Genomic DNA, 115,343 nt, shown 5'->3' with positions numbered 1-115,343 from the left:
AGCATCTCAAAAGGCTCGGGTTACCGCGCGGTCACCAGTTTGGGGAATCGACGGAGCGTGAAATCGCGGTGTCGATGGAATGCTCCGCGTTGCTGCGGAATTCAGATAACCGGTGCCGATTGTCTGCAATGGGGTGGATTGCAGACGGTCTGGTCTAAAGTAGTCAGCCGTCAAAGCAGACATTACGGTGATCGATATATTCTCGCCTGTTAGCGCGTAAACGCATAGATTGCGTTTCTGACTACTGTAACCTCTCATATTGGAGGGGCAGGTTGCGACGCGTATCCGACAGCAATCTTAGAATATCTTGCGCTCGGGCGAAAATGGGCCATAGGCGATCTCGAAGAGCGGTCGTCCGAGCTCGGCCTCCCTGCCGACAATAGCTAAGTTCTCAGCCTGAGCCGAACTCTCAAACTCGACAGTTGAAAGCGTAATAGTGTCTTCGGCACCTACGACAAGAGGCCCAAGATCCCGAGCTTCGTTTTGTTCGGTGCTAAGCCGGGAGAAGTGGATGATCAGTCCGTCAAGATAGAAGCGAAATGTCGGCTCCTCCATGGACGGCCGTCCTGCTTCCAATGAGGGAATTGTCTTCGTGAAAGCGATGGGTGCGTGATTGTGCCTTATCCCAATGGTCGAGATCTGTGTCAGGCTAACGGCATAAAAGGCTACTGGTTCCGGGACGCAGTTGAGCACCATCTGCCTCAATCGTTCGAGATGATCAGGCGGGATATCGACTTCATTGAATTCTGGCCGATCGGTAGCTGCGGCTCTCCAAAGCAAACTAAGAAAGAAAAGCCGCAACTTCTTCCAATCATCGCCGGAAACTGATCTAATTCCCCAAGGCGTACCTGGAAACTTCTGAAAATCGTTGAGGGAAATGCGTGGTCCCCAACCGCTCCATACCATTGCGTGTTTGCGAAGAATCCTGATCGCCCAATCGTCATACTCTGCCAGAATTTTTTCACCCTCAGCGATTACAAGATGCCGATCATACCAACTGCTTGATCGCTTCTCCTTGCGACCGTTTCCGATCTGAACAAGACCGGGAGCAAGGCCATCAGCTTTGGTGAGCGCTTTCGGCAGAAGGTGCGAATCTACAAACCTGCCGCTTTCTCCCGTCAGCTTGCAGACACCATCGCGAGAAACCTTTGCCTTGTTGCGCATATTGCCAACCCCACAGTCTAGCAGTCCCGCGTCTTATCAGACTAAGTGTCGTCGAATAATACCCGGCTCCATCCAAGACGAAAGCAGGATGCTTGACGAAGGGCAAACTTGGACCAAGGTCAAGCGATAGAATGACTGGGGGTGGCTTGCGGTCCGGCAGGTTTGGGCAGTTACGCCGGAGAACTCCCCTTCCTACAGAAATGAACGTCGCGAACCGCAGTCAGATAACTGAATTTTAGGGAATCGAGGGGCGATGGCAAGAACACGAATGCCGACTGAAAATGAGACATCCGCGCTCGTTGAAAGCCGCAGGAGGTGCTGCATCTGTTTTGCGCTGAACCGAGACACCGTAATAAAGTCAGGCCAGATCGCGCATTTAGATCGGAACAATTCCAATCATTCCCCTGCAAATCTAGCGTTTCTCTGCCTTGATCATCACGACGAGTACGACACAACGACATCGCAGAGAAAGGGTTTCAAAATTCAGGAAGTCAAACAATACAAGGAGGAACTGCTTGTCTGGCTAGGTTCTGCATTGGTACAAAAGGTCCATTTCGGAATTCTAGCTCTTCCCGATGCCGACCCGTACGCCGGTCAATGGGTGCGGTTAGGTAGCAACGAAGGCCCCGCCGAGCTTCAAATAATTCCTCTACCTGATCGTGCTGATGGGCAACCAAGATACTTCGTGACGGGTACGGCCTACCAAGGTATGTTGCGAGAGCACGGTCCAAACATGGGTTTCTTAGACTTTTTCTCAGAAATCATTGACGAAGCATCGCTGTTTTACAGCCGTCCCTCTTTAGTCGTACAAGGACCCGCGACCACAGAGTTGAGATTCACTGATGACGGCCATTTGAAGGTCTGGGAAGAGGATACAGGCGGACAATATGGAATGGGGGTCACGTTCGACGGCCTTTATCGTCGGGTAACCTAACACATTCTGAACCACAGTTTTACAAGCGCCTGAACGGCAGGTTTTAAGGCCGGAACCCGACGTTCGTTTAGCGTTCGGCTGAAGTTGGCTCTAGGCGCTCAGCGTTGGTCAGCTTCAATGCTTCGAATTATGGCGTGTGGATCTGCGCCTATCGCCCTGCAAACCTCAATGAATTCCGCGATATCGAGGCGGCGCTCTCCAAGTTCGAATTTTGAGACGAATGTTTGTCGCTGACCTATGCGCTTCCCCAATTCGACCTGCGTTATCCCCGCGTCCTTTCGAGCCTGCACGAGCAGTTCGATGATGTGGCGATAAAGGTCGGACCGAATTGAGGACAAGGTAGGCGCCAGTGCAAAGACCAGCGCTTCAATAGAACCCGAATTCGGAGTACCCCAAAACAGGGTATTATGACATGCTAACCCGAATAAAGATTCGGGGGGCGGGTGAAGCATCAATAAGTCGGAGACATCAACCACTAGCCGAGTAGCATAGGCGCGGTTCCGCATATTTCGGATTGTCCCTGTCTGATTATCCGGCGATTAACGGCGGCCTTGCTATCCACGAGCATGGACACAACTTCCGTCGCCGCAAAGCTACTGCCGCAGCCAATCGATTGGGATACGATCTTCGCAGAGGTCAATTCTTGGCGCGGCGCAAGTATGCACCACTTCTCGGCGGTCGAAATGGCTGTGACGGAAACCCTGCTTGCGCTGAGCACGACCATACCGGCAGGCCCCAAGGCACGCCTCCGGCATTTGATCGGGCAACGATTTGAAGATTTGGCGCTAGCGTTAGGTCCGGGTGGTTCGTTTGAGGAAGCGGGGAAACCCGTATTTGCTGAGCTTACGAATTTCCGCGAGAAACACGAATCCTTCCGTAACCTGCTGTGTCACGGGGTGGCTAAGGTGACCATCGAGCGCAGCGGTCAGTGGGTGATAGTTATTCGAACGCTGTCAATTCGCTCTCGCCAGCCGGATCGAACTACGATGGTGTTGGAACAGCGCGAGGCCGAGGCCAAACTGGCAATGCTGAAGCGTGATGGTCAAAACCTCTCATCAAAATTGGGCACGTTCCGAAAGACTGTGATCACGTATTAGGCTGGGTGCACGCCGATGCGATGGACCCGAGTTTCAGGGACTCATGGTAGAGCGCGGCGGCCACGCCGGAGCCTGTTCGACCATAGGTTTTTCCACGTGTCTTTCAACGAGCCGCCTAAGATCAGAAGGGGTTGTCTGACCAGCGAGAACCTCGTGGTAGCCAATGCCTGCGCGGCATAGTGCTTCCTTCTTAACTGCGTCGCGCGCCGCCGCCGATGCATACGGCATTGGTCAGAACCAATGAACAGCGGGGTATTACCAAGATCTTGGCCCTCTCCCTAAGCAGCCTTTGCTCATAGCCGGTTCTTATGGATGCGGCCGCTCTTCATTATCAAGCTGAGCGTTTCCCCGTGCTGTGCGAGCACCGTTGCATCCGACAACGGGTCCCCATCGACGACAAGCAAGTCCGCAAAAGCACCGGGCTTAATTGCTCCAATGCGGCCGCTCATCATCATCATCTCCGCATTGACACCGGTCGCGGAGAGGAGAGTGTCAATTGGGCTTTCCACCTTCGCACGAAGGACAAACTCTGCAGCTTGGTGTTGATGCAGCGCGATGTCGAGAAGATCAGTGCCGAATCCGATCTTGACGCCGGCCTCCCGGGCAATCTTGAGGCTTTCCAGCCCTTTGTCTCGGACCTGAGAGATTTTCCGCATGCTGACTTCAGTAAATCCGTAACGCGACGCCTCCCTCGACAATACGTCGGAAGCTACGAGCGTAGGCACAAGAAATGCGCCTCGCTCCTGCATGAGCGTGGCTGTCGCCATGTCGATCAGATTGCCGTGTTCGATCGTCCGAACACCTGCATTGACGGCGGCGCTGATTGCGCGTGGATCGTAAGCGTGTGCCGCAACATAAGTGTTCCACGCCACCGCTTCCTCGACAATTGCCGCGATTTCCTCGCTGGAAAACTGTGTATTTTCTATCGGATCCGAAACGGATGCGGCTCCGCCCGAAGCCATGATCTTGAGGTAGTGCGCACCTTTTCTAAGCTCGTCGCGCGATGCGTGACGAACTTCAGGAACGCCGTCGGCAATTCTCGAAATCATGCTACCCACGCGATCGCTCGGTAGGGTTGATGGTCCTGATATCCGGGAACGGATATCGCCATGTCCGCCCGTCTGGCTCAGTGCTGCTCCGCAGATCACCAGCCTCGGCCCATCGATGTATCCTTGTTCCACTGCTTGAACGAAACCGCCATCTGCGCCGCCAGCGTCGCGCACAGTCGTGAACCCTCTCTGAAGCATCCCTTCCATTATGTATCGTGCCTTGGTGTGCGTAAGGGAGGGCCATTCCCACCCGGCAGCCAGGTTCACGCTCGTCGCCACAATGTGAACATGCGCGTCGATAAGGCCAGGCATCAACAGCCGACCGCCGCAATCAATAGTCTCGCCGGCAACGTTCAGCTCAATTTCTGGAACAATGGAATCGATTAGGTCATCGACCACGACGACGGTCATGCCGTCTTTGGCCTCTCTTCGAAGACCATCGAAGAGCCGAATGTTCCTGAAGATAGTTGTCACGTCCGCGCCGCCTTTCCATGTGCCTAAACCAATGCAATTTTGCTCGATGAGGTCGCACTTCTGGTATGAGGGTCGTTGTGGCTACCGAGGAAATATCTATCACAACCGAACAGACGCCTCGCCAGAAGGCAAGCCCAATCACACAAAAAGTTATAATGGATACAATCTACATTCGTCAATGTGGAAGGTTGCGTTGGTCTTGCCTGCTTGCATGCTTCGCTGATGAGGTTGATACCGGCACCTTTCATCCCTTGAGGATGAAGTCTCAATCGGTCCATATTTGATGAAGTCGGCGGCAGCTATTGCTTGAGGTGGGAGACGATTTCCTTGCGCGCATCTGCGAGATGGCGTCGCATAAGTCGCTCGGTTTCGAGCGCGTTTCCTTTTCGATAGAATTCAAAGACCTCTCGATGCTCCCGACCAGCCTTTGTCTGTGCAGCCAGCGGTTCGATCTGCAGCAGAAGGTAGCGATCCGCCGAAGTGTATAGAGACTGGAGCAATGCGAGAGAACGCACCCGACCGGAAGGTGCCAATAAGGCCAGGTGGAACTTCCAGTTAAGCTGGCTTAATTCTCGCGCATCGCCGCGGGCAACGGCGGCCTCATATTCGACTAGAGCGTTTTCGACAGTCTGGAGCTCATCCGCGGTTACCCGCGCCATCGCTTTCTTGACGAGGTAGGGTTCGAGAAGCATCCGCGTATCGAAGATGTCAATTGCGTCATCTGCGGTTAGCTCCGAGACAACGGCACCGCGGTGCGCTCTAATAACGACCAGTCCCTCAGCTTCGAGCTGTACCAAAGCCTCGCGTACTGGAATTCTGCTGACTCCGAGCTCGGCGGCAATTGCTTCCTGGCGGAGTTGTTCACCGCCGGCGTACTCACCGTTTACAATCTTTCGCGCGATGTACTGCGCTACGAGATCTGTTGTAGTTTGGCGAGGCAGAGGGGTGGACATCAATATTTGCTCCTTCCGGGCCGGACAACTTTCGATTGGTTGTCAAGCAAAAACCCCATCAACGATTGCCGGCCCTAGTGCCTCTCAGCCCAGGTTCGGCAACGTCTGCAAAGCCTTATGCCACGACGCAGGCACGGGCAATATCCCTAGTTAGATACGGAGCATAAAATGTTTGACACGATTCAATATGAAGTAGATTGAATAAAATATACATAGGAGCAGTCGAATGCAACTCGACAAAATGATAACCGTTGTAGGTGCACACGCTGAAGGGGAAGTCGGCAGGGTCATTACCGGGGGAGTTTTGCCGCCGGCGGGCGATACGATGTTTGAGCGGATGCAGTCGCTCGAGCGCGATTCTGGCTGGCTGCGCGATATGCTGCTGTTCGATCCGCGTGGAAGCGTTAACGCTGCGGTTAACCTTATCACACCGCCTTTGACCCCCGAGGCGGATATCGGGATGATTGTGATGGAGTCGGACTATTTCGTACCGATGTCCGGCTCCAATTTGATCTGCACGATCACCGTCGCGCTCGAGACTGGTATCATCCCCATGAAAGACGACATCATGGTGATCCAGGTCGACACTCCCGCAGGTCTTGTGCGGGTGCTGGCAGATTGTCGTGGCGGAAAATGCAATCGGATCACCTTTTCGAATGTGCCGTCTTTCGTCATGCACCGCGACGCGGCGATTGATGTTTCGGGGCTCGGGCGCTTCCGTGTCGATGTCGCCTACGGCGGTATGATCTATTGTCTCGTCCACGCGGAGGACGTCGGACTGTCGCTCGCCAGAAGCGAAGCGCGCCACATTGTGGAGCTTGGCGAAAGAATCAAAGCTGCCGCCGCCGAACAGCTTCCGTCTGTACATCCAGAGAATGCCGGGATTCACACCATCAACCAAACTGAATTTACCGGGCCGATCGAGGTCGTCGATGGAATAAAGTCTTCTAAGAACGCTGTCGTTGTTTCTCCGGGACGTCTGGATCGATGCCCTTGCGGCACCGGAACATCAGCACGTATGGCTCTTCTGCATGCCCGGGGCGTGCTGTCCGAGGGCGAGGAGTTCCGGCACGTTTCAATTCTAGATACGGAATTCGCATGCAGGATCGTCGGTACGGCGAGCGTTGGCCCTATTGCTGGCATCATACCCGAAATCTCAGGGAGAGCGTGGCTCACCGGCATAAGTCAATACGGCGTCGATCCGTCGGATCCCTTTCCGATGGGCTACAGGCTTTCAGACACCTGGTTCTCCTGACTATCTCGAATACACCCCCGAATGGAATCGGTATCAAATGAAGCCCGGCTAGCTCGGGCGTCTGCCCTGATCGACCGGGCGAAAAGTTTCAATCACTGACTTGAAGAATACTGTAGATTGTATATTATGTTCGAAATAGCATTGGCGATTTTGGGGTTCCATATGAGCATGTGGCAAGGCGTCTTTCCTGCGGTTACGACGAAAATGAACGAGGACGGCGACATCGATCTGAAGGCGACGCAGATGAGCGTGCAAAGGTTGATCGACAACGGAGTGTCGGGCGTCATTGTCTTGCCAATGCTGGGAGAGAACGCCGTGCTCTCTCCTCGGGAGCGCGAAAGCGTTGTCCGCGCCGCGAAGGAGGTGACGACAGGGCGAGTGCCGCTCCTTAGCGGTTTGGCGGAAATCTCGACTGAGGCAGCGACACGGGCCGCGCGCAGCTACGCTTCATTTGGCGCAGAGGGACTTATGGTGTTTCCTTCGCTCGGCTACCGGACCGATCCCAGAGAAACGGCAAGCTGGTACAGATCAATAGCCGAATCAAGCGAACTGCCGATAATGATCTACAATAATCCCATTGCCTACGGCGTCGATGTAACCCCGCAGGTTCTTCAGGAGCTGGCATCCTGCCCTACGATAGTAGCGGTAAAGGAAGAAACGGGCGACGTGCGCCGCGTCACGGATATGTATGTGGCGCTGGGTGATCGCTTCCAGATATTCTGCGGGGTTGACGATCAGATCGTCGAAAGCGTCGCGCTCGGATCTGTAGGCTGGGTCTCGGGAATGACGAACGCGTGGCCTGACTATTGTGTGCGGATCTTCAATCTTTGCATCGCGGGAAAATATGAGCAGGCGAGGGAACTCTATCGAATCCTCACGCCCGCGTTCCATCTCGATACCCATGTAAAGCTCGTGCAATATATCAAGCTGGCAGAGCATGTCGTCTATGACGCGCCGGAATGGACAAGGTCACCGCGCCTTCCGCTGGTAGGCACCGAACGGGAACAGGTGCTGGACACGATCCGTAGAGCTGTCGAGGCACTACAAACATACTCCCAGAAAATGGCAGCGTGAGCGGAGCAAGACGCGCGAGGTAAGGCATGGGGTACAGCCTCCAATTCAGCGATATATTTCGTGCCGGCGACGCCATTGCACTCGGTTTGCTTCAGACGCTGCAGCTAACCGCGACGACTTTCGTATTCGGCCTCTTGCTCGCTCTTGGATTTGCTGTTCTTGCCGTATACGGCTCGCCCACGGGCAAGGCGATCGCGCGGACATATGTGGAGGTGCTGCGAAACACACCTCTCATCGTGCAACTCTTTGTCTTGTTCTTTGGTCTGCCAACGGTGGGCATTCGCCTAACTCCGATGTGGGTCGCCACTATCGGCATGATAGTCAATATGGGCGCTTATGGTGCGGAAATAATGCGGGCAGGGCTCGAAAGCATACCCAAATCACAAAAGGAGGCAGGCGTTGCATTGGGGATGAGCACAGCGCAGATATTTAGATATGTAATACTAATTCCAGCGTTTCGAAATATATATCCAGCCCTTTCAAGTCAGTTAATACTGATAATGCTCGGAACGAGCGTAGCATCTCAAATTGCCGCTCCCGAACTATTCTATGTTGGATCAATACTACAGTCCCGAACATTCCGTGATTTCGAAGTATATATCGTAATATCGTCTATATATCTTGGCCTCGCCGTGCTCCTGCGAATGTTTTTCTTTGCTCTTCGTAGAATCCTGTTCCGGTACCCATGATACGCGATCTGTCATTCATCGACGTAATGTATCTGGGCTGGGCTGCGCGCTGGACGGTTGGCCTGACACTCCTGGCTCTCGTCGGCGGCTCTCCCATCGCGTTGCTGATAGCGATCTGCGCGAACGGCAGGAGCAGACTTCTCAGTCTCCCGGCGCGGGCATACATATCCATCGTGCAAGGCGTGCCCCTGCTGGGCTGGTTGTTTCTGACCTTCTTCGGATTTTCAATTTTAGGGCTGAACGTTCCTGCCCTCATTGCTGCTGCCATCGCGTTTTCTCTCTATGCTTCGGCCTTTCTGGGCGAAATCTGGTTCGGAGCACTTGCATCAGTTCCGCGAGGGCAATGGGAAGCGGCAACTGCCATCGGCCTCTCTGGAACACAGCAAATGCGGTATGTAATCGTTCCGCAGGCTGTTCGTATCGCGCTTCCGCCGACGATCGGTTTTGTGGTTCAGCTTGTAAAGAATACGTCGCTTGCTTCGGTCATCGGCTTTGTTGAGCTTACGCGAGAGGGCCAGCTGACCGCTGCATCCACGCTCTCCCAACTGCCGGTCTATCTGCTCGTTGGGCTGCTGTATTTCCTGATCTGCTATCCGATGACCAAGCTTAGCCGGATTCTGGAAAGGTCACTTCATGCCAATAGTTGAAATGCGCGGCGCCAGGAAGAAATTCGGCGATATCGTTGTGCTCGACGGCGTGGATCTGGAGGTCGCTCAAGGAGAAACCATCGCGATAATCGGCCGCTCCGGATCCGGCAAGAGCACGCTGCTACGTTGCCTTAATGGTCTTGAGACGATTGATGGTGGGACGCTTGTAGTTGACGGCGTGACGGTCGATGCGCAGAGCAATCTCAAGATCCTGAGAAGCCGTATTGGGTTCGTTTTTCAAAGCTACAATCTGTTTCCGCACCTCACAGTTATGCGCAACATAATGCTGGGGCCGACGGTGGTGAAAAAACAAAGCCAGGCAGAGGCGGAGGCCGCCGCAGCCAATTCGCTGGCCTGGGTCGGACTCTCCGAAAAGCGCGATGCCTATCCGGCGCAGCTATCGGGCGGGCAGCAACAGCGAGTGGCGCTCGCTCGTTGCCTCGCCATGGCCCCGGTAATGATGCTCTGCGATGAGGTCACATCCGCGCTTGATCCTGAACTCGTTGGTGAGGTGCTCGCTGTTCTTGAGCGCCTCACCGAAGACGGCATGACCATGCTGCTTGTGACCCATGAAATGAAGTTTGCTCGCCGTTGCGCGACACGCGTTCTTTTTATGCACAACGGTAAGATTTGGGAGCAGGGGCCAGCCGCCACTTTGTTCGACAACCCGCAAACCGAAGAACTGAAAAGGTTCCTTGGCGCGGTCCTTCATTAGTTCTTCCTGTACGAAAGCATACCAACCAACCTCCAGAAAAAGGGAACAGAAATGTTTGGTAGATTAAAAATTATGGTCCTTGGAATTGGGCTTCTACTTTCCGGGAACAACTTGGCGTCAGCCGATATCCTGGCTGACGTCCTGGATCGCGGAACAATCCGGATTGGTGTGCCGGCGGATCTTCCACCGTTTGGCTTTCAAGGCGCTGATCGTACCCCGCAGGGGTTCGATATCGACCTTGCGACGCAACTGGCTGAGGCGCTCGGCGTCAAGGCCGAGTTGATTCCCGTAACTGGCGCAAACCGTATTCCCTATCTGCTCACGGACAAAGTGGATATCACGGTATCGCTCATGGGCTTGACGCCGGCACGTGCAAAGCAGGTATGGATGAGCAATCCATACGCTTCCACCGCGCTCGCAGTCTTCGGTCCCAAGGATCTGGACGTGTCCTCCGCCGATAAACTCGGAAGCTATACTGTTGCTGCGGCAAGAGGGAACACCGAGGAAGTTGCGCTGTCCGAAATGGCTCCGGACGCACAAATCATGCGCATGGAAAACGATGCTGCTGCAGCCGCGGCCTATCTTGCCGGTCAATCGCAACTGTATGCGTGCAGCAGCTTCGTAGCAGTCGAACTTGCCAAGAAAAATCCTGGAAAGGATTTCGACTTAAAGTTCGTCATTCGTCCCAGCCCCGGCCACATGGCGGTGAAAGTGGGCGAAGCCAACATGCTTCAGTGGCTTAACTCGTTCATCTTCTTCAAGACGATCACTGGCGATCTGGACAAGCTCCATCAGAAGTGGCTTGGACGGAGTATGGATCCTCTTCCGAGCCTCTAGATCTTCGCTGGCGCTGTTTTGTTGACAGCGCCAACCGACCACATTCATTTCAGCTTGGAGCAAGCATAGCGGAGATGACCACACTCGGTTTTATTGGAACCGGCACAATAGCGGCCGCAGTAGTAGAGGGGCTTGCTTCTTCCGGCGCCGGTTGCGATTTTGTGCTTTCTCCGCGCTCCGCAAATATATCTCGGCAGTTGGCGGCCCGATTTGACAGGGTCGTGCGCGCTTCATGCAACGAGCAAGTGGTTGCGACCTCGGATATTGTTTTTCTGTCTACTTTACCGGCTCAAGTAGAATCTGTCGTACGAGATTTGCGTTTCAGGCCGGGACAATTGCTTTGCAGCCTAGTGGCAGGTCTCGACATAGCCGAGCTTTCGAGATTGGCTGACCACAGTCAAGTGTGCCGGCTGGTTCCACTGCCGCAAGTCAGTAGACGAAAAGGCCCTATACTCCTTTACCCCGACAATCCGCAGTTGCGCGACCTGCTTTCCGGATTTGAAGATATTATACGCTGCCAGACGGAAAGGGAACTGTCGGTGCTTACCGCTGCCAGCAGCGTCATGTCTACGTTCTTTAGCCTTCAGGCGTCCATGGTCGATGGCTTGATTGAACAAGGCGCTGGTGAAGAATCAGCAGACCGGTACGTTCGGGCACTTTTCCTCGAGCTTTCGGAAACTGCTCGAGCTTCAACCAAGGACTTGGCAAGTCTAAGCGAGAGACATGAAACGCCCGGAGGCTTGAATTTCCAAACGCGCTCAAAGCTGTTGTCTATGGGCTGGTTTGAGAGCCTTCAGACTTGCGTCAAGTCAGCGATCATTTCCCGCTCCTCGGGAGTCTAAGCAAAGCTCGCTACATTCTTCATTTCTGGCTAGGGGGCTTTGTTCCGGGATTGGCTTCGTACGCCTGCGACCTAGTTCCGTGAACTAAGGGAATGACCATTTCGCTTTTCTGGTCACCGCGTGGGCACCATTTCGCGGTTTCGCTTTGCTTCACGGCAGTTCACTAAAGTATCGTGGCATTCATCGCGGTCCTCCAGGAGGGCGAGATTAGGCAGCAAAGCGGACCGGAGCAGATACCGCTGAACCCGGTGGATCACTGTGTCGCGCGCTTTGTCGAGGGAGGAACATTTTTGGCGTAGTCCCTAGTGGGCGCGTCGCGACCTAACCTCCCGCTGTGCAGATTGGTGCGGCCATCACTGAAGCAGGCGTTTTGATTGGTACTTCGGCACGGCGTTTCATTCATGTCCTCGACAAAGAGCGCGGGCCGCTCGGTGTGTTGCCAGCAACGTCGCTTGCGAAAGGTTTAAATGTGATATTAGCGGGGCTGATTCCGGCACCCGCCGCCCCTGCGACCATGGCGATTGGAAGGGCGCAACCTGTGATCGCCACCGCTGCGACCGCCCCGCCAGTCGTTGATGACGACGAGCGCTATATTGGCGAGATATCAGCCTGATCCGTGTTTTTGGGCGATGGTCGACCCTCGCGAAAGCAAAATGCTATTTGCTTTCGTGGGAAGCGTTATCTGGCACCGAAATGGAAGGTCTGGGGCTTATCTCGCTGGCAGTTGCAGACGAAGAACTGGAGCCGAAGGTACTTGAAATTGCCAAGCGCGTGGCCGATGGCGCCCTAAGCCGCAATTCACTGGACCAGCGTTCTCTACACAATTGGCTGAGAAAAGTGGCTCCGATATCTGATGCATGCCTGACTTGGGATTAATGGGGTTCACTGATCATCCGGATGTGCAGGAAGGAATAACAGCTCTGTAAAAAAACGATCTCCGCGATTTCGCTCTGACTGAGCCAATTTTCGGTGGTTTCCGCAGAAAGCTAGTCTGCGCCTCGTCGTGCTGGCATATAGAAAGCTGCTCTGCTCAGGTCGGCGCATGCTTGACCGCTATTGTCTTCAGAGTGGCAAAACCATAAAGCGCCTCCAGCCCCTTTTCCCTGCCATGTCCTGACCGTTTGACGCCACCAAACGGCAATTCCACGCCGCCGCCCGCGCCGTAGTTGTTAACGAAGACCTGGCCCGACTTTACGCCATGCGCGAGGCGCAAACCGCAGCCGAGATCAGTGGTCCATATTCCTGCTGCAAGCCCGTATGGCGTGTTGTTGGCCACATGCAGCGCTTCGTCTTCGCCTTCGAACCGGATGACCACCAATACAGGACCGAAGATTTCTTCCTGCGCGAGCCTATGATTTGCGGGAACGTCACCGAAGAGGGTCGGTCGGACATAGAAGCCGCCGGAAGGCGCATTCGACTCTATCTCGCCATGAGCCAGCACAGGCAGACCATCCTGCCGGCCAAGAGCCAGATAGTTTTCGATGCGGCGCTGCTGCGACGCATTCACGACCGGCCCCATATCAAGATCGAGATCACTCGGGCCGGCGCGCAACAGCTTGAAGCGCTCTGCCAGCATGCTAGTGAAACTGTCGTAAATCGAAGACTCTATCAGGACACGCGTGCCCGCTGCACATGTCTGGCCTGAATTTTGCGCAATGCCCCGCACGATCGTGTCGGCTGCGCTTTCCAGCGGTGCGTCGGCGAACACCACCTGAGGCGATTTTGCACCTAGTTCCAACCTCACAGGAACGGCGTTCACCGCGGCTGCCTGTTGCACCAGCGTCCCAACCTCTGGCGATCCGGTAAAGCTAACATGGCCTATGCCTGGGTGCCTGCTAAGCGCCGCGCCCACTTCGGAACCAATTCCAGTCACCACATTGAAAGAACCCGCCGGAAAACCAGCCTCTTCAACAAGTCGTGCAAGGGCGAGCGCCGTCAAAGAGGTATCCTCTGCTGGCTTGAGGACGACAGCATTTCCCATCGCCAATGACGGAGCAAGCGATCGGCCCATCATTTGCAAAGGATAATTCCATGGCACGATATGGCCGGTCACTCCGTAGGGTTCCCAGAATGTCATAACCGTATAGCTGCTCTGAGAGGGGATGGTCTCGCCCTGCACCTTGTCGGCAGCGCTTCCATAGTACTCGAAATACCGCGCAATGACCGCGACGTCGCTGCGCGCCTGACTGAGCGGTTTTCCAACGTCCAGGCTTTCCAGGCGTGCCAAACGGTCGGCATCGCGGTGAATAAGCTCGCAAAGACGGAGCATCAGTCGGCCCCGTGACACTGCGTCGAAGCGGCCCCATTCTCCCCTGCTAGCTGCCTGGCCGGCGCTTACTGCCTCGTCGACGTGATCGACCGTGCCGCGCGCGATAACGCCGATCTCATTGCCATCCGATGGATTGATGACCGGAATGGTTTCGTTTGTATCGATCCATCTTCCGCCGACAAATAGTTGGGGGGCCTGCATGGTTGGTATCTCCATGGGTTGGTGCAAAATAGATCGCTTTAGAAGCCACGGATGTCAGTCGTTTCCAAAAAAGAAGGAATGCGGTCTCTAGCTTCGACCTCATTTGACAATCGGCACAGACAACAGATCAAAAACCGGGTCGATATCCTCGACCCTTTCCAGTTGCATGATGGCATTTACCGCACGTTCAGAGTCGCCACGATTGAGCACCCCTTCAGCGTTGTGCATGAATTTCGCGACAAGTTCACACTCTTGCATGGGATTTTGAGGGGTGCCCCGAAGATGTTCAACGACGCGGCCGAAACGTTCGCCGGAGCGATAGACGATCGTAACTCCACCTCCCCACTTCGTCCGGTCAACCGCCTGCCGATCGACCTGGTAAGTAACTTTCGCGGCAAGTTTGCGGTGAGAATCATCTGCTAAATCGGCATCGCTCAAGCTGTATTTATTGAAGGTCCCATTCTGCAGGCACGCGGCGATGCAAAATGGCAGACTGTACCGCGCATGCCAGGAAGTCGCCGGATTCAGCTTTTCTTTGGCGGGTTCGCAAATGAGTGGCACCATGTATTCTGCTACTGCGCAATCGATCCGCTCGATCTGATCGATCTCGATGCTGTTGCTTTGGACAATTCCCAGGACCGCTTCTATAAAGGGCTGGATATAGTGCCCACACGGGTAGGCGCGTGGCGCGATGTTCAGCGCTTCCCAGCGTTGGCCGAGCTTGTCGCGCGCTGCGCCGAGATCAAATTCGTATTCCGGCACCTGGACATGCGAGCGGAACAAGCCAAAGCGCCCTTCGAAGACATTCGAGGGTCCGGTGACTCCCTGCCTTGCAAGGTTCGCCGCCTGTACGGCGGAGGATGCGGCCCAGCCCGTGTGAAGCGATTTGGCGGCAGTGCCATCTTCCCAGGAGGCCATAATGCCAGACGCAAAGCTCCCGCAAATACCGGCCGTATTGATGATCTGCCGCGCGTCGAATCCGAGAATCTTGGCGATCGCGTATCCAGACCCGAAGGTCGCAAAGATTGCAGTTGGATGGATGCCGACGCGATGCATCATTCCCGGCGCAACCAAAGCAAGCCGAGCTGCTAGCTCGTTGCCTATCAGGACCGCTTCCAAAAGTCTGCTTCCCGAAATGTGAAACTGGCGCCCGACGCCGAGCGCGGCCGCAATCACAGCAGAACTGGAGTGAATGCCGCTGGCGACATGCGTATCGTCATATTCGAGTACGCAAGCCATGGTTCCCTGAAGCAACGCAGCACGCGATAATTCCACGCGCTTGTCGAACCCTACAACGGGGACGGCGCCGCCGGAATCGGTAACCGATCCAAGGACCTGATTGACAAGCAAGGTTCCACGGCCGCCCAGCATGGCCCCTACGATATCGAGGACACGCAGCTTTGCGCTCTGCAAAGCGTGGTCAGGAATTTCGTCCGGGCGAAGGCCTGCCAGCCATTCAGCGATTGCGATGCTGGTCGAACGCTTTGATGTCATTTTTCGGCGGAAACAAGCGTTGGTACTGAGTAGGACCAATGACCATTCACGGGGCGGAGACCAGGCGCGAGTTTCACGGCGCCCTCATCGTTTGCGCCCGGGTCGCTGCGTGGCTGCCAGCAATCTTGCCGAAAACCGCCCCGCGAAGCACGGATGTTGCTCCCGTATAGACCTGATAGTAGAGCCCTGCCGCTTCTCCCGCTGCGTAGAGGCCGGGTATAGGGCGTCCATCGGTATCGACGACCTGTGCATGGCGGTTTGTCTTCACCCCCCCATAAGTAAAACAGATTCCTGGAATGATCGGATACGCTTTGAAGGGCGCCCGGTCGATCGGACGGGCCCAATTGGATTTCTTGATCTTCAAGCCTTGCGTCGCCAAGAAATCTTCCCGCAAAGGATGGAATTCTCCTTCGACACAGGCCTCATTGTATTCATCTATTGTTTTCACTACGGCGTCGGTCGGCAATCCACATTGTGCGGCCAACGCCTCGAGTGTATTGGCCTGGATTGCCGGCTGGTCAGTTCGAATGCTTTTTGTCCAGTTTGGCACGTCTTCGATTCGGCTATCGAAGATCACATAGGCGATACCGTCGGGCTGCTCGCCGATCGCACGCGAGATATGATCATAGTTGACGTCCACCGGGCCTGGCGCCTCGTCGACGAAGCGGCCGCCCCATTTATTGACCAGAATTCCGTAGGGAAAATTCATAACCAGCGCTTCTGTAGCACCCGACCTTGGGTCGAGAGGCTCGGCGTGATAGGAGCTGAAGTCTCCGGCGGGCGCAGCGCCGCAGGAGAGCGCCATGCGGATACCTTCGCCTCTATTGTAATACCCGCCGCGCGCGACCGGCCGTACGTAGCGGGCTTGTGTTCCCAAATATTGGGTCAGCATTTCGGGATTTCCTTCGAAACCACCGGATGCCACCACGACATTTCGGGTTGCAATGATTTTAGTATCGCCGCTCGGCACGGCAACGCTGACTCGCAGATAGCCCCGGCCATCGTCACGCAGCAGATCGAGTGCAGTGGTTTCATAAGCACAGGTCACTTGGTTCTGGTTGGCATGGGTCTTCAACGCATTGATTAGCGCCAATCCACCACCTACCGGCATAAGGCGAGGCGCTGCCGCGGTGACAAAATAGGTTGGAAGTGCATCGAACCGGACCCCGAACGTCTTCAGCCAGTTGACAGTCGGTCCGGCATTCTCCGACAACGCGCTCACCAGTTCGGGATCGGGCATTCCGTGCGACTTCACAAAACCCGGCCAGTCGCTATAGGGGCCGCCCATCGGGCCAACAATGTTCGGATCTAGATTGCAGCCAGCGTTCTGGACGAGCCGTTCCTCGAAATCGTCGCTAACTTCGTCTTCGCTCTTCATCCGAAAATAGGCTTCGGTCCAACGTGTATTTCCGCCAAAGTCTGCCTCGGGTGAGCGTTCTAGCACCATCACCTGTGCTCCGGCCATCTGCGCAGAAACGGCCGCGGACAACCCAGCTATGCCGCTGCCGATCACCAGGACATCAAGGACTTCCTTTGTATTCTCATTTCTCATGACGATGGACCAACTCTTTCGCTTTGCCAAATGTCAGGTATTACGGCTCGAAATGCGTTCGATATTCAAAGCGATGCAACCTGTCCTGCATCACACATCGTTTGGTTCAAGAGCTGCCCTTCCACGAACGAGATCCGCCGCTTTTTCCGCAATCATCATCACTGTGGCATTGGTGTTTGCGGACGGCATGGTTGGCATGATTGAGGCATCGGCAACGCGCAATCCCTCTATGCCATGAACCCGCAATTGCGCATCGACAACAGTGTCAGAATCCGATTCAGGTCCCATGCGCGCAGTACCTATCATATGATAGATCGTCGTTCCGTTTTGGTGCGCAAAATCGAGCAGTTCAGCATCGCTCTTCGCTTCGGGGTCCGGTGCTATGATCTTAGGATCGTATTGCCGCAGTGCCGGTGTCGTCAGCAACTGCAAACCCAGGCGCATACCTCGAAGCAGCGTTTGACGATCCCCCTCCGCAGAGAGGTAATTCGGCTGGATTTGCGGCTTGCTCAACGGATCAGAGCTGCTGATGCGCACATAGCCAAGACTTTCCGGTCGTTCCGGCCACACGCCGAGCGTCATCCCTGGAAATCGGTCCAGAAGCCCAACGATTCCCTTCTGAAAGCTTGCAGGCGTGAATACATACTCCAGATCGGGCATCGCCAAAAAGGGTTCGGACTTCCAGAAAACATAGACCGGTGACGGTCCCATCGACAGTATGCTGGGGCGGCGCAGCACCCAGCGCGCAACCTGGCCAGCTAAAGGCAGCCCCCGCGCGATATTGTTGATTGTTGCAACGTCCTTGCCTTCCAGTTTTGCGACCAGACGCACTCCGTAGTGATCGCGCAGATGGTTACCGACACCGGGAATATGGCAAACTACCGGAATACCGTGCTGTGCGAGCAAGTCTGCGGGCCCTAGCCCCGAAAGCTGCATCAGCTTCGGTGTATTGATGGCTCCGGCACACAGAATAACCTCGCGCCGCGCCGCTATCTGCCTTGCAGGATGCCTGCCGTCTCCGGGAACATAGGTGATGCCAGCCGCCCGCTTGCCTTCAAACCTGATCGCAGTAACAAGCGCCCGGGTTCGAATATGAAAGTTCCTGCGCCGGCGCGCAGCCTTGAGGAAGGCGCGGGCTGAGCTGTATCGAAATCCATTCAGCGTCGTCTGCTGAAAGTAGCCCGCACCCGCCTGGACAGGTCCATTATAGTCTACGTTCCTGGGGATGCCGATCGAATGCGCGCCCTCGATAAAGGAATCGCAGATGGGATGGCGCCATTGCAGGTCCGTTACCGGCAACTCGCCGGTACGTCCTCTGAAGCAGTTGTCGCCCACGCCGATCTTTCTTTCCGATCGTTTGAAATATGGCAACAGCTCCTGGTAAGACCATCCCGGATTTCCGCGCTGTGCCCAGCCGTCATAATCGAGCGGCTGTCCGCGGACGTGGTTCATCCCGTTGATGGAACTCGATCCGCCGACCACACGGCCTTGCGGCAGGATCAAACTCCGTCCCCCGCTACCATTGCTCGGGACTGATTGAAAGTTCCATGTCAAATTCTTGCTATAGGCATTCTTGATGAAGCCAGCCGGTATGTGGATCAGCGCATTTGTGTCGGAATGGCCGGCTTCAATAAGGCATACCGACGCTCCGTCTTCGCTTAGCCGGCTCGCAACGATGCAGCCCGCCGTTCCGGCTCCTACAACAATATAGTCAAAAGTATCCGCGCCTTCGCCCTTGTCAGCCACTTCTACATTCCTCAAGAGACTCGTGGTATGGCGCCGGCACGATCTCTGCCGATCGCAAATGGGGCTGGCTTCCCCGCCCTATCGCAGCGATATCTCAAAGCTTGTTTAATTCTGCCCATCAATATTTGCGAATGAACGGGTCGGGCATCTGAAGATCGGTGGATATCCAGACGCTCTTCGTCTCGAGATATTCCTTCACGGCTTCGATCCCGCCTTCGCGGCCAATGCCGCTATCCTTGAAGCCACCAAAAGGTGTCGCGAAGCTGGTGGACCGGTAGTTGTTGATCCAAACCGTTCCTGCCTTCAATTTATCTGACATGTGCATCGCCCGCTTGAGGCTTTTCGTCCAAACGCCAGCGGCCAGACCGAAGCGTGTATCATTGCCAATTCGGATGGCATCCTCTTCATCCTTGAACTTTATGACTGCTAGGACCGGTCCGAAGACTTCCTCCTGGGCAATGCGCATATTGTTCTCGACGTCGACAAAGATTGTTGGTTCAACAATGCGGCCGGCGCCATATTCAGGACCGCTCAGGGCTCGCCCACCGGCGATGCATCGGGCGCCTTCTCCCTTTGCAATGGCGATGTAGCTCATGACCTTCTCGAACTGCGGCTTGGTAGCAACCGGGCCGATCTGAATGCCAGGCGTGCGGGGATTGCCGGCTTTGGCGCGAGAGGTAATTTCCACCAGTTTCTGCACGAAGGTATCGTGGATCGATTCTTGAAGGAGGAGGCGCGAGCCTGCCATGCATGTCTGGCCACCTGCCGAAAAGATTCCCGTGATCACACCGTTGACCGCCTGATCGAGATCCGCATCGTCAAATACAATATTCGGCGATTTGCCGCCCAACTCGAGGGAGATACGCTTCAGATTTTCGCCGGCCAGGCGCGCAACAGCGCGCCCACCCTGATCGCCGCCTGTGAAGGCAATGCGCCCCACTCCTTCATGTCGGACGAGGGGCTCGCCCACTTCGGAGCCGAACCCCGTCAAGACGTTGAACACGCCGGGCGGGAGGTCCGCCTTCGCCACGATGCGTGCGAGCTCGAACATCGAGGCCGAGGTAAATTCTGAGGGTTTGGCGATGAACGTATTGCCGCCGCAAAGCGCCGGCGCCATCTTCCAAGCGGTGAGCAATAAGGACGAATTCCAAGGTGTAATAGATGCGACCACGCCGATCGGCTCATATTTCGCGTAGTTGAAAACCCCCGGCTTTTCGATCGGAATGACCGCACCTTGAATCTTGTCGGCTAATCCTGCGTAATAGTAGAAATATTTCGCTACATAGCGCACTTGCCCGGACACTTCGCTCAAAAGCTTTCCGTTATCGCGCGATTCGACCTCAGCAAGCGTGCCGGCGTTTTCGTCAATGAGAACGGCCAGTCGATGCAGCAACGAGCCGCGATCGGTGGCAGACATCTTTCCCCAAGATCCTTCAAGGGCGGCCTGAGCCGAATGTACGGCGCGGTCGACATCGGCCGCGTTTGCCCGTGGTATCTGCGCCCACGGTTCGCCCGTAAATGGATCTTCGGTATTGAACCATTCCCCCGACAGTGGATCGTGCCACTCATTGTCTACATACAACTGATACTTAGTCGTCATTCACTGGCTCCTGCATGGCAACAATGCCAAGTAAGCTAAGGTGCGTCCTCCGTCAGGAGATACCGCGACGTATTGGCAAGATGTACTTGGCTTGAGAGCATCGGCGCATCCGACCAGATATTAGATTGCCGACTCACCACGTGTCGGTGCGGATTTGCAGTTGCGGCCCTATCCGCGGTTCCTTCCAAGGCCGAAATGGTGCGCAAACTTTACAAATTCGGCAGTCCGCCTCAATGGTGGTGAGCGCATACCGCAATGATATTATGTAATAAGCCTCTGTTTGTTGACCGTGCTCTGCCGACTGGAGACACAAACGCGTCGACACCGCAAAATGCTCAGACACAAAGCAATGACATTATGTAATAGCATTGATCATGAAACCCTATTAGTAGGTTTCCACCGAGGCGTTCCATTGGCCAAAGGGATCGCATTTTTCCCTATGGACGCGACAACGATGACCCTGCCGGCGTTCGTCTAGGAGAGGTTCCTATCATAGATCATGCCGAGTTTTCCGCGCCTCCATGATCCGCACGAAATACAACCTATGCTTTGGAATTCTTCTCAATATGGAGGCTGGCATGAGTGGCGCAGAAAATAAGGCGGTGTTTCGCTTCTGGCATCAGTCCGCGACTGAACTTGACGCGCTGGGGGGGTATAAGGCCTTCATCTCGACACATGGGGCGAAGGTGTTGGAAGGACGCGCCAGCATTGAGTTGCATGGAGTGCGATCGGGATCTTATTTCGGTCGTGCCGTGACCCCTGCCTTGCGTAGTGCGTTTGCGTTTCATCGGATTCTCGATCAAATCATCGACCGTGCGATTGAAGCGGAGCGGCAGGGGTTTGACGCCTTTATTATCGCGTCGTTTAGCGAACCTTTTCTCCGCGAGATCCGATCAGTGGTTCGCATTCCAGTCATTTCCATGCTTGAAAGCGCCTTGCTCGTCGGCTGCTCCCTCGGTCGGAAAGTAGTTCCGATAGCGAACGGATCGGAAATCGCCGCCGTTGTTCGCGATGCAGTTGACATGCACGGCCTCGATAAGAGGGTCATGCCTGCCGTTTCTCTGTCGCCCGCTTGGCACGAGCCTGCGCTCGCTGCCTCGCTCAGCAATCCTTCCCCCGTTATCGATGCATTCAAGAAGGCGGCGCAGGAGGCAATTTCACAGGGCGCAGAAGTCATAGTCCCGGCAGAAGGAGTGATGGCGACTGTGCTCAGCTCACAGGGTATCACGCAAATCGACGATGCGCCGGTGCTTGATGTGTTTGCCATAGCCTGGCTGTATGCTCTGATGCTTGTCAGCCTGAGGCGGACTATCGGCACGCAAACCAGCAATGTCGGCTACTACGCACAGGGCGACCGCGGGCTGTTGAACCTGTTGATCGAGCAAGGGTGACGAGAACGCAGTCCTGACTAGGAGCGTCGCCAGCATTTTGCTAAGCTGGACAGGCTTTCAGGTAAGCGGCTGCTGCCCAGTATGGCGCAACCGGAATGTGACGTCTTCGGCGCGCCGCAGCCATTCAAGATGCTCGTTCATCAAGTGTGAACGGCGCGTTTTGCTAGGGGGAAAAGAGATTGCGTCGTAAGATTCCGAGTACCAACGCGCTTTTGGCTTTCGAAGCCGCAGGACGCCATGAGAGTTTCTCGCGCGCTGCCGAAGAATTGGCAATGACAGAAGGGGCCGTGAGCCGTCAGATCGCGCGTCTGGAAGACTTTCTTGGCTTGATGTTGTTTAACCGGGTCAAAGGTCGGCTGCATCTGACCGATCGAGGGCGCGACTACCTTGTCCAGATCACTGAAGACCTGGATCGCGTCGAGTTGCACACGCAGAGACTTCAGGCACTGCCGGAACGGGGTGTGCTCGAATTGGCAGTCATTCCAACGTTCACAAACAAATGGATCATACCACGTTTGCCTCACTTCCATGCGAAGAACCCCGGCATCCTGATTAATATGAGCGAAAGGCCGGAGCCATTCCTTTTCTCTGAAACTTCCTTTGATGCTGCGATTCACTACGACCATCCCGCATGGACAGGTATGATTAAGAAGAACATCTTCTCGGAAGAACTGATTGCTGTCTGCAGTCCGCGACTTGCCGGCGGTCGCCGCGCGCTAAACCTTGATGAAATGAAGTCTTTGCCGAGACTGCACAAGCGCAGTCGGCCATATGCCTGGAAGAAATGGTGGGACCATTTCGGTACAAGTGGGATCAATCCCACTGAAGGCGCCCAGTATGATCTGTTCTCGATGGCCATCGAAGCTGCTTGCGCAGGTCTCGGTGTGGCGCTGGTACCGCGCCTTTACGTGAACAATGAAATTGAAAGGGGCGACCTCATCACACCGCACACCCATCGGCTGTCAGGCGAGAAAAGCTATTGCGTGGTCTTTCCTGAACACAAGCACGGCTCCTGGCCGCTTACGCCGTTCCTGGATTGGTTGATCCACGAATCGCAGGAATATATCCGCCAACGCGCAGTGCATGACGAATGTCTCTCAGAGCCGGTCAGCGTACGCAAAGCTCCGCGACGGCCAGCTATCGTGGGAGGTCGGTAGGCGCATTCGTCTTGGACAATCAAGCAAGCCGCTTGCGCAAAGCCCGGTAGCTCGACCCGATTGCGCCAACAAGGCCTTCCGGCATCCAGATTGCAACAGCCAGCATCAATGCTCCGAATACGATCAACTCTGTTTCGGGAGAAATCTTGATTATCTCGGGCATTGCGAACAGAAAGAACGTACCCACTATGGGCCCGAAAATGCTCCGCTTGCCACCGACAATTACATAGATGAACAGCAGCAGCGAGTACTGAAAGCCGAGATCCGACGGCTCATATATACCAAAGCGATGTGCATTCAGAGCTCCTGATATGGCGGCCATTGCGGACCCGAGAGCAAATACGAAAACGCGCAATGTCCGCACATGGACGCCAAACGCCTGGGAGAGGACTTCGTCGTCACCCATCGCTCTGATCTGCAAACCAATATGGGAGCGGTCAAGCAGATAGGCGATGGCAAAGACAACGCAGGAAAGGACAATAATGGGCACTGGGCTTGTAACAAGGGGAATATTGAGCAAGCCAACCGGTCCGCCAAAGAAATCGATCATTCCGACGATCGAGACCGCTGCAACGGAAAGGGTCAATGTCGTAACCGCGAAAAACCAATGATGCAGACGCAGGGTAATGATCGCAAAAGCCCCACCAAAGCAAAAGCCGGCTATTGTAGCCAACGGAATTGACAACCAGGGAGAGAGGCCAAGATTCACGCACAATGAACCGGACACATAGCCACCAACGCCTACGAAAGGCGCCATGCCAGGGTTCAACTGACCACTTCTGATCTGGAGGAACAAGCCCATAGCTGCGATAGATGCGATTGACGCAGAGAGAAAGACCGTCGTCCAGAAGTCCATGAAACTGGTCTCCTCACTTGCTGCGGAATGCGCTGGAAAGCCCGTTCGGCCAGATGATCAGAGTGATTATCAAGACCAATAGCACGCTTGGATCACGCGCTTGAGAGCCGAAATAGGTGGTGGCGATCGCTTCGACGATACCGATTAGAACAGCCCCGGCTACGGCGCCGCGCAAGCTACCCACCCCTCCCACAATCATTGCGACCAGACCCTTGATTGCGTAGGGGATTCCCATCAGAGGCGTGGCTAGACCATAACTGAAACCGGCAAGGAAGCCGGCCACGGCCGCGAGGAACGATGTGATTCCGATTGTAGCGACGATGATCCGGTCCGTGTCGATGCCCATGATCCTTGCTGCGGTGGGATTTATCGCGACCGCGCGCATCATTCGGCCGAAATTTGTCTGGTTCACTACATATTCGAGCGCCGCGAGCAGTATCAGCGAGACCAGCATGCTGTAAACCAGTCCCTGCGTGAAGAAGAAGCTGCCCAACCGCCAGATGCCAGTGGCCTTGATAGGGAACGAAAGCGCCTTGTTTCCGAATATGAGTGCTGCAGTGTTCTGCAAGATCAGGCCCGCGCCGAGCGTGCCAATCAGGGGCATCTCAATCGCTGCGTCGCCTTTGAAGCGGCGGCCGGGGCGCATCGCAACGCGTTCTATAAGGAGCGCGATGATGAGGGTTACAATCACGGCTATGGCGATACCGGCGAATGGACCGAATCCCGCCGACACGGCGCCGATTACAACGAGCGCCGCGACCATTGCAAGATCCGCGTGCGCCATGTTGAGCACGCCCATAATGCCAAAAATCATTGTAAAGCCGACTGCAAATAGCGCATACACGCCGCTCGCCAGGATGCCACTTAGTATTTGTTGCAGAATCACGCTCAGCTCCCAAGATAGGCGGACTGGATAGAGGGATCATTCAACAATTCCGCGCTCGGGGCTTCCCGAGTCACCTTCCCGAGCTCAATGACATAAGCGCGCCTGCAGAGTTTGAGTGCGCGATATGCGTTCTGCTCGACAAGTAAGATGGGGAGTCCGCGATCACGAAGCCCTGCGAGCGTCTCATAGACAATGTCCTGAATGACGGGCGCCAGTCCAAGTGATGGTTCGTCGAGCAAGAGCAGTCTAGGCTTCATCACAACGATTCGTGCAATCGCCAGCATTTGTTGCTCACCACCGGAAAGAGTGCTCGTAATCTGCTTCCTGCGTTCTTTGAGGCGAGGAAATAGAGTGAAAGCCTCCTCCATGCGGGCGTTTTGGTCGGCAGGGCTCGCAAAGCGAGTTCCGATTTGAAGCTCCTCTAAAATGCTGAGACCAGCAAAAAGTTCGCGGCCCTCTGGGACATAACCAATTCCCATCCGTGCAAGCGTATGTGCCGGCTTGTTCGAGATTTGCTGACCAAAGAACTCAACAGAGCTATTGGTTATTGAGGGAACGAGATTCATTATCGCTTTTAGCAGGGTTGTCTTACCCGCGCCGTTGCTTCCAATAACGGCAACGGCCTCCGCTGGCTGCACGACCAGCCCAAGCGAATTCACGGCACTGATAGGTCCATAGGACACGTTCAGGTTTGAAATCTTAAGTGCCGGAGGCCCCAATAGGTCGTTCATTTCGTGCTGAAACTCTGTTTGGGCTAGAAGCGCGTGAACAATTTCGATTGCCTAGCTTGTGGTTCCCAAGTAGGCGGCAACTACAGACGGGTTGGAACGTATTTCCGCAATGCTCCCGGTGGCGAGTTCTTTGCCAAAATTAATCACGACGACATTGTTCGATACGCGTGCCACAAGGTCCATATGATGTTCGACAAGAATGACAGCGACGCCGCTTGCGGCAATCTCGGATATGTGGTCAGCGAGCATCATTTGCTCGGAGAGATTGAAGCCGGCGGCGGGCTCGTCGAGGAGAATCAGTATTGGCGAAGTGGCAAGGGCCCGTGCTAGTTCCAGTCGGCGACGCTCGCCATATGAAAGTTCCAAGGGCTTGAGTTTTGCCTTCTGAGTTAGCCCCACACGCGCCAGAAGGCCATCGACAGTAATGTCCAGTTGTCCCTCTTTGCCTGCTTTGCGGCCTCTCCGCGAATTGAAATAGTTTCGACGGGCCAAAACTATGTGTTCTTCGACAGTCAGACTTTCCCACAGGCGTATGTTCTGAAAGGTGCGTGCTATGCCAATCTCGACAAGATCTTGTGGAGCGAACGTTCCGTAGGATTTGCCGTCTATTCGCACTTCGCCCCCGTCAAATGCTATCACACCCGTCAAGCAATTGAGGAGCGTTGTCTTTCCCGCCCCATTCGGTCCAATGACAGATGTAACCTCGCCTGAGCGAACGCGGACGGTAACATTGTCAATAGCTTGCAGGCCGCCGAAGCGCTTTGATATCTTTAGCGCTTCGATCAGCATTCTCGGCCTCCCGGCGCAACTGCCTCATGTCCCATAGGCATTATTTCGCTAGAGGCTCGTAGCCGTTATCGCCGTAAACAAGGATCTGCGGGGTTTGCTTTTGATTGTCACCGGAGCCGTTGTAGTTGAAGGTTCCATTTACACCCTGAAAATCCTTTGTTGCACCCATCGCCTTGCAAACAGCCTGCCGGTCCGTACTGCCAGCAGTTGTAATCGCGTTGGCGACGAGCTTAATCGCGTCGTAGCCCAGCGCATTGTATGCCGAAGGCGCCGCGCCACCGTTGGCTTCTTTGAACTTGCTAACAAAATCCGAGACAACCGCGCCGGGCGCATTTGCATTGAACAACGCAAATGTCAAAACGCCCTTTGCTGCACCGTTGGTTAGTTGGCCAATCTTTTCGTCGTTTAGGCCTGATCCGCCAATTATGGTTGCATCCAATCCCAAAGCGCGAGCTTGGCTTATGATCAGAGCACCTTCATTGATCTGTCCGGAAATCCAGATCAGATCCGGCTTGGTTTCCTGAATGCGCGCGAGTTGCAGCGTGAAATTCTGGTCGCCCGCGCTGTAGGATTCCACACCCGCGAGTTCCATTCCATACTGGCCCAAGTTCTCCTTGACGATATCCGCCTCGGCCACAGTTTGGTTATTGCCTTGGTCATATATGATCGAAACGCGGTTGATGCCACTTTCCTTCAACTGCGTTAAGACAGATGCCATCGCGTTGCTGAGGATCAGGTTTATACGAAAGGCGCAATCGCTGAAGTCCTTGAACGGAATCACCGAACCTATTGAGATAAAAGGCAAGCCTACATCCTGCGATATAGGATTGAGGGCGACGAATTCGGCTGAAGAAATGGAGAGTGCGAAAGCAATCTCCGGCCGCGCGGCGAACTTCTGGTAGATTGCGACGGCCTTTGCGCGGTCGCCACCTGAATCTTCGTATTCCATAGTGAGATTACGACCAAGAACACCACCTGCATCATTGATCTCCTTGACGCCAAGGTCTACTCCAGCCTTAGCGTCCGTGCCGTAGGCTGCAAACGGCCCACTAATAACCAGCCCTGCGCCGATTTGGATATCATCTGCCTTCGCGACAGAACCGAAAACCAGTAGTGCAGCCGCTGCTGCGATCGAACGATGTTTGCGCATGAAATCCTCCCGAAGCGCGTTTTCGTATCCCATTTTGGCCAATGGCCGCGAGATTGCTCGGCCAATCGGGTTAGAATAGGCAACGATAGTCCATGAAAGGCACTCCCAAACGCCAGCCTAGCGCTCGACGCTTCCTTGAAAGCCTGTTCTGAATCCAATCATTTGGATGGTTATTCATACCGATGTCGGCCAATGCATCTCAATCGGTGTATGTGGTAAGGTCCTGTGACATTGTGTAATTGACCGAGGTTATCGTTTTGATCGGGCAATCCGGCCTGCAATCGTTCGAAATTTCTGCTTTGGAGGCGAGTGCAGGTTCGGGCCCACAAAACAGAGCAATTCGCAAAATCGCCAGTTTGCGTCCAGCAAGGCGGACTGACCCGGTTCAAACTGAATAGCAGGCGATTGAAATCGAAACATCGTCGTGAAAGCGGCGACAGGCCTTTATTGCAAGAGTAGCCCGCGGCGAGCCCATTCGATAGGTGGCACGGGATTTCCAACCCGGAAGGCGAAGGACACGACCTGTGTTGCCTCCCGGTTCACCTCGCAACGATAGCGCAGGTCGTACCACCGGCCCTCAGCGCGAAAGGCCGTATTGGGGATTTCCATGACTGTTCCCTCCTGCAACTGAAAGGACGGTAGAAGGTCGGGATTATAGGGTGGCGACGCATGGCGCAGTTGCTCACGCAGTTCCGTCACACAGAGGCGCCCGGCTCGTACGCTGCGCGGAAGGCCGCCCATTGCAATCGTCGCAGTCAGATCACCGTTAACTTTTGGCGAGAACAACTTCTTTGCCTGCTTAAGCTTGGGGGTGCTCACCACCTCGGCGACGCTCGCGGACTTTGCAGCCGGGTTCTCGGGTGCTGCCGGCTGCGATCCCTCGTCCAATGGCTTGACTGTCAAAGGTTCCGGTGTTTTTGCCTGATCCTGTTTTTTCGCGTTTTGCTTCACCGCCGGTGATGGCGAGCCATCTTCCGCGACGTTGCCGTCCTGAGATTCTCGCGGTCCCACGTCCTGTTCTCCGTACCGCACGACAGGTTTGAGAACAGGCAGAGGCGGCGCGGTATCCTTGCTTGCCGACGGCAGCGTCTGATTTTTTGCCTGCGGAGGCTTCTTGGGCGAAGGCTTTTCCGCAGACGGTGGTGGGTCGGCTTTGGCTTTCTTCTCCGGCTCGGGCGGCTTTACGAAATCCACCTTTATCTCCTGCTCCGACTGCAAGTTGGGGAGGGAGATTGGCAGTCCGAATATCAGGAGCACGACGATAAGCAAATGAACGATGACGGAGGCGGGCAGCGCCCACCCTGACACCTTGCTCTGGTCCGTCACGTAAATGCTCATTGTGATCGGTGTGATACGAAAGATTGACAGCTTCAAGCTTTGATGCCGCCAATCTCGAAATGTTCATCCAACGCCCGGGTCGGAAACTGCTAAGGTGCTGCGGCAGAGAAAAGCGTCATAGAGGAATGTAATCAATCTCCTGAAAGTAGCCAACTTCGAGGCGCCAACGCTCACGCACAAATTTTTCGTGTGCCGGATGGCGATTGTACTCATCGTAGGCAGTCTGTCCTTGAAAACGCTCTCCCGATGTTTCTGTAATTCTGCTGCATCTACAGCCAGGAGTCATCCTTCCAGTCTTCGATCAGGAAGACGTGCGCGGGAGAATGAACCAGCCCCCGAACGCGCAGCGGGAGTGCGGCGGCAAGGAAGCGATCTTTTCGCAGCAGCCACAGACGCCTTGCCCCGGCAACGAACAGCATGTTGTGCTCGTGCAATGCGCTTTCGACTTCGCGGCGACGGTCAAGCGACGTGGCTGCCGAAATATCAGAGATGATGCCGCGGGCACCCATCGCGGCCAATCTGGCTATCGCCTCGGTGGTCAGTTTCGGGCTCTCGGCAAGTACGGACGTGCCGTCCCGGCTGCCTTGATGCCAGTCGGCATGTCCCGTCCTTAGCACCACCCAGTCGCCGGCTCGGACATTGTCCAGCCGGCCCTCCAGGGCGGCCGCATCGATGAAGTCTCCCGCACCAACATCGCTGAGATCGACCAGGGAACCCGGTCCGACGAGGCGCTCTGCCGGAATGTCCGCGATATCGCCATAGAGTGGGGATGCGCCCTGGGCATCTGCCGAATAGGGGTTGACCATATGGGTGCCGGCGCGTGTCGAGAGCCTCATATATTGCGGCCCCACGAGGTCAGCGAGGCCCTGCATGCCGATGTCGAAGAAGACATATTCGGCGCGATTGAAGCTCGACCATTCGCTCGACTCGGCATGCCGGCGCGAGCCGAGCGGCCTGGCTGGCTGCGCGCGCGCCGGATAGCGGCCCATGATGTGGGTGAGGTCGAGCACCTTCACGTCCTTGGTGCCCCAGCCCTCGATGGCGACGATACGCGCCGGACCGCCCGTCAGATGGCGTCCCTTGATCGGCGCGCCAATGACCAGCACCACGCGCTCCTGGCTTATCTGGTCGAGATGAGCAATGTCCTCGACGATCAGGACATCATTGGTGTGCAATTGCTTGTGGGATGGCAGTTCCCATTTGTATTCTGGATCTTCGGGCTGGCGAAAATCCAAGGCGCAGACCTTGGCTTCCTGATCGGTCAGCCAGCGCGCACCTTCGGCCGTCAGGCCGTGGCGCTGCTTGTAGGCATTCATCGGACTGCTCTTGCCGAGCCCGGGATCCTCCCAGCCACGGTTGAAACCGGAGCGCAGGATCACGCTGTCGCCCTTCCTTATGTGCTTTCCGTTTCTGATCAGGTCGCCGGGACCGAGCGGACGCTCCAGATCGGTTATGTCGAAGACCGCCGCATCATTTACCAGGACCGACGCAGGTATGTCGCCCACGTCGCGCGCATAGCGGTCACCAGCACCTTCGTAGAACCATTTGACTGGATAGTAGGTTTCGACATGCGTCCCACAAGGGTCAACCGTGGTCAGCAGGTATTGAAAGCGATCGCTTATTGGCTCGCTCCCGATGTGCGCGTCCTCGATGTTCAGTACGAACATGATGTCTTCGCGATGGCGTGACTCGCTGAACGGCTCACGATGCGGAGGACGAACATCCGGCGGCAGGATTGATCCAAGCGGTACGGTTGGCTCGATGACCTGGCTCGCGTCAATGGTGCGGCGCATTCTTGTTCCTTTCTCGATGGCGGCTGTGGCGCGCGCCTTATGCATGGTGGAGAAGCCGGCCCCGGGCCAAGCGGCCGGGGCCGGATATGATCAGCCCTTGATACCTGCCGATGCGATCACGTCGCGCCAGCGTGCGATGTCGGCCTTGAAGTATTCGGCGAACTCAGACGGCGACATCGGCGTGGCAATCTTGCCTGTCTTGGCCAGATTGGCGATGACCTCGGGATCGGCAAGCACCTCGTTCAGCGCCTTGTTGAGCTTGTCGATGATTGGCTCCGGCGTTCCCTTTGGCGCCATGACCCCTTGCCAGGCGCTGCCCTGAAAGCTCGGCAGGAGCTGGTTGAGAGGCTGGACGTCGGGAAGCGACGCGAGCGGCTTGCTGGCGGTTACCCCCAGCGCCACGATCTGGCCACTCTCGATGAATTGCAGGGCCGGACCCGGATCGCTGAAGAGCACCGAAATCTCTCCGGCCAGCAAGGCTGTCAGAGCCGGGCCGCCGCCCTTGTAGGGAACGTGCCGCATGTCGACGCCCGTCACCTTTTTGAACTGTTCGGCGAAGAGCTGATGGGTCGAGCCCGTACCGGCCGAGCCATAGGTTATGTCGCCCGGCTTCGACTTGGCCAGATCGACGAGTTCCTGCACTGTCCTCACGCCAAGGCTGTTGCTCGCCAGCATGAGCAGCGGTGTGTCGGCAATGAGACCCACCGGCGCGAAATCGCCCTCGGTGTCATAGGGCAGCTTGTCGAGAAGGCTCGCATTGGTCGACATGGCGCTCGACGCCATCAGGAGCGTGTACCCGTCGGGCGCGGCCTTGGAGCCTGCCGTCGTGCCAATGACGGTCGCCGATCCCTCACGATACTCGATTACAAAAGGCTGCCCGAGTTTCGCCTCCAGCCCCTTTGTGATGATCTGGGCGAGAGCGCTGGCGCCGCCTCCGGGCGCATAGGGAACTATGAACGTAACCGGGTGGTCCGGGTAGTTCTCCTGCGCCCGCGCGCCGACCGTGGCCAGCAGGGCGAAGCAGAATGCAAATGCCTTGAGCAATTTCATGGTCAACCTCCCATTGTTTCCAGAGTTGCTGATGCTTTGGACGCCGGCATCATTCGACGAAGACCGTTTCGCGCTGACGGCGAACCAACGGAAAAAGGATCAGTGCGAGCACCACCGCCGCAAGCAGCAGCAGCGTGGCGCTGATCGGGCGCGTGATGAAGACCGACAGATCACCCTTCGAGACGATCATGGCGCGCCGGAAATATTCTTCCAGAAGCGGTCCCAGAACTGTGCCGAGCAGCAGCGGCGCTGGTTCGCAGTCGCACTTGATCATCACGTAGCCCAGCAGGCCGAAGCCGGAGAGGGTCAGGATGTCAAAGAAATTCAGATCGGTTGCGAACACACCGACGCAACAGAAGACAAGGATCGCGGGATAGAAAATCCCATAGGGGATCGAGAGCAGGCGCACCCACAATCCGATCAGCGGAAGGTTAAGCGCCAGCAGCATGACATTGCCGAGCCACATGGACACGACAAGGCCCCAGAACAGGTTCGGCTGGCTGGAAATGATGGCCGGGCCGGGATTGATGCCCTGGATGAGCATGGCGCCGATCATCAGCGCCATGACCGGTGTCGGCGGAATGCCAAGGGTCAACATTGGAATGAAAGACGTCTGGGCCGCGGCGTTGTTCGCTGTCTCTGGAGCCGCAACGCCTTCAACGGCGCCCTTGCCGAATTTTTCGGGCGAGCGGGACACTTTCTTTTCGATGGCGTAGGCGGAAAAGGACGAGATCGTCGCGCCTGCTCCGGGCAACACGCCGAGGAAGGAACCGAGCGCGGTGCCGCGCAGGACCGGAGCGATACATTTGCGTACGGTTGCGCCGTCCGGCCACAGGCTGCCTATCTTGCTGATGGCGCGAGGCGTCTCTGGGGCCTCCAGGTTTCGCAGGATTTCCGAGATGCCGAACAGGCCGACCGACAGGGCGACGAAGTCGAGGCCATCGGCAACATCGTAATAGCCGAAGGTGAAGCGCTGCATTCCCGAATAGATGTCGGTGCCAACAAGCCCGCACAGCAGGCCAAGCAATACCATTGCAAGGGCCTTCAGAACCGAGCCGTGGGCGAGCGCGATGGACGCGACGAGGCCGAACACGATCAGTGAAAAATAGTCCGCGGATTGAAACTTCAAAGCGATGCCCGTCAGCGGAATCGCAAACAGCGCGACGCAAAGCGTTCCTACGGTGCCTCCGACGAAGGAACCGATGGCTGCGATCGCCAGCGCCGGTCCGGCCTTCCCCTGCTTCGCCATCTCATGGCCGTCCAGAGCGGTCACGGCGGATGAGCTTTCACCCGGAAGGCTCATAAGGATTGCAGTCGTCGACCCGCCATACTGGGCACCGTAATAAATGCCCGCGAGCATGATCAGTGCCGTTTCCGGAGGGACGCCAAAGGTGAAGGGAAGCAACATCGCGATGGTTGCGACCGGACCAATGCCCGGCAGCACACCAACCAGGGTGCCGAGCAGCACGCCGAGGAAACAGTAGAGAATATTCTGCAGCGTGAACGCCACGCTCAGCCCGAGTTGCAGATGGCCGATAAGATCCAAGACGGCCCCTCCCTCAAACGGGCCAAAGAGGAATGGGCAGCCTCAGCCCGTAGTGAAACAGGGCCACCGAAAAGACCGTCAGACCGAAGGTGATCGCCAGCGCCGTGGCAATCGACTGCCGTTGCCCCGCGAGCAGCGAAAGGGCGACCGTCAGGGCGACCGAGACTGCCAGACCGAGGGACAGTGCCGTCAGACCGAACAGGATCGGGGCAGCAAGGATGATAAGTACCGGGCGCCACGGCACATGACCGATCCGCGCCAATGGGTCCTTCGCACCGCGCAAGAAGATAGCAATGCCGAACAGGCAAAGGACAATGGAGAGGCAGACAGGAAAGAAGCCCGGACCCATGTCTTCCGGCGTGCCCAAGGGCAGAGTCATAAGCGCCGTAGTCCCGAAGAACAGGCTGGCGGCAATGAATATGCCACCGCTCAAGAGGTCTTTCCGGTTCATCGTCTGCTCCTCCCCTACCCGGCTATCCACGCCTCCGAAGATACTGAAGCGCCGCGGCGACACCTCCTTCGTTGACGCGCACATTGCAGTCTGCAAGCCCCATTTCGATGCCGCCAAGGGTCCCGACGAGCATGAGATCGTTCAGGTCGCCAAGGTGCCCGATGCGGAAAACACGGTCTTTCAACCGCGACAGGCCATTGCCGAGCGACATGTCGTAGCGCTCGAGAATAGCTGCGCGCAGCCGGTCGGCTCCGGCACCATTCGGCATCATCACCGCGGTCAGTGAGTTCGACCGCTCCGCCGGATTGCGGCACAAGATTTCCAGTCCCCATGCCTCGACCGCCCGCCGCGTCGCCTCGGCGTGGCGGGCATGACGGGCGAAGACCTGTGGGAGGGTTTCCTCGTCCAGCATGTCGATCGCCGCGCGCAGGCCGAAGAGAAGGTTTGTCGCCGGCGTATATGGGGCCATTCCGCTATCGCAGGCCTCGATCATCGGTTCCCAATCAAAATAAGAGCGCGTGAGCGCGGCCGTCCGGCCGAACTCACGCGCCTTCGGACCGACGGCGTTGAAAGCCAGTCCGGGAGGAAGCATCAGGCCTTTCTGCGAGCCGCCGATCGTCACGTCGACACCCCACTCGTCATGACGATAGTCGATCGATCCGAGTGAACTGATGGTATCGACCATGAGCAGCGCAGGATGGCCGATTTCGTCCATCACCGCACGAATCGACGCAATGTCGCTGACAGATCCCGTGGACGTTTCGTTGTGGACGACGCAGACCGCCTTGATGGCATGTCCCGCGTCCCCCCGCAGACGTTCCGCGATGCCTTCCACCGAGGCGCCGCTTCGCCAATCGCCGGCGGCGAGTTCCGGCTCAAGGCCGAGCCTGCTGGCAAGGGCCATCCACAACATGGCAAAATGCCCGGTTTCGGCCATGAGCACCTTGTCGCCCGGTGACAGCGTGTTGACCAACGCGGCTTCCCAGGCCCCGGTGCCGGACGCGGGAAAGATGATGACCGGCGACTGCGTCTGGAAGACGCGGCGGATATCCCGCAGCAGATCACGAAAGAGTTGTGCGAATTCCGGACCGCGATGATCGATCGTCGGACGGGCCATCGCCGCCAGTACCCTGGGAGGTGTGTTTGTTGGTCCCGGAATTTGCAGAAAATGCCTGCCTGGACGTCGCCATGCGGCGTTCGACGCGGTGTATTCCTCCGTTTTGAATTTAAGACCTGGCATGCAATTCCTCCCGATCAGGGGAACAAAGCACGCAGCTCCGGTTGCAGCAAGTGAATTTTGCATTCAAAATGCAAAAAATCGGAATTGACTGGAATCTTATGATTTCGCAAATGTCATATAGTAGCGCGCAAAAGGAGAACGGATGACGTCGGCAGATGTTATCGTCAGGGCCTCACTGCATAACGAGGTTGTCAGTCGTATGCGGCAGGCGATTGTGGAGGGGGTCTATCCGCCCGGAGAGCGCCTGAACGAGCGCGTGCTTTGCGAGCGCTACAGCATCTCACGCACGCCATTGCGTGAGGCGTTCAAAGTGCTTGCGCTGGAGGGACTGGTCACGATCAGCCAGAATCGCGGCGCCGTCGTAACACCGCTGACACTGGAGGAGTTCGCCTCCGTCATCGAGGTGATGAGCCATCTGGAAGTGCTGGTCGGCCGCAGCGCGGCGTCGCGCATGAGTGACGAGGCGATCGAAGAGGTGCGCGCGCTGCATCATGAAATGTGCATCTGCCATATCAAGCGCGATCTCAGCGGCTACTTCCGCTTCAATCAGCAAATTCACGCCATGATCGTCGAAGGAACGGGCAATCCGGTCATTGTGTCGACCTATGCCACGTTGAATCGCAGGGTGACGCGTTTCCGCTACATGGCAAACCTGTCCGATGAGCGCTGGAAAGCCGCCATCGAGGAGCATGAAGTTTTCATGCGCGCATTAATCGAGCGTGACGGCGAAATGCTCGGCGCGCTCCTGCGCGATCACCTTCTCAACAAGGCCGCCGCCATCAGGCTTCAGTGGACAGAGCGGACGCGCGCATAGTCGTCGTGAAATTTGTCCGCCCGCCAGGCATGAAACGACGGAACCGATTTCCTGATTTCGCCTCTTCACGCCATGACGACCGTGTTGCTCATCGCTTTGAGACGGTCAAAGCAGGCGATGGAAGCCGGCAGTTCGAAGCCTTCGCTGCTTCCGAAATTTCGCATTCCGGCACCAGCACGAATATCCAGAGACCGTCACGCATTACCCCGGTAAGCGGCCTGTAAGCGATTGTGTCCCTCTCTGCGTCGCCCGTGACGGGGCCGATATTGCGGGCTGGACCGACGAATGCGAGAGGACGTTCGCCGTCAGCTTTCACTCGGTAGGCAAACGTCTCGTCCTCGGCGTCTACAGCTCGATCCCCGATATATGCAGGACCGACCATTGAGAGTTCCGCTGGGGTTGCGCTGTAAAGTCCACCCCCAAAAACGAGCGCGCTGGTTGCCAGTATCGGTTTCAGCATTTGATCCACTCCCCAGATGCTTTGCTCAACAGCGGCCAGATCGACTTTCGGCGGGTGCGTGATTGCGAGGATCGGCGATTTCCCGGCACCAATCCTGAAGCGGCTCCGAATTGATCGTAAAATTTTCAGGAAGGGCGTATGATGGCCCATGGCGTTCCAGCGCTACATATTTGGTCCGTTTGTGCTTGACGCCGGAAGCGGCGTCCTACTTGAGCACGGTCGTCCGGTTGCGATTGGAACCAAGCCCTTTGCACTGCTGAAGGCCTTGGTTGTGGCGAACGGTCAGGTGGTACCGAAGGTCGCCTTGATGGACGCCGGTTGGCCGAACACCAATGTCGAAGAAAGCAATCTGACGGTCCAGATCGCCTTCCTTCGAAAGCGGTTGGGGATCGCGCTTGATGGGGACGAATGGATCGCGACGTTTCCGCGTATAGGTTATCGGTTTGCAGGCCCACTGAGCATCGAACACCTCGATGTTCCATTTACCGATCCCGGCCGAGCGCTCGAAGATGCGCCCACCCTCGCCGTCTTGCCCTTCGCCTATATGGGCCTCGATCCAGAGCAGGCGCATTTCGCCGACGGCTTGGTAGACGACCTGATCACCGATCTTTCCAAGATTGCCGGTCTCCGCGTGATCGCAAGTCACTCGTCCTTCGCTCTCAAGGCGAGATCCGCAGATGAGAAATCAATCGCCCGGGACCTTGGCGCTCGCTATGTCGTTAGCGGGAGCGTGCGCCGTTCCGCGAGACAAATTCGAATCAGCGTCCATCTCACCGAGACGAAGATGTTCAGAAGCCTTTGGGCTGAACGCTTTGATGGCGATCTTGCCGATGTCTTTCATCTTCAGGATCAGGTTGTTCGCAGCGTCGTCAAGGAACTGGCGAAGGTCCTGCCGCTTGGTTCTTTGTCAGGTGATGCGCTGCTCACCCGACGCCGAACGGCGAACATCGACGCTTATGATTTCCTTGTTCGCGGACGCGTTTTGGTCATGCAATCGCCGGCTGGAAACGATCTCGCCCGCACTCTCCTTCTCAAGGCTTCCGAGCTCGATCCGAATCTGGCCGAGGCCCATGCATGGCTCGCCATTTCGCACTATGGCGCGGCGATCCACTACGGGGAAGACTTCAAGGCGAACCAGACCCTTGGTCTGGACTACGTGCAGAAGGCTATGGCACTGGATACGCATGACGCTATGGCTCAAAGCGTCCTTGGCTTCGCCCGGCTTTGCGAAGGTCAACTCGAACAGGCGGAATCCTCATTCCAGACGGCGCTCCGCATTAACCCGAACCATGCCGACACCATGGTGAACATGGCAAACTTGAGGGTTCTGGAGGGCCGCCCTCACGATGCAGTGCAAATGGCAGAAAAAGCCCTGCGCCTGAACCCTTATCCGCCGGGCTGGTATTATTGGGACATCGGGTTCGCTTACTATGCTGCCGGTCGCTATACCCAGGCGGTCAGGGTTCTCCGCAAGGAGGAAATAGGCCGGCTGCCGGCAAAACGCATCCTTGCTGCGAGCTTGGCTCAGCTTGGCCAACTGGCCGAAGCTCAGGAAGAAGCGCGCCGGTTCCTTGAGATCAATCCGCGATTTCTCGCTTCTCGCTGGGCAGCTACGCAGCCTTTTCGGCGCGATGAGGACCGGGAGCATTTCATCGACGGTTACATCAAGGCGGGCCTGCCGCTCTAGAGCGTTTCGCTCTAACCGCGATTCCTTGTCTTTTTGTCGATCAGCACGGCCTGCTGCCAGCGGCTCGGCGCCTTGTCGGTCCGGTGGATGCAACCCGCCCAGCAACAAGGTCGCTTCTTTCCCTCCAGCAGTTCCTCGCAGGTGCGCTCGATGCGACGCTGACGAGTCGCCGGCTGCTTTGCGTCGTCGACCCAGCAGATGAACTCATTGCGGCCAAGTGGCGTGAGGTTTTCCCACAGAGCCAAATGCTTCGGATCCGATCGCACGGCGGCCTGCAGGTCCTCGCCTGCCTCATGGACCGTGCCGTGCAGAAACGCCTTCGTCACCCTACCTCCAAACGCACTTGCCTGACTTGTCTATTCACTCAAGACGGCGCGGCCTTGCCCACGCAGGCGGACGGCATCGCGCGTCGGCGGCGCGCCAAACATTCGCGCATATTCGCGGCTGAACTGCGACGCGCTCTCATAGCCGACAGTATAAGCGGTCCGTGCGCTGTCCGCATTGACCACCATCAGCCGTCGCGCTTCCTGCAACCGGAGCATCTTCTGGTATTGCAGGGGGCTCATCGCCGTGGCAGCCTTGAAATGGCGGTGGAAAGACGCCGGGCTCATGCCCGCGATTTCTGCCAATGCCTCGACGCGAAGCGGTTCGTCGAAATGCGTGCGGATCCAGGTAATCGCCTGCCGGACCTGCGACAGCCTGCTGTCATCCCGGGCGATCTGGCGCAGCACACCACCCTGCGGGCCTCTCAGCAAACGATACAGGATCTCCCGTTCAAGCATCGGCGCGAGCACGGAAATATCCTCCGGCGTCTCCAGCAAGGTCAGAAGCCGAAACCAGGGATCGAGCAGTTGCGGCGTCACGGGACTGACGCCGAAGCCTGCGGTCTGTCCCTCGGGCCGCGCCGGAACATCCGGAAGGAGAGCAGCGATGGTCTCCCTGTTCAACGCAAGACTGACGCAGACATAGGGACTTTGTTCCGTCGCCTCGATCACCTGTCCAGATGCCGGCAAGTCGAGCGTGGCGATGAAATAGGAGGCGGGATCGTAGCGCAGCAGGCGATCCCCGATCATCACCTGCTTCGCGCCCTGAAGCACAAGGCAGAACATCGGCTGATAGAGAGTCGAGGTCGGGCATGTGACCGATCTCGCGACAAACAGCGACACGCCGGGATAGACCTCGGCCCTTCCGGCGATGCCGGCGTGCCTCTCGACCAGACTGCACATCGTGCTGAGGAGATCATGTTGCATTGCGCTATATTGGGCGCTCCTGCCGTCCCGGACAAGCGGCTCACAGCCGCCAGTCGAGAAATTTGATAGAATTAGGCAAGACATCGACGCGATCGGGCGCTGCCCGAGCGCGACGAAACCCCAGATAGGGGTGACCGGCGCAACATGCGCTGTGACCGGCCGCCAACCGCGCCGGCCTTGCACAACAGACAATTCAAGAGGTCAGCAATGACAAATTCATTCGGTGCCGAATCGACCACGGACGACGTGCTTCAAGGTGTCGATCTTTCAGGGAAACGTATCCTCGTGACAGGCGTGTCCGCCGGGCTTGGCGTGGAGACGGCAAGGGCATTGGTGGCGCACGGGGCCGATGTGGTGGGCGCAGCGCGCGATCTGGAGAAAGCGCGAAACGCGACCCGTGTGGTGCGCGAGGCGGCAGCTTCCGGCGGCGGTAGCCTCGAACTGGTCGAGCTGGACCTTGCTTCCCTTTCCAGCGTGCGCGCCTGCGCGGACGCGCTCATGGCCCATGGCCGGCCCTTCGACGTCATCATCGCCAATGCCGGCGTCATGGCCACGCCCAAAGGCACGACGGCGGACGGTTTCGAGACCCAGTTCGGCACCAACCATCTCGGCCACTTCGTCCTCATCAACCGGATCGCATCCCTGCTGAACGACGGCGGGCGCGTGGTGAACCTGTCGTCGGCGGGCCACCGCTACGCCAATGTCGACCTGGACGATCCGGGTTTCGAGCACACGCCTTACGCGCCATTCGTCGCCTATGGACGTTCAAAGACCGCCAACGTCCTGTTCGCCGTGGAGTTCGACCGGCGGCACAAGGACCGGGGCGTGCGAGCCACCGCGGTGCATCCGGGCGGCATCCTCACCGAGCTGGCGCGGCACATGACCAAGGAAGAACTCGACGCCCAGATCAGGGCGACTGTCACCCAGCCGACGGACGGCGAGCCGCCAATGAAGCTCAAGACAGTCCCCCAGGGCGCCGCCACATCGGTATGGGCCGCCGTGGTCGCACCTGCGGCGGAGGTGGGCGGGCGCTACTGCCTCGACTGCCATGTCGCCGAGATCGACGACAAGACGGCGCGCGGCGGTGTGAAATCCTATGCGCTCGATCCCGACAACGCGAAGGCGCTGTGGGCGAAGAGCGAAGAAATGGTCGGCGAGCGGTTCTGACCGCCGCCGGTCTCAAACCACAAAAAGGAAATCCCATGAAGACCAGCGGCTATGCGGCGACTGACGCCACCCAACCTCTCGTGCGATATGAGTTCAACCGGCGAGACCTGCGCGCCAATGATGTATCGATCGAAATCCTCTATTGCGGCGTCTGCCACTCCGACCTGCACATGACCCGCAACGACTGGGGCGGCGCGATCTACCCTTGCGTTCCCGGCCATGAGATCGTCGGCAAGGTCATCGGCGTCGGCAGCGAGGTTGCGCGCTACAAGGCCGGCGACATGGTGGCCGTGGGCTGCATGGTCGACAGTTGCGGCAAGTGCGACCAGTGCCTTAGGCATGAGGAGCAGATGTGCCGGCAAGGCGTGACGCTCACCTACAACGGACACGACCGGATCACGGGCGACGTCACCTTTGGCGGCTATTCGAAGCACATCGTGGTACGCGAGGAGTTCGTGCTGTCGATCCCCTACAAGCTCGATGTGTCCCGCGCCGCGCCCCTGCTGTGCGCAGGCATCACCACCTATTCGCCGCTGCGCACGTGGAATGTCGGGCCGGGCAGCCGGGTCGGCGTCATCGGGCTCGGCGGCCTCGGCCATATGGCGGTCAAGCTGGCGGTCGGGCTCGGCGCGGATGTGACCGTCATAAGCCGCACCGACGCCAAGACCGCCGACGCGCTGGCGCTCGGCGCCGACCGCGTGCTGGTGTCCGGTGACGCGGCAGCGATGGCCGCAGCGGAAAACGCATTCGATCTCATCATCGACACCATTCCGGTGCGTCACGACATTTCGCCCTATCTGCCGTTGCTCGACATCGACTCCACACTGGTGATCGTCGGACAGCTCGGCCTCGTGGACGAGCACAGCACGATGCCGCTGCTGACAGGACGGCGGCGCATCTCCGGCTCACCCATCGGCGGGATTGCCGAGACGCAGGAAATGCTCGACTTCTGCGCCCGCATGAACATCCTGCCGGACTGCGAGACGATCGCCATACAGGACATCAACACGGCGTTCGAACGGATGGAGCGCGCGGATGTGCGCTACCGGTTCGTCATCGACATGGCATCGCTGGAAGCGGCTTCGACGGGCTGAACGCATTTTATCGAGGCAGGAGAGTTGACACCGGCAAACTCGTTACGTACACGTGTACGTAACGACAAGGTTTTGTGTTTTGCCGCACCATTCGCATCCAGTCTGGTACGATCCGACGCCTCCGGCCCGGGAAGCCTGTGTCGCGCGATATCTGCTCGACAGGTCATCCGGGGAAAACCCGAACGCACCGGCTCTCGTCTTCGAGGGCATGCCCGTCTGGAGCTGGGAGCACCTTGCCGGATTGGTGCGCAGGCGCGCGCGGGGCCTTGAAGCGCTCGGAATAGGCAAAGGCGACGTTGTCGCGGTCTGGCTGCCGAACGGCCCGGACCTGCTCATCACCTGGATGGCCGCAAACTATATCGGAGCGATCTTCGCGCCGATAAATGTGAGCTATCGCGGGGACATATTGCAGCACACGCTCAACATATCGCGCGCCGCGATGCTGTTCGCGCACGCCCGGCTTGCGGAACGGATCGCGGGCCTCGACCTGCCGCATCTGCGCACATTGGTCTGCGACGGAGATTTCGTCTCAGACGCGCCGGGAACGACGACCATTGCCCCATCCGCCCTTGACAATTTCGGAGAGCGTCCCGAACGGGACGTTTCCGTCGAGGCCATCGATCCCGCTGCGATCATCTTCACCTCGGGCACGTCCGGGCCGTCAAAGGGCGTGCTGTGCAGCTACCTGCAGCTCTATGTCGGAAGCACTGCAAGCTTCGGCTATGTACAGGCTGAAGACCGATGCTTCTGTTACATGCCGTTGTTTCACATCGCCGCGATAGCATCGGCTTATATCGTGCTGGTGCGCGGCGCATCGCTGGCCGTTGTCGAGCGATTCCAGACGGACCGTTTCTGGCAGCAGGTGGAGGAACTGGGCTGCACAGCTTTGTGCGGGCTGTTCAACAGCGTCATTCCATTCCTCGCCAAGCAGGACCCCGCCCGGCGCCCCCCGAGGCGCGCGCTTGGGCAGACTTTCGTGGCGCCGGTCTCCGATGACCTGCGGGCGCTCGCCACCGAGCGCGGCTTCGATTTCTTCACAGCTTTCAATATGTCCGAATGCCCGATGCCGCTGGTATCCGAGATGAACCCCAACGGCGGCGGCGGCTATTGCGGCAGGCCTCGGACCGGCGTTCAGTGCCGGATCGTGGATACTGAAGGAAATGCGGTCGCGCCCAACACGACCGGAGAACTGCTCGTAAAGGTCGCCCTGGAGGGCGAACTGAGCCTCGGATACATCAACGATCCCGACGCGACGGCACGCTCGCGAACGGGCGGATGGTTCAGGACCGGCGACGCCTTCTATGTCGACGAGGCGGGCAGCTATCATTTCGTGGACCGGATGAAGGACACCATCCGCAGGCGCGGAGAAAACATCTCCTCCTTCGAGGTGGAGCATGTGGTCCGCAGCCACCCGCTGGTGCGGGACGCGGCGGCCTATGCCATCGCCGACCCGCTCTCGGGCGAGGAGGTGATGGTCGCTATCCAGCGCAACGGCGGCGACCTAGACCCTGCCGAGCTTCACGAGTTCTGCCGCGAGCGCATGGCGCATTTCATGCTGCCGCGCTTCGTCCGCTTTGTCGCAGAGCTTCCGAAAACCGAAACCGGCAAGGTCCTGAAGCGCGCGCTGCGCAGCGAGGGCATCACCGAGGACACCTGGGACCGGGAACGCGCCGGCATCAGGGTGAAGATGGAGAAGCTCGCATGAATGAGCCGCTTGCGCCGCGCCAACGGGATTGGGGAAAGCACTCGCTCTATTATGAAGACCTCGAAATTCCGATGCGGCTGCTCAGCACGGGCCGCACGGTGACCGAGGCGGATGCGACCATGTTCTGCATGATCTCCGGCGACTGGAACCCGCTGCACTGCGACGACGAATTCGCGAAGACAACCATGTTCGGAAAGCGGGTCGTTGCCGGCGTGTTCGGATTTGCGCTCGTGGCGGGAATGTTCACACGGTGGGGCATTTTCGAGGAAAGCGGATTGGCGATGCTCGCAATCGAGGACTGGACATTCAAAGGCCCGATCTTCGTCGGCGATACCATCAGGGTTGAGATGGTCATCGAGTCCAAGCGGCTGACGAGCAAGGGCGACAAGGGCGTCATCCAGCGCGCCTTTTCGCTCATCAACCAGCGCGACGAAGTGATTCAGACCGGCAAATCGCCAATGCTGATCGCGCGATCACCACACGCACACACCTGATCATTTTCTTGGCAATCGCCAACTAGGGAGGAAGACATGAAAGGCATGGAAGCACGACAAAGGCATGGCTGCGGGAGCGCCCTGCGCGCATTGGCGGTTGCCACGGCGCTCGCAATGGGCTCCGCGATCGGCGCGCAGGCGCAGGAAGCGCCGGGCATCACCGCCGACGCAATCGATCTTGGAGGCGTGTTCGCGCTCAGCGGGCCGGTTTACCTCGTCACCGAGGACTATCAGAAAGCCATCCAGGCCTATTTCAACAAGATCAACGAGGAAGGCGGCATCAACGGCCGCAAGATCGAATGGCAGGTGGAGGACGACGCCTACCAGCCTGCGCGGACACTTGCGGGTGCGAAAAAGCTCGTCGAACGCGATGATGTTTTCATGATCTTCGGCCAGATGGGCACCTCGACCACGCAGGCGGTGGCCCCCTATGCCGAGGAAAAGCAGGTGCCGTTCATGACGGTCAACGCCTCGCCCCAGCCGCCGTTCAAATACACGTTCGGGCTCATGGCCGAATATCCCGATGTCATGTATCGCGTCGCGCGCTACCTGATCGACGAGTTGAAGATCAAGAAAATCGGCTATCTCTACCAGAACGACGATCTCGGAAAACTGGGCAGGGAAGGCATCCAGCGGGCGCTTGACGAAAGCTCGATGAAGCTGATCGAGGATGTCGGGTTCGAGCGCGGCGCGAAGGATTTCAGCACGCAGGTGCTTCGCCTGAGGGATTCCGGCGCGGAAGCGGTCATCGCAATGACCATCGCGCCGCAGACCGCCACCGCCATCAAGCAGGCCGACGGCATCGGCTTCTCTCCGACCTGGGCGACATTCAGCGTCGGCGGGACGAGGATCATGAAGGAACTCGTCGGCGACAAGCTCGAGGGTCTCGTCTACGGAACCGAAATCGATTCAACCACCACGGACACGCCGGCCGCCAAGGAACTCCTCGGAATCCTTGATAAATACTACCCGAAGGTGAAGTTCGACTGGGGTTCGGCCATCGGCTATGCCCATGCGAAAGTGGTGGTCGAAGCGTTGAAGGCGGCCGGCCAGAACCCGACGCGCGACTCTATGATGCAGGCCATACAAAGGCCGGAGGGCTTCGACGTTGGTTTGATGGATAAGGTCAATTTCGACGGCAAGCATTCGGGCGCGTCGGCCATCAGGATCTATCGATGGGAAGGCGGAGAGGCGAAGCCGGTTACCGACTGGATTCCGACTGAGAAAAAGTAAACCCTCCGACTGATTATCCGGAAAGGTTGCGCCATGTGGCAGTACCTCGTCACCGGCCTGGCTATCGGTAGCCTCTACTCGATGCTCGGCCTCGGTCTCGTCCTGACGTTCAGGAGCACGAACGTCCTGAATTTCGCGCAGGGCGAGATGGCGATGCTCATGGCGTTCGTGACGTTCTATATGATGGTGGGCGCCGAGGCAGGGATCGCGGCGTCCGTCATCGTCACCCTCGTCGCGGGGGCGGCGCTCGGCGCCATCCTCTACAATTGTTTCATCTATCCGAACCGCGAGCGCGACCATGAAGGGCTGGCTCTCATCTCGCTCGGCCTGAAACTGGCGATGGTCGGCCTTGCCGCCTATTATCTGGGCGTCGGAGACCGGGTGTTCCCCGACCTTTTCAGTACGCAAAGCTATGACTTTGCCGGGCTGATCGTCGCGCCCAACCAGTTCTGGTCGATTGCCATCGGCGTGATCGTCATGGCGCTGATCACACTGTTCCTGCGCTACACCAATTTCGGTCTGGCCATGCGCGCAGCAGCCGAGAACGTACGCGTGGCCGAACTGCTCGGCGTGAATCCGAGGCTTGTCGGCACGGTCGCCTGGATCGCGGCGGCGTGGCTCGGCGGAATCACGGGCGTGCTGACGGCGGGCGCCTTCTTTCTCAGCCCTTACATGATGGGGCACGCGGTCCTTAAAGGTTTTGCGGCGCTCGTGGTGGGCGGAATGACCAGCGTTCCGGGCGTGATGATCGCGGGCCTGCTCATCGGCGTCATCGAGGCGGTCGCGGCGTATTTCCTTGACCCCGTCTTTCAGGAATCGGTGTCGCTCGTTCTGATCATCTTGATCCTCATCCTCAGGCCGCAGGGCTTGCTCGGCACCCGCGAGACCTGGAGAGCATGATGACCGATCGCCGTCTTCTCCTCCCGGTTCTGTCCGTCGCGGCGGTCCTTGCCGTCGCTCTGGGCGCCAGCCTCGGGTTGATCAACACCTACTATGTCTATCTCGCCAATCTCACGCTGATAAACGCCATCGCCGCCGTCGGCCTTGTCGTTCTGTCGGGCGCGGCGGGCCTGCTGTCGCTCGCGACCGCCGGTCTCGTGGCAATCGGCGCCTATTCCACGGTCATATTGGTCAATCAGGGATTGAATTTCGCGGTGGCCGCAGCGCTCGCGCCCTTCATAACCATGGCCATCGGTTCGCTGATGGCAGCGCCTGCCATGCGCCTCACCGGGCTGCATCTGGCCATCGTCACGCTGGCGTTCGGAGCGGTTGTCATCCAGCTCATTGGAAATGGCGGCGACCTTACCGGCGGCATGACGGGGCTGACGCTCGACAATCCAACCATATTCGGCTGGGTCGTCGATACGGAAGCCCGCAAGTTCATCGTCATCGGCGTGGTGTTCCTGCTGAGCGCGCTGGCGACCTCCCGGCTGCTGCGGCTCAAACACGGGCGCGCGCTCTTCGCGTTGAAGGAGCGGGAGCTTATGGCGCGGTCGCTCGGGGTCAACGTTCCCCTCTACAAGCTGCTGGCCTTCGCCTATTCCTCGTTTCTCGCGGGTATTGCGGGCGCGTTGTTCGTGATGATGAAAAGCTTTATCGCCCCCGACGATTTTTCGCTCGACCTTTCGATCTACTATTTCGTGATGATCGTCGTGGGCGGCATAACCTCCACTCTTGGCGGCGTCATCGGGGCGGCATTCATCACCCTGCTTCCCGAGGTGCTGGGCACGCTCAAGGAAGCCGCGCAGTCCGTCTTTGGAATTATGCTGGTTCTGGTCATTGTCTTCATGCCGGGCGGGCTTGTCGGCGCCTTCCGGACTGTGCGCCAGCGTTTCGAGAATGCGGCCCGCCGCACGAGGGGGGCGCAATGACAAAGGCAATCATATCGATACGCGATCTCGGCGTGCGCTTCGGCGGCGTCGAGGCTCTGAAGAAGGTGTCGGTCGATGTGCCGGAAGGCAGCATCTACGGGATCATCGGCCCCAACGGCGCGGGCAAGACCACGCTTTTCAACTGCATCTCTGGCTTCATCCGGCCCACGCCCCAAAGCCGGGTTGAGATGTTCGGCGAGGACATCACCTGGCGTGACGTCGCGGCGCGCTCGCGGCTCGGCATCAGCCGCACCTTCCAGAATATATCGCTGGTGCGCACCGAGACCGCCAGATGGAACATCGTCGCCGGCCTGCACTCGACGCTCGAATACGGCTTGCTTCGCGCGGTGCTGGGCCTGCCTTCCGTCGCCCGGGCCGAACGGCGCGCCGAAGAGAAGGTCGAGGAGGTGGCCGCCATTCTGGGTCTCTCGAATGAGGTTCTCAATACCAGGGTCGAATACCTGCCCATCGGCCTGCAGAAGCTGGTCGAGCTTGCGCGCGCGCTGGCGCGCCAACCCCGGCTGCTGCTGCTGGACGAACCCGCGAGCGGGCTGAACAATGCGGAAACCGGCGAGCTTCTGGAGAGCCTCAAGGTCGTCGGGAAGATTCCGGGCGTGACGATCATCCTTGTCGATCATGACATGGAGCTTGTGATGCCGCTTTGCGACCGCATCTGCGTCCTGAATTTCGGCGAGAAGATCGCCGAGGGAACGCCGAAGGAAGTCACGACGGTCCCGGCGGTGCTGGAAAGCTATCTGGGGCCTCAATACGATGCTTGACGTCAAGAATCTCCGCGTCAGCTACGACCGCATGCTCGCGGTCGAGGACGTTTCGCTCAAGGTGGGCAAGGGGCAACTGGTCGCGGTGGTGGGAGCCAACGGCGCCGGCAAGTCCACGACCTTGCGCGCCATCTCCGGGATCGTGAAGGCCGAAGGCGGCACCATCCGCCTGAACGACACCACGCTCAACGCCCGTTCCGCCTATCAGATCGCCCGGCTCGGCGTGGCGCATGTTCCGGAAGGCCGGGGCCTGTTCTCCAAGCTCACGGTCGACGAGAACCTCAGGCTCGGCTCGATAAACAGGTCCGACCGCGCTGCTATTTCACGGGACAGGGAGAAGGTCCTCGCTTACTTCCCCGCACTGACCAGCAGGATAAACCAGCCCGCCGGGGTGCTCTCGGGCGGCGAGCAGCAGCAGCTTTCAATCGCGCGGGCATTGCTCAGCGCGCCGCAGGTCCTGCTCGTGGACGAGTTGTCGCTCGGCCTTTCGCCTCAGCTCGTGTCGATGCTCATGGGCGTACTGGTCGACCTCGCCGCTTCGGGCCTGGCCGTGCTCTGCGTCGAGCAGAACACCCGCATGGCGCTGTCGCACGCCGCCTATGGCTATGTCATCGAAAATGGCCGCATTTCGCGCGAAGGCCCCGGGAAGGATCTGCTGAACGACCAATCCCTCGTGCAGGCCTATCTGGGATCGCATCATGTCGACTGAGACCGGACCGCTCTCCACCTATCCACGGCGCGAGACGTTGGGAGCCGCGCTGGCGGCTGCCGTCGACCGGTGGGGCGATACCACGGGCTGGGTGTTCGAGGACCAGCGCATCTCATTCGCCGAAATGAATGCGGCGGCTGACGCCGTGGCGGGCGCGCTTCTTGCCTCCGGGGTCGGACAAGGGGACGTGGTTGCGCTGTGGACCGGCAACATCCCCGAATTCGCCCATGCGATGTATGGCTGCGCCCGGATCGGCGCAATCGCTGCACCAGTGAACATCAGGTCGCGCAGCTTCGAACTGTCAAACCTTCTGGCCGACAGCGGTGCGAAGGCGTTGATCTTCGCCGAGCCGCTGGGAGATGGCCGGCTGGACGCCATCCTGAACACCTCGCTGTCGGAACATGATTTCCCCGGCATTTCGCTGATCGTCGAGATCGGGACAAACGCCGGCGCACACATTCTCTGGAAAGACTTCTTGCGGCGGGCAGATCAAATATCGGCGCATCGGCTCGCAGACGCGACCTCGAAAGTCGGGAGCGAAGACCCGGTGCTGCTGCAATACACGTCCGGCACGACGGCTTCGCCGAAGGGCGCGCTTCTCAACCACGTTTACGTGCTGAATTTCGGCACCGAGCTTTGCAGCAGGCTGGGGGTGGGCGAAGGCGAGTCCTTCCTGAACACGCAACCCTTCTACCATGTCGGCGGCTCGTGCGGCGCGTTGCCGGTTCCGCTGACGCTCGGATGCATCATCGTCAGTCCGGGCCACTACGAACCGCTCCGCATTCTCGAGCTGATCGAGCGGGAGCGCTGCGTGTCGCGCTCGGGCTATGGCGCGATGTATGTCACCGAGCTGAACCATCCGCGTTTCGGTGATTTCGACATCAGCAGCCTCAGGAGCGGGTGGTGCGTGGGCACCCCTGCCCTCCTCAACGAAGTCCGCGACCGCATGGGCATCGATGGCCTCGTGCAGATCTACGGTTCCACCGAGGCCGGCGGCACCGGAGGCTCCATCGACGAGCCCTGGGAGAAGCGGTCGACCACCTGCGGCAAACCCGTGACCGGCGTCGAGCTTCGCATCATCGATCCGGATACCGGCGCCGAGCTTCCGGCCAATCAGGTCGGCGAGATCGTTCTCGGGGGCTGGTGGCGCATGAACGAATATCTCGGAAGGCCAATGGAGACCCGCAAGGTTGTCGATCCGAAAGGTCGTATCAGGACAGGCGACCTCGGCTTCCTGGACGAGGACGGTTACCTGCATTTCTCCGGGCGCATCAAGGAAATGCTCAAGGTCGGCGGCGAAAACGTATCTCCGCTGGAGGTGGAGAGCGTGCTGCTCACCCATCCCGACGTGGCGCAGGCGGCGGTCATCGGCATGCCCGACCCGAGACTCAACGAGGTGGTTCTCGCCGCGGTCAAGCTGAGGGCGGGCGGCACGGTGCGCGAACAGGAACTGATCGAGTTCTGCCGCAAGCGCATGGCCGGCTTTCGCGTGCCGAGGGAGGTACGGTTCGTCAGTTCATTTCCCGTCACGGACAGCGGAAAGATCCAGAAGCGGCTCCTTGCCGAGCAGTTAGGGAGCGACGAATGACCGGACACGTCATCCATCCGAATACAAGCCTCGACACCGCGCCCTATTGGGAAGGCTGCCGGCAGGGACGTTTGCTCTTCCAGCGCTGCTCATCCTGTCAAAGCGCGGTTTTTCATCCGCGCGCGCTGTGCCCCTATTGCCTCGCGGACGCGCTGGAATGGGAGGAATCCAAAGGCGGCGGCGAGGTCTATTCCTTCACCGTCCAGCACATCCCGGTGTTTGCGGACCAGAAGGACTGGAAGCCGATCGTGCTCGGCATCATCCATGTCGACGAGGGCTATCACATGTTTTCCGAGATCGACGCGAACGGGGCCGAGCCGTCGATCGGCCAGCGCGTGCAGGTCTATTTCGACCGGGTCGACGCGGACCTCGTCCTTCCGAAGTTCAGGGTGGCAGCATGAGTTCCGCGCGCGAACTGAGCAACAAGGCGGCGATCGTCGGATTTGGCGACAGCTATTGCCGGCGCGGCGAGACGAAAACGGCGATGCGGCTCGCGATGGAAGCGACCGCCCGTTCGCTCGACGATTGCGGCCTCCGGAAGGACGAGATCGACGGCTTGCTGACCGGCCGCGCGCCGATGTCGGACCTCAGGGAACAATGGAACAATTATTTCGCGTCATACGCCAAGATCACGCCGACCTATTCGTCCGAGATCACGATCCATGCGGCAGGCATGAACTCGATGCTCAAGCACGCGGCGCTTGCCGTGACGTCGGGGGTGGCAAAATATGTGTTGTGCGTGGGAGCCGACGCGGCTGCGGGCTTGACCGACACGCGCTCGGGTATCGCCGCGCTGGACGCCGATCCTGAGTTCGAACAGCCCTACAATACCGTGATCCCGTCCATCTACGCGCAGATCGCGCGCAGGTTGATGCATGAATACGGGATCACCGAGGAACACCTGTCCGCCGTGGCGGTGCAGTGCCAGGAATGGGCGACGCACAATCCTTACTCGGCCAAGGGCTACAAGGGCCGCATCACCCTGGACGATGTGATGCGGTCGCCGATGATCGCATCGCCGTTGCGCCTGTGGCATTGCGCGAGCTGGGGCCCACCCGGAACGGCGGGCGCCTGCATCGTCACCACGGCGGAGCGCGCGCGCGACATGGTCGACGCACCAATCTACCTGCAAGGGTTCGGGGAATGCGAGACGCATGAATATCTGACCGACCGCATGGCGCTTCGGACAAGCTGGCTGGACCTCGGCGCCTTGCCCAACATCACCTCGACCGGGTGCCGCATCGCCGGGCGCATCGCATATGAAATGGCAGGGCTGAGTCCGTCAGACATTGATGTGTTCCAGACCGCGTCGCAGTTCGCTCATGTCGAGATCATGTCGCTGGCGGAGCTTGGCCTCGGTTCCATGCAGGACGTTGCCGAGATGATCGCCGCCGGGGAAACAGGCCCTGGCGGACGCTTTCCCACTAACACCAATGGCGGCTGGCTCTCCTTCGGACAGCCCGGCGTTTCCTGCGTGATGGACAGCATCATGGAAATGATTCGCCAGCTTCGTGGGCAGGCGCTCGGCCTTCAGGTCGAGAAGCCCCGGCGCGGACTGGTGCATGCGCTTGGCGGCATGATGTCGTGCCACAGCGTGGCGATCATGTCGTTGGATCGATAGCAATGAACAGGCTGAACGATGCATCGCTGGAGCTTGCGGACATGGGCAGCTTCCATGTCGGCGGACGCGTCGTGCACGTTTCGGGCCGTGAGACGATGCAGGCGAGACTTTCCGCCGACTCGACCGTCGAGCATGACCCGAACGGCGAGTTCTGGATCGAACAGTCCTACGTCCAGTATTTCATTCCGAAACGGCAAAGCGTTCCCGTGCCGGTCCTGCTCGTTCATGGTGGCGGACTGACCGGCGCATGCTGGGAAACCACGCCCGACGGGAGGCCCGGCTGGCTGCACCTGCTGTTGCGGGAGGGCTTCCCCGTCTATGTGACCGACATCGTCGAACGTGGCCGATCGGGGTTCAGCGTCATCGACGGAGAATGGCCGCAACAGCCCTTCATACGCGGCGCGCAGGATGTGTGGACAAGCTTCCGGTTCGGAACGTTCAACGATTTCGACGAGCGCAGGCCATTTGAAAAGCTGAGATTTCCGATCGGCGCGTTCGACCAGCTCATGAAGCAGATCGTGCCCCGCTGGACGTGCAACACGAACAGCCAGGTGGCCGCGCTTCGCCTGATACTGGACCGCATCGGCCCGGCAATTCTGATCGGTCACAGCCAGGGCGGCGGCCTCGTCACGGAACTTGCCGAGCAGGCGCCCGATCTCGCCGCAGCAACCGTCCTGCTCGAACCGCATGGCGGCCCCGATCCTTCCGACAGGACAATCGAAAAGGCAGGGCCGCGTTGCCTTGTGGTAGGCGACTATATCGACAGATCACCGCTGTGGATGGAGATAACCCCGATATTTCGACATAGATTCGATACCTACAGAAAGAAGAGCGAGAGATCGATTCTCATAGATCTTCCTGCGTCCGGCGTATTTGGAAATTCCCATATGATGATGATGGAAGAAAACAACGATTATATAGTTTCTCAGATCACGACGTGGTTGAGAAATACTCTTGGTACGTGATCTTAGAAGAGGGAAAAATCTGTGAAAATTACGGATTTGAGGGAGCTGTCGGTGCCTCTTGTCGGCAACGTGGCCAACTCGCTTGTGAACTTTTCGGAGCACACCGTTTCGATGGTCGCAATCGTCACGGATGTCGTGCGCAACGGCAAGCCGGTTGTCGGCTTCGGCTTCAATTCCATTGGCCGCTTTGCGCAAGGCGGCATTATGCGGGAACGGCTGTTTCCGCGTCTGGACCGGGCCGGTTCGGATATGCTGCTGGCCAAAACGGGCGACCAGTTCGATCTGAACAAGGTCTATTCGGTGCTTGTCGCGAACGAGAAACCCGGCGGTCATGGCGACAGGGCAACCGCAATCGGCGGACTGGAACTGGCCTTCTGGGACCTGAATGCGAAGCTGAACGACGAACCGGCCTGGCGGACGATTTCGCGGCATTTCGACAGGACGCCTGAATGCGCAGGCGCGCCGGTCTATGCCGCCGGTGGCTATTATACGTCGAACGGGAGCGTCGAGGCGCTGGCCGACGAAATCAGGTCATACCGGGATGCCGGTTTCGAGAAATTCAAGATCAAGATCGGCGGCGCCCCCCTGCTGCTGGATTTGAAGCGGATCGAAGCTGCGATAGAGGTCGCCGGAAGCGGGAGCAACCTGTCTGTCGATGCGAATGGAAGGTTCGACAAGACGACCGCCATCGAATATGCGCGCGCATTGGATGCCTACGGCCTGAGATGGTATGAGGAGGCGGGCGATCCGCTCGACTTCGAACTCAACCAGCATGTCGCGTCCAACTATCAGGGCGCGATTGCAACCGGCGAGAACCTGTTTTCGAGCCAGGATGTCCGCAACCTCATCATCTATGGCGGAATGCGGCCCGGCAAGGACATATTCCAGATGGACCCCGGCCTCAGCTACGGGCTGACCGAGTTCAACAATCTTATCGGCCTGATGGAGGCGAATGGTTTCAGCCGCGCCTATTCCTATCCGCATGGCGGCCACCTCATCAATCTGCACGCGGTGGTGGGGCTGGAGCTTGGAGGATGCGAGGCATATCCGGCGGTGTTCCAGCCATTCGGGGGATATCCGGCGGGCTGTATTCGCGACGGCAGGGTCCATCCGACCGACGCACCCGGCTTCGGCCTTGAACAGAAGGCCGAACTCAGGCCGGTTCTGGAAAAAATTCTCGAAGCCTGACGAAGAGGATGTCCGATGCGAGTTGCCATTATCGGTGCCGGCGCAATGGGTTCGGTCTATGCGGGACTGTTCGCCGCCGCCGGCAATGATGTCCTCGCGGTCACCCGCAACCGCAGCCATGTCGACGCGATCAACGGCGCGGGCCTGAGGGTCGAAGGCGCAAGCGGCGACCGCACCGTCCGCCTGACAGCCTCCACCTCCGCACAGGGAGAAAAGGCTGACCTCGTGATCCTTGCGGTCAAGGCTTCGCAGGTCGCGCAGGCCGCAACCGAGGCAGCGCCGCTCATCGGGCCTCGCACCACCGTGCTCACCATACAGAACGGCCTCGGCAGCGCCGATGCCGCCGCTGCGGTCGTCGGCGCAGAGAAGCTGGCGGTCGGCATCGCGGGCGGCTTCGGTGCGTCGCTTCCCGCTCCCGGCCATGTCTACCACACCGGCATGCAGGTGGTGCAGATCGGCGCCTATTTCACCCTCGACAAGGCGCGGTTGGACGCCGTGGTCGATGCGTGGAAGGCAGCCGGATTCAACGCCATGGCCGCGCAGAATATCGCGGCGATGCAGTGGGAAAAGCTGATCTGCAACGTCGCCTTCAGCCCCATCTGCGCGCTGACCGGCATGACCTGCGGGCAGGTGATGGACAATCCGGCGACATGGCGGCTCGGGATTGCCGCATCGCAGGAAGCGTGGCGGATTGCGAAAGCCCTGAATGTCGGAATCAAGGTTGAAGATCCTGTCGCCCATGTTCAGTCATTCGGCGAACGCGTCCGTGGCGCAAAGCCGTCGATGCGCATGGATCATGAAGCGGGCCGCGCGAGCGAGATCGATGCGATCAACGGGGCGGTGCCGAGGTTCGCCGCCCAGGTCGGGCTGGAAGCGCCCGTGAACGAAATGTTGACGACGCTGGTCAAGGCGAGGGAGCAGGTCTTTCTCAATGCGAGCTGAACGGATGCCGAGGTGCTGAACGACGGTTTCCGGTTAGGTGACCGGCGCTGCGACCGAGCCTCTTATGACGAGCGTCGTCGGAAATTCCGTCCGTTCCGGCCAAACTTCGGCGGATGCAGTTTCGACCTGCGCGCACAGGAACCGCGCGGTGTTGGAGGCGATCTGTTCGACGGGCAGGGATATGGTCGTTATCCCGCCGCCCCATTCGGAGAGCCATTCCGGGTCCCCATAGCCGATCATCGACATGTCGGACGGAACCGAAAGTCCGCGCTCCCGAAGGGCGCGCATCACGCCCAGCATCAGTTGCGAGCTTCCGATGACAATTCCGGTTGGCGGATCGGGCCGATCGATCAGGCGCAGGGTCGCGGCATAGCCGAATGCCGGCCTCGGCGAGCCGAGTTCGATCATCGCGAGATGGCGGATGTTCGCCGCGTCGACGGCTTCCATGAACCCGGCGACACGCTCTTCGCCGGTGCTGAGCGTCTCCGGTCCGCCGCTGACCAGCGCGATGCGCCTGTGACCCATCTCGATAAGGTGTCGCGCCGACTGCGCGGTCGCGCCGCGATCGTCGGCGACCGTCAGCGGCTTGGAGAGCACGGGGCTGCGCCGGACGATCTGCATGGCGGGAATTTCCTCCAGCAATTCGGCGGATTCAGGCGTCAGACCGGCGGTCGGGGTCAGCGCTATTCCGGCCACGCGCGCGCGTCGCATCGCGACGATGTGGCGATATTCGAGCGCCGGATCGTCCTCGGAAATCGCCATGACCAATTGCACGCCCCGCGAGGCGGCCTCGTCGGCAATGATCTTCGACAGGCGGCTGTAAAAGGGGTTCTCGATGTCGGGAACGATCAATCCGACCAGACTGGACTTCTGGCGACGCATCATCTGGGCCCAGGAATTCGGGATATATCCCATCGCCCGGGCGGCCGCCCTCACCTTTTCCTTCGTTTCCTCGCCAATTTCCGGCGAATCGTTCAGTGCCCGCGAAACGGTTGGATGAGACATGCCGAGGTGCCGGGCAATGTCCCTGATCGTAACCGGTCCCCTGCCTGTTCCGTCTCTGCTCATTCTGCGTTCATTCGTTCACGAAGGTCAGGACCCTACAGTCGCTTCAGCAAATCGTCTTGCCGGTTCTCCATTGACGACACCCGGTCTAGCGTCAACGGGACGGCGATGCAAAATTCTGTGCACACGTGTACGCTACCTTTGGCATATTTCAAATCGGGCTTTGGAAGGATCTTGTGGAGGCGAGTTTGAAACGACGCAATCTCTTTGAGAAGATCTGGGACGAACATCTGGTTGCCGAACTCGACGGCGGCCAATCGCTTGTCCATATCGACCGCCATCTCATCCACGACTTGACCAGCCCGCAAGCGTTTGCAGGGCTGGAGGAGGCGGGTCGCAAGGTGCGCAATCCCGAGCTGACCTTCGCCGTATCGGATCATATGGTCTCGACCCGTCCCGGACGATCCACCGAATCCGTGCCGGGCGGCAGGGAGATGCTTCTCGCCTTGCGCAGCAATGCCCGCAACAGCGGGATCACGCATTTCGACATCGAGGACCGGCGGCAGGGAATCGTCCACGTCGCAGCTCCGGAGCAAGGGATCATTCTCCCCGGAATGATTGCGGTTTGCGGCGACAGCCACACCTGCACGCTGGGCGCGCTCGGCTGCTGGGCGTTCGGGATAGGGACATCCGAGGTCGAGCACGTGCTTGCCACCCAGACCCTTGTCGTCACCCGCCCGAAATCGATGCTGATAGAGTTTCATGGCGCACCCGCGGCCGAAGTCACGGCAAAGGATGTTGCGCTGCATCTGATCGCGCGGCTCGGAGTGAAGGTCGCAAGCGGCTTTGCCGTCGAATATGGCGGCGACTATGTGAAGGGCCTGCCGGTCGAGGCACGCCACACGCTGTGTAACATGGGCGTGGAAATGGGCGCGCACGGCGCAATGGTTGCACCCGACCGGATCACTCTCGACTATCTCGCGGGCCGCCCTTTCGCGCCCCGCATCACCGCTGAACTCGAATCGTGCTGGCTGAACTATGCGAGCGACGAAGGCGCAAGCTATGACCGCATTCACTCGGTCGAGCTTGCGGAACTGGAACCCCAGATAAGCTGGGGCACCAATCCGTCGCAGACGATTGCCGTCAACGGCGTGGTACCGCCGCTTCCCGACGACCCGCGCGAGGCGGCGGCGATGCATCAGTCGCTGAGCTATATGGGACTGAGGGCCGGCGAAAGGCTGGAGGGCATGCCGGTCGACAACGTGTTCATCGGATCGTGCACCAATGGTCGCCTGTCCGACCTGTCGGCAGCGGCGTCGATCATCGGATCGAAACGCGTTGCGCCCCATGTCCGCGCCATTGTCGTTCCCGGTTCGAGCCAGGTTCGCAGGCAAGCCGAGGAACTGGGCCTCGACCGGATATTCATGGATGCGGGGTGTGAATGGCTCGAATCCGGCTGCTCGATGTGCGTCGGCATGAATGGCGACTATGTGGGACCCGGCAAGCGAAGCGTCTCCACCTCGAACCGCAATTTCGAGGGTCGACAGGGCAGCAAGGCACGCACCCACCTTGCAAGCCCGCTCACTGCGATGGCGTCAGCGCTGGCCGGGGAAATCGCCGATCCCAGACAATTCGGGGCTGGAAAATGAAACCGCTTCGCCACATCGAGGGTGCGATCGTTCCCGTCGACCACGACAACATCGACACCGATACGATCATCCCGCAGCAGTGGATGGTCACGACGAGCCGCAAAGGTCTCGGCAAGGGCTTCTTCGCCGATTGGCGGCAGGATGCGGATGGCACGCCGAACCGGACCTTTGCGTTGAACCTCCCGAAATATGCGGGCGCAAGGATCCTGCTGGCGAACAACAATTATGGCTGCGGTTCCTCCCGCGAGCACGCCGTATGGGCGCATCTCGATTTCGGCGTGCAGGCCGTGATCGCCGCCAGCTTCGGTTCCATCTTCTACGGCAACGCATTCAAATGCGGCCTGCTTGCAATCACCCTACCCCATGAGCAGGTGCGCCAGTTGTTCGACCGTTCACGCGACGAGGTGCTTTCGGCGTCGATCGAAGTGGCAACCCAGACGCTGCGCATCGATCCCGATATTCAATGGCAGTTCGATCTCGATGACCGCCGCCGTCGCATGCTGCTCGACGGCGCCGACGAGATTACCGAGAGCCTGCGGCACAGGCACGAGATCGACGCCTTCCAGGACCGGGATCGACAAAAACGACCGTGGATCTGGAACAGGTCGCCGGGCTAGAAACGCCCTCCGTCATTTTGCGGGAACCACGAACGGCTCCGGCTTGAGGAAGCGCTTCAGGACATTGCCGGTGATGCGCGACACGTTGTTCTCATATTTGTTGTGGCTGAGCGAACCGGCATAGGCGATGGAGCCCACGCTGAACACCGCGCCGCCGCCCTGCGTTTCGAAGAACACCATGTCGGCCTTGACCTGCTCGCAGACGTCGCCGCCCGAATCCATGATGTTGAAAAGCATCTCGTCGAGCGCGAGAAGATGGGCGGGCGTGTGGTTGTGCGAACTGGCGAGTACCAGCGTATGCGGCGGCGTTCCAAGATCGTAGTTGATCGCGTCGACCTCCATGCCCGCCGCTCCATTGCCGATCAGGCCGAAATCGCCGATCTTCTCGTCGGCCCCGACGCCCGCGAAAATGAAAGCGGCGCGCGTGTCGAAGCTGTCCGGGTTGCGCGTATAGAAGGTCGATTCGTCGAAGCCCTGCGCGACATAGGCCACGCCGCAGATGGCATTCGGCGCGCGCCCGCCCTGCCTTCGCCACATGCCGCCATATTCGCCCGTGAAGCTGTGGTAATATTCACCTGTCGGCGGCTCCCATGCGCGATTGCCACCCTCGGCCCGCCGCACCTCGATTACGCCGGGCAACTCCTTGTGATAGGCGATGCGCCAGTAGAAGCCGTTGCCGCCGAGATACATCAGGCGGCCACCCCGGTCGATATAGCGCTGCAAGGCGTCGAGCATCCTGAGCGAATAATATTCGGGATGCGTCGAGGTGATCACGACATCGTATCCCTCGAACAGCGAGATGCCTTCGACGTGTAGATCCTCGTCGGTCGCGACGTCATAGTCCACGTCATGGGCTTCCATCCAGTCGGTGATATGGGTGTCCGCGTTGAACAGCCACAGATGCGCCGGGCCTGCGCCGTGGTTCGCCTCAACGAATGGCTGCATGTTCATGATCGGGCGCAGGCGCGAGGAATAATAGACGCCGCTGCCGTCCGAATGCACGTCGTAGAGCGAATGCCCGTATTCGCGGTGTTCGTTGAGGAAGACCTGATGCGGATGAAGCACGGTGACGCGGTTGAGATGAAGCTCGACCATGGCCGAGTTCGTCCCGAAATGCTCATTGGCATAGGCGATATAGGTCGCGAGCGAGAAGAGAAACAGCACCTTTTTGCGCTTTGCCGGCGCGGCCCGAACGACAAAGGAAATGTAATAGGCTTCCTCACCCGCCCTCAGCCGCACCGCGTAGATGCCGCTGCGAAGTCCCGACGGTACCGTCAGCTCGAAATCGACATCCCATTCGGCGTCATAGATGTCGTCGTCGTGAAAGTGGATCGCGCCCCACTGCTCCGGGGCCATTTTCCAGTCATGGCTATCGAGCGTATGAAGGTGGCCGACGACGCCTCGCGCCGGCAGGTTGACGATGTGTCCGTCGGCGCCGTTCGCGGAGATGTCGGAAATCTTCGTACCGGAAATGTCCTTCGAGAAATCCCACGCACCGAGCAGGTTGAGCGAGAGGCTCGACGGAAACGGCGTGGTGCGCAGCTGCTCGATCTCTGAGGCGCCGAGCGCCACCGACGAAAGACGGGGCGCTTCAAGCTTGCCGTTGTAGAAATTCTTTGCGAGCAGCCGGCGGGACGACCGGCCAGCGATCTCTCCCGCGAAAAACAGTGGCGCGGCGGCAGGCGCGAACGAAGCGGGCGCTTCGGCGAAAGCCGCTTCGGACGACGCGGTGTAGGACTTGAACGGACGCTGATAGACGCTCGCCGTGCCGGTAGATGCATCGAAGGAAGCCGCCACGACATACCATCCGAGCCGCCGCAAGGGCGCACCGCTTGAGACAACCGTGGAGCCGCCCTTGCCATCCCTCACATCGAGCGCCGCGCAACCTTTTTCATCGATGATGAGACCGAAGCCCGCCTTGCCCGCCTCGTCATAGCAGGCTGCGATCGCCTGTCGTCCCTTGGTGGGCGTCGTCGGCTGAATGACGGCCTGAACGGTGAAGCTCTCGAGCGAAGCCAGCGCGGGCATCTTTTCCACGACGGCGAAGGAACCGGCATGGATCTTCTGCGCGCGGCCCTTGTATTCGCCGCCGAACGAGCTTTCGATCTCCTCGATCTTGACACCCGGACCCTCCGGGCTGGTGTCGCCGCAAATGATCCTGATGAGATCGGCGCGAAAGCTTTCATATTCACAGTTGACGTGGAAGCGTATCGTCTCGTTCGGCGAAACGCTGATGCGGTCGCCATAACCGGTAAGCTTGATCATATGCTCAGTCCTTCGCCTCAACTGTGTCTGCGCCCTTCATCTCCGCAAGGCGCATCCTGTAGATCTCGACTTCCGCTTCATCGAGATTCGTGAACTTTCGGTCCCAGTAGAATGTGATCGGCTTGGCGCGTCCGTTCAGGCGGGCGAGGATCCATTCCTTGTGCGGCTTGGTGCAGAAGAGAACGAGCTTGTTGTTTACCGAGCCGCCCCGCATGCGGTTGACGATCTTCTGCAAGGCGGGCGAGTGCCGTCCGGCGGGATCGTGCTCGAACTCGTGCAGCGCTTCCTGCTCCTGCGCATCTAGATCAACGACCTGAACCTTCGACATCCGCTCCGCTCCTCTTTGCCAAATCCTGCCTGGCGAACGTCAGCCGGCGACGGTCTGTGCGACCCGTTCGCGCGGCGTGATCTCGCGTCGAATCAATGCGGCGTTCGTCACCGCGCTGTCATCCGAAATGAGATGGCACGCGCTGAAATTGCGACCGTCGCGGGAATAGAGCGCCGGGTCCTCGACCGAGCAGCGCTCGAATGCGAACGGGCACCGCGTGCGAAAGCTGCACCCCGGCGGAATGTCGATCGGGTCCGGCGGCTCGCCGTCCAGCAGATAGGTGCCGGTGTCGTAGCGCTTCGCCTCGATGACCGGCGCGGCGCTCAGGAGGGCGCGCGTATAGGGATGGGCGGAATCGAAGAACAACGTCTCGTTGTCGGCGAGTTCGACGACGCGGCCGAGATACATGACCGCGACGCGCGTGCACACGCGCCGCACCATCGCAAGGTCGTGCGAGATATAGATGTAGGACATTCCATGCTTGGCCTGCAGCCGCTCGAACAGGTCGATCAGTCGGCCCTGCTCGATCTGGTCGAGCGAGGACAGCGTTTCATCGAGGATCATCAATTCGGGTTCGAGCACGAGCGCACGCGCAATGTTGACGCGCTGCCGCTGCCCCGCGCTGAGCCCGATCGGGAGATTGTCGAAAACGCCCGCCGGCAGCCCCACTTCCGCGATGGCGGCGCGCGCCCGCTCCCTGACCTCGGCGCCGGTCATTCCGCCATGGATCCTCAGCGGCTCGCAGACGGTGCGGCCCACGGGGAAATGCGAGGGGATCGCGTTGTAGGGGTCCTGGAGAAGGAGCTGGAAACTCTTGCGCAGCATCAGCAGGTCGCGCGAGTTGAGGCGGGCAATGTCCTTGCCCTTGAACATGATTTCGCCTGCGTCCGGCGCTTCGAGGCGACTCAGCAGCCGTGAAAGAGTGGATTTACCGCAGCCGGATTCGCCGACGATCCCGAAATTCTCGCCGCGCTCCACGTCGAACGAGACATTGCGAACCGCCTGCACCGACTTGGTCTGGAACAGCGCGGACCGATCCTTGATGGCGTAGGATTTCGAGATGTCGCGCACGCTGAGCACGATGTCTCGGTCCGCCGTCGTCTTGATGGTCGGTGTGACCGACTCCGCCGTCCAGATGCGCGGAACCTTGGCGATCAGGCGACGCGTGTAGGCGGCCTCGGGCTCGCGGATCAGCGCCTGCATCTTGCGATGCTCGATGACCTTTCCGCTTTCAAGCACCAGCACCTCGTCGGCCACATCCTGCACCACGCCGAGCGATGACGAAACGAACAGGATCGCGGTGTCGAAATCCTTCTGAAGCTCCTTCATGATGCGGATGATCTGGGCGCTGACCGTAACGTCGAGCGGCTGCGTGATGTTGTCGGCGACGAGGAATGCGGGCCGCGAGACAAGGGCGTCGACGATCAGCACGCGCTGCATCATGCCGCCGCTGAACTGGAACGGGAAATCGTCGAAGCGTTGCCGCGCCGAAGGAATGCGCACGGCGTCGAGAAGATCAATGACGCGCGCCTTGGCATCGGCTGCCGAGGTGCCGGGCACGACCTGCTGGAGCTTCTCCACGATCTGTGTCCCGATCGAAAGGGTCGGATCGAGCGCGCTGCCCGGATTTGCCCCGACATAGCCGATGGAGCGTCCGCGAATCGGCTGCATTTCGCGCTCCGGCAGGGTCAGCAGGTCGTGCCCCTTGAACATGACCTCGCCGCCGGTCACGCGCAGCGGCGGATTGATCCAGTTCACCACCGCCCGCGACAGGACGGTCTTGCCCGACCCGCTCTCCCCGATGATCCCCAGGACCTGTCCCTGAAGCAGGTCGAACGAAACATTGGAAATGATGGGGCGGCGCTCGCCCCGGCCTTCGAGGTCGATGCTCAGGCTGCGTACCGAGAGAATCGCTTCCGACATCATTCGACCCCGCGTATGACTTTGTTGCGCGCGCGTTCCAGCGCACTGCCCATCAGGTTGATGCTGGCCAGCGTGACGGTCAGGATCAGGCCGGGGACAACGGTGATCCACCAGGCGTTCAGCAGATATTGCGTGCCGGCGGCGATGATGTTGCCGAAGGTCGGCGTCGGCGGCTGTATGCCGATGCCGATGAAGCCGAAGATCGCTTCGAAGATCATCATGCGCGCGACGTCCAGCACCGCCACGAAGGCCATTGTGGGCAGGATGCTCGGCGCGATGTAGCGCAGCATGATGCGGAAATTGGAAGCGCCGATGATCTTTGCGCCGCGCACATATTCCTTCTGCCGTTCCGCAAGCACGACGCTGCGGGTAACGCGCGCATAGGCCGGCCATCCGGCAAGGATCAGCACGGAGATCACGAGGATTTCGTTTGGCCGCGTCACGCCGAGTATGGCTATCGCCAGTATGACGACCGGGATCGACATCTGCACGTCGGTCAGGCGCATCAGGATGAGATCGGTCCATTTGCCGTAATACCCGGCGATCATGCCGATCGCCGATCCCAGCACAAACATGCCGACGACGCTCGCCACGCCGATGACGAGCGCATTGCGCAAGCCAACGAGCGAACGCATCAGCAGGTCACGGCCAAGCTGGTCGGTGCCGGCAAGATGACCGATCTGCCAGCCATCCATCGGAAACGGCGGAAGGAACTTGGCCTTCACGTCCATCGCGGTCGGCGACACGTCGATGATGTAGGGTCCGAAAATGGACAGGAGGATGAGGGTCGCCGCCACGGTGAAACCGATCTTGAAGTCGATGGACTTCCAGGCAAGGCGCAGAATGCGTCCGCCGAGGGTTTCGTTGCGAGGGGCGCGTTCCAGTTTCGTCGTCTCGGCCAGCGCCATCAGTACTGAAGCCTTCTATCGATATTGGTCGCGATGAAATCGACCATCATGTTGACCACGACCAGCACGGCGCCGGACAGGATGGCGACCGCCTGGATAATCGGGAAATCCCGCTGGAACACCGCATTGATGGTGAGCAGGCCGAGGCCGGGATAGCTGAAGATGAACTCGACCACGAAGAGGCCGCCGAGCAGCATGCCGATCACCTGCACACCGAAGAGGTTGAGCAGCGGGATCGAGGCATTGCGCAGCACATGCTTGGAGATGATGGTGCGGCGCGTCAGCCCGCGCACCTTTCCCACGTCCACATAGTTCTCATGCAGCCCGCTCGCGACCGATACCGAGATGGACCGGATCAGCACCGGCGCAAGCTCGAACGCGATCACCAGCGCCGGGAGCACCGCATAGGCGGGGCCTTTGTAACCTATCGCCGGAAGCCAGCCGGTCTTGGCGGAGAAAAGGAGAATAAAGACAATGCCCAGCCAGATGTTCGGCAGGGACACGAGAAAGGAAGAGAGATAGACCGCCGCGCGGTCGGGCCATCGGCCTGCATTGAGACCCGCATAGATCCCGACGGGCACCGAGACGATGATGGCGAAAAGGATTCCAAGCCCGCCCAGCAGCAGGCTGTAGGGTATGGTCTGGACGATGAGGCCGATGACAGGCGCACGGTTCTCGGCGCTGTGCGTGGTTTCGCCGCGCGAGCCGCCCGTGCTTCCTCCCTGCGTGCCGCGAATGAAAGAGGTTCCGAAATTGCCGACCGCGATCTGGCTGATATAGCGCGCGAACTGCACGGGTATCGGATCGCGCAGGCCAAGCTCGCGCGCCGTCTCCTCCATGACTGAGGGCGGCGTCATCGGGCCGAGCATCATACGCACGGGATCACCCGGCACGACGCGAAGCAGCGTGAAGACGAGGAAAGCGACGAGGGTGACGATCACCAATCCCTGCGCCAGTCGGCGCGCAAAAAAGTCGAGTGCGAAGATCATGATCGTCTGCCTTCAAGTGCCGGTGGCGGCGGGGTGCGCCGCCACCGCGATCGGTTGACGTGACTGCCTTACGAAAGTGTCGCCTTGGAAAGGTCGATCGGTCCGTTCGGCGCGAACACCACATTGTCGAGGCCCTTGGCCATTGCGTGGAAGTGCACCGCCGAGAACAATGACAGGCTCGGCACCTTGCTGGCGATGGTCGGCAAGGTTTCCTCGCGGATGATCTTGGCGCGCTCTTCCGGTGTCGCGGCATTGCGTTCCTTTTCCAGCACCGCGTCGATTTCCGTATCCACAAGGCCCGGGAACAGCGAGCTCTTGGAGAACCAGTTCGGGAACAGCACGAGGTCGGGTTCGGGCGAGCCGGTCATCCAGCCCACATCGACCATGTGTCCCGCGCCCTGGCCGTCCGCGCGCCGGTAGATCTGGTCTTCCCATGCAGCCGGCTCAAGAACGGTGAGCTTCACCGGGAAGCCCTGCTCCTGCATCATGGCGGTGATCAGCTCGCCATATTCGCGCGTCTTGGGATAGAAGCCAACCGAGGTGATGTATTCGAGTTCGGGCAGGCCCTGTCCGTTCGGGAAGCCCGCCTCGGCAAGCAGTTCCTGGCACTTCGCCGGATCGTAGGTCGGATAGTTCGGGATGTCGGCATAGCCGAATTTCAGCGGCGAGATATAGCTGCTGGATTCCTGGCCGGCGATGCCCACCACCTCCATGATCTGCGACCGGTCGATGGCGTGGCAAGCAGCCATGCGCACGCGGATGTCGTCGAAGGGCGGCTTGTTGCAGCGGAAATGCAGGTACTTGTTCTCCAGCGACAGCGCGCGGTCCACCTTGACGTCGGGATTGGATTCAAGCGTGGAATACTGCTCCGGCTCAAGGCGCTCGATGATCTGGTATTCGCCGTTGAGCAGGCCGAGGACGCGGGTATTCGGGCTGGGAACATAGGCATAGACGACCTCATCGATCTGCGGACGCCCGTCGTAGTAGTCGTCATAGGCGGCGAGCGTGGTCTTGTCGCCTTCCGTCGCGGCGAATTTGAAGGGGCCGGTGCCGTTCGGCTTCGCCTGCAATACCGAAGGATTGGCGATGTCGGCCGCGGACATGATCGGCAGGAAGCTGACCAGATAATAATAGGCTGCGGCGGGGTAGCCGTACTTCTCCGTGTTGATGCGCAGCGTATACTTGTCGACGACCGTGATGTCTGCCTTGCCCGGATAGAGCGAGGCGGAGGGCCGGGACGGGTCCGATGCGTAGTCGAACGTCGCCTTGACGTCCTCGGCGGTGAAGTCCTGCCCGTTGTGGAACTTCACGCCCTCGCGCAGCTTGAACTCGATCGTATGCGGATCGACGATCGTCCAGCTCACTGCGAGATCGGGAAGCAGTTCGTCCGGCTTCTCCGGCTTCATCGGAGCCTTGGTCAGGTGGCTGAAAATGAAATGTTCGGCGTTCCACTGGCCGACCGTGGTGTGCGAGGTCGTATCCCAGTTGCCCGTGATCGGGCCTGCAGAGGCGAAAGTGACGCGCTTGACGCCCTGAGCGTGCGCGGTGCCGCCAAGCGACAATTTTCCGCTCGACATTGCAACGCCAGCGAGCGCGACCCCGCCAAGAAAAGTCCGTCTGTTCGTCTTCATGATGTTCCCTCTGTTCGTTGGGGCCACTGCCCTTCGTCCCTCCACATGCCGCGAGAGGCGCCCGAGGAGCTGCCATTCACCATGTCCACGATTGCCCGTTCAGTCAACTAACTTTTTTGTACGGCCGATCACAACGACCATATATGCGCACTTCGCCTTCTTTTTTTGCACATTGCATAGTGATTCTGCCCAAAACGCATGCACCGTTTTTCTCTAAAGGCCATTTCGACCGACCACCACCTCGACGCCGGCCACTGCGAGCGCTTCCTCGTAGGGAGCCTGGAGCATCTCGTCGGTGATGATGATGTCGGCAGCAGCCAGAGGGCACACCTGGAACAGCGCCGACCTTCCGAACTTCGTGCTGTCGGCCAGCACGAAAAGCTTCGCCGACTGCGCGATCATGGCTTTGGCTATATCCGTCTCCTGCAGGTCGTAATCCAGGAACCCGCCCTGGCTGACCGCGCCCACGGTGATGATGGAGTGCGAGGCGTTGAAGCGCCCGATCTGGTCGATGGTCAGCGGTCCCACGCTTTCGCTACCACCCTCCCGATACTCGCCGCCGAGCAGAAAAACCTTATTTCCCTTACCCTTAACGACCTGCGAGGCAATTGCGCCCGAATTGGTTATGACCGTAATGCCTTCACAGCGGGCGATTTCCTCGGCCAGGAAAACCGTCGTCGTCCCTGTGTCGACAAAGACCGTGTCGCCCGATCTGAGCAGCCCGGCGGCGGCGCGCGCAAGCAGCCGCTTGCCCTTCGCATTCTCCGCCAGACGCGCCTGGAACGAGCCTTCGGAAACGGCTTCCGACTGATTCGCCTCCACGGAAATCGCGCCGCCGTGGATCTTCTTGAGCAGGCCCTTTGAATCCAGCGCCCCGAGATCGCGCCGAATGGTCTCGCGCGAGGATTTGAGCCATTCCGCCAGATGATCGACGGTCACCCTGTCGTTTTCCCTGACCAACTGAATGATCCTGTCCCGCCTTTTCGCTGGCGTCATGTTGCCTCCTCAATTTTACCGAACAGTCATTGACCTTGAACGTTTGGTCACAGTATATCTCCGTGCATGGTAATCTCCGCCTACCGTCCGCACAAGACACAGAACTCGTCCGACCGTTCGGAAAGCACAGGCATTGTGTTCGACGTGGCGATCATCGGTGCGGGCGTGGTGGGCTGCGCGATGGCGCGGCGTTTCGCCCTGAACGGCCTGCGCGTGGCGCTGCTGGAGCGCGGTGACGACATATTGTCCGGCGCAAGCAAGGCCAACAGCGCCATATTGCACACGGGCTTCGATGCGCCGCCCGGAAGCCTTGAGCTTCAATGCATCCGCGACGGCTACCGCGAGTATCTCGATATCCATCGCACGATGAACCTGCCCCTATTTGCATGCGGCGCGATGGTGGTGGCGTGGACCGAACAGGAAGCGGAGAAGCTCAGGCCCATCCGCGAGCAGGCGCTTGAAAACGGCATTGACGACGTCATGCCGCTGGAGCGGGCCGAAGTCACGAAGGTCGAGCCCCATCTGTCCGACGCCGCGCTTGCCGGCTTGCGCGTTCCCGGCGAAGCGCTCATCGATCCATGGTCGCCGTTCCTTGCCTATGTTCTGCAATCGATCAGGCTTGGCGCACAGGTCCATCTGCGAACCGAAGTCCTCGGCGGTGATTTCGACGGCAAAATATGGACGCTGGAAACGGCCAGGAGCCGGTTTCGCGCGCGCCATGTCGTCAATTGCGCGGGCCTATACGGCGATATCGTTGAGCAACGGCTGAAAGGCGCGAGCGACTTCGCCATCAAGCCGCGCAAGGGCCAGTTTGTCGTATTCGAGAAGTCGGCTTCAAGGCTGCTCAACGGGATCGTGCTGCCGGTGCCGAGCGAGCATACGAAGGGCGTCGTCCTGACGCGCACGATCTTCGGCAATGTGCTGATCGGCCCGACCGCCGAGGAGCAGGACGACCGCGCCCGCGCCACTGTCGAGCGGGAAAAGATGCGCGCATTGATCGACCGCGCGGGGCAGATGCTCCCGGCGATCCGGCACATATCCATTACGGCCGCCTATGCCGGTTTGCGTCCGGCGAGCGAAAAGAAGGAATATCGGATCTCGATGGACGGCGCACGCAACTGGATAACGGTGGGCGGCATTCGTTCGACCGGGATGACGGCGGCGCTCGGCATCGCGCACCATGTTTTTGGCCTATATGCCGGCTCGACGCCCCGCCCGGCACCCGGGCCTGAGCCGTCCGTGAGCGTTCCGAACCTTGCAGAGCATCTGCCGCGCGACTGGCAGAAGCCCGGATATGATGAGATCGTCTGCCATTGCGAGATGGTAACGCGCCGAGAATTAGAGGCCGCCCTGTCGGGGCCGCTGCCCGCCGGCGATCTCGGCGGACTGAAACGCCGCACCCGCTGCGGCATGGGCCAGTGCCAGGGCTTCAACTGCACCGCCAGGATTACCGCACTTGCCTCGCCCCGCATCGATGCGCGTCATGACATAATCGACGGCGGCCAATCGAATGCAGGATGACGCCCGTAAGCCCGACGCGGAAGCGGACGTGTTGGTAATAGGCACGGGACCGGCTGGTCTCGCGGCGGCCACCGAGCTGAAAAAGAGCGGCGTTTCCAGCGTCATCGCCATCGAGCGCAGCGATCAGCCCGGCGGGATCCCCCGCTTTTGTGGCCATTCGCCATTCGGCATGCGCGAGTTCCACCGTGTCCTTTCAGGTCCCGCTTATGCAGACCGGCTTGCCGAGACAGCTCGCCGGGCAGGCGTCGACCTGCGCCTGCGGCACAGCGCCGTCGGAAGCAGCGCACCCGGCGAAATATCGGTCGCCGCCCCGGACGGCCTGCTCTCGATCAGGGCAAAGCGCATTGTGCTGGCGACGGGCGCGCGGGAAACGTCAAGGGCCGCCGCGCTGATATCGGGCGACCGGCCTGTCGGCGTCATGAACACCAACGCCCTGCAGCTCTTTGCCTACCGCGAGAAGCTGAAGCCGTTTCGGCGGCCATTGGTGGTCGGCAGCGAGTTGGTGTCGATGTCGGCAATTCTCACCTGCGTTTCGATCGGCGCGAAGCCGGTGGCGCTTGTCGAACCAAGGCCGTCGCCGATCCTGCGCCGCCCCTTCTCGCTTCTCCCCAACCTGCTCGGCATCAAGGTCCATTACGGCACCCGCATATCCGAGATTGTCGGGTCCCGCCGCGTGGAAAGCGTGCGTCTGCTCGGACCCGACGGCGCCGCGAGCGAAGTCGAATGCGACGGCGTGGTGCTGACGGGACGCTTTACGTCGGAGGCGGCACTTGCCCGCAGGCTCGGCCTCGAAATCGATGAAGGAACCGCTGGACCGATGATCGACGACCGGGGCCGCACAAGCGCGCCATGGATTTATGCCGTCGGCAACATGCTGCATCCCGTCGAGACCGCCGGCTGGTCATGGGCCGAAGGCAGGCGTATCGCCCGCATGGTCGCCCGGGATCTTGCCGATGCCCCGGACGAACCGGCTCGCGCCACGCGCGTGACCACGGGCCACGGCATACGCTATGCGGTGCCGCAATGGCTGGGACCGGAAGGCGTACGGGGAATGGGTGAATTGCAGGTCAGGATCGGGGAGCCCGTTTCCGGAAGGCTCGTGGTCGAATCGGACGGTCGGCAGATCTGGTCGAAGCCCATGACGGGCCGACCTGAACAGCGTGTTCTCATTCCGATCGGTGCATTATTGTCCGGCGAAGCGCCCCGCACGATTAATGTTCGATTGGAAAATGCCTGATGGTATGCGTCGCCGCCATTGACCAGGGTACCACATCGACACGGATTCTCACCGTCGACGGCGACAGCCTTTCGATAAAGGGTGGAACCCGGCACGCCCAGCACTATCCGCAACCGGGATGGGTCGAGCATGACGCCCTCGAGCTTCTCGCAAATGTCCGGTCATGCATCGGCCTGGCAGGGCCCGAGGTCCAGGCCATCGGCCTCGCCAATCAGGGCGAAAGCTGCCTCGCATGGGACCGCGAGACGCTGGAACCGCTCAGCGCTGTGATCGTCTGGCAGGACAACCGCACGACGCCGGAAATCGCCGAACTGCGATCCGCCGGAGCCGAGGAACTGACCCGCGAACGCGCCGGCCTTCCCGTCGATCCCTATTTCTCCGCCGCCAAGTTCCGTTGGATGCTGGACAATATCGAAGCGGTGGGCGCGGCTCATCGAAACGGTCGCCTGTGCCTCGGCACCACTGACGCCTTCTTCCTGCACAATCTCACCGGGCGCTTCGCAACGGATGTGACGACCGCCTCGCGCACCTCCCTGATGAACATCAGAAGCTGCGCTTGGGACGAGCAGTTGTGCGCACTGTTCCGTGTCCCCATGGACTGCCTGCCCGGGATCGAGCGAACGGTGAGTGATTTCGGTTCTGTCGGATCGCTTCCGGTCACAGCATCCGTCGTCGACCAGCAGGCGGCGCTGTACGGACATGGATGCCGGCGGGCCGGAGACAGCAAGATCACATTCGGCACAGGCGCATTCGCGCTCACCGTGACAGGAAGCGAGATCGTGCCACCGGAACAGGCGGCCGGGCTGCTTCCAACCGTCGCGTGGGACATCGGCGACGGCCCGGTCTATGCGCTCGACGGCGGGGTCTATGACGCCGGTTCATCGGTTGAATGGGCGCTCAAGGCCGGACTGGCCGACAACATGGACGATTTCGGCGCGTTCGATCAGCCGGCCGCCATCGACCGGGGGCTGGTGTTCATTCCGGCATTTTCCGGCCTTGCCTGCCCTTACTGGGACAGAACCGCCAGCCCCGTCATGCTTGGCCTGACGCCCGAGATGTCGCGCAGCGACATGCGCCAGGCCCTGCTCGAAGGCATCGCGCTGCTCACCGCCAATGTGCTGGCGGCGATGAGCGGCAGCGTGCCACTCGCCCCCGCTATCAGCATCGACGGAGGCCTGTCGCGAAGCCCCTATTTTGCGCAATTCTTGGCCGATTCCCTTGGCCGGGAGGTGAGGACGAGCAGCTTCGACGAAATGACGGCGTTCGGTACCGCCTCGCTTGCCGCGAAAGGACTCGGAGCCGAACTGGAACTCGCCCCCGGTGCGGAGACGGTTCGCACTTTCAAGCCACGTCCGACATCCCCCGAGCGCGCCACGCTCTTCGCACGCGCGGTGGAACGCGCGCGCGGGTGGCGATGACCTGAGGTGCTATTTCAGCGGGCCATGTCCCGCGGCAACAGACAGCGCCGAGAGGCGCGACAGCATGCGTTGCTGCAGGCTTTCCCTTTGCGAGACCGTGCTCAGTTCCGGTTCCATCTGCGCCAGCCGGTCCAGCGCCTCCGCTGTTCGCTCGGGCCTGAAACCGAGGAACCGCCGGACGAGCGGCGATTGCTTGACCATCGCCTTGAGCCTTGACTTCAACGTTTCCGGCTCGTGCGTCAGTCGCTGGTCGAACTGCGCCAGCGCGGTTGCCGCATCGAACTTCCGGGTTTCGCCGAACGGCGCAACCGGACGCCCGAAGGCAAGGACCGGACCGCTGTCGGGCGGCGGCACCATGGTCAGGCTGAAATCGTGCCCCAGCGAGCCGGCCCAATCGACCCATTTCGTGACGCCGAAATTCTTCGATGTCGCAAAAGCGCGCCATGGAACGCCATAGGTGTCAGCCAGAATTGCGCCATGCAGGGATTCCGTCAGCACCATCGTCGCCCCCGCGATGCGCTCGATGACGCTTTTCGGATCGCCGCGCGGATCGAGCAGCTCAAAGCCGGTCAGGGACGCGACCTCGGACCAGCCGGGATGATCCATCGTCTCCCAGTGCGGTACGATGACCGTGCCGCCGGTCGCCGACGCCGCCCTCGGAAATCCCGCAACGAGCGGCGTCAGAATCGCGCCGTCGGTTATGGCGCGGTCGTCCGGCAGGTCCAGAACCCGCGTCGAGATCGGACCCCGCACGCACCAGTATTCCACCTGGAGATCGCGCCAGCGCGACGGCCTGTCATTGCCGATGCCGCTGGAAAAGACGTTGAGCCGTTGCAAACCGGAAATCGGCATTCCGATGATCGTGCCTATCCCGACAAAGCCGATATCCGAAGCGGTACCCGGTTCGTCGGCAAACAGGCGCGGCGCGAGCGCGGGCCACAGTTCCGCGTTGAGGTCGTCGCCGAAATTCGGAACCTGCTTTCGATAGTAGACAAGATGCATGAACGGCCTTTCGCAACCGGCAGGACGGAGATCAGGAGTGCACGAAGGGGTGACGCGCTGCGCTTTCGCCGCGCGAGGCGGCGCTGCGACCGGCGATGTGGTCGCCTGCCCTCAGCGCAAGCGCAATGATCGTAAGCGCCGTGTTGACCGCGCCCGCCGAAGGAAGCGTGGAGGCGTCCACGACATAGAGACCGGATATGCCATGCACCTGGCAGTCGGGATCGAGCACGGAGGTCTGCGGATCGGTGCCGAACCGGACCGTGCCGACTTCATGCCACAGATAGGGCGGCCGCGTTCGCGCCAGCGAGCGATAGCCGGCGCGGCGGAAAGCGGCGACGGCCAGTTCCCGCAGTTTCGCAAAGGTTTTCAGGCTGTGCACCGGCTCGACGCGGCCCGAGATTTCGTCACCTTCGAAGGTCAGCCCCGCCTCGCGCGTCGGCACCGTCTCTGTCATGTAGAACGATATGAGGCTGTGCAGGCCGATCATCTTCGCGATCGGCCTGATCGGCCTCGAAGCTTCCTCCCAGAAAGGCATCTGGCCGCCGATCTGCACCACGCCCGTCGGATAGGGCCAGTCCGGCGCTGATTCGTAGAAGGAATTGATGGCGAAGGTCTTTGTGAAGATCGGCGGCACAGTCTTCCAGCTCACGAACGGAAAGATCATCCCCACCGAATGGCCCGCGAGATAGCGGCCAAGCGCGCCGCCCGCATTGCCGAGACCGTCGGGATGCCGTTCGTTGCGCGAACGCCGCAACAGGCCCGCCGAACCCGGCAGGCCGCCGCAAACGGCAATGACCGGAGCCTTGACGACATGCTCCGCGCCGCCGCGGCGCAGCACAACGCCGGTCGCGCGGTTGCCATCCGCGCTGGTTTCGACCTTCAGGCACTCGGTTTGCGTGGACAGGTACACATTGCCGGTCGCAAGCGCCGGGCGCATCGCCGCCGTCTCCGCGTCCATCTTGGCGTCCAGCGTGCAGAAGTGACCGTCGCAGGTGGCGCACAGAACGCAGGAGCCGCCATCGCCATAGTCGATTCCAACGGGTATGGCGGCAGTCGGCGTACCGCTGGCCTCCAGACGTCGTACCATATCCGAAACGATCGGTCCGTGCGGGATCGGTGCGCCCGGAAACGGCTTGCGGCGCGGCGGGTCGCTCGGATCCCCATCGGGTGCTCCGTGCACACGAAACAGGATTTCGGCCTGCTCGTAATAGGGTTCGAGATCGTCATAGCTGATCGGCCAGGCGGGCGAGAGGCCGGCCTCGTGCTCGACCTCGCGGAAGTCGCTCTCGCGCATCCGGTACAGCGCCGCGCCATAGAACTTGCTGCGTCCGCCGATGAAAGTGAGCGCCTTGTCGCGCCCATTCATCACATGACCGATGAATTTCCCGACCGGCTCGGCATCGCCCCCGCGCGGTATGCGCAGGAAATCGCCCTGCTCGACCACGAGCACGCGCAGCCCCTGCTGGCCCAGCCGAAGCGCGAGCGTCGCGCCGCCCGGCCCGCTTCCGATAACGACGGCATCATAGCGCTTCGTCAGGACATCTGCGTGGCTCTTTCGATTGTCCATTCACCTGCTCGGCCTCGGACACCACCCCCCCAAGGTGCCGTCGGTTGATCGGTTGCTGCGCCGGTGCGGCCTGCAAGGTCCGCGCCGGAATCCCCGCTCCCGCCGAGCATTATACCCGTTATGCTGCAATGCGAAAAGCCGCCAATCCGATATCGGCTTGTGCAGCGGCTCCTAACTCGCCAGGAGCCGGTATCCAACGCCCGGCTCGGTCTTGATAATCCGGGGAATTGTAGGATCGCGTTCGATCTTCGCGCGCAATTGCCCGATAAACACTCGCAAATACTGCATATCTTCCGCATGCGCCGGTCCCCAGACCGAAGTCAGCAGGGTCTTGTGCGTGACGACCCGGCCCGCATGCCGCGCCAGCAATATCAGCAGGTCATACTCCTTCGGTGTCAGCTTGATTTCTGTTCCATCGCGGTGAACCTGCCGTTTCAGCGTGTCGATCGCCAGGCCGTCAAGCTCGACCTCGACCGCGCCTCCGTCCTGCATGACGCGATGGCGGAGCGCAGAACGAATACGCGCCGTCAGTTCCCCAATGCCGAACGGCTTTTCGATATAGTCGTCCGCGCCGAGATCCAGCGCAGCGATCTTCTCGGCTTCCTGATCGCGGGCGGAGAGAATGATGATCGGCACCTGCGACCATGCGCGCACGCGCTGCACGACTTCCTTCCCGTCCATGTCCGGCAGGCCGAGATCGAGAATGACAAGCGCGGGAGCGCCGGTGACCGCAAGCTTGAGCGCCGACGCGCCATCCCCCGACAGCAAGACTTCATAGCCCGCAGCCTCCAGCGCGGGTTTGAGGAAGCGCTGGATCTGGGGCTCGTCGTCCACGACCAGTATCCTGTCCGCGTTCATGGCTTCATTCGTTCCTGTTCGGCGGGCGGGATCGGAAAGCGCAGCACTATTCGCGTGCCGCGCTTGCGAATGGCCGGGCTCTGGGCGGCAATCGTCCCGCCCATGGCTTCGACCAGACCCTTGGCGATTGCAAGCCCGAGTCCTGTCCCGGGCGTTCGGCCATCCGGCTTGCCGCGACGGAAGAATTTCTCGAAGACCTTGTCCAGCTCCTTGCCGGGGATGCCCTTGCCCATGTCGGTGATCGATATCACGATTTCGGATCCCTCGCTGCGGGCATAGACGCTGACGGGCTCGCTTCCACCGTACTTTGCGGCGTTGTCGAGCAGGTTGAAGATGACCTGACCCAGCAGCACGCTGTCGCCGCGAATGAGCGGCAGAGCCTCCGCAAAACTGGCTTCGAACACCCGATCCGGGAAATATTTCCCCGCGCGCTCAAGCGCGCCGCCAATGACATCGCCAACATCCACCCAGTCGCGGCGCGCATCCACGGTGCCCGCCTCGATCCTCGTCATGTCGAGCAGGTTGGAAACAAAGTGGTTCAGGCGGTCGCTCTCCTCCTCGATGGAGGCCAGAAGGTCGTCCCGGCTCGCAGGCTTCATGCGGTCACCCAATTGCCGCAACGATGATATCGCACCCGAAATGGTTGCAAGCGGCGTCTTGAGGTCATGCGAGATCGACGAAAGCAGCGCCGATCGGAACCGTTCGCCTGCCGCCCTCGCGGCCTGGTCGAGGCTTTCCTTCGAGAGGCGCGCCCGGTCTATTGCAATCGCCGTCTGGTCCAATATTGCGCCGAGCGCCTGCTCTTCCTCCGCATCGAGCGGATCGTCGGCAAGGCGCAGCCCCACCACCGCCTCAATGCCCGCGGAGGGCAGGAGCGGCCTGAACTGAAACCGCGCCTTTGGCAAGGTTCCGGTGCCATTGCCCGCCGTCTCGTTCTTTTCCGCCGCCCAGCGCGCCGCCGTCATGTCGGTCAGGTCGAGCTCGGTATCCGGCGGCCACGCAGCGGCAAGCGAAAGCTCGCCCGCTGTCGCCGTAAGCAGGACGACATTGCGGCGCAAGGTGACCTGCAACTGGCTGACAGCCGCCCAGATCACGTCGTCCGCCTTCACTGTAGCAGAAAGCTTGCGTGAAAAATCATACAGCGACTGCATGGAGATAGCGCGTTTGCGGGCGCTGGCCGCCTGTGCCGAGATGCGGGAAGCAAGGCCGCCTGCGATCAACGCGGTCACGATGAAGACGATCAGCCCGAACACTTCGTGGGGTGATGCTATGGTCAGGTTGCCGGTCGGCTGGATGAAGAAGAAATTATAGGCAAGGGCGGACAGTACCGCTGCGAGCAAGGCCGCCACAGAGCCGCCATAGACGGCAGAGGTCACGACCGCGAGCAGATAGACCAGCGAGATATTCGGCAGATCGATGAAGCTCTCTATGGTCGCGCCGGCCAAGGTCGAAATTGCGACGGCTGCGAACGGAACACCGATTTCCTTCACCGGGTTCTCGATCCATCGCCGGGACGCGGGAACCCTGGACAGGATCGGGGCAGCGACGGAATCGTCGGTCACGATGTGAATGGCGGCACCTGCGGCCCTGGCGATCAGTGCGTCCGGCAGGGAGCTTCCGAACAAACGCCTGATCGACGAGGGATGCCGCGCGCCGATGACGATCTGCGTCGCACGCTCGCGCTTCGCAGCCTTCATGATCTCTTCGACGAAATCCGTGCCGGCCATGCGCCGCGTCTCGGCGCCAAGGCTCGCGGCCAATCTGAAATTGGCCTCCACAACCTGGCCCTGCTCGCGTGATTGCAGCGGCTGGTCGGGCCGCTCGACGGTTATCACCAGCCAGGGTGCGTTCAGGCTGCTTGCCAGCCGCGCCGCCGCGCGGATCACTTTCTCCGAAAGCGGATCGGGTCCGATGCAGACGAGCAGTCGCTCCGCCGTCTGCCAGTTTTCGTCAATCGCATTCTGCTTCAGATAGTCCACGACCTGATCGTCGACCCGGTCGGCGGTGCGGCGCAGCGCCATTTCGCGCAGGGCCGTCAGATTGCCGAGGCGAAAGAAGCTGTCGGCTGCCCGTCTTGCATTTTCCGGAAGATAGACCTTGCCCTCTTTCAGCCGTTCGATGAGCGCCGAAGGTTCGAGATCGACCAGCAGCACCTCGTCCGCCTGCTGAAGCACCTTGTCGGGAACTCGTTCGCGCACCTGCACAGAGGTAATCTGCTGGACCACATCCGACAGGCTTTCCAGATGCTGGACGTTCATTGCCGACCAGACATCGATGCCTGCGGCGAGAAGTTCCTGCACGTCCTGCCAGCGCTTGGGATGGCGGCTGTCCGGCGCGTTGCTGTGCGCCAGTTCGTCCACGATCACGATGCGCGGCTTTCGCAGGAGCGCGGCATCGAGGTCGAACTCCTCGATTTGGCGGCCCTGTATCCGAAGCTTGCGGCGCGGCAGCACCTCCAGACCTTCCAGCAGGTTGGCCGTGTCGGCGCGCCCGTGTGTTTCCACAAGCCCGACGACAATGTCGACGCCATCGGCCTTGAGCTTGCGGGCGCGCGAAAGCATTGCGAAGGTCTTGCCCACACCTGGCGCAGCACCCAGAAACAGAGTCAGGCGGCCCCGGCCATTCTCGGCCAGGGCCAGCAATGCATCGGGGTCGGGTCTATGATCGGGCATACGGCTCAGCCAGGCATACCGTCGTCCAATGCCAGATTGATGGACAGGACATTGACGCGCGGCTCACCGATAATACCGAAGAGCCGCTGTTCGGTGAAGCGCGCGACCAGCGCTTCCACCTCGGCCTCGGGCAATCCGCGCGCCTTCGCAACCCGCGCGACCTGCGCGCGGGCGAATTGCGGCGAGATGTGCGGATCGAGGCCGGAGCCGGAGGCGGTTGCACCATCGGCGGGGACAGCACCCGCGAGCCCTGCGGCGTGCAGCCTTTCCACGTCCGACTGCACACGCGCGGCGAGCTTCGCTGATGTCGGGCCGAGATTGGAGCCGCTGGAAGCCGCCGCGTCATAGCCTTCACCCGCAGCCGAAGGACGCGGCCAGAAATATTTCTCCGATGTGAAGGCTTGGCCGATCAGCGAGGAACCCACGACGGTCCCGTCCTTGATGACCAGCGAACCGTTGGCCTGAACCGGCAGCGCGAGCTGTGCAATCGCGGTGATGGCCAGCGGATAGACGATGCCCGTGAGAGCGATGAAAACGAGCGTCATGACGAGCGCGGGGCGGAGAATGTTCTGCATGATTACACCAGATGAAGGGAGAAGATCGCCATGTCGACCAGCTTGATCCCGGCGAAGGGCAGGGCCAGCCCGCCAAGCCCGTACACGAGCAGATTGCGGCGCAGCAGGGCTGTTGCGCCGACCGGACGATAGGCCACGCCCTTGAGCGCCAGCGGGATCAGCGCGACGATGATCACCGCATTGAATATGACGGCCGACAATATGGCCGATTGCGGCGAGGAAAGTTGCATGATGTCCAGCGCGGACAGGGCCGGATAGGTCGTCACGAACAGGGCGGGGATGATCGCGAAATACTTCGCCACGTCATTCGCGATGGAGAAGGTCGTCAGCGATCCGCGCGTCATCAGCAACTGCTTGCCGATTTCCACGATCTCAATGAGCTTGGTCGGGCTTGAGTCGAGGTCGACCATGTTTGCGGCCTCGCGCGCCGCCTGCGTGCCGGTCTGCATGGCGACGCCCACATCGGCCTGTGCGAGCGCCGGAGCATCGTTTGTGCCGTCGCCGCACATCGCGATCAGCCGCCCGCCCTGCTGCTCCTTACGGATATAGGCGAGCTTCTGTTCCGGCGTGGCCTCGGCGAGGAAATCGTCCACGCCCGCCTCCGAGGCGATCGCCGCCGCAGTGACCGGGTTGTCGCCCGTCACCATGACCGTGTGGATGCCCATGGCCCGGAGCGCCGCGAAACGCTCCTTGATGCCGGGCTTGACGACATCCTTGAGGTGGATGACGCCGAGCAGCTTCTTGCCGTCGACAACGGCAAGGGGCGTGCCGCCTGTGCGAGCAACGGAATCGACCGCCTTTCGAAACACGTCCGAGGTGCTCATCTGATCGATCCCTGCGAATTTCAGGGCCGCGTCAACGGCACCCTTGCGGATCGGGCGGCCCTTGAAATCGATGCCCGACAGCCGCGTCTCTGCCGCAAAGGCGACAACCGCATCGGGCTGAATGGCGGGCGCCTTCAACCCGAATTCACCTGTCGCAAGCGCGACGATGGAGCGCCCCTCGGGCGTTTCGTCCGCGAGACTCGCGAGGAGGGCGGCTTCTGCAAGTTCGGCCCGGGTGACGCCCGTAACTGGAAGGAAATCCGTCGCCATCCGGTTGCCGAAGGTGATGGTTCCCGTCTTGTCGAGCAGCAGCGTGTCGACATCGCCGGCAGCTTCCACCGCGCGGCCCGACGTGGCGATGACATTGAAGCGCACGAGCCTGTCCATGCCCGCAATGCCGATTGCCGAGAGCAGGCCGCCGATGGTGGTGGGGATCAGCGTCACCAGAAGTGCTGCCAGCACCGTCACGGACAGCACCGTTCCCGAATAGCCCGCCAGGCCCCACAGCGTGACCACGGCGATCAGGAAAACCAGCGTCAGTCCCGACAGCAGGATCGAAAGCGCAATCTCATTCGGCGTTTTCTGCCGTTCCGCCCCTTCGATGAGCGCAATCATGCGGTCCACGAAGCTGGACCCCGGAGCGCTCGTGATTCGTATCTTCAGCCAGTCCGACAGCACTTCGGTGCCTCCGGTCACCGCCGAGCGGTCGCCACCCGCCTCCCGGATGACCGGCGCGGACTCGCCCGTGATCGCGCTTTCATTGACCGAGGCGACACCCTCGATCACCTCGCCGTCGCCGGGAATAAGCTCGCCCGCCTCGACGATGACGAGATCGCCGAGCTTGAGGTCGCTTGCGGGGACTTCCGCGACGTCGAGTTCGTCCGGCTTCAGGACCTTGCGCGCGGTGAGCTGCGAGCGGGTGCGCCGCAGCGCGTCGGCCTGCGCCTTGCCCCGGCCTTCGGCAACCGCTTCCGCGAAAGTCGCGAACAGCACCGTGAACCATAGCCAGATCGCAATCTGGCCCGAGAACAGCGCGCCGGCATTCGTCGTAACAATGTCGCGAACGAAGAACAGCGTGACCAGTGCGGCGACGACTTCCGTGACGAAAATCACCGGATTGCGCATCAGCTTGCGCGGATCAAGCTTGAGGAAGGCGTCGCCAAGCGCGGGAACGAGGATGGCAGGGTCGAACAGGCTACGAGCCGTTGAGGGAGTGCTGGACATGGTTTCCGTCCTTTAGAACGTTTGCCCGGCGAGCATTGCGAAGTGCTCGACGATGGGGCCGAGCGCAAGCGCGGGGAAGAATTGCAGGCCGCCCAGGATCAGGATGATGCCGGCGAGCAGGCCGACGAAGATCGGGGTCGTTGTGGGGAAGGTTCCGGCCGTCGCGGCGATGCGCGGCTTGGCGGCAAGCGATCCGGCAATGGCAAGCACGGGCACCGCATAGGCAAAACGGCCAAGCAACATCGCCATGCCCAGCGTGCTGTTGTACCAGGGCGTGTTGGCGCTCAACCCGCCGAAGGCCGATCCGTTGTTGCCCGTCGCCGAGGCATATCCGTAGAGGATTTCCGACAGGCCGTGCGGACCGCCCGTGCCGACGCTTGCGACGGAGAAAGGCAGCATGGCGGAGATGGCGGCGAAGCCGAGGATCGAAAGCGGCAGGATCAGCACCGCCAGCATCGCATATTTCATTTCGCGGCTTTCGATCTTCTTGCCGAGGAGTTCCGGCGTGCGCCCGACCATCAGCCCAGCGACGAATACGGCGAGAACTGCAAAGACCACCATCCCGTAAAGGCCGGACCCGACGCCGCCCGGAAGAACCTCGCCGAGAAGGATCAGGAACATCGGCGCCATTCCGCCGAGGCCGGTGAACGAACCGTGCATACCGTTGACGCCGCCATCGGAAAGCCCTGTCGTGACGGCCGCGTAGGCAGCCGTCACGGCCTGCCCGAAGCGTACTTCCTTACCCTCCATATTGCCGGAGAGCGGATCGACGCCCAGTGCGGTGAGGACAGGATTGCCGGAGGATTCGGCCCAATAGATCGTCGCCGTTCCAACCAGGAGGAATATCGCCGTGACCGCGAGGAACGCCCAGCCCTGGCGGCGGTCGCCCACCATCTGGCCGAAGGCATAGACGAGCGCGCCCGATACGCCCAGCATCGCTATGATGTTGATGTAGTTGGAGATGGCACTGGGGTTCTCGAAGGGATGCGCGGCGTTGGCGTTCAGGAAGCCGCCGCCATTGGTGCCGAGCTGCTTTATGGCTTCCTGGCTGGCAATTGGGCCAAGCGAAATGGTTTGCCGCGCGCCTTCGAGCGTTGTCGCCGTTGCCGATGCGTCGAGCGTCTGCGGCAGGCCCAGCGCAACGAATGCAAGCGCGGTCAGGATTGCGAGCGGCAGCAGCACATAGAGCGTTCCGCGGACAAGATCGACCCAGAAATTGCCGACCGTTTGCACGCCCGACCGGGCAATGGCGCGCGTCAACGCAAGCGCGATCGCGATGCCCGCCGCCGCCGAGGCGAAATTCTGGACCGTCAGCCCGGCCATCTGGCTGAAATTGCTGAGCGTCGTCTCGCCGCCATAGGCCTGCCAGTTGGTGTTGGTAACGAAACTGACCGCGGTGTTGAAGGCAAGATCGGAAGACATGCCCGCAAAGCCCTGCGCATTGAGAGGCAGGTAGAACTGCAGACGCAGGATTGCATAAAGGGCGATGAAGCTCGCCAGCGAAAACGCAAGCATCGAGCCCGCATAGGCAAGCCACCCTTGCTCGGCGCGCGGATCAATCCCGGAAGCCGCGTAGATGCCGCGCTCGACAGGAGCGAGCACAGGCGAGAGGAAGCAGCGTTCGCCCGAAAACACGCGGGCCATGTAGAGGCCAAGCGGTTTTACGAGGGCGACGACGATGAGAAACACGAGGCCGATTTGCAGCCAGCCGACAACGGTCATGGAATGTGCTCCTGCCGATCAGAACCGCTCGGGGCGGATCAGCGTGACAATGAGATAAATGCCGAGTGCCAGCGCCACGGCGATGCCGATGAGAGGTTCGAGCACGGCGACACCCCCTCAGATCCGGGAAAGGACGCGGGCATAGAGCGCCAGCAGGGCGAAGGCGCAGACGCCGAGCGCGAGATAGGAAATATCGGACATGGAAAATCTCCAAAGCGAGTCAGGCCTTGGAGATAGGGCTTGCGGGCATCAAAACTCGATTGGGAAATCGCCCCGCCTGCATAAGGAAAGAGTAAAGACCGCTTCTGGCTCGCTTACTTATGCGATTTCGTCGGATTGCTGGTGTGGAGGCCGACGAGCCGCGACAACAGAATGACCGTATAGAGCGTACCAAGGACAGCTTCGAAGGAAGCAGCGGATTGCGCATAGAACCCGACGGGAATGATATCGCCATAGCCCAGCGTGGTCAGCGTAACGTAGCTGAAATAGACCATGCGCTGCCAGGTGATTTCCATTCCCGAGCCGGCGACGAAGGACCCGGGCAGGATCCATTCGACCAGAGTGAGTACGGCGGCAAAGCAGGAGCCGATCACGAGATAGAGCGACGTCGCCGCCAACAGCACGTCCGTCATCACCGTCTTGGCGCTGAAAGTGTAGATCGCGAGCACCATGCACATCACGATGTGATAGGCGATCGACGAGAGCAGCACGGCCAGCATCGCATCTCTGCCGGGCGTGTAGGAATTGAAGAGACCGGCGGCAAGCACTGCCGCACCGCAAAGCACAATCAACAGGCGCAATATCCGGCTTCTGCTCAATGCCCAGGTCGCGGCGACGAATATCGTCGAGTAGAAAATATAGAACACGGCAGGCCAGATGCCGCCCGCGGCCGAAAGCGGATAGGTCAGGTTATGCATCACGACGGCAAAGAAAAAGGCAGCGTTCGCGACCACTGCCTTTCGAGGCGAGAGCCCAGCCGTTGTCATTCACCAAGCTCCTTTGGCCGGCTGGCCAATGCTAGAACAATCAGGACACCAAGCACCCCAATTCCGAGCCACAGCGTCGCGAGATGCAGTTTCAGCGCCAAAAAGGCGATGATCGCGAGCGCCAGCACCGCCGCGAGGTAGCCCGTGCGCACCCGCTCCGCCATCACCCGGTGGAACATGGCGCTGCCGAGCAGGAAGATCGACGGACCCGCCGCCGCGATAATTGCCGTCTGCGGATGCACCGGCTCGTGCGGATGGGCCACCATCATTTCTATGGCGACGGCCACCACGATGGCGCCGGCGACCATCGCGCCGTGGGCATATGCAAGTCCGGCCCGCGCCAGCCTTGTATGGTCTGAGCCATGGCTGAAACGGTGCTCGCCGGTTTCCGCAAGATGCACGAAATAGATCCACCACAGCGAAACGATCAACAGGAAGCCGATGATTGCGGCAAGGATGACGTCGCTGTGCAACTCATGCTCCACCAGCAAGGCCCCGAGCAGCAGCACCGACTCGCCAAGGGCGATAATGAAAACCTGCTGATTGCGCTCGAGCAGGTGCAGACCTCTCAGCGGCCAGCTTTCCATGGGCGTGGAGCCTTTTCCCGGGAGCCAGAAACCGTGATAGGGTGCGGCATAGTCCAGAACCACCGCGACGATCCAAAGCCAGAGCCGCGCTTCCGGCAAGAACACACCTGCCACCCAGAACAGGCCCGAGATCGCGCTCCAGGCGCACAGCTGCGCATAATTCTGGCCCATGCGCTGGCCACGGAACACAAGCGCCATATAGCCCGCGCGAATCAGCGCCATCGACACATAGGCACCGACGAACATGCCCGCACGCTCTGAATAGGCTTCCGGCATCGCCACCGCCATCATGAGCGCGCAACCCATAAGGACGACCATGAGCGTGCGGCCGCTGGTGTGATCGGGGTTCAGCCAGTTTGTCGCCCATGCCGTATAGTTCCACGCCCACCAGACGGCGGCAAACAGAGTCGCGGCTTCTATCGCGCCGGTCCAGCTCTGGTGCGCGAGCAGAAAATGGGAGAGCTGGATGATGGAAAAGACGTAAACGAGGTCGAAGAACAATTCCATGTTGGAGACGCGCGGAGACTCGTTCGGTCCCAGCTTGCGAAGCGCGGAAGTCGGAATGATGCGGTTGAGAAACGATTGGCTCACAGGCTGCTCACGGTAATCGTTGATCTTAGTTCCTGTCACTGGCGGTGGCGGGGCCGCCAGTCCGCGCTAGCGCCACCCCAGCGCCGGCGCGACATGCGTCAGGATCGCCTCCAGCACATGCGCATTGTAGTCGACGCCGAGCTGGTTCGGCACGGTGAGCAGCAATGTGTCCGCCTCGGCAATGGCCTCGTCCCCGGCCAGTTCCCGGATCAGCACGTCCGGCTCGCCGGTATAGCCCCTCCCGAATATCGCCCGGGTGTTTTCCTCGATGAAGCCGATCTGGTCCTGCTCCTTGCCGCCGCGCCCGAAATAGGCGCGGTCTCGATCGTCGACCAGCGCGAATATGCTGCGGCTGACGGAAACCCTCGGCTCGCGCTTGTGGCCTGCCGCCTTCCACGCCTCGCGATAGGCTCGTATCTGACTGGCCTGCTGGATGTGGAACGGCTCGCCGGTCTCGTCGAATTTCAGCGTCGAGCTTTGCAGGTTCATGCCCAGTTTCGCCGCCCATTCAGCCGTGCCGTTGGTTGCCGCGCCCCACCAGATGCGTTCGCGCAGGCCCTCCGAATGCGGCTCAAGCCTCAGCTTGCCGGGCGGGTTGGGAAACATCGGGCGCGGATTGGGTTCCGCAAACCCCTGCCCCCGCAGCACATCAAGGAAAACCTCGGCGTGGCGGCGGGCCATGTCGGCGTCGGTCTCGCCTTCCGCAGGCGCATAGCCGAAATATCGCCATCCATCGATCACCTGTTCCGGTGAGCCGCGGCTGATGCCGAGTTGCAGCCGTCCGCCCGCAATCAGGTCAGCCGCGCCCGCGTCTTCCGCCATGTAAAGCGGGTTTTCATAGCGCATGTCGATAACGGCGGTGCCGATCTCGATGCGGCTCGTTTTCCCGCCGGTCGCGGCAAGCAGCGGAAAGGGCGAACCAAGCTGGCGGGCGAAATGGTGCACACGGAAATAGGCGCCGTCCGCGCCCAGTACTTCGGCGGCAACCGCAAGGTCGATGGATTGCAACAGTGCGTCCGCCGCGCTGCGCGTCATCGATTGCGGAGAGGGCGACCAATGGCCGAACGAAAGGAAACCGATCTTCTTCATGCGCGATACTTAGGGCATTTCATGGTCGGATTGAAGCATTCCGCCTCAGATAGCTGGAGCAAGGTCCAACGGCTGGACGATCATGCGCCCGTCAACGGTGGCGATGTAACTTTCGACGCCATACACCTCGCGTATGCGTTCAACGGTCAGCACGTCGCCCGGCGCGCCGTCCGCGACAATGCGTCCGCCGGCAAGCAGCAGAATGCGAGTGCAATGCGCCGCCGCCATTCCGAGGTCATGGGTCGACGCAATCACGCTCTTTCCTTCCCGCGCGATGCCGGCAAAGGTCGCCATGAGGGACAGGCCGTGCGCGGGGTCGAGACCGGCGGAAGGCTCATCTGCCAGCAGCAGGGGTGTTTCCTGCGCCAGCGCGCGCGCAACCAGCACCAGCGCTTTCTCCCCGCCCGACAGTTCGGCGACCGGGCGCTTTCGGAAAGCCAGAACCTCCATGCGTCGCATGGCCGCGTCCACTGCCCGCTCGTCGTCCGGCCGAAGCGACGACAATGCGGTAATATGAGGCGAGCGGCCGAGCGCCACCAGCGCCTCGACGGAGATGTTCCATGCGACATCCCGTTCCTGCGGCAGGAAAGCGAGCGTCCGCGCTCGGCGTATCGCAGGCAGCGCGGCGCTTTCTTCCCCATCGATCCTGATCGACCCCGAATAGGGTAGCACGCCCGCCAGCGTTCGCAGGAGCGTCGATTTCCCGGCGCCGTTCGGTCCGACCAGCGCGACGAATTCGCCCGGTTTCACCGCAAAGGAAATACCGTCGACGACGCGGCGCGCGCCGAGCGAAACATGCAGCGCATCGGCCACCAGCAACGTCATGCCGGGCTCCTGCGTTGCGCATAGACCAGCCACAGGAAGAACGGCGCGCCGACGATGGCTGTCAGCACGCCGAGCTTGAGGTCGCGTTCGGGCGCGATGATGCGCACCACAATGTCGGCTGCAAGCACCATGCAGGCTCCGCCCAACGCGCTGGCCGGCAACAGCCGCGAGGGCAGGCCCCCCGTCAGCGGGCGCAGCAGGTGCGGCACGACCAGCCCGACGAAACCGATTGCGCCGGAGATCGCGGTGGCCGCGCCGACCGCCGCCGCCGTGCCGAGCACGGCCTGCATCTGCGTGCGGCGCAGGTCAATGCCAAGACTTGCCGCGCTGTCGCTGCCGAGGGTCAGGGCATCGAGCGCCTTGCCCAGCGTCATCAGCAGCACCCAGCCGGCCAGCATGAAGGGCGCGGCGAGCCACACATGCGTCATGGATCGGTCGGTGAGCGATCCGAGCATCCAGAACATGATCTCGAGCGACGCGAAGGGATTGGGCGACAGGTTGAGCGCAAGCGAGGTCATCGCGCCTGCGAAGGTCGATACGGCGACGCCGGCAAGGATGATGGTCAGCACGCTGCCGCGCGTGCCCGCCAATGCCTGGACGACCAGAACACCCGCAAGCGCACCGCCCAGCGCCGCCAGCGGCAGCGCCAAGGGAAAGACAAGCGTCAACCCCGAATAGATCGCGATGACGGCCCCGAGCGAGGCGGAAGCACTGACTCCGATCAGGCCCGGCTCCGCCAGCGGATTGCGCAAAAGGCCCTGGAGCACCGCGCCCGACAGGCCGAGCGTTGCGCCGACCATCAGGCCGAGCAGCGCGCGCGGCAGGCGCACCTCGCGCATGATAAGCACCACCGCATCGGCCTTGTTCGAAAACAACGCGGCGATGCTGTCGGTGAATCCGATGGCGGCCGGTCCAACGGCCAGGGACAGAACGAAAAGGGCGAGCGTCAGTGCCGCCAGCGCACCGATGACAACGGCATATCGGTGGTTGGCGGTCATGGATTCGCCCCGGCGCGCGCGCCCGCCTCGCGCAGAAGCCGGATGGCCTCAGCTGTGAACGGCCCGCCGCAAATGGTGTATTTCGCGGGAACGACCGCCCGCGTGCTTTGCCCAGCAAGCCGCCTGTAGGCAGGGTGGACGAAATTCTGCTGCGCGAGTGCGGGCATGGAGGGTCGCTCGTCGGCATCGACCAGCACGTCCGGCGCGCCGAGCAGCAGCAATTCGAGCGGCAGTCTCGCCGTGCCCGCATATCCGAGGCGTACCGCCATATTCTCAAGTCCCGATGCTGCAAGCAGCGAATCGAACAACGTTCCCGATCCTGCCGTGTAGCTGTTCGCGAAATAGGTCGCGGCAATCTTGCCCGAAGGCTGCGCCGACGCTTCGGCAACCGCATGATCGAAAGCGCCCAGCACTTCGGCGGCGCGCGCGCTTTCGCCCAGCACCTCGCCCATGCGCAGGATGTTGTGCCTTATATCGTCCAGCGTATTTTCGGGCGGAAACTCCTCGACGCGGATGCCGAGTTCGCGGAGCAGCCCGACCGTGGCGCGCGTCGTATAGGTGCCGGCGATCACGAGGTCGGGCCGCATCAGGAAGATCTCCTCCGCAAGCCCGTGATTGAGCGCAAATCCCTTCGCCTGTTCCGCCATGGCCGAGGCTTCGCCGTCCGCCGCCAGCCAGGACACGGAATGGAGTTGCCCGGGCGCTGCAATCAGCATCGCCAGTTGATCCGTGCAAAGGTTCATCGAAACGACGCGGCTCGCCCTGCCGGCGGCGAGCGCGGAACCGCATCCGGCGAGCAACACGGATGTAATCACGACCGTCGCGGCAAGGCGTGTCCTGCAATGCACTCAGAATGACCCTTTCAAGCCGATGAAGGCCGTTCGACCGGGCGTGTTGTAGCCGAACACTTCCTCATATTCCTCATCGAACAGGTTTTCGATGCGGGCAGTCGCTTCAAGACGGTCGTTGAACCTGTAGCTGCCGCCCACCGTCACGACCGTATAGCTGTCGAGCGTCACCGGCGTCGTCAACCCTCCGAGGAATGAGTTGTCGAGCATCTCGCCGTTGAACGTAACGTCCGCGAAAACGCGCGCGCGGTCCTCATGGAACGTATAGGCCGCCGAGATCGAGCCGGAATGTTTCGGACGTCGCAGTTCCTGCACCCGCTCCCCGCCGGAGGTCTGCTGCTGGGTGGAGTCGGTATAGGTGTAGGTCGCGGTGGTCGAGAAGCCGTTCATCAGGTTCAGGGTGGCCGAGATTTCGACGCCCTGCCGCTTGCTCTCGCCATCCAGATTGACCGGGGTGGACGGATAGTCCGGCGGGCCGCCATAGACGGTCGCCATCTCGTCGGTCAGGTTCTGGTTGAAATAGGTAACGTCTGCGACCAGCCTGCGGTCGAAGAAACCCTGCTCGACACCGATGTCCCAGCCAAAACTCTTTTCCGGCTTCAGCCCGGGATTGCCGACGAAAGTTGCGGGTATGTAGCCGAACTGCTCGAAGAAGGTGGGATTCGTGACGCCGGTTCCGACCGACGCATGCAGCCGCGTTTGGGTGTCCGGCACCTTCCATGCGCCGCTGACGCTGTAGGTGGTCGCATCCTGGAAGGCGTCGTTGAAATCGCGCCTGAGCGCGGCATTCAGGAAGAATTGCTCCAGAAATGCGCCCCGATACTCGCCGACCAGCGAATTGCTGTCGCGCTCGAAGGTCTCCGTCAGGTGCGAGGGCGCATAGGTTTCGCGCTGCCACTCATAGCCGCCGGTGATCTGGTGATGCGCGTCGAGCGCACCCGGCGTGTCGAACCGATAGCTTGCCTGATAGGAGCCGTTGTAGCGGTTGCCGTCATCGTAGGTCGGCACGCCCTGGCTTTCATTGTCGCGGTGCGTGTCGCTGCCGCTGAACCGCGCCTTCTGCGTCAGCGCGCCATCGAGCGCGACGAGCGTTCCGCCGATGGAACCGTAGAATTCGCGCGTGGCGGTATAATCGTCGCCGTCGACCACCAACCCGTAGTTCGGACCGGGGAACCAGCCCACATAGCTGAAATCCTGCGGATCGATATCGCTCTTGCGGTCGACATAGCGCAGCGTGGCATCGACGGACAGCGTCTCGGAGAGGTCCGCGTTGAACCTGCCGTTCAGCGTGGTGTTGCGGTCGCCGTCCTTCTCGTCGCCGAAATCGGAAATGTTGAAGCCGTCCGTACGCCGGAACGCGCCGGACAGGGCCGCGTCGAAATTCCCGCTCCCGCCCGACAGCGCCAGCCCGCCGAGAAAGGTGCCGTCCGTGCCGATTTCGGAGCGGGCGGAGGTCCGCCAGCCATCGCGCGCGCCTCGCTTCGTGATGATGTTGACAACGCCCGCGGACGCATTGGCCCCCCAGAACGCGCTTTGGGGACCGCGCAGGATCTCGATGCGGTCGATATCCTCGACCAGCAGGCTTCCGAAATCGAACTCCCCGCTCGACGGTTCATTGGCCTCGACCCCGTCGACCATCACCAGCAACTGGTTGGCCTCCGCGCCGCGCACGCGAACCTGGGTGAAGCCGCCAAAGGAGCCGGTGCGTGAAACGGCGAAGCCCGGCACCTGCCGCAGCGCGTCGGCGACATAGCGTATCTGGTTCTGTTCGAGCTGTTCGCCGGTTATTACCGTATAGGCGCGACCGGACTTTTCCTGTTCGACGGGCGTCAGCCCCTCCGTGACGAGAACCGGCGCAAGTTCTGTCGGCTCTTCCTCCTGCGCGGCTGCTCGGCCCGGCAGGAGCAGCAGGCTTGCCCCGCAGACGATCGATGTCGTGGCGGCGCGTCGTATGGCGTTTCGCATGTTTCCCTCAGCATTTCATGCGGGGAAAATGCAGTTTGCCCCGCGGTCAAAGACAACCGCAGGCATCGGAGGTGGCGTTCAGTGAGCACACTGACCCCGGCCCCGCCATACGGCAACACATCGTGTCACCGCTACGGAGAGCCGCGCCCGACCACACCCCGTGGTCAAGCATGGGTGACCGGAACCGGCAGGTCTCCTGACTTCCGCGTCATCGCCCCTTTCCCGCCTTCCCGGACACGGATGTGTCCAGTGGCATTCAGGGAGAGGCTCAACGGTTACAGTTGCGGGGGCAGTCACGGATTGGCCGATCCGGCATCACCGTGTTCCCTTTTCATCCGCCTTTCGGCAGAACCAGCTCCATTGCTTTAGTAAATGCGGATTCGCGGAAATGTCAACGAAGCTCGCGCCGTGGACGCGGGAACTTCCGGCTTGGCATGCAAAGCCGATTATGATGCATTGCACACTGAGCAAGGGGACTTTGAAGCACTATGTCAATCAAGGCGGGGATCTATCACCTCACCCACTACAAATATGACCGGCCCGTCGTGCTGGGTCCCCAGATCATCAGGTTGCGGCCTGCGCCGCATAGCCGCACGCGGGTGATTTCGCATTCGCTGAAGGTCACGCCGTCCGATCATTTCGTGAACCATCAGCAGGACCCCTACGGAAACTGGCTGGCACGCTTCGTGTTTCCGGAGCCGGTCACCGAGTTCAAGATCGAAGTCGATCTCGTCGCGGACATGACGGTCTACAACCCTTTCGACTTCTTCGTCGAGGAAAACGCGGAGCACTATCCGTTCAGCTATCCCGAGGAGATCGCCGAGGACCTCGCCATCTATCGAGCGGCGGAACCGGCGGGCCCGCTTCTGGCCGGCTTCCTCGAAACGGTGTCGCTCGAAAAGCAGCGCACCGTGGATTTTATCGTCAACCTCAACGCGCGGCTTGCGCGCGAAATCGGCTATGTGATCCGCATGGAGCCCGGCGTCCAGACGCCGGAGGAGACGCTTGGCGTGCGCACCGGTTCGTGCCGCGACACGAGCTGGCTGCTCGTGCAGGCGCTGCGCCATTGCGGACTGGCGGCGCGTTTCGTCTCCGGCTACCTCATCCAGTTGAAGCCCGATCTGGTTTCGCTCGACGGCCCGCCCGGTACCGACCATGACTTCACCGATCTGCACGCCTGGGCGGAGGTCTATATTCCGGGCGCAGGTTGGATCGGCCTCGACCCGACATCTGGCCTGCTGACGGGGGAGAGCCACATTCCACTGGCGGCGACGCCGCACTATCGCAACGCCGCGCCCATCTCCGGCATGGCGAGCTTCGCCAATGTCGATTTCGCCTTTGACATGCATGTCGAGCGCGTCGCGGAACATCCGCGCATCACGATGCCGTTTTCCGACGAAAGCTGGGCGGAGCTGGACGCACTCGGACGCAAGGTGGACGAGATGCTGAAGGAAGGCGACGTGCGCCTGACCATGGGCGGCGAGCCGACTTTCGTCTCCATCGACGATTTCGAATCCGCCGAGTGGAACACGGATGCCGTGGGACCGACCAAGCGCGGGTTGGCAGATGAACTCATTCGCCGCCTGCGCGCCAAATTCGCGCCCAAGGGCATGCTGCATCACGGGCAGGGAAAATGGTATCCGGGCGAAAGCCTGCCGCGCTGGACCTTCTCGCTCTACTGGCGCCGGGACGGCAAGCCGATCTGGAAGGACGAATCGCTGATCGCGCCGGAAGAAGGCGGCGAACCCGCCACCATCGAGCAGGCGGAACGGCTGCTCACCGCGATCGCGGAGGAACTCGACATCAGCGACGATCATGTCGTGCCCGCCTTCGAGGACCCGGCTGAATGGATACTCAAGGAAGCGAACCTGCCGGAAAACGTCACGCCGCAGGATTCCAAGCTCAAGAACCCGGAGGACCGGAATCGCATCGCGCGCGTATTCGAGCGCGGGCTGAACAATGCGTCGGGCTATGTACTGCCCGTACAGCGCTGGCAGGCGCGGGCGACCGGCGGCTGGCAATCCGAAAAATGGAAGCTCAGGCGAGGCCACCTGTTCCTTGCGCCGGGCGACAGCCCGGTCGGCTTTCGCCTCCCACTCGGCACGCTGCCCTATGTTCCGCCATCCGCCTATCCCTATATCCAGCCCGCCGATCCGACGGAGGAACGTGGCGCATTGCCGGAAATGAACCGGCGACAGCCTGCCGCGATCGTTGAGGCCCCGGCGGGCGAGGTCGGGACGCTGATCGAACAGACGCTCGACAGCGGAGGCGGTGCGGTGCGCACGGCGATGGCCGTGGAGCCGCGCGACGGCAGGCTATGCGTATTCATGCCGCCCGTGGAGCGGATCGAGGATTATCTGGAACTGATCGCGGCTGTCGAGGCAGCGGCGAAGCAGGAAAAATTGCGCGTGCGGATCGAGGGCTATGCGCCGCCGCACGACCCGCGCATCAATGTGATTCGCGTCGCACCTGATCCCGGCGTCATCGAGGTCAACATCCATCCGGCATCGTCATGGGAGGAATGCGTCGCGACGACCGAAATCGTCTATGAAGAAGCACGCCAGACCCGGCTCGGCGCGGACAAGTTCATGATCGACGGGCGCCACACCGGCACAGGCGGCGGCAACCATGTCGTAGTGGGCGGCCAGTCGCCCAATGACAGCCCGTTCCTGCGCAGGCCCGACCTCCTGAAAAGCCTGATCCTGCACTGGCAGCGGCATCCCAGCCTGTCTTATCTGTTCTCCGGCCTTTTCATCGGCCCGACCAGTCAGGCGCCGCGCATCGACGAGGCGCGGCATGACGGCCTCTACGAGCTGGAGACCGCCCTCGCGCAGATTCCCGAACCGGGATCGGGCAGGCCGCCGCTGCCCTGGCTGGTCGACCGGCTGCTGCGCAACCTTCTGGTTGACGTCACCGGCAACACGCACCGCTCCGAAATCTGCATCGACAAGCTCTATTCGCCCGACGGCCCCACGGGCAGGCTCGGCCTCGTCGAGTTCCGGGGTTTTGAAATGCCGCCGAACCCGCGCATGAGCCTCGCGCAGCAACTGCTGATCCGTGCGCTGATCGCGCGCCATTGGAAATCCCCGCTCGACGGGCCGCTGACGCGCTGGGGCACCACGCTGCACGACCGCTTCATGCTGCCGCACTTCCTGTGGCGCGATTTCCTCGACGTTCTGGCCGACCTGCGGCGACATGGCCTCGACCTGAAGCCGGAATGGTTCGAGGCGCAGCTTGAATTTCGCTTCCCGTTCTGCGGCGAAGTGGAGTATGAAGACGTGGGGTTGGAAGTGCGGCAAGCCCTTGAGCCGTGGCATGTGCTCGGCGAAACAGGAGCAATCGGGGGCACCGTGCGTTACACTGACAGTTCTGTCGAGCGATTGCAGGTCAAGCTCACTGCAGCCGACCCTTCGCGCTATGCCGTGACGTGCAACAAGCGCACCGTGCCGCTGCAAAAGACCGAAACGCAAGGCATCGCGGTCGCGGGCGTCCGTTACAAGGCGTGGCAGCCTGCCATGGCGCTGCATCCCGTGCTTCCCGTCAATGCGCCACTGACCTTCGACATCTACGACACATGGAGCGGGCGGGCGCTGGGCGGTTGCACCTATCACGTGGCGCATCCCGGTGGCCGCAACTACGAGACATTTCCCGTCAATGCCAACGAAGCGGAGGCGCGGCGGCTGGCGCGTTTCGAGCCGTCCGGCCACAATGCGGGCCTCTATGAGGCAAAGGCTCCGGGCATCTCGCCCGAATTTCCGATGACCCTCGACATGCGTCGTCCGGCAGGGCTTTGATGGCCAAGAACAGCGACCAGCTCATGCGGCAATGGAATGCCGCTTCGCACTACCGTCCGCTGGCGGGCGTGGCAGATGAACTGATGAGTCCGTCCGGCGCCATTCGTCCGGTCTGGACGCAGTTTCTCGACTATTTTTCCTCCCTTGCGCCAGCGGATATTGCGGGCCATTTCGCGCGCGGAGATGAATATCTGCGCGATGCGGGGGTCTATTTTCGCCAGTATGGCCAGAAAAGCGCCATCGACCGCGCCTGGCCGCTCAGCCACATTCCCGTGCTGCTGCATGACAGCGAATGGACCGGCATCGCCGCTGCCCTGACGCAGCGCGCCGAACTGCTCGAACGCGTCGCAGCCGACATATACGGTCCCAACGCGCTGGTCGCCGAGGGCAGGCTGCCGGCCTCCATCGTGGCCGGCAACCCGGAATGGCTTCGCCCCATGGTCGGCGTCAAGCCCGCCGGCGGCCACTTCCTGCATTTCCTTGCCTTCGACATAGGGCGTGGGCCGAACGGCCAGTGGTGGGTGCTGGAGGACCGCGTTCAGGCCCCTTCAGGCGCGGGGTTTGCGCTCGAGAACAGGGTGGCGACGGCGCGCGTGTTCTCCGATTACTACGCCGACGCCCATGTGCACAGGCTCGCGGGTTTCTTCCGGCGCTTCCGGGAATCGCTGAACCAGATGCGCGGGGCGGAGGAGAACAGCATCGCGATCCTCTCCCCCGGGCCGATGACCGACACCTATTATGAGCACGCCTATATCGCACGCTATCTCGGCATCGGGTTGCTGGAGGGCGAGGACCTGACCGTCGTAAACGGTCGCGTCATGGTACGCTCCGTCTCCGGCAACCGACCGATCAGCGTGCTCTGGCGACGGATGGACGCGACCTTCACCGATCCGCTCGAATTCGACGGCGCATCGCGGCTCGGAACCCCCGGGCTGGCGGGCGCGGCGCGCCAGGGCCACATCGCGATGGTCAATGCGCTGGGCGCCGGCGCGCTTGAGGCGAAGGCGCTTTTCGCCTTCCTGCCCGGCATATGCGAATTCCTGATGGGCGAGCCTCTGGCGATGCCCAATGTGGCCACCTGGTGGTGCGGGCAGGAACAGGAGCGCCGCATCGTCACGGCCGAAGCGGGACACATGGTCATCAGTCCCGCCGTGCCGCCGACGCGACTGGCAGGCAGGTCAGCGCGCCCCTCCTTCGGCATCGACGATTCGGGCGCGGAGTTCGCGCTGACCGCCGAAAATGGCCGGCACTTCGTCGGACAGGAAACCGTGACGCTGTCCACCACGCCGACATGGGAGGACGGGCGGCTGACACCACGCCCCCTCAGCCTGCGCGTCTACCTCGCGCGGACCCTCGACGGCTGGACCGTGATGCCGGGCGGCTTCGCGCGAATCGGCCATTCGAACGATCCCAAGGCGGTTGCCATGCAGCAGGGCAGCGCCGTGGCCGATGTCTGGGTGGTGTCGGACCGCAAGGTCAGCACCGAGACGATGCTGGCCGAACCCACCGGGCCCTATATCCGGCCCCGGCCCGGCGCGCTGCCGAGCCGCGCCGCCGACAACCTCTATTGGCTCGGGCGATATGTCGAGCGCGCGGAATCGACCATGCGCCTCATGCGCGCCTATTTCGCCCGGCTGGCCGAAGCGGGCGAACTGGAAAGCCCGCTCCTGTCGCATGTGCGCTCCTATATCGAGGGGCTGGACATCGAGCCGGACGAAGCGATTCCGCCCGCGCTGCGCAACATGTTCGAGGCAGCGCTTGGCAGCGCCTCGAAGATACGCGACCGCTTCTCGGTGGATGGATGGCTGGCGCTCAACGATCTTGCCGACAGCGCAAACCGCATTGCCGCCACCTCCGTGGTCGGCGACGACAGCGCCCGCGCGATGGGGGTCCTGCTGCGCAAGATCACCGGATTTTCCGGCCTCGTTCACGAAAACATGTACCGCTTCGTGGGCTGGCGCTTCCTGACCATTGGACGCTCGCTCGAACGCGCGCTGGCGATGACATCGCTGCTTGGTCGCATGACCGATGAAAATGCGCCGGACGGCGCGCTCGATTTCGCCGTGGAGGTCGGCGACAGCACCTTGTCGCACCGCAGGCGCTACACCGTGCGCACATCGCGGCCGACCGTCATCGACCTGATGGCGCTCGATGGCATGAACCCGCGTTCGATCCTCTATCAATTGAACGAGATCAGGACGCAGGTGGATCTGCTGCCGGGTGCGGGCGTTCGCGGCCAGATGTCCGAGCTTGCCCGCGCAGCTCTGCGCGCGCAAACCGACGTGGCGGTGCGGACCCCGGACGGTTTCGACGTCGAGGCCCTCGACGAGACCTGGGGACAGATCGCGCTTCTGTCCGAACTGATCACGGAAACCTATTTCAAATAGATGCTGTACGAAGTCCTCCTCAATACCAAATGCGTTTACGACCGCATGGCCGCCGGCCGTCAGGTGCTGCGGCTGATGCCGGCGGACGAGGCGGGCATCCAGCGGCTCGTGGCGGGCGCCATCGATATCCATCCGGCACCGTCGGAGCGCACCGACCGCATCGATTTTTTCGGCAACCGCACCGTCGACATCTGTTTCGATACGCCGAACGAGGAGATCGAGGTGATCCTGCGCGCGCGTGTCGACCGTTTCGGCTATCCGCCCGCCATGGATGTCTCGGCGCGGCTGCGCGACCTGCCCGCCGAGCTGGCGGCGGTGCGCACGCTGGATGCCGCTTCGCCGCATCATTTCGCCGAATCCTCGCCGCTCATCGGGCCGAGCCCGGAAATCGCCTCTTATGTGCGCGACGTCGCGCCGGGCGATGCATCCGCCATGGAGATCGTCAGCGCCATCAACCTCGCTCTGCATCGGGACATGCAATATGACGGCGACGCCACCACCGTGGACACACCGCTGGAGGAAGCCTTCGCAAAACGGCGCGGCGTCTGTCAGGACTTCGCGCACATCATGATCGCCTGCCTGCGCGAGATCGGCATTCCCGCCGGCTATGTCAGCGGCTTCCTGCGGACCGAACCGCCGAAGGGCATGCCGCGCCTCGAAGGCGCCGATGCGATGCACGCATGGGTGCAGGCATGGTGCGGCGCCAATGCCGGATGGATCGAGTTCGACCCGACCAATGCGATGATGGCTGGCCTCGACCACATCGTCGCCGCGAGGGGACGCGACTATTCCGATGTCGCGCCGGTTCGCGGCGTGCTCCGCACCTCCGGCGCGCAGGAAATCTCGCAATCGGTTGACGTGATCCCGCTGTCCTGATCGCGCTCTATTTGCGCAATCCGTGCACCAGATTGTGGATGTAGCCGAGCTTCTCGATGGCCTTCGGGGGAATCACGAAGGGGTAGAGGTCCGGCAACCCCATGCAGCGGTTGAGGCTGTTCGACGCGAAGCTGACGGGCAGCCAGGCATCGACAATCGCCGAAAGCTCCTCGGTCTCGTAGGGGTCGAAGGCGATTCGTGCCGAAAGCGCTTCCGTCGCCACCTCGGGATGCGTCTCGATCCCGAAGGATGCGGCCATTTCCAGCGTGTCGACGATGTGCAGGTAGTGCGCCCAGGTCTCGGCCCAGTCCTCCCACGGGTGCATGGTCGCATAGGCTGAAACGAAGTTCAGCCGCCAGTCGGCGGGCGCGCCGTTCTCATAATGGCGCTGGAGCGCTTCATTGTAGTCCGCGCGTTCATCCCCGAACAGCGCGCGAAAGCTGTCGAGCTGGCCGCCGTCGCGCACCAGCCGGTCCCAGTAGTAATGCCCGACCTCATGGCGAAAATGACCAAGGATCGCGCGATAGGGTTCGCCCATGGCGGTCCGCGCCGCTTCGCGCTTGGCATCGTCGGCCTCGTTCAGCGAGATGGTGATGACGCCGCTCTCATGACCCGTCATCACCTTGACGCTGCCGTCCGGCGCATCGGCGAGGAAATCGAACACAAGCGGCTCGGCGACCCCGTCGGCGATGGTCGGCGTCTCAAGGTCGAGCCGGATCAGCGAATAGAACAGGCGACGCTTCGCATCCTCGATCTTGCGCCAGTCCCGGTAATGTTCCGGCGTCGAAATGTCGGGAATGGTGCGGTTGTGGCTGCAGGCGCGGCAGAAGGTCTCGCCGCTATCGGCATGGACCATCCAGTTGCAGGCGCTTTGCTCCCAATTCGCGCAGAAGCGATACCGCCGCGATGGGTCGCCCAGCGCAATCCAGTTCGGACCATCCGCGTCGACCGCGCTCATTTGACCGAGGCCGGGCAGGTAGCCCACCTGCTTGCCGCACTGCTCGCAGTACGAATTCTCAAAGTAAACCACGTTGCCGCAATTCTGGCATTGAAACAGTCGCATTCGGCAACCCCCTCGGATGTCCTGCCCAAATCTGCGAGCGCAATATTTGTTCCGGCAAGCGGATGTTTTCCGGTCATTAAGAATGATGCGGTTTGATGGATTTTGCCATGCAGGAATTTCTGATCTCCGCCCGTCCCGATCTCGCAGAAGCGAGGCAAAGCTGGCTCAAATCGCTCGCCAGCGAACGGCGGCTGTCCAAACAGACCGTCGAAGCCTATGAACGCGACACACGCCAGTTTCTCCAGTTCCTCACCGGCCATTGCGGCGGTCCGCCCGGCATCTCCGATGTAAGCGCGTTGCGACCCGCCGACCTGCGCGGCTTTCTCGCGGCGCGCCGCGCCGACGGGGCGGGCGCGCGCACGCTCGGGCGCGGCCTGGCAGGCGTGCGTTCGCTCTTGCGCTACATGGAGCGCAAGGGTCTTGCCAATGCGGCGGGAGCGGCGGCCCTGCGTGCGCCGAAACAGCCGAAATCGCTGCCGAAACCGCTTACGGTGCCCGATGCACGGCGCGTGGTCGAAGTCGGCGAACAGCTTGCCGAAGAACCATGGATCGCGGCCCGCAACGCGGCGGTGCTCGCCTTGTTGTATGGTTCCGGCATGCGTATTTCCGAGGCGCTCGGCCTGACTGGCGCGGACATCACGTCGGATGCCGGCGACGTGCTTCGGATAACCGGCAAGGGCGGCAAGACGAGGCTGGTGCCGGTGCTGCCGGTGACGCGGCAGGCGGTCGCGACCTATCGCAGCCTCTGTCCTTACCATCTGGCGGGCGACGCGCCCCTTTTTCGCGGCGCCAAGGGGGGGCCGCTCAATCCGGCGATCATCCAACGCGAGATGCAGAAGATGCGTTCGGCGCTGAACCTCCCCGAGACTGCCACGCCGCATGCGCTGCGCCATTCCTTCGCGACACATCTTTTGGGACGCGGCGGCGATTTGCGCGCCATTCAGGAACTGCTGGGGCATGCAAGCCTTTCGACCACCCAGATCTACACCGGCGTGGACTCCGCTCGACTGCTGGATATCTACGAATCAGCGCATCCGCGCGCGTAAAAGGATGCAATTCGAAGCATCGGCTTAACAAATTGTGCGACAATGGCCGTTAAGGTGGTGCCATGAGCAAAGCAGCCACCGCAACCGCCGTCGCAGAACAACTTGCCCTTCCGGCGATGAAGGCGCTGGCTTCGTTGAACCTCCTCTTTCTCCTCTCATTCATCATCGTGTTCGCGACCGCGCTCGGGCGCTGACGCGTTCACGTCAAGCGTGATTTGTCAAAGGCGACCGCTTTGATATTCTGATGCTCCGAACCAAAAAGGAGCATGCAATGAAGAAAGCTGTTCTCGCACTCGGACTTCTTGCCTTCTCTGCGCCATTGGCCGGCGCTTGCGAATATCAGCGGTCGGCCCAGGCCAAGGTTGACCAATCGGTCGTGGCGAGCATCGCCAGCGAACCCTCCACGAACATGTCGACCCCGGCACTGCCTGACGGGCAGGAGACGGTCCAGCCGCAGGATTCAGACCAGAACTGAGTTTTCGGCCCGCGCAGGCGGTGCGATCCGCTTGTTCAGGATGCAACAGAGGGGATTTTCAGGCCGAACCTTGGAACTTCGGCCTGCTTTTTGCGTTTGCCGGTCTGACGTCGAACACAAGGAGGACGGCTATGGCTGAACCTGCACGCAAATTGCACGACCTTGCCAACGATCCAAAACGTGCCCCGGATCCGGTTGGCGCTCCGATCGATCCGCTTGATCCGAGGGTCACCCAGGCAAACAACGACGTAATCGACAACAGGCGCGTCGTCGAAGGTCGCGGCACCGGAAGCGGCGCCATTATCGCGGCCATCGTGGTTGTTCTTGCTGTGATCGCCTATTTCGTATTCGCACCCGGCACGTCACAGGCACCGGCACCCAGTGAGCCGGCGACGACGAACGAGGCGGTACCGGCGCAACCGGCAGAACCCGCACCGGGCGCCGCACCCGCTCCGGCACCCTCCGGAACGAATCAGCCGCCCGCTCAGTAAGAGCGCGACTGCAAGCAGAAGGGCGGCAACAGGCCGCCCTTTTTCAATGCCAGTTGTTCTCCGCGCAAAACCTGCGCAATCTGGTGATCTGAAACCCCAGTGGAGAACCGAATGAAGGTGAATATCAATATCGACTGCACGCCGGAGGAGGCGCGGCAGTTCATGGGCCTCCCGGATGTGCAGCCGCTTCAGCAGGCAATGATGAAACACATGGAAGAGCGCATGACAGCGGAGGTCGACAGGTTTTCTCCCGAAAACCTGCTCAAAACATGGTTCACCGCAATGCCGCAGAATGCCGACTGGATGCGCGACGTGATGGGCGGGATGTTTTCACCCGGCTCTTCTTCGAAGGACACCAAGAAGTAGCTTGCCTGCGAAAGGCCCTATTTGCACTGCGCGATGGAACCCAGCGCCGCCGAGATGCCTTTGAGCGAAAAGGTGTAGTTCGTCGGATTGCCACGTTTCGACTTCGCCGAAACCTTCATGTCGGCCCCTCCGCGCATCGCGGTAATCAGCGCGGGTTCGTCGTCCGGCTTCTCCACCCAGGCCGATTTGCCCTTGGTGAACATCGAGAACGAGCGGTTGCCGACCGTGACCTGGACCTTCGAATTGGCCTGAAAATCATATGAGGCGATAAACTGCGGCTCATAGCTGGGCGTCGCACCCGGGCGCTGGCTGACGAAGAAGAAGATGTCGCCGTGATCGAGGTTGGGCGGCTGCTTGTCTGTAGGAACGGTGAGGACATAGCATACCTTGCCGTTCTGCGCCTGATAGCTGTATGTGCCCCACGCATTGTGCTGGCCAATCTTCGTGGCCGACTGCGCCAATGCTGGTGCCGCACTTACCGCCAGCACAAAACTCGAAACCAGGGCGGTTATTCTGTACATTGCTGAGACATTTCCCGTTCTGAATAAAATCATGCGCCGTGCCTGACGGGCGAGGCAATTTGGTTCATTTTGACTTAATCAGGGTTACCAAACCGTTATTCCGCCGGCTGACCTCCTGCCGACAGCCCGGCCCGGCCACATTGCCTCGCGGATCAAGCCTGCCCGATATTGAGAAAGCCATGAAAAGCGGCAAGAGTTTGACTTGTGCTTTTCGGTCCGGTTTACGACCAGTCGTCGATGGCCTTGCGCGCGGCACTTCGATGGGCCGGAGTGATGCTCGCCTTCACGGCGGCAAGGGCTGCCGACAGCACCGCGACATCGTCCGTAAAGCCGACGCCGGCGAGAATATCCGGGATGGCATCGACGGGCAGCACGAAATAAGCCAGCGCGCCGAGCAGGATGCCCTTTGTCTTGATCGAGGTATCGTGATCCAGCGCGCAATAATAAGCGGAAACCACATCCTCCATGAAGGGGACATGCCGCGCCGCCTTTCGTGCGGTTCGCCAGAAATTCAACCGGACGTCTTCCGCTCGGTGGGAAGCATCGTCGCGATACATGCGCGCTCCTTCCATCGATCCCTCCATGATCCTGCATATGATGTGGTGAAGCCAGCGCCTCCCTGCAAGATGCCGGAAACCGAATTGACCCTGCCGAAGCCGAAGCGCCCTACCGGACCCCGCGGGAGGCGTCGGACGGGCTTGCAGGCGCGCTCACCGCGCGGATATCGGTACCGAGAGGCCAGGCCTCCTCCACGATATAGGGACCGCCGCCGACCGAATCGCGCGAGGACATCAGCACAAAGCGACCGACCTTGAACGGCATTGCCGCGAAGTTGCCGCGCGCGGAAAGGTAGAGCGCCACCGCGTCCGGCGAGGTGTTGCGCAGCCGCGCCAGCGTGACATGGGGCGAAAATTTTCGGGGGTCGGAGGGAAGGCCAAGCCGCGCCGCAATGCGGTCAATCTCGGCCTGAAGGGCGAAAAGGTCGGGCGACGCCGCAACGCCTGCCCATAGCGAATGCGGTTTCTTGCCGCCGAACGCACCGACGCCTGAAAGCGTCAACTGAAAGGCCGGTCGGCGCACCCGATCGAGCGCGTTGACGATTTCGTCGGCGACGTGACCTTCGATGTCTCCGAAAAAGCGCAGGGTCAGATGGTAGTTCTCGACATCGATCCACCGCGCGCCGGGCAGCCCTCCGCGCAGGAGCGAAAGGGAAAGTGCAGCGTCCCGGGGAATTTCGAGGGCGGTGAACAATCGGGGCATAGGCAGGCTCCCTTTCTCGAATCAGACGCGCAACCCAAACGAATCATCGTTTGTGCGGCACGGCAAGCGCTTTGTGCTGTTGTTTGACCGGGTGGTTAAACTTCGCTTCTCAGCCGCTCGACGCAATGGCTTTTTCGACGGCCGGCAGGATGCGTTCGACGATGCGGTCGATACCGGCGGCGTTGGGATGCAATCCATCCTCCAGAAGATAGGTCTTGTCGGCTACGACGCCATCCAGAAAAAAAGGATAGAGCGCAACCTCGTATTTTCCGGCGAGGCGAGGATAGATGGCGTCGAACTTCGCCCTGTAGTCCATGCCGAGATTCGGTGCGGCGCGCATGCCCGCCAGAAGCACCGGAATGCCACGCTTCTGAAATTGCGCGAGCATCGCGTCGAGGTTCTTCTCTGTCAGGTCGGGAGACACGCCGCGCAGCATGTCGTTCGCGCCAAGTTCGAGGATCACAAGGTTGGTCCCGTCGGGCACAGACCAGTCCAGCCGCGACAGGCCGCCACTCGTGGTGTCTCCCGAAACGCCTGCGTTGGCGATCACGACGTCGTGACCCTTCGCCTTGAGCGCCGCCTGCAATTTGTCCGGAAAGCTCTCGCCATTTTGAAGGCCGTATCCGGCCATCAAACTGTCGCCGAATCCGACGATCTGATAGGGGTCGGCATGCGCGGGAGCCGCCGGAGCAAGCACAAGGACCGCCAGCGCGATCAGCATACGTTTGACTGCCATCTTCCAATTCCCATATGAGCCGCAACATCTTGTGCCTCCCATATAGGATTTTCTTGTGACAATGCCCGTCATCCAACTGAAGGACGTATCGCTGACGCTTGGGCAGGACGCTTCGTCCGTTCAGGTGCTGAAAAGCGTGTCGCTCGATGTCGCGGCGGGCGAGGCTACGGGAATCGTCGGGCCGTCCGGCTCGGGCAAATCGACCTTGCTCATGGTTCTGGCCGGACTGGAGAAAGTCGATTCCGGTCGCGTCATGATCGCCGGCACCGAATTGACGGGCATGGGCGAGGACGCCGTCGCATCCTTTCGCGGGCGCAATGTCGGCATCGTCTTCCAGTCCTTCCATCTCATACCCAATATGACCGCGCTGGAGAATGTCGCGGTGCCGCTCGAACTGGCGGGCCATCGCGATGCCTTCGCCGTCGCCAGGGACGAGCTTGAGGCGGTGGGGCTGGGCGAACGGACGAGCCACTATCCCGGCCAGCTTTCGGGCGGCGAACAGCAGCGCGTGGCGATTGCGCGCGCACTTGCGCCGGAGCCGCGCATCCTCATAGCCGACGAACCGACCGGCAATCTCGATCAGGCGACCGGCAGGCAGGTGGCCGACCTGCTGTTCACCAAGGCGCGCGAGCGAGGCATGACGCTTGTGCTGGTCACGCACGATCCGGCGCTGGCCGCGCGTTGCGACAGGCAGATATCCATGAGGTCGGGCATCATCGAGGCCAGCACACAGGCATCGGTGGCCTGAAAGATGGACGCCACCCGCTCCCCGCTTGCCGCTCAGCCGCCGACAGGCGTTCCGCGCTTCGGGCTGGCGTTGCGGTTCGCGCTGCGCGAGATGCGCGCGGGCTTGTCCGGCTTCCTGATTTTCGTTGCCTGCATCGCGCTGGGCGTCGGCGCGATCGCTGGCGTCAATTCCGTTGCGCAGGCAATCGCCGACGGCGTGGCCGACCAGGGCCAGGCGCTGCTTGGCGGAGATCTCCGCTTCGAGCTGAACCAGCGGGAAGCCTCGGCACAGGAGCGTGCGTTCCTCGACGGCCTCGGAACCGTGGCGGTCAGCGCCGGGATGCGATCCATGGCCCGCCTGCCCGACGGCTCGGACCAGGCGTTGGTCGAGGTCAAGGCCGTCGACGCGGCCTATCCGCTGTACGGGTCGCTTTCAACCGCACCCATGCTTCCGGGCGATCAATTGTTCGGCCAGCGCAACGGTGTCTATGGCGCCGCCGCGCCGCAAATCCTGTTCGACCGGCTCGGCCTCAGGCCGGGCGACGCTATCGAGCTCGGCAACCGGCGCATCGAGTTGCGCGCGCTTCTGGAAACCGAGCCGGATTCCATTTCCGACGGTTTCGGCTTCGCGCCGCGCCTGCTGGTTTCAATGGATGCGCTCAGGGCGTCGGGACTGGTCCAGCCGGGCAGTCTCGTCGAGCATGTCTACAAGGTTCGATTGCCCGCCGGCACAAGCGACGCAGCGTTGCGCTCGATCCGCGACAACGCCCAGCGCGAATTTCCACAGGCCGGATGGAGCATCAGGACCCGCACCAACGCCGCGCCCGCGCTTTCGGCCAATATCGAGCGGTTTTCCCAGTTCCTGACGCTGGTGGGCCTCACCGCTTTGGTCGTCGGCGGCGTGGGCGTGGCGAATGCGGTGCGCGCCTATCTCGACAGCAAGCGCAGCGTGATTGCGACCTTCAAAAGTCTCGGCGCATCCGGCGGGTTCGTGTTCGCAGTCTACCTGATCCAGATCATGCTGATTGCGGCAATCGGCATCGTGGCCGGGCTGGTGCTTGGCGTCATGATGCCCTTCATGGCCAAGTCCGTGCTGGCTTCGCTGATCCCGGTTCCGGCGGAGGGCGGTGTCTATCCCGGCGCGCTCGCCATGGGCGCGCTGTTCGGCGTGCTCGTGACGCTCGCCTTTGCCGTGCTGCCGCTCGGGCGGGCGCGCGACGTTCCGGCGACCGCCCTTTTTCGCGAGCTTGGCTTCGAATTGACCGGCCTGCCGCGCTTCGTTTACGTGGCCATCGCCGCAGGCGTCGGCATTGCGCTTGCGGGCCTCGCGGTGCTTTTTTCCTCCGACCGGCGCATTGCCATCATCTTCGTCGCGGCGGCCGTCGGGTCGTTCCTTGTGTTGCGCGGGGTCGCATGGCTCGTGCAGGTGCTGGCGCGGCATGCGCCCGCCGTGCGCTCCACCCCGCTGCGTCTTGCCGTCGGCAATATCCATCGCCCCGGCGCGCTGACGCCCTCGGTCGTCCTTTCGCTGGGGCTGGGGCTGACGCTGGTGGTGACGCTGGCGCTGATCGACGGAAACCTGCGGCGGCAGATCACAGGAACGATTGCGGAGCGCGCACCGAACTTTTTCTTCGTCGACGTGCAGCCTGCCGAGATCGACGATTTCGTCCGGTTCGTGCAGGCCGAAGCGCCGCGCGGCGCGCTTCAGCGCGTGCCCATGCTGCGCGGGCGCGTGGTTGCGCTCAACGGCATCGATGCGCAGACCGTCAAGGTTCCGCCGGAAGGCGCATGGGTGCTGCGCGGCGACCGCGGCATCACCTATTCCGAAACGATCCCGGAAAATGCGGTGATCTCGGAGGGAGAATGGTGGCCGAAGGACTATGCCGGGGAGCCGCTCGTTTCCTTTTCGGCAGAGGAGGCGCAGCAGATTGGGCTCAAGATCGGGGACACCGTGACCGTCAACGTGCTTGGCCGCAACATCACCGCCCGCATCGCCAATCTGCGGCGGGTGCAATGGGAATCGCTCGGCATAAATTTCGTCATGGTCTTCTCGCCCAACACGTTTGCCGGTGCGCCGCATAGCTGGCTGGCGACGCTGAAAGAGCAGAATGCCGCGCCCGCCGACGAAGCCAGATTGCTGAATGCGGTCACCAAGCAATTCCCTGCGGTCACCTCGGTGCGCGTCAAGGATGCGCTCGATGTGGTGAACCAGCTTGTCGGCCAGCTCGGCACCGCGATTCGCGCGGCTGCGGCGGTAGCGCTCATCGCATCGGTCCTGGTGCTTTCCGGCGCGCTGGCGGCGGGCAATCGCGCGCGCATTCACGATGCCGTGGTGCTCAAGACGCTCGGGGCAACCCGCCGCACGCTGATCGCCGCGTTCAGCCTCGAATATCTGCTGATCGGCCTCGCCACCGCCGTCTTTGCGTTGCTGGCAGGCGGCGTCGCGGCCTGGTACGTGGTCGCGCGGGTGATGAAACTGCCGTCTGTGTTTCTGCCCGAGGTGGCGGTTGCGACCATTGTCGTAGCGCTGCTGCTCACCGTGGGTTTCGGACTTCTCGGAACCTGGCGCATTCTCGGCCAGAAGGCCGCGCCGGTCCTGCGGGAACTATGATTCGTGCAATCTCACTGAAATGTTAGCATGATTTCATGCAGAATCGCGCCTCACGCCCTGTTGCAGCGCGCAACAGGTCTTGTCGTGGAGGCCAAGAATGATCATATTTCGCGCAGGCATGCTGGAAGTCCCGCCAGCGGCGCCTGGGCGTGTGCCCGACACCCGACGGGACGGAAGCAACAGAGGAAAACATGGCTGAACTTCGCAATTATCAGTCTCAACTGGGCACGGGTGCGCGCACCGGCGTCGAGATCGACGAAGGTCTTCGCGCCTATATGCTCAAGGTCTACAATCTCATGGCCGTGGCGATGGTCATCACCGGCGTCGCCGCGCTTGGCGTCATCATGCTGGCGACCACCAACGATCCGTCGGCTGCGGCTGCGACGCTCGGCAACGGCAAGATGCTGACCCAGTTCGGCGTCACGCTGTTCGTCTCGCCGCTCAAGTGGCTCGTGATGCTGGCCCCGCTGGGTCTCGTCTTCTTCCTGGGTTTCCGGGTCAACCAGATGAGCCTTTCGGCTGCGCAGACCACGTTCTGGATCTATGCCGCACTGGTGGGCGTCTCGCTCTCGACAATCTTCCTGGTGTTCACCAGCCAGTCCATCACGCAGACCTTCTTCGTGACGGCAGCGGCGTTCGGTGCGCTCTCGCTCTATGGTTACACAACCCGCCGCGACCTATCGGCGATGGGTTCGTTCCTGATCATGGGCGTGTTCGGCCTCATCATCGCGATGGTGGTGAATATCTTCCTGCAGTCGTCGGCGCTCCAGTTCGCCATCTCGGCGATCGGCGTGCTGGTGTTCTCTGGCCTCACCGCCTACGACACGCAGAAGATCAAGGAGATGTATTTCGAGGGTGACGACGTTCTCGTCGCGGGCCGCAAGGCGATCATGGGCGCGCTGACGCTCTATCTCGACTTCATCAACCTGTTCACCTTCCTGCTCCAGTTCATGGGCAATCGCGAATAGGGCGACTGGCACAAGAGTTCGAAGGGCGGCCATCTGGCCGCCCTTTTTGTTTCGGCGTATGTCTGCTGCCGATCATTGCCGGGAGAACCCATGACCGTTTCCATTCGTGACGCCACGGAGAGCGACCTTCCGGTGCTGACCGCGATCTACGCCGATGCCGTGGACCACGGCACCGCCACCTATGAGCTGGAAGCGCCGACACTCGATGAAATGCGGGCACGTTTCGCGAACCTCCGGGCGAGCGAATATCCTTATCTGGTCGCCGAGGAAGCTGGACAGGTGATCGGCTACGCCTATGCCGGGCCATTCCGCGCGCGGCCGGCTTATCGGTTCATCGTCGAGGATTCGATTTACATCGACCCGCGCGCCAAGGGCAAAGGCATCGGCAAGCTGTTGATGTCGGCGCTAATCGAGGCATGCCGGGCGGGCGGCTATCGCCAGCTCGTCGCGGTGATCGGGGACGGCCATGCCGACAGCCCCTCCGTGCGGCTCCACGACCGCATGGGCTTCCGGCATTGCGGCGTACTGGAAGGCTCCGGCTACAAGCACGGTCGTTGGCTCGACACCGTTTTCATGCAGCTTGAAATGAATGGCGGGAATCGCGCCGAACCCGATCCCCAATCCGTGCCGGAGCGGCTCTACCACGCTTCCTGCGGCAGAGCCTGAGCGTCAGCCCATCCGCTTTTCATAGGCGTCGCGAATTTCCTGCATTGCGGCCTTGATTCGCTCGCGCAGGATTTCGGTCGATTCCTCGCCGGACTTGCGCACGATCTCGCCCACTTCTCCTGCATGCTTGACCGCCGCCTCGAACGATTTGCGGGCAAACTCCGCATTCTTTTCGAGCGCTTCCTTCGGCGCGCCGCTGGTGCGCATCTTGTGCATCATCTCGGTCATGTCCTGCATGCCTTCCTGCAGGGCCTCGCGCTGTTTCGCCAACACCGAATTTGCACCCGCCGCGCCTGCCGATGCCGCCTTTTGCAGCGCTTCGAGGTTTTTGCGATGGTGCGCGAGGATCGCGTCCACATCGACCTGCGGCATCTTCAGGTCTTTTCCGAACTGCGAGAACATTTGCATGAAGTCCGGCATTTCCGGTTGCTTGGCCATGTTTTCCTCCCTGACATGCTTTTGCATGAGAATATGCCAAAGTCCGATACGGTCAATTCAGCCTTCGATCAGGCGCAGCTTCTTGTCAAACACGCCGAGCACGCGGGCCAGTTCATGGCCACGCTTCAGCACCTGCCCGGTTCCCGTTATGACGGCGAATGCGCCCTGCTTGCGCGCCAGCGCCGGATTCTTCACGATCTGGAACAGCGGCGTCTCACTCGCGCGCCGAAACACCGAGAATATGGCACGGTCAAACGTGTGGTCTATCGCGTAGTCCCGCCATTCATTTGCGGCGACCATACGCCCATATAACCGAAGGATGGAATCAAGCTCGCGTCGCTCGAACGAAACCTGGCGCAGCGGCTTGCGCTGCTTCGGATCCGGAAAAGGAATGAGTATTGCCGGCTCACCCTCGCCCTTTGATCCGCTTCCACGTTCCGTCATTCAGAAGTCCTTTGACAACGGAATTGCAGGGTCGCCTTTTCATTAAGGAAATGCAAGAGTTAGTGGTGAATGGCGCGGGTTTTGCGGGGCGGCGCTGATCACGGGATGAAACATTCTGTAATGATTGGTGATTATGGGCCGCATTCTTGCCGCAATTTATCCTAGTTGATGCCCAAAATAAAATCGACGGTGTTGCTGTTGCCTGAGACGGTTCGGTCCGGTTTTGCTCGTAACCCCAAGCCCCCCGCCCACGAGCCTTACCGGATCGAATCAGGCATCCCCGTCAGAAACGGGCAATTGACCGGCAGGCTGTGAAGCTTCGCCGGTTTTGTTTTTTCCCGATATTCGTGGCTTTGCAGGTTTTGAGAATACCCACGCGAGCATGAGAACAAAGGCCGGCGGCATGGTCAGCCAAAGCGCCTTGATCGCATCGGGCGAAGCCCGGTAGCTGATGAAAAAATCCTGCCAGAAACTATAGCTGTCCAAATTGCGCCCCCGATGCGAATGCGGTCACCGAGGGGCCCCTTTTCAAGCCCGTATTCCCCTCTGGTGACCGGGGGGTTCACAAGCCGCCAAGAGACGACCGCCTCCGTCTTTAAGCGTGAGCTCTGGACATGCACGGAGGCCCCCCCGGCGTATCCCGTCGAGGAGTTGTCGTTTTGCAGTCGACAAGGACCGCTCTTGGAGGGGTTGTGACGCCCCGGGCCTGACTGACAGGCCCAACGTGACGCTATTCCACAATTTGCTAAAATGGAAGCGTGATTTTATGGCTGGCGCTTGCGCCGCCCCTCATCCGCCTGCCGGCACCTTCTCCCACAAGGGGAGAAGGCGGGCATCAGCAACGTCTCGCTCCTTCTGCAACGCCGACGATTGAAGCTGGTGCGCATGACATCCTCCTTCTCCCCTTGTGGGAGAAGGTCGCGGCAGCGGGATGAGGGGTTGTGCAAGCATGGCAAAGACGTTCGGTGAATCGTTTGATGGTGGAGAGAGGCAAGGGTGAGGGGCAGCGCCGACCTATCTGCCGAATGACTCTTGAACGGCGGAAAAATGCTGATAGGCAGAACCGATGGCTCAAAAGAAGGCGCATGAGGTCGATGGCTGGCTGTCCCGCCCGGACGCCGGCAAGCCGATTGTCCTGCTCTATGGGCCGGACCATGGGCTGGTGTCCGAGCGCGCCGCGGCATTCGTGAAACAAACAGGCTTGCCGGTCGACGACCCCTTCACGGTCGTGCGACTTGATGCCAGCGAGGCCGACGAAAGCGGAAAGCTCACCGCCGAGGCGAATACCGTCTCCATGTTCGCGGAAAAACGTCTGCTCTGGATACGCAACGCGCAAGCGCAAAAGGGATTGGCCGACGAAGTCAAGGCGCTGTGTGCCGCGCCGCCGGAGGCCACGCTTGTCCTGATCGAAGCGGGAGACCTTAAAAAGGGCGCGCCGCTGCGCGCGGTGATTGAATCCTCCGACAAAGCCGTCGCGCTTCCGTGCTATGCCGACGCCGAACGCGATCTGGAAGCGCTGATGGACCAGACGTTTTCAGCAGCAGGACTGTCGATTTCGATGGAAGCCCGCAACGCCCTGCGGCGAAATCTCGGCGGCGACAGGCTGGCGACGCGCGGCGAACTGGAGAAGCTGTCGCTTTACGCCCACGGGAAATCGCGCATCGAACTTGACGATATCCGCGAACTGACGGGTGACGTTGCCGAATTGTCGATGGACGATTGCATGGATGCGGTTCTGGAGGGGCGGCTGGAGGTGTTCGACACACTTTTTCGGCGAAACGTCCGTGCGGGTTCTCCGGCCTTCCTGCTCGCCAATGCGATGATGCGGCAGATGCAATCCCTGCGTGTGCTTCGCGCTGAACTGGATGCGGGCAAGCGCAGCGCCTCCGAGATTGTTGGTGCAGCCCGTCCGCCGATCTTCTTCAGCCGGAAACGAACAATCGAAAACGCGCTGCGTCGCTGGTCACTGCCATCGATCGACCGCGCGTTGGCGCGATTGAGCCACGCCGTACTGGAAACGCGGCGCCGTCCGGAATTGGCTGATTCGATTGTCAACAGGGCGCTGACGGCGATCGCAATCGAAGGAACCAACCGCTAAAATTAGCCGATTAATTATATTTAATTTGCCGGCATTTAATGCTGCAATCGCCGGCAAAGCGCATCGAGCTGATCGAGCGTTTTGTAGTAAATCCGAACTTCGCCGCCCTTTTCCTTGTGATTGATTGCGACGTTGAGGCCGGAAATGTCCGACAGCAGCTTTTCAAGCGCCCGCGTGTCCGGGTCCTTTTCCGACGGAAGCCGCTTGGCTGCCGTGGATGTATTCCGGTCGGAAGCAGGCATTTGCGCCAGCGCTTCCGCCTGGCGCACCGACAGTCCCTCCTCGACGATCCGCTTCGCAAGCCAAGCGGGGTCCTCAGCGGTCACGAGCGTGCGCGCATGACCGGCGGAAAGCGCTCCATCTACAAGCATATCACGAATGACCGGCGGCAGTTTCAGCAACCGGAGCGTGTTGGCCACGTGGCTGCGGCTCTTGCCGATGACCTGGCCGAGATCGGCCTGCGTGTAACCATGCTCATCGATGAGCTGCTGATATCCAGCGGCTTCCTCGACGGGATTGAGGTCCGCGCGCTGCACATTCTCGATGATCGCAAGTTCGAGAGCCGTGCGGTCGTTCACCTCGCGGACGATCACCGGAATTGCGGTTAACCCGGCGCGCTGCGCGGCGCGCCAGCGTCGTTCGCCCGCAATAATCTCGAACTGACCGGCGACGCTGGCGGACGGACGCACAACGACGGGTTGTACAACACCATGTTCCCGAATGGATTGCGCAAGGTCGACCAGATCGTCCTCCGCGAATGACCGGCGAGGATTGCGGGGATTGGGCGCGATCAGTTCAATCGGAACGCTGCCATCTGGACGCGGGGCAGGCGATGACGGCGTTGCGGGCCTGTCGATTTCACCGATAAGGGCCGCGAGGCCGCGTCCCAGGCGCTTTTTTGTCGGATCTTCATTCATCTGCGCTGGTCCTGTCGTTAGGCCGCCTTCAATCGCCGCTCCCGGCGAATGACTTCGGATGCGAGTTGCAGGTAGGCCTGGCTGCCCGTTGACTTCAAATCGTACAAAATCGCAGGCTTGCCATGCGAAGGGGCCTCCGAAACACGCACATTGCGCGGAATCACCGTCTGGTAGACGGTCTCCCCCATATTCGCCCGAACATCCTCAACTACTTGATTCGCAAGGTTATTTCGTCCGTCAAACATGGTCATGACGATGCCCTGTATGGTCAGCGCGGGGTTGATGGAGCCACGCACCTGCTCGACTGTCTGGAGCAGCTGGCTGAGCCCTTCGAGCGCAAAGAACTCGCATTGGAGCGGAACCAAAACCGAATCCGCCGCTGCCATCGAGTTGAGCGTCAGGAGATTGAGCGAAGGCGGGCAATCGATCAGCACATAGGTGTAATTCATCGGCTCGGAGCCACGCAGGGCGTTGCGCAGGCGCAAGACTCGGTCGGGCGCCGCCGAAATCTCCATTTCGAGCCCTAACAGGTCCAGTGTCGATGGCACGATCCAGAGACCGGGCACTGCCGTCTCGACAACAGCATCCTGAAGCGTCGATTCTCCGGTCAAAACGTCATAGGAAGAGCGCTCGCGGTCCCGCCGATCGATTCCAAGGCCGGTGCTTGCATTGCCCTGCGGGTCGATATCGACGATCAGGACCTTTTCGCCTATCGCAGCAAGCGCAGTAGCCAGATTGATCGCCGTCGTGGTCTTCCCGACGCCGCCTTTCTGGTTTGCAACCGTAATGATCCTAGGTCCGCCAGTCATTTTCGTCACCCGGCATCGATGCGCGCCACGTTGGAAACCTCGAGAATGACACTTTCCGCGTCAATTCGACTTGGATGTCTTATCAAATCGAATCGCCACTTGTCAGTGCTTTCTTCAACTTCCCGCTCATAATCCCGGCCTTTGTGGAACAGGCCGCGTGTACCGGCCGCAAGCCAACCCTCTGTCAGCCCGAAAAGATCGCTGAGCGGGGCAAGCGCGCGTGCTGTTATCACTGGCGGCGCAGCATTCTCCGCGACGACACGTTCGATCCGATCCGCACTCACGATGGCCGGAATATGCAGGGCCCCGCTAGCTGTTTGAAGAAACGACGCTTTTTTACGATTGCTTTCAACGAGCCTAATCCTGCCGGACGGGCGCGAGCGCAGCAAAATACCGAGCACAAGACCCGGAAAGCCACCGCCCGAGCCCAGATCGGCAATTTCGGTTGCGTCGCCAAGATGCGGCCAAAGCTGTGCGGAATCGAGAATATGCCGCCGCCAGGACTGTTCGACGGTAGAAGGCGCGACAAGATTGATGCGTGCACTCCATTTGTGGAGAAGCCGGTCGAGATCCACCAGTGAATCGAATGTTTCACGTGAAACGTTGCCGGCGATCTCTCGTAGCTCCGCGTATTGGTCGTCGCTCACGCAGCACCCCGAACGGCAGCCCTTTCCGCCTGCCGGATACGCACGAGCAATATCGCCAGCGCCGCCGGGGTCATCCCCTCGATCCTTGACGCCTCACCGATGCTCGACGGCTTTCGCTGCTGGAGCTTCTGCTGCAATTCCTTGGAAAGGCCCGGCATTTCACTGTAGTTCAGGTCAGCCGGTATGCTCAACCGCTCTTCCTTGCGAAGCTCCACGACATCTGACGCCTGACGCTCCAGATAGACGGCGTATCTTGCCTCAGTCTTGACCGCCTCGACGGCCTTCGCATCAAAACTCGCCAATTCCGGCCAGATTGCAGCCAGTTGGTCCTCTGAAACGTCCGGATAGGACAGAAGCTGGAACCCGCTGCGCTTGACGCCATCCATATTGACTGCGATTCCATGGCCCCGCGCATCATTCGGCGTTAGAAATACATTTTTCAGATAGGATCGCGCTGCAGAGACCGCCTCCTGCTGGCGCACAAACCGATGCACCCGCTCAGTCGAAGCAATCCCCCATTCCATCGCCTTCGGCGTCAGGCGCTCATCGGCATTGTCCGCCCGCAGCGAAAGGCGAAACTCCGCCCGAGACGTGAACATCCGATAGGGTTCCGAAATGCCCCGGCTGATCAGATCGTCAATCATCACGCCGATATAGGATTCCGTACGACTGAACCGTACCAACTCGGACCCGCCCGCCTTGCGCGCCGCGTTCAGCCCAGCGACGATGCCTTGCCCTGCGGCCTCCTCATAGCCGGTCGTCCCATTGATCTGCCCCGCGAGAAATAAGCCGTCGATGCGCCGCGTTTGCAGCGAAGCGTCCAGTTCGCGCGGATCGATATGGTCATATTCAATTGCATAGCCCGGTTGCAGCACCGCCGCATGCTCCAAACCGGGTATCGTCCGTAGGAAAAGGTGCTGCACTTCTTCCGGCAGGGACGTCGAAATCCCGTTTGGATAGATTGTATCGTCGTCCAGCCCCTCCGGTTCAAGGAAGATCTGGTGGCCATCGCGCTCACCGAATTTGACGATCTTGTCCTCGATCGAAGGGCAATAGCGCGGCCCGACGCCCTCGATCGAACCGGAATACATTGCTGAACGGTGCAGATTGTCCTGAATGATGCGGTGTGTTTCCGGCTGGGTTCGGGTTATGCCGCATTCGATCTGCGGATTGGTGATCGCATCCGTCATCAGAGAAAAGGGCTGGGGATCGGCATCGGCATCCTGCTTGTCCAGACCCGACCAATCGATGGTTCGACCGTCTAGGCGCGGCGGAGTACCGGTCTTGAGGCGGCCAAGTGCAAAGCTATGCGCAGCGAACGTCTTGGACAGACTCATGGAGGGCTGCTCGTTCATCCGTCCCGCCGGAATCTTCCGATCACCAATATGAATCAGGCCCCTGAGGAAAGTGCCTGTAGTCAGCACGACACTGCGGCACGCGATCTCGCCAATGGACGACACGACTCCGTTTATCGTTCCATCTGTAACAATGAAGTCGAGCGCCTCGGCCTCGATGACATCAAGCCCCGCCTGCTCGGAAATGGCGGCCTGCATGGCCAAACGATAGAGTTTTCGATCCGCCTGCGTTCGGGGGCCGCGCACCGCCGGGCCTTTCTTGCGGTTCAGCATACGGAACTGAATTCCGGCCGCATCGGCAATACGGCCCATCAAACCATCGAGCGCATCGATCTCGCGCACCAGATGGCCCTTGCCGAGACCGCCAATGGCGGGATTGCACGACATCACCCCTATCGTATCACGCTTCAAGGTGAGGAGCGCCGTGCGCGCACCGGCCCGCGCGGAAGCACTTGCGGCCTCACAGCCTGCATGCCCGCCGCCGACGACGACAACGTCATATGTCCTCGAACCGTTCATGGCCTTGCGGCTGACACAGACAGTTCCCGGGAGTCAAGTGTTTCACGTGAAACGCCCCACATTTCTCCCCGTCCCTGTTTCACGTGAATCATTTCCCGATGCAGAATCGCGAAAAGATCACATCCAATATGTCCTCAACATCCACCTGCCCGGTGATCCGCCCAATATCCATCGACGCTCTTCTCAGCGCCTCGGCCTGCAACTCCGTCTGTCCGTCGAAGCCCTCCATCGCTTCACGGATCGACGAAAGCGAGCGTTCAAGCAACTCCACGTGCCGACTGCGCGCAGGCAAGATATCCGCCACGTTGCCAACCGCATCCCGGGCGCGCGCAGCGATCTCATCCAGCAATTCCAAAAGCCCTGCACCCGTCGCCGCCGATATGCAAATATCAGCGCCCAAGACAGGGACCCCAAGATCGAGCTTCGATCCTACGAGCAACGCACCGGGAATGCGCTCGACGGCCGTGCCTGACGAAAGGTCATGAAGCTGCAGGACCAGATCGGCGTCCCTCGCGCGTGCCCTCGCACGCTCAATACCGAGCGCCTCAACCTTTCCAGCTCCTTCGCGTATCCCGGCGGTATCCGTCAGCCGCACCTTCATCCCGTCGAGATCAAGCGCCACTTCGATGAGGTCCCGCGTCGTGCCCGGTTCATCCGAGACGAGCGCCACATCCCTCCGCGCAAGGGCATTCAACAAGCTCGACTTACCCGCGTTTGGCGGCCCGACAATGACCACATCAAAACCGTCCCGCAGGATTTCCGCCCGGCCAAAC

The 115,343-nt window shown here is 60.7% G+C and carries 103 protein-coding genes, 2 pseudogenes and 1 riboswitch (1 of these 106 running past the window's edge); of the genes and pseudogenes, 45 read left to right on the top strand and 60 right to left on the bottom strand.

What is annotated here, in order from left to right; all coding sequences use genetic code 11:
• Window positions 1-297 precede the first annotated feature (297 nt).
• Window positions 298-1,164 carry a hypothetical protein gene (locus M9924_07765; protein ID MCO5064301.1) on the bottom strand — a complete coding sequence of 289 codons (867 nt, stop codon included), beginning with the start codon at window positions 1,162-1,164 and terminating at the stop codon, window positions 298-300.
• A 268-nt stretch (window positions 1,165-1,432) separates the two neighbouring features.
• On the opposite strand from M9924_07765, the gene M9924_07760 reads away from it, so the two are divergent.
• On the top strand, window positions 1,433-2,098 hold the full coding sequence (locus tag M9924_07760) for a hypothetical protein (GenBank protein MCO5064300.1): 666 nt from the start codon (window positions 1,433-1,435) through the stop codon (window positions 2,096-2,098).
• Between the two features lie 98 nt (window positions 2,099-2,196).
• Here M9924_07760 and M9924_07755 read toward each other — a convergent pair whose 3' ends face one another.
• Complete coding sequence (locus M9924_07755; GenBank protein MCO5064299.1) at window positions 2,197-2,550, bottom strand: helix-turn-helix domain-containing protein; 354 nt, start codon at window positions 2,548-2,550, stop codon at window positions 2,197-2,199.
• A 114-nt stretch (window positions 2,551-2,664) separates the two neighbouring features.
• On the opposite strand from M9924_07755, the gene M9924_07750 reads away from it, so the two are divergent.
• On the top strand, window positions 2,665-3,195 hold the full coding sequence (locus tag M9924_07750; protein ID MCO5064298.1) for a hypothetical protein: 531 nt from the start codon (window positions 2,665-2,667) through the stop codon (window positions 3,193-3,195).
• Between the two features lie 33 nt (window positions 3,196-3,228).
• On the opposite strand, the pseudogene M9924_07745 reads toward M9924_07750, so the two are convergent.
• From M9924_07745 to M9924_07735, 3 genes and pseudogenes are all read right to left on the bottom strand, one after another.
• Window positions 3,229-3,411, bottom strand: a pseudogene (locus tag M9924_07745) (hypothetical protein).
• 77 nt (window positions 3,412-3,488) lie between these two features.
• Entirely contained in the window at window positions 3,489-4,718 is a 1,230-nt protein-coding gene (locus M9924_07740; protein MCO5064297.1) for an amidohydrolase family protein, read from the bottom strand.
• Window positions 4,719-5,017: 299 nt separating this feature from the next.
• A complete protein-coding gene (locus M9924_07735) occupies window positions 5,018-5,671 on the bottom strand; it encodes a GntR family transcriptional regulator (GenBank protein ID MCO5064296.1) in 654 nt (217 codons plus the stop codon).
• 226 nt (window positions 5,672-5,897) lie between these two features.
• Between M9924_07735 and M9924_07730 the strand changes: the two genes are divergently transcribed.
• The 7 genes from M9924_07730 to M9924_07700 all read left to right on the top strand — a co-directional run bounded on the left by M9924_07730 (window position 5,898) and on the right by M9924_07700 (window position 11,730).
• Complete coding sequence (locus tag M9924_07730) at window positions 5,898-6,926, top strand: proline racemase family protein (protein ID MCO5064295.1); 1,029 nt, start codon at window positions 5,898-5,900, stop codon at window positions 6,924-6,926.
• A gap of 162 nt (window positions 6,927-7,088) precedes the next feature.
• The gene (locus M9924_07725; GenBank protein MCO5064294.1) at window positions 7,089-8,000 is read left to right on the top strand and encodes a dihydrodipicolinate synthase family protein; all 912 of its coding nucleotides are present in this window, start codon (window positions 7,089-7,091) and stop codon (window positions 7,998-8,000) included.
• A gap of 26 nt (window positions 8,001-8,026) precedes the next feature.
• Window positions 8,027-8,689, top strand: a complete 663-nt coding sequence (locus M9924_07720) for an amino acid ABC transporter permease (GenBank protein MCO5064293.1) — start codon at window positions 8,027-8,029, stop codon at window positions 8,687-8,689.
• Window positions 8,686-9,336, top strand: coding sequence for an amino acid ABC transporter permease (locus tag M9924_07715; GenBank protein ID MCO5064292.1), 651 nt, complete (start codon window positions 8,686-8,688; stop codon window positions 9,334-9,336). The genes M9924_07720 and M9924_07715 overlap by 4 nt, the downstream gene beginning before the upstream one ends.
• Window positions 9,323-10,051: an amino acid ABC transporter ATP-binding protein gene (locus tag M9924_07710; protein MCO5064291.1), complete on the top strand. Its 729-nt coding sequence runs from the start codon at window positions 9,323-9,325 to the stop codon at window positions 10,049-10,051. Before M9924_07715 ends, M9924_07710 begins: the two co-directional genes overlap by 14 nt.
• A gap of 111 nt (window positions 10,052-10,162) precedes the next feature.
• On the top strand, window positions 10,163-10,888 hold the full coding sequence (locus tag M9924_07705) for a transporter substrate-binding domain-containing protein (protein MCO5064290.1): 726 nt from the start codon (window positions 10,163-10,165) through the stop codon (window positions 10,886-10,888).
• Window positions 10,889-10,962: 74 nt separating this feature from the next.
• On the top strand, window positions 10,963-11,730 hold the full coding sequence (locus tag M9924_07700; protein ID MCO5064289.1) for an NAD(P)-binding domain-containing protein: 768 nt from the start codon (window positions 10,963-10,965) through the stop codon (window positions 11,728-11,730).
• A 1,030-nt stretch (window positions 11,731-12,760) separates the two neighbouring features.
• On the opposite strand, the gene M9924_07695 is transcribed toward M9924_07700, so the two are convergent.
• The 5 genes from M9924_07695 to M9924_07675 all read right to left on the bottom strand — a co-directional run bounded on the left by M9924_07695 (window position 12,761) and on the right by M9924_07675 (window position 20,592).
• The gene (locus tag M9924_07695) at window positions 12,761-14,200 is read right to left on the bottom strand and encodes an aldehyde dehydrogenase family protein (protein MCO5064288.1); all 1,440 of its coding nucleotides are present in this window, start codon (window positions 14,198-14,200) and stop codon (window positions 12,761-12,763) included.
• 99 nt (window positions 14,201-14,299) lie between these two features.
• A complete protein-coding gene (locus M9924_07690) occupies window positions 14,300-15,694 on the bottom strand; it encodes an MmgE/PrpD family protein (GenBank protein MCO5064287.1) in 1,395 nt (464 codons plus the stop codon).
• A 73-nt stretch (window positions 15,695-15,767) separates the two neighbouring features.
• Window positions 15,768-17,246 carry an FAD-dependent tricarballylate dehydrogenase TcuA gene (gene tcuA / locus M9924_07685; GenBank protein MCO5064286.1) on the bottom strand — a complete coding sequence of 493 codons (1,479 nt, stop codon included), beginning with the start codon at window positions 17,244-17,246 and terminating at the stop codon, window positions 15,768-15,770.
• Between the two features lie 90 nt (window positions 17,247-17,336).
• Window positions 17,337-18,992, bottom strand: a complete 1,656-nt coding sequence (locus M9924_07680; protein MCO5064285.1) for a GMC family oxidoreductase N-terminal domain-containing protein — start codon at window positions 18,990-18,992, stop codon at window positions 17,337-17,339.
• 118 nt (window positions 18,993-19,110) lie between these two features.
• Complete coding sequence (locus tag M9924_07675) at window positions 19,111-20,592, bottom strand: aldehyde dehydrogenase (protein ID MCO5064284.1); 1,482 nt, start codon at window positions 20,590-20,592, stop codon at window positions 19,111-19,113.
• Window positions 20,593-21,170: 578 nt separating this feature from the next.
• Here M9924_07675 and M9924_07670 point away from each other — a divergent pair.
• Entirely contained in the window at window positions 21,171-21,983 is an 813-nt protein-coding gene (locus tag M9924_07670; protein MCO5064283.1) for an aspartate/glutamate racemase family protein, read from the top strand.
• A gap of 179 nt (window positions 21,984-22,162) precedes the next feature.
• Entirely contained in the window at window positions 22,163-23,140 is a 978-nt protein-coding gene (locus tag M9924_07665; GenBank protein MCO5064282.1) for a LysR substrate-binding domain-containing protein, read from the top strand.
• Window positions 23,141-23,159: 19 nt separating this feature from the next.
• Here the strand turns inward: M9924_07665 and M9924_07660 are convergent, their stop codons facing one another.
• From M9924_07660 to M9924_07605, 12 genes and pseudogenes are all read right to left on the bottom strand, one after another.
• Window positions 23,160-23,996: a branched-chain amino acid ABC transporter permease gene (locus tag M9924_07660; protein ID MCO5064281.1), complete on the bottom strand. Its 837-nt coding sequence runs from the start codon at window positions 23,994-23,996 to the stop codon at window positions 23,160-23,162.
• Between the two features lie 13 nt (window positions 23,997-24,009).
• Window positions 24,010-24,882: a branched-chain amino acid ABC transporter permease gene (locus M9924_07655; protein ID MCO5064280.1), complete on the bottom strand. Its 873-nt coding sequence runs from the start codon at window positions 24,880-24,882 to the stop codon at window positions 24,010-24,012.
• Window positions 24,883-24,884: 2 nt separating this feature from the next.
• Complete coding sequence (locus M9924_07650) at window positions 24,885-25,613, bottom strand: ABC transporter ATP-binding protein (protein MCO5064279.1); 729 nt, start codon at window positions 25,611-25,613, stop codon at window positions 24,885-24,887.
• A gap of 51 nt (window positions 25,614-25,664) precedes the next feature.
• A complete protein-coding gene (locus M9924_07645) occupies window positions 25,665-26,402 on the bottom strand; it encodes an ABC transporter ATP-binding protein (GenBank protein MCO5064278.1) in 738 nt (245 codons plus the stop codon).
• A 40-nt stretch (window positions 26,403-26,442) separates the two neighbouring features.
• A complete protein-coding gene (locus M9924_07640) occupies window positions 26,443-27,552 on the bottom strand; it encodes an ABC transporter substrate-binding protein (protein MCO5064277.1) in 1,110 nt (369 codons plus the stop codon).
• Between the two features lie 444 nt (window positions 27,553-27,996).
• Entirely contained in the window at window positions 27,997-28,926 is a 930-nt protein-coding gene (locus M9924_07635) for a DUF930 domain-containing protein (GenBank protein ID MCO5064276.1), read from the bottom strand.
• Between the two features lie 79 nt (window positions 28,927-29,005).
• Window positions 29,006-29,107: pseudogene (locus M9924_07630) on the bottom strand (Dabb family protein).
• Between the two features lie 52 nt (window positions 29,108-29,159).
• A complete protein-coding gene (locus M9924_07625; GenBank protein ID MCO5064275.1) occupies window positions 29,160-30,683 on the bottom strand; it encodes a cyclase family protein in 1,524 nt (507 codons plus the stop codon).
• 90 nt (window positions 30,684-30,773) lie between these two features.
• On the bottom strand, window positions 30,774-31,733 hold the full coding sequence (locus M9924_07620; protein ID MCO5064274.1) for a tripartite tricarboxylate transporter substrate binding protein: 960 nt from the start codon (window positions 31,731-31,733) through the stop codon (window positions 30,774-30,776).
• A gap of 49 nt (window positions 31,734-31,782) precedes the next feature.
• Complete coding sequence (locus M9924_07615; protein MCO5064273.1) at window positions 31,783-33,279, bottom strand: tripartite tricarboxylate transporter permease; 1,497 nt, start codon at window positions 33,277-33,279, stop codon at window positions 31,783-31,785.
• 13 nt (window positions 33,280-33,292) lie between these two features.
• Window positions 33,293-33,730: a tripartite tricarboxylate transporter TctB family protein gene (locus tag M9924_07610; GenBank protein ID MCO5064272.1), complete on the bottom strand. Its 438-nt coding sequence runs from the start codon at window positions 33,728-33,730 to the stop codon at window positions 33,293-33,295.
• A 22-nt stretch (window positions 33,731-33,752) separates the two neighbouring features.
• Entirely contained in the window at window positions 33,753-34,970 is a 1,218-nt protein-coding gene (locus tag M9924_07605; GenBank protein MCO5064271.1) for an aminotransferase class V-fold PLP-dependent enzyme, read from the bottom strand.
• A 142-nt stretch (window positions 34,971-35,112) separates the two neighbouring features.
• Between M9924_07605 and M9924_07600 the strand changes: the two genes are divergently transcribed.
• Complete coding sequence (locus M9924_07600; GenBank protein ID MCO5064270.1) at window positions 35,113-35,784, top strand: GntR family transcriptional regulator; 672 nt, start codon at window positions 35,113-35,115, stop codon at window positions 35,782-35,784.
• 88 nt (window positions 35,785-35,872) lie between these two features.
• On the opposite strand, the gene M9924_07595 is transcribed toward M9924_07600, so the two are convergent.
• Window positions 35,873-36,166, bottom strand: a complete 294-nt coding sequence (locus M9924_07595; GenBank protein ID MCO5064269.1) for a hypothetical protein — start codon at window positions 36,164-36,166, stop codon at window positions 35,873-35,875.
• A 226-nt stretch (window positions 36,167-36,392) separates the two neighbouring features.
• On the opposite strand from M9924_07595, the gene M9924_07590 reads away from it, so the two are divergent.
• Complete coding sequence (locus M9924_07590; protein ID MCO5064268.1) at window positions 36,393-37,931, top strand: winged helix-turn-helix domain-containing protein; 1,539 nt, start codon at window positions 36,393-36,395, stop codon at window positions 37,929-37,931.
• Window positions 37,932-37,942: 11 nt separating this feature from the next.
• Here the strand turns inward: M9924_07590 and M9924_07585 are convergent, their stop codons facing one another.
• Together M9924_07585 and M9924_07580 are read right to left on the bottom strand one after the other, a co-directional pair.
• Window positions 37,943-38,257, bottom strand: a complete 315-nt coding sequence (locus tag M9924_07585; protein MCO5064267.1) for a YdeI/OmpD-associated family protein — start codon at window positions 38,255-38,257, stop codon at window positions 37,943-37,945.
• A 30-nt stretch (window positions 38,258-38,287) separates the two neighbouring features.
• Window positions 38,288-39,181, bottom strand: a complete 894-nt coding sequence (locus M9924_07580; GenBank protein ID MCO5064266.1) for an AraC family transcriptional regulator — start codon at window positions 39,179-39,181, stop codon at window positions 38,288-38,290.
• Window positions 39,182-39,388: 207 nt separating this feature from the next.
• Here M9924_07580 and M9924_07575 point away from each other — a divergent pair, with 207 nt between their 5' ends.
• From M9924_07575 to M9924_07505, 15 genes are all read left to right on the top strand, one after another.
• The gene (locus M9924_07575) at window positions 39,389-40,348 is read left to right on the top strand and encodes an SDR family NAD(P)-dependent oxidoreductase (protein ID MCO5064265.1); all 960 of its coding nucleotides are present in this window, start codon (window positions 39,389-39,391) and stop codon (window positions 40,346-40,348) included.
• Window positions 40,349-40,383: 35 nt separating this feature from the next.
• Window positions 40,384-41,442 (top strand): NAD(P)-dependent alcohol dehydrogenase, encoded by a 1,059-nt coding sequence (locus tag M9924_07570; GenBank protein MCO5064264.1) that lies wholly within the window; start codon window positions 40,384-40,386, stop codon window positions 41,440-41,442.
• Window positions 41,443-41,521: 79 nt separating this feature from the next.
• Entirely contained in the window at window positions 41,522-43,147 is a 1,626-nt protein-coding gene (locus M9924_07565; GenBank protein MCO5064263.1) for an AMP-binding protein, read from the top strand.
• Window positions 43,144-43,641 (top strand): acyl dehydratase, encoded by a 498-nt coding sequence (locus M9924_07560; protein ID MCO5064262.1) that lies wholly within the window; start codon window positions 43,144-43,146, stop codon window positions 43,639-43,641. Before M9924_07565 ends, M9924_07560 begins: the two co-directional genes overlap by 4 nt.
• 36 nt (window positions 43,642-43,677) lie before the next feature.
• A complete protein-coding gene (locus M9924_07555) occupies window positions 43,678-44,874 on the top strand; it encodes an ABC transporter substrate-binding protein (protein ID MCO5064261.1) in 1,197 nt (398 codons plus the stop codon).
• A 33-nt stretch (window positions 44,875-44,907) separates the two neighbouring features.
• Window positions 44,908-45,774, top strand: a complete 867-nt coding sequence (locus tag M9924_07550) for a branched-chain amino acid ABC transporter permease (protein ID MCO5064260.1) — start codon at window positions 44,908-44,910, stop codon at window positions 45,772-45,774.
• On the top strand, window positions 45,774-46,745 hold the full coding sequence (locus tag M9924_07545; GenBank protein MCO5064259.1) for a branched-chain amino acid ABC transporter permease: 972 nt from the start codon (window positions 45,774-45,776) through the stop codon (window positions 46,743-46,745). The genes M9924_07550 and M9924_07545 overlap by 1 nt, the downstream gene beginning before the upstream one ends.
• Window positions 46,742-47,524 carry an ABC transporter ATP-binding protein gene (locus M9924_07540; protein MCO5064258.1) on the top strand — a complete coding sequence of 261 codons (783 nt, stop codon included), beginning with the start codon at window positions 46,742-46,744 and terminating at the stop codon, window positions 47,522-47,524. The genes M9924_07545 and M9924_07540 overlap by 4 nt, the downstream gene beginning before the upstream one ends.
• Window positions 47,517-48,233, top strand: a complete 717-nt coding sequence (locus M9924_07535) for an ABC transporter ATP-binding protein (GenBank protein MCO5064257.1) — start codon at window positions 47,517-47,519, stop codon at window positions 48,231-48,233. Before M9924_07540 ends, M9924_07535 begins: the two co-directional genes overlap by 8 nt.
• Window positions 48,223-49,821 carry an acyl--CoA ligase gene (locus M9924_07530; GenBank protein MCO5064256.1) on the top strand — a complete coding sequence of 533 codons (1,599 nt, stop codon included), beginning with the start codon at window positions 48,223-48,225 and terminating at the stop codon, window positions 49,819-49,821. Before M9924_07535 ends, M9924_07530 begins: the two co-directional genes overlap by 11 nt.
• A complete protein-coding gene (locus tag M9924_07525) occupies window positions 49,818-50,222 on the top strand; it encodes a zinc ribbon domain-containing protein (protein MCO5064255.1) in 405 nt (134 codons plus the stop codon). Before M9924_07530 ends, M9924_07525 begins: the two co-directional genes overlap by 4 nt.
• The gene (locus M9924_07520; GenBank protein ID MCO5064254.1) at window positions 50,219-51,442 is read left to right on the top strand and encodes a thiolase family protein; all 1,224 of its coding nucleotides are present in this window, start codon (window positions 50,219-50,221) and stop codon (window positions 51,440-51,442) included. Before M9924_07525 ends, M9924_07520 begins: the two co-directional genes overlap by 4 nt.
• A gap of 2 nt (window positions 51,443-51,444) precedes the next feature.
• Window positions 51,445-52,407: an alpha/beta fold hydrolase gene (locus M9924_07515; GenBank protein MCO5064253.1), complete on the top strand. Its 963-nt coding sequence runs from the start codon at window positions 51,445-51,447 to the stop codon at window positions 52,405-52,407.
• 21 nt (window positions 52,408-52,428) lie between these two features.
• Window positions 52,429-53,595: a mandelate racemase gene (locus M9924_07510; GenBank protein ID MCO5064252.1), complete on the top strand. Its 1,167-nt coding sequence runs from the start codon at window positions 52,429-52,431 to the stop codon at window positions 53,593-53,595.
• Window positions 53,596-53,610: 15 nt separating this feature from the next.
• Window positions 53,611-54,537 carry a 2-dehydropantoate 2-reductase gene (locus M9924_07505; protein MCO5064251.1) on the top strand — a complete coding sequence of 309 codons (927 nt, stop codon included), beginning with the start codon at window positions 53,611-53,613 and terminating at the stop codon, window positions 54,535-54,537.
• Between the two features lie 33 nt (window positions 54,538-54,570).
• Here the strand turns inward: M9924_07505 and M9924_07500 are convergent, their stop codons facing one another.
• Window positions 54,571-55,605, bottom strand: a complete 1,035-nt coding sequence (locus tag M9924_07500; GenBank protein MCO5064250.1) for a LacI family transcriptional regulator — start codon at window positions 55,603-55,605, stop codon at window positions 54,571-54,573.
• 185 nt (window positions 55,606-55,790) lie between these two features.
• On the opposite strand from M9924_07500, the gene M9924_07495 reads away from it, so the two are divergent.
• Both M9924_07495 and leuD read left to right on the top strand, forming a co-directional pair.
• A complete protein-coding gene (locus tag M9924_07495; GenBank protein ID MCO5064249.1) occupies window positions 55,791-57,191 on the top strand; it encodes a 3-isopropylmalate dehydratase large subunit in 1,401 nt (466 codons plus the stop codon).
• Window positions 57,188-57,808, top strand: coding sequence for a 3-isopropylmalate dehydratase small subunit (leuD, locus tag M9924_07490; protein ID MCO5064248.1), 621 nt, complete (start codon window positions 57,188-57,190; stop codon window positions 57,806-57,808). Before M9924_07495 ends, leuD begins: the two co-directional genes overlap by 4 nt.
• Before the next feature lie 12 nt (window positions 57,809-57,820).
• Here the strand turns inward: leuD and M9924_07485 are convergent, their stop codons facing one another.
• The 7 genes from M9924_07485 to M9924_07455 all read right to left on the bottom strand — a co-directional run bounded on the left by M9924_07485 (window position 57,821) and on the right by M9924_07455 (window position 66,848).
• A complete protein-coding gene (locus tag M9924_07485) occupies window positions 57,821-60,073 on the bottom strand; it encodes a GldG family protein (protein MCO5064247.1) in 2,253 nt (750 codons plus the stop codon).
• Between the two features lie 4 nt (window positions 60,074-60,077).
• Window positions 60,078-60,401 carry an ABC transporter permease gene (locus M9924_07480; GenBank protein MCO5064246.1) on the bottom strand — a complete coding sequence of 108 codons (324 nt, stop codon included), beginning with the start codon at window positions 60,399-60,401 and terminating at the stop codon, window positions 60,078-60,080.
• A 39-nt stretch (window positions 60,402-60,440) separates the two neighbouring features.
• On the bottom strand, window positions 60,441-62,324 hold the full coding sequence (locus M9924_07475; GenBank protein MCO5064245.1) for an ABC transporter ATP-binding protein: 1,884 nt from the start codon (window positions 62,322-62,324) through the stop codon (window positions 60,441-60,443).
• On the bottom strand, window positions 62,324-63,232 hold the full coding sequence (locus M9924_07470) for an ABC transporter permease (GenBank protein MCO5064244.1): 909 nt from the start codon (window positions 63,230-63,232) through the stop codon (window positions 62,324-62,326). The genes M9924_07475 and M9924_07470 overlap by 1 nt, the downstream gene beginning before the upstream one ends.
• Window positions 63,232-64,221 carry an ABC transporter permease gene (locus tag M9924_07465; protein MCO5064243.1) on the bottom strand — a complete coding sequence of 330 codons (990 nt, stop codon included), beginning with the start codon at window positions 64,219-64,221 and terminating at the stop codon, window positions 63,232-63,234. The genes M9924_07470 and M9924_07465 overlap by 1 nt, the downstream gene beginning before the upstream one ends.
• A gap of 68 nt (window positions 64,222-64,289) precedes the next feature.
• Window positions 64,290-65,852 carry an ABC transporter substrate-binding protein gene (locus tag M9924_07460; protein ID MCO5064242.1) on the bottom strand — a complete coding sequence of 521 codons (1,563 nt, stop codon included), beginning with the start codon at window positions 65,850-65,852 and terminating at the stop codon, window positions 64,290-64,292.
• Between the two features lie 213 nt (window positions 65,853-66,065).
• Window positions 66,066-66,848, bottom strand: a complete 783-nt coding sequence (locus tag M9924_07455; protein MCO5064241.1) for a DeoR/GlpR family DNA-binding transcription regulator — start codon at window positions 66,846-66,848, stop codon at window positions 66,066-66,068.
• 66 nt (window positions 66,849-66,914) lie between these two features.
• On the opposite strand from M9924_07455, the gene M9924_07450 reads away from it, so the two are divergent.
• From M9924_07450 to M9924_07440, 3 genes are read left to right on the top strand one after another with little or no spacing between them, the layout of a single operon-like run.
• Complete coding sequence (locus M9924_07450; protein MCO5064240.1) at window positions 66,915-68,369, top strand: NAD(P)/FAD-dependent oxidoreductase; 1,455 nt, start codon at window positions 66,915-66,917, stop codon at window positions 68,367-68,369.
• Entirely contained in the window at window positions 68,359-69,606 is a 1,248-nt protein-coding gene (locus M9924_07445; GenBank protein MCO5064239.1) for an NAD(P)/FAD-dependent oxidoreductase, read from the top strand. Before M9924_07450 ends, M9924_07445 begins: the two co-directional genes overlap by 11 nt.
• Window positions 69,606-71,024: an FGGY family carbohydrate kinase gene (locus M9924_07440; GenBank protein MCO5064238.1), complete on the top strand. Its 1,419-nt coding sequence runs from the start codon at window positions 69,606-69,608 to the stop codon at window positions 71,022-71,024. Before M9924_07445 ends, M9924_07440 begins: the two co-directional genes overlap by 1 nt.
• A 9-nt stretch (window positions 71,025-71,033) precedes the next feature.
• Here the strand turns inward: M9924_07440 and M9924_07435 are convergent, their stop codons facing one another.
• From M9924_07435 to M9924_07370, 14 genes are all read right to left on the bottom strand, one after another.
• Entirely contained in the window at window positions 71,034-72,026 is a 993-nt protein-coding gene (locus tag M9924_07435) for a polysaccharide pyruvyl transferase family protein (GenBank protein ID MCO5064237.1), read from the bottom strand.
• A gap of 31 nt (window positions 72,027-72,057) precedes the next feature.
• Window positions 72,058-73,593 carry a GMC family oxidoreductase gene (locus M9924_07430; GenBank protein MCO5064236.1) on the bottom strand — a complete coding sequence of 512 codons (1,536 nt, stop codon included), beginning with the start codon at window positions 73,591-73,593 and terminating at the stop codon, window positions 72,058-72,060.
• 171 nt (window positions 73,594-73,764) lie between these two features.
• The gene (locus M9924_07425) at window positions 73,765-74,451 is read right to left on the bottom strand and encodes a response regulator transcription factor (protein ID MCO5064235.1); all 687 of its coding nucleotides are present in this window, start codon (window positions 74,449-74,451) and stop codon (window positions 73,765-73,767) included.
• On the bottom strand, window positions 74,448-77,123 hold the full coding sequence (locus tag M9924_07420; protein MCO5064234.1) for a sensor histidine kinase KdpD: 2,676 nt from the start codon (window positions 77,121-77,123) through the stop codon (window positions 74,448-74,450). The genes M9924_07425 and M9924_07420 overlap by 4 nt, the downstream gene beginning before the upstream one ends.
• Before the next feature lie 5 nt (window positions 77,124-77,128).
• Window positions 77,129-77,698 carry a potassium-transporting ATPase subunit KdpC gene (gene kdpC, locus M9924_07415; protein ID MCO5064233.1) on the bottom strand — a complete coding sequence of 190 codons (570 nt, stop codon included), beginning with the start codon at window positions 77,696-77,698 and terminating at the stop codon, window positions 77,129-77,131.
• A gap of 2 nt (window positions 77,699-77,700) precedes the next feature.
• Window positions 77,701-79,746 (bottom strand): potassium-transporting ATPase subunit KdpB, encoded by a 2,046-nt coding sequence (gene kdpB / locus M9924_07410; GenBank protein MCO5064232.1) that lies wholly within the window; start codon window positions 79,744-79,746, stop codon window positions 77,701-77,703.
• Between the two features lie 12 nt (window positions 79,747-79,758).
• A complete protein-coding gene (gene kdpA, locus M9924_07405; GenBank protein ID MCO5064231.1) occupies window positions 79,759-81,468 on the bottom strand; it encodes a potassium-transporting ATPase subunit KdpA in 1,710 nt (569 codons plus the stop codon).
• Between the two features lie 314 nt (window positions 81,469-81,782).
• Window positions 81,783-82,454, bottom strand: coding sequence for an ion channel (locus M9924_07400; protein MCO5064230.1), 672 nt, complete (start codon window positions 82,452-82,454; stop codon window positions 81,783-81,785).
• Window positions 82,451-83,632, bottom strand: a complete 1,182-nt coding sequence (locus tag M9924_07395; GenBank protein ID MCO5064229.1) for a low temperature requirement protein A — start codon at window positions 83,630-83,632, stop codon at window positions 82,451-82,453. Before M9924_07395 ends, M9924_07400 begins: the two co-directional genes overlap by 4 nt.
• A gap of 66 nt (window positions 83,633-83,698) precedes the next feature.
• A complete protein-coding gene (locus M9924_07390; GenBank protein ID MCO5064228.1) occupies window positions 83,699-84,721 on the bottom strand; it encodes an LLM class flavin-dependent oxidoreductase in 1,023 nt (340 codons plus the stop codon).
• A 45-nt stretch (window positions 84,722-84,766) separates the two neighbouring features.
• Window positions 84,767-85,546 (bottom strand): ABC transporter ATP-binding protein, encoded by a 780-nt coding sequence (locus tag M9924_07385; GenBank protein ID MCO5064227.1) that lies wholly within the window; start codon window positions 85,544-85,546, stop codon window positions 84,767-84,769.
• A complete protein-coding gene (locus M9924_07380) occupies window positions 85,543-86,544 on the bottom strand; it encodes an iron ABC transporter permease (GenBank protein MCO5064226.1) in 1,002 nt (333 codons plus the stop codon). The genes M9924_07385 and M9924_07380 overlap by 4 nt, the downstream gene beginning before the upstream one ends.
• Entirely contained in the window at window positions 86,541-87,392 is an 852-nt protein-coding gene (locus M9924_07375; GenBank protein ID MCO5064225.1) for an ABC transporter substrate-binding protein, read from the bottom strand. The genes M9924_07380 and M9924_07375 overlap by 4 nt, the downstream gene beginning before the upstream one ends.
• On the bottom strand, window positions 87,393-89,357 hold the full coding sequence (locus tag M9924_07370) for a TonB-dependent receptor (protein MCO5064224.1): 1,965 nt from the start codon (window positions 89,355-89,357) through the stop codon (window positions 87,393-87,395).
• A gap of 168 nt (window positions 89,358-89,525) precedes the next feature.
• Window positions 89,526-89,728, bottom strand: a riboswitch (cobalamin riboswitch).
• Between the two features lie 117 nt (window positions 89,729-89,845).
• Here M9924_07370 and M9924_07365 point away from each other — a divergent pair.
• Genes M9924_07365 through M9924_07355 form a run of 3 tightly spaced genes read left to right on the top strand, consistent with a single transcriptional unit; the run spans window position 89,846 to window position 96,414 of the window.
• On the top strand, window positions 89,846-93,151 hold the full coding sequence (locus tag M9924_07365; protein MCO5064223.1) for a transglutaminase family protein: 3,306 nt from the start codon (window positions 89,846-89,848) through the stop codon (window positions 93,149-93,151).
• Window positions 93,151-95,538, top strand: coding sequence for a circularly permuted type 2 ATP-grasp protein (locus tag M9924_07360; GenBank protein MCO5064222.1), 2,388 nt, complete (start codon window positions 93,151-93,153; stop codon window positions 95,536-95,538). Before M9924_07365 ends, M9924_07360 begins: the two co-directional genes overlap by 1 nt.
• On the top strand, window positions 95,539-96,414 hold the full coding sequence (locus M9924_07355; GenBank protein MCO5064221.1) for a transglutaminase family protein: 876 nt from the start codon (window positions 95,539-95,541) through the stop codon (window positions 96,412-96,414).
• Window positions 96,415-96,421: 7 nt separating this feature from the next.
• Here the strand turns inward: M9924_07355 and M9924_07350 are convergent, their stop codons facing one another.
• Window positions 96,422-97,477, bottom strand: a complete 1,056-nt coding sequence (locus M9924_07350; GenBank protein ID MCO5064220.1) for a putative zinc-binding peptidase — start codon at window positions 97,475-97,477, stop codon at window positions 96,422-96,424.
• Between the two features lie 107 nt (window positions 97,478-97,584).
• Here M9924_07350 and M9924_07345 point away from each other — a divergent pair, with 107 nt between their 5' ends.
• From M9924_07345 to M9924_07330, 4 genes are all read left to right on the top strand, one after another.
• On the top strand, window positions 97,585-98,523 hold the full coding sequence (locus M9924_07345; protein ID MCO5064219.1) for a tyrosine recombinase XerC: 939 nt from the start codon (window positions 97,585-97,587) through the stop codon (window positions 98,521-98,523).
• Between the two features lie 271 nt (window positions 98,524-98,794).
• Window positions 98,795-98,998 (top strand): hypothetical protein, encoded by a 204-nt coding sequence (locus M9924_07340; protein ID MCO5064218.1) that lies wholly within the window; start codon window positions 98,795-98,797, stop codon window positions 98,996-98,998.
• A gap of 131 nt (window positions 98,999-99,129) precedes the next feature.
• Window positions 99,130-99,489: a hypothetical protein gene (locus M9924_07335; GenBank protein MCO5064217.1), complete on the top strand. Its 360-nt coding sequence runs from the start codon at window positions 99,130-99,132 to the stop codon at window positions 99,487-99,489.
• A 111-nt stretch (window positions 99,490-99,600) separates the two neighbouring features.
• Window positions 99,601-99,855 (top strand): DUF6489 family protein, encoded by a 255-nt coding sequence (locus tag M9924_07330; GenBank protein MCO5064216.1) that lies wholly within the window; start codon window positions 99,601-99,603, stop codon window positions 99,853-99,855.
• Between the two features lie 17 nt (window positions 99,856-99,872).
• Here M9924_07330 and M9924_07325 read toward each other — a convergent pair whose 3' ends face one another.
• From M9924_07325 to M9924_07310, 4 genes are all read right to left on the bottom strand, one after another.
• Window positions 99,873-100,376, bottom strand: a complete 504-nt coding sequence (locus M9924_07325; protein ID MCO5064215.1) for an invasion associated locus B family protein — start codon at window positions 100,374-100,376, stop codon at window positions 99,873-99,875.
• Window positions 100,377-100,597: 221 nt separating this feature from the next.
• Entirely contained in the window at window positions 100,598-100,948 is a 351-nt protein-coding gene (locus tag M9924_07320; protein ID MCO5064214.1) for a YkvA family protein, read from the bottom strand.
• Window positions 100,949-101,042: 94 nt separating this feature from the next.
• Entirely contained in the window at window positions 101,043-101,636 is a 594-nt protein-coding gene (gene thpR, locus M9924_07315) for an RNA 2',3'-cyclic phosphodiesterase (protein MCO5064213.1), read from the bottom strand.
• 109 nt (window positions 101,637-101,745) lie between these two features.
• A complete protein-coding gene (locus tag M9924_07310) occupies window positions 101,746-102,372 on the bottom strand; it encodes an arylesterase (protein MCO5064212.1) in 627 nt (208 codons plus the stop codon).
• A gap of 55 nt (window positions 102,373-102,427) precedes the next feature.
• On the opposite strand from M9924_07310, the gene M9924_07305 reads away from it, so the two are divergent.
• From M9924_07305 to M9924_07290, 4 genes are all read left to right on the top strand, one after another.
• Window positions 102,428-103,120, top strand: coding sequence for an ABC transporter ATP-binding protein (locus M9924_07305; GenBank protein MCO5064211.1), 693 nt, complete (start codon window positions 102,428-102,430; stop codon window positions 103,118-103,120).
• 3 nt (window positions 103,121-103,123) lie between these two features.
• Complete coding sequence (locus M9924_07300; protein ID MCO5064210.1) at window positions 103,124-105,709, top strand: ABC transporter permease; 2,586 nt, start codon at window positions 103,124-103,126, stop codon at window positions 105,707-105,709.
• A gap of 191 nt (window positions 105,710-105,900) precedes the next feature.
• A complete protein-coding gene (locus M9924_07295) occupies window positions 105,901-106,677 on the top strand; it encodes a Bax inhibitor-1/YccA family protein (protein ID MCO5064209.1) in 777 nt (258 codons plus the stop codon).
• Window positions 106,678-106,767: 90 nt separating this feature from the next.
• Entirely contained in the window at window positions 106,768-107,343 is a 576-nt protein-coding gene (locus M9924_07290) for an N-acetyltransferase family protein (protein MCO5064208.1), read from the top strand.
• Between the two features lie 3 nt (window positions 107,344-107,346).
• On the opposite strand, the gene phaP is transcribed toward M9924_07290, so the two are convergent.
• The 3 genes from phaP to M9924_07275 all read right to left on the bottom strand — a co-directional run bounded on the left by phaP (window position 107,347) and on the right by M9924_07275 (window position 108,711).
• On the bottom strand, window positions 107,347-107,781 hold the full coding sequence (gene phaP, locus M9924_07285; protein MCO5064207.1) for a TIGR01841 family phasin: 435 nt from the start codon (window positions 107,779-107,781) through the stop codon (window positions 107,347-107,349).
• A 57-nt stretch (window positions 107,782-107,838) separates the two neighbouring features.
• Entirely contained in the window at window positions 107,839-108,225 is a 387-nt protein-coding gene (locus tag M9924_07280) for a DUF2794 domain-containing protein (GenBank protein ID MCO5064206.1), read from the bottom strand.
• 270 nt (window positions 108,226-108,495) lie between these two features.
• Window positions 108,496-108,711, bottom strand: a complete 216-nt coding sequence (locus M9924_07275; protein ID MCO5064205.1) for a hypothetical protein — start codon at window positions 108,709-108,711, stop codon at window positions 108,496-108,498.
• A 580-nt stretch (window positions 108,712-109,291) separates the two neighbouring features.
• Between M9924_07275 and holA the strand changes: the two genes are divergently transcribed.
• Entirely contained in the window at window positions 109,292-110,323 is a 1,032-nt protein-coding gene (holA, locus tag M9924_07270; GenBank protein MCO5064204.1) for a DNA polymerase III subunit delta, read from the top strand.
• Window positions 110,324-110,358: 35 nt separating this feature from the next.
• Here holA and M9924_07265 read toward each other — a convergent pair whose 3' ends face one another.
• The 5 genes from M9924_07265 to mnmE all read right to left on the bottom strand — a co-directional run.
• A complete protein-coding gene (locus M9924_07265; GenBank protein ID MCO5064203.1) occupies window positions 110,359-111,240 on the bottom strand; it encodes a ParB/RepB/Spo0J family partition protein in 882 nt (293 codons plus the stop codon).
• Between the two features lie 17 nt (window positions 111,241-111,257).
• Window positions 111,258-112,049 (bottom strand): ParA family protein, encoded by a 792-nt coding sequence (locus tag M9924_07260; protein ID MCO5064202.1) that lies wholly within the window; start codon window positions 112,047-112,049, stop codon window positions 111,258-111,260.
• Window positions 112,050-112,054: 5 nt separating this feature from the next.
• A complete protein-coding gene (gene rsmG / locus M9924_07255) occupies window positions 112,055-112,696 on the bottom strand; it encodes a 16S rRNA (guanine(527)-N(7))-methyltransferase RsmG (protein ID MCO5064201.1) in 642 nt (213 codons plus the stop codon).
• Window positions 112,693-114,570: a tRNA uridine-5-carboxymethylaminomethyl(34) synthesis enzyme MnmG gene (gene mnmG, locus M9924_07250; GenBank protein ID MCO5064200.1), complete on the bottom strand. Its 1,878-nt coding sequence runs from the start codon at window positions 114,568-114,570 to the stop codon at window positions 112,693-112,695. Before mnmG ends, rsmG begins: the two co-directional genes overlap by 4 nt.
• Before the next feature lie 88 nt (window positions 114,571-114,658).
• On the bottom strand, window positions 114,659-115,343 hold the 3' portion of the coding sequence (gene mnmE, locus M9924_07245) for a tRNA uridine-5-carboxymethylaminomethyl(34) synthesis GTPase MnmE (protein MCO5064199.1). The gene runs 614 nt beyond the window's last position; the window shows 685 of its 1,299 coding nt (coding positions 615-1,299); its start codon lies beyond the right edge, outside the window — the gene reads right to left on this strand; its stop codon occupies window positions 114,659-114,661.

This window comes from Rhizobiaceae bacterium (assembly GCA_023953835.1).
Taxonomy (GTDB): domain Bacteria; phylum Pseudomonadota; class Alphaproteobacteria; order Rhizobiales; family Rhizobiaceae; genus Mesorhizobium_G.
This window is presented reverse-complemented; position numbering and strand designations above follow the sequence as displayed.

Coding starts and splice junctions, on each gene's coding strand:
- M9924_07475 (MCO5064245.1), bottom strand. CDS start 62,324: ATGTCGGAAGCGATTCTCTCGGTACGCAGCCTGAGCATCGACCTCGAA.
- M9924_07500 (MCO5064250.1), bottom strand. CDS start 55,605: ATGAGCAGAGACGGAACAGGCAGGGGACCGGTTACGATCAGGGACATT.
- M9924_07610 (MCO5064272.1), bottom strand. CDS start 33,730: ATGAACCGGAAAGACCTCTTGAGCGGTGGCATATTCATTGCCGCCAGC.
- M9924_07325 (MCO5064215.1), bottom strand. CDS start 100,376: ATGTACAGAATAACCGCCCTGGTTTCGAGTTTTGTGCTGGCGGTAAGT.
- M9924_07590 (MCO5064268.1), top strand. CDS start 36,393: ATGGCGTTCCAGCGCTACATATTTGGTCCGTTTGTGCTTGACGCCGGA.
- M9924_07400 (MCO5064230.1), bottom strand. CDS start 82,454: ATGACAACGGCTGGGCTCTCGCCTCGAAAGGCAGTGGTCGCGAACGCT.
- M9924_07690 (MCO5064287.1), bottom strand. CDS start 15,694: ATGACATCAAAGCGTTCGACCAGCATCGCAATCGCTGAATGGCTGGCA.
- M9924_07730 (MCO5064295.1), top strand. CDS start 5,898: ATGCAACTCGACAAAATGATAACCGTTGTAGGTGCACACGCTGAAGGG.
- M9924_07290 (MCO5064208.1), top strand. CDS start 106,768: ATGACCGTTTCCATTCGTGACGCCACGGAGAGCGACCTTCCGGTGCTG.
- M9924_07320 (MCO5064214.1), bottom strand. CDS start 100,948: ATGGAAGGAGCGCGCATGTATCGCGACGATGCTTCCCACCGAGCGGAA.
- M9924_07575 (MCO5064265.1), top strand. CDS start 39,389: ATGACAAATTCATTCGGTGCCGAATCGACCACGGACGACGTGCTTCAA.
- M9924_07715 (MCO5064292.1), top strand. CDS start 8,686: ATGATACGCGATCTGTCATTCATCGACGTAATGTATCTGGGCTGGGCT.
- M9924_07450 (MCO5064240.1), top strand. CDS start 66,915: ATGGTAATCTCCGCCTACCGTCCGCACAAGACACAGAACTCGTCCGAC.
- M9924_07440 (MCO5064238.1), top strand. CDS start 69,606: ATGGTATGCGTCGCCGCCATTGACCAGGGTACCACATCGACACGGATT.
- M9924_07535 (MCO5064257.1), top strand. CDS start 47,517: ATGCTTGACGTCAAGAATCTCCGCGTCAGCTACGACCGCATGCTCGCG.
- M9924_07465 (MCO5064243.1), bottom strand. CDS start 64,221: ATGATCTTCGCACTCGACTTTTTTGCGCGCCGACTGGCGCAGGGATTG.
- M9924_07310 (MCO5064212.1), bottom strand. CDS start 102,372: ATGGCAGTCAAACGTATGCTGATCGCGCTGGCGGTCCTTGTGCTTGCT.
- M9924_07340 (MCO5064218.1), top strand. CDS start 98,795: ATGAAGAAAGCTGTTCTCGCACTCGGACTTCTTGCCTTCTCTGCGCCA.
- M9924_07265 (MCO5064203.1), bottom strand. CDS start 111,240: ATGAATGAAGATCCGACAAAAAAGCGCCTGGGACGCGGCCTCGCGGCC.
- M9924_07560 (MCO5064262.1), top strand. CDS start 43,144: ATGAATGAGCCGCTTGCGCCGCGCCAACGGGATTGGGGAAAGCACTCG.
- kdpC (MCO5064233.1), bottom strand. CDS start 77,698: ATGCAGAACATTCTCCGCCCCGCGCTCGTCATGACGCTCGTTTTCATC.
- M9924_07360 (MCO5064222.1), top strand. CDS start 93,151: ATGGCCAAGAACAGCGACCAGCTCATGCGGCAATGGAATGCCGCTTCG.
- M9924_07570 (MCO5064264.1), top strand. CDS start 40,384: ATGAAGACCAGCGGCTATGCGGCGACTGACGCCACCCAACCTCTCGTG.
- M9924_07480 (MCO5064246.1), bottom strand. CDS start 60,401: ATGTCGAAGGTTCAGGTCGTTGATCTAGATGCGCAGGAGCAGGAAGCG.
- tcuA (MCO5064286.1), bottom strand. CDS start 17,246: ATGAGAAATGAGAATACAAAGGAAGTCCTTGATGTCCTGGTGATCGGC.
- M9924_07650 (MCO5064279.1), bottom strand. CDS start 25,613: ATGAACGACCTATTGGGGCCTCCGGCACTTAAGATTTCAAACCTGAAC.
- M9924_07545 (MCO5064259.1), top strand. CDS start 45,774: ATGACCGATCGCCGTCTTCTCCTCCCGGTTCTGTCCGTCGCGGCGGTC.
- M9924_07445 (MCO5064239.1), top strand. CDS start 68,359: ATGCAGGATGACGCCCGTAAGCCCGACGCGGAAGCGGACGTGTTGGTA.
- M9924_07355 (MCO5064221.1), top strand. CDS start 95,539: ATGCTGTACGAAGTCCTCCTCAATACCAAATGCGTTTACGACCGCATG.
- leuD (MCO5064248.1), top strand. CDS start 57,188: ATGAAACCGCTTCGCCACATCGAGGGTGCGATCGTTCCCGTCGACCAC.
- M9924_07365 (MCO5064223.1), top strand. CDS start 89,846: ATGTCAATCAAGGCGGGGATCTATCACCTCACCCACTACAAATATGAC.
- M9924_07725 (MCO5064294.1), top strand. CDS start 7,089: ATGAGCATGTGGCAAGGCGTCTTTCCTGCGGTTACGACGAAAATGAAC.
- thpR (MCO5064213.1), bottom strand. CDS start 101,636: ATGCCCCGATTGTTCACCGCCCTCGAAATTCCCCGGGACGCTGCACTT.
- M9924_07645 (MCO5064278.1), bottom strand. CDS start 26,402: ATGCTGATCGAAGCGCTAAAGATATCAAAGCGCTTCGGCGGCCTGCAA.
- M9924_07470 (MCO5064244.1), bottom strand. CDS start 63,232: ATGGCGCTGGCCGAGACGACGAAACTGGAACGCGCCCCTCGCAACGAA.
- M9924_07695 (MCO5064288.1), bottom strand. CDS start 14,200: ATGCAGGCCCCCCAACTATTTGTCGGCGGAAGATGGATCGATACAAAC.
- M9924_07345 (MCO5064219.1), top strand. CDS start 97,585: ATGCAGGAATTTCTGATCTCCGCCCGTCCCGATCTCGCAGAAGCGAGG.
- M9924_07625 (MCO5064275.1), bottom strand. CDS start 30,683: ATGCGCCGCACCATTGACGCGAGCCAGGTCATCGAGCCAACCGTACCG.
- M9924_07755 (MCO5064299.1), bottom strand. CDS start 2,550: ATGCTTCACCCGCCCCCCGAATCTTTATTCGGGTTAGCATGTCATAAT.
- M9924_07435 (MCO5064237.1), bottom strand. CDS start 72,026: ATGCATCTTGTCTACTATCGAAAGCAGGTTCCGAATTTCGGCGACGAC.
- M9924_07455 (MCO5064241.1), bottom strand. CDS start 66,848: ATGACGCCAGCGAAAAGGCGGGACAGGATCATTCAGTTGGTCAGGGAA.
- M9924_07550 (MCO5064260.1), top strand. CDS start 44,908: ATGTGGCAGTACCTCGTCACCGGCCTGGCTATCGGTAGCCTCTACTCG.
- M9924_07760 (MCO5064300.1), top strand. CDS start 1,433: ATGCCGACTGAAAATGAGACATCCGCGCTCGTTGAAAGCCGCAGGAGG.
- M9924_07295 (MCO5064209.1), top strand. CDS start 105,901: ATGGCTGAACTTCGCAATTATCAGTCTCAACTGGGCACGGGTGCGCGC.
- M9924_07530 (MCO5064256.1), top strand. CDS start 48,223: ATGTCGACTGAGACCGGACCGCTCTCCACCTATCCACGGCGCGAGACG.
- M9924_07640 (MCO5064277.1), bottom strand. CDS start 27,552: ATGCGCAAACATCGTTCGATCGCAGCAGCGGCTGCACTACTGGTTTTC.
- M9924_07765 (MCO5064301.1), bottom strand. CDS start 1,164: ATGCGCAACAAGGCAAAGGTTTCTCGCGATGGTGTCTGCAAGCTGACG.
- M9924_07280 (MCO5064206.1), bottom strand. CDS start 108,225: ATGACGGAACGTGGAAGCGGATCAAAGGGCGAGGGTGAGCCGGCAATA.
- M9924_07605 (MCO5064271.1), bottom strand. CDS start 34,970: ATGCCAGGTCTTAAATTCAAAACGGAGGAATACACCGCGTCGAACGCC.
- M9924_07385 (MCO5064227.1), bottom strand. CDS start 85,546: ATGACGTTGCTGGTGGCCGATGCGCTGCATGTTTCGCTCGGCGCGCGC.
- M9924_07735 (MCO5064296.1), bottom strand. CDS start 5,671: ATGTCCACCCCTCTGCCTCGCCAAACTACAACAGATCTCGTAGCGCAG.
- holA (MCO5064204.1), top strand. CDS start 109,292: ATGGCTCAAAAGAAGGCGCATGAGGTCGATGGCTGGCTGTCCCGCCCG.
- M9924_07660 (MCO5064281.1), bottom strand. CDS start 23,996: ATGGACTTCTGGACGACGGTCTTTCTCTCTGCGTCAATCGCATCTATC.
- M9924_07675 (MCO5064284.1), bottom strand. CDS start 20,592: ATGACGACTAAGTATCAGTTGTATGTAGACAATGAGTGGCACGATCCA.
- M9924_07350 (MCO5064220.1), bottom strand. CDS start 97,477: ATGCGACTGTTTCAATGCCAGAATTGCGGCAACGTGGTTTACTTTGAG.
- M9924_07540 (MCO5064258.1), top strand. CDS start 46,742: ATGACAAAGGCAATCATATCGATACGCGATCTCGGCGTGCGCTTCGGC.
- M9924_07750 (MCO5064298.1), top strand. CDS start 2,665: ATGGACACAACTTCCGTCGCCGCAAAGCTACTGCCGCAGCCAATCGAT.
- M9924_07525 (MCO5064255.1), top strand. CDS start 49,818: ATGACCGGACACGTCATCCATCCGAATACAAGCCTCGACACCGCGCCC.
- M9924_07580 (MCO5064266.1), bottom strand. CDS start 39,181: ATGCAACATGATCTCCTCAGCACGATGTGCAGTCTGGTCGAGAGGCAC.
- M9924_07600 (MCO5064270.1), top strand. CDS start 35,113: ATGACGTCGGCAGATGTTATCGTCAGGGCCTCACTGCATAACGAGGTT.
- M9924_07485 (MCO5064247.1), bottom strand. CDS start 60,073: ATGATCAAGCTTACCGGTTATGGCGACCGCATCAGCGTTTCGCCGAAC.
- mnmG (MCO5064200.1), bottom strand. CDS start 114,570: ATGAACGGTTCGAGGACATATGACGTTGTCGTCGTCGGCGGCGGGCAT.
- kdpB (MCO5064232.1), bottom strand. CDS start 79,746: ATGTCCAGCACTCCCTCAACGGCTCGTAGCCTGTTCGACCCTGCCATC.
- M9924_07260 (MCO5064202.1), bottom strand. CDS start 112,049: ATGACTGGCGGACCTAGGATCATTACGGTTGCAAACCAGAAAGGCGGC.
- M9924_07335 (MCO5064217.1), top strand. CDS start 99,130: ATGGCTGAACCTGCACGCAAATTGCACGACCTTGCCAACGATCCAAAA.
- M9924_07430 (MCO5064236.1), bottom strand. CDS start 73,593: ATGGACAATCGAAAGAGCCACGCAGATGTCCTGACGAAGCGCTATGAT.
- M9924_07330 (MCO5064216.1), top strand. CDS start 99,601: ATGAAGGTGAATATCAATATCGACTGCACGCCGGAGGAGGCGCGGCAG.
- M9924_07370 (MCO5064224.1), bottom strand. CDS start 89,357: ATGCGAAACGCCATACGACGCGCCGCCACGACATCGATCGTCTGCGGG.
- M9924_07515 (MCO5064253.1), top strand. CDS start 51,445: ATGAACAGGCTGAACGATGCATCGCTGGAGCTTGCGGACATGGGCAGC.
- M9924_07520 (MCO5064254.1), top strand. CDS start 50,219: ATGAGTTCCGCGCGCGAACTGAGCAACAAGGCGGCGATCGTCGGATTT.
- M9924_07620 (MCO5064274.1), bottom strand. CDS start 31,733: ATGAAATTGCTCAAGGCATTTGCATTCTGCTTCGCCCTGCTGGCCACG.
- M9924_07670 (MCO5064283.1), top strand. CDS start 21,171: ATGAGTGGCGCAGAAAATAAGGCGGTGTTTCGCTTCTGGCATCAGTCC.
- M9924_07710 (MCO5064291.1), top strand. CDS start 9,323: ATGCCAATAGTTGAAATGCGCGGCGCCAGGAAGAAATTCGGCGATATC.
- kdpA (MCO5064231.1), bottom strand. CDS start 81,468: ATGACCGTTGTCGGCTGGCTGCAAATCGGCCTCGTGTTTCTCATCGTC.
- M9924_07300 (MCO5064210.1), top strand. CDS start 103,124: ATGGACGCCACCCGCTCCCCGCTTGCCGCTCAGCCGCCGACAGGCGTT.
- M9924_07425 (MCO5064235.1), bottom strand. CDS start 74,451: ATGAACGCGGACAGGATACTGGTCGTGGACGACGAGCCCCAGATCCAG.
- M9924_07720 (MCO5064293.1), top strand. CDS start 8,027: ATGGGGTACAGCCTCCAATTCAGCGATATATTTCGTGCCGGCGACGCC.
- M9924_07595 (MCO5064269.1), bottom strand. CDS start 36,166: ATGGTCGGTCCTGCATATATCGGGGATCGAGCTGTAGACGCCGAGGAC.
- M9924_07390 (MCO5064228.1), bottom strand. CDS start 84,721: ATGAAGAAGATCGGTTTCCTTTCGTTCGGCCATTGGTCGCCCTCTCCG.
- M9924_07460 (MCO5064242.1), bottom strand. CDS start 65,852: ATGAAGACGAACAGACGGACTTTTCTTGGCGGGGTCGCGCTCGCTGGC.
- phaP (MCO5064207.1), bottom strand. CDS start 107,781: ATGGCCAAGCAACCGGAAATGCCGGACTTCATGCAAATGTTCTCGCAG.
- M9924_07420 (MCO5064234.1), bottom strand. CDS start 77,123: ATGCCCGATCATAGACCCGACCCCGATGCATTGCTGGCCCTGGCCGAG.
- M9924_07380 (MCO5064226.1), bottom strand. CDS start 86,544: ATGACCGCCAACCACCGATATGCCGTTGTCATCGGTGCGCTGGCGGCA.
- M9924_07505 (MCO5064251.1), top strand. CDS start 53,611: ATGCGAGTTGCCATTATCGGTGCCGGCGCAATGGGTTCGGTCTATGCG.
- M9924_07555 (MCO5064261.1), top strand. CDS start 43,678: ATGAAAGGCATGGAAGCACGACAAAGGCATGGCTGCGGGAGCGCCCTG.
- M9924_07700 (MCO5064289.1), top strand. CDS start 10,963: ATGACCACACTCGGTTTTATTGGAACCGGCACAATAGCGGCCGCAGTA.